The sequence below is a fragment of the Streptomyces sp. NPDC008317 genome, assembly GCF_042955955.1.
Lineage (GTDB): Bacteria > Actinomycetota > Actinomycetes > Streptomycetales > Streptomycetaceae > Actinacidiphila.
This window is the reverse complement of the sequence record NZ_JBIBFQ010000008.1, coordinates 342,358-457,111: the sequence shown is the minus strand read 5'-3', so window position 1 is coordinate 457,111 and position 114,754 is coordinate 342,358. Positions and strand designations below refer to the sequence as shown.

93 protein-coding genes, 3 pseudogenes and 1 riboswitch (2 of these 97 running past the window's edge) are annotated in these 114,754 nt (G+C 72.4%); of the genes and pseudogenes, 32 read left to right on the top strand and 64 right to left on the bottom strand.

Translation table 11 applies throughout. From position 1 onward, the window contains the following. On the bottom strand, window positions 1-162 hold the 5' portion of the coding sequence (locus ACFY9V_RS26545) for a roadblock/LC7 domain-containing protein (RefSeq protein WP_188284368.1). The gene continues 243 nt to the left of window position 1, outside the view; only the first 162 of its 405 coding nucleotides appear in the window; the start codon lies at window positions 160-162; the stop codon falls past the left edge of the window. A gap of 117 nt (window positions 163-279) precedes the next feature. Further along, window positions 280-615, bottom strand: coding sequence for a YnfA family protein (locus ACFY9V_RS26540; protein WP_355346642.1), 336 nt, complete (start codon window positions 613-615; stop codon window positions 280-282). A 13-nt stretch (window positions 616-628) separates the two neighbouring features. Between ACFY9V_RS26540 and ACFY9V_RS26535 the strand changes: the two genes are divergently transcribed. The 3 genes from ACFY9V_RS26535 (at window position 629) to ACFY9V_RS26525 (ending at window position 2,713) form a co-directional block, all read left to right on the top strand. Then, window positions 629-1,237 carry a methyltransferase domain-containing protein gene (locus ACFY9V_RS26535; RefSeq protein WP_391163246.1) on the top strand — a complete coding sequence of 203 codons (609 nt, stop codon included), beginning with the start codon at window positions 629-631 and terminating at the stop codon, window positions 1,235-1,237. Between the two features lie 226 nt (window positions 1,238-1,463). Beyond that, window positions 1,464-1,631: a hypothetical protein gene (locus tag ACFY9V_RS26530; protein WP_391163245.1), complete on the top strand. Its 168-nt coding sequence runs from the start codon at window positions 1,464-1,466 to the stop codon at window positions 1,629-1,631. Window positions 1,632-1,813: 182 nt separating this feature from the next. Continuing rightward, window positions 1,814-2,713, top strand: a complete 900-nt coding sequence (locus ACFY9V_RS26525; protein WP_391163244.1) for a hypothetical protein — start codon at window positions 1,814-1,816, stop codon at window positions 2,711-2,713. Between the two features lie 141 nt (window positions 2,714-2,854). Here ACFY9V_RS26525 and ACFY9V_RS26520 read toward each other — a convergent pair whose 3' ends face one another. Continuing rightward, window positions 2,855-4,234: an FAD-dependent oxidoreductase gene (locus tag ACFY9V_RS26520; RefSeq protein WP_391163243.1), complete on the bottom strand. Its 1,380-nt coding sequence runs from the start codon at window positions 4,232-4,234 to the stop codon at window positions 2,855-2,857. Between the two features lie 359 nt (window positions 4,235-4,593). On the opposite strand from ACFY9V_RS26520, the gene ACFY9V_RS26515 reads away from it, so the two are divergent. Further along, entirely contained in the window at window positions 4,594-7,584 is a 2,991-nt protein-coding gene (locus ACFY9V_RS26515; RefSeq protein ID WP_391163276.1) for a carbohydrate binding domain-containing protein, read from the top strand. 90 nt (window positions 7,585-7,674) lie between these two features. Here ACFY9V_RS26515 and ACFY9V_RS26510 read toward each other — a convergent pair whose 3' ends face one another. The 5 genes from ACFY9V_RS26510 to ACFY9V_RS26490 form a co-directional block, all read right to left on the bottom strand. Beyond that, on the bottom strand, window positions 7,675-8,232 hold the full coding sequence (locus ACFY9V_RS26510; protein WP_355346657.1) for an NADAR family protein: 558 nt from the start codon (window positions 8,230-8,232) through the stop codon (window positions 7,675-7,677). A 104-nt stretch (window positions 8,233-8,336) separates the two neighbouring features. Beyond that, window positions 8,337-8,519, bottom strand: a complete 183-nt coding sequence (locus tag ACFY9V_RS26505; protein WP_391163242.1) for a hypothetical protein — start codon at window positions 8,517-8,519, stop codon at window positions 8,337-8,339. Window positions 8,520-8,669: 150 nt separating this feature from the next. After that, a complete protein-coding gene (locus ACFY9V_RS26500) occupies window positions 8,670-10,652 on the bottom strand; it encodes a Xaa-Pro dipeptidyl-peptidase (protein WP_391163241.1) in 1,983 nt (660 codons plus the stop codon). 126 nt (window positions 10,653-10,778) lie between these two features. Beyond that, window positions 10,779-13,214 (bottom strand): Tex-like N-terminal domain-containing protein, encoded by a 2,436-nt coding sequence (locus tag ACFY9V_RS26495; protein ID WP_391163274.1) that lies wholly within the window; start codon window positions 13,212-13,214, stop codon window positions 10,779-10,781. Between the two features lie 164 nt (window positions 13,215-13,378). Continuing rightward, window positions 13,379-13,900: a GNAT family N-acetyltransferase gene (locus ACFY9V_RS26490; RefSeq protein WP_391163240.1), complete on the bottom strand. Its 522-nt coding sequence runs from the start codon at window positions 13,898-13,900 to the stop codon at window positions 13,379-13,381. Window positions 13,901-14,083: 183 nt separating this feature from the next. Between ACFY9V_RS26490 and ACFY9V_RS26485 the strand changes: the two genes are divergently transcribed. Next, on the top strand, window positions 14,084-15,196 hold the full coding sequence (locus ACFY9V_RS26485; protein ID WP_391163238.1) for a fatty acid desaturase: 1,113 nt from the start codon (window positions 14,084-14,086) through the stop codon (window positions 15,194-15,196). Window positions 15,197-15,234: 38 nt separating this feature from the next. Here ACFY9V_RS26485 and ACFY9V_RS26480 read toward each other — a convergent pair whose 3' ends face one another. Further along, window positions 15,235-15,714, bottom strand: coding sequence for a macro domain-containing protein (locus tag ACFY9V_RS26480; protein ID WP_391045717.1), 480 nt, complete (start codon window positions 15,712-15,714; stop codon window positions 15,235-15,237). A 40-nt stretch (window positions 15,715-15,754) separates the two neighbouring features. After that, window positions 15,755-17,266, bottom strand: coding sequence for a M1 family aminopeptidase (locus tag ACFY9V_RS26475; protein ID WP_391163237.1), 1,512 nt, complete (start codon window positions 17,264-17,266; stop codon window positions 15,755-15,757). 96 nt (window positions 17,267-17,362) lie between these two features. On the opposite strand from ACFY9V_RS26475, the gene ACFY9V_RS26470 reads away from it, so the two are divergent. Further along, the gene (locus ACFY9V_RS26470) at window positions 17,363-18,094 is read left to right on the top strand and encodes a MerR family transcriptional regulator (protein ID WP_391163236.1); all 732 of its coding nucleotides are present in this window, start codon (window positions 17,363-17,365) and stop codon (window positions 18,092-18,094) included. 18 nt (window positions 18,095-18,112) lie between these two features. Here ACFY9V_RS26470 and ACFY9V_RS26465 read toward each other — a convergent pair whose 3' ends face one another. From ACFY9V_RS26465 to ACFY9V_RS26435, 7 genes and pseudogenes are all read right to left on the bottom strand, one after another. Beyond that, window positions 18,113-20,287 carry a 3-hydroxyacyl-CoA dehydrogenase NAD-binding domain-containing protein gene (locus ACFY9V_RS26465; protein WP_391163234.1) on the bottom strand — a complete coding sequence of 725 codons (2,175 nt, stop codon included), beginning with the start codon at window positions 20,285-20,287 and terminating at the stop codon, window positions 18,113-18,115. 50 nt (window positions 20,288-20,337) lie between these two features. Then, window positions 20,338-21,552, bottom strand: coding sequence for an acetyl-CoA C-acetyltransferase (locus ACFY9V_RS26460; RefSeq protein WP_355346683.1), 1,215 nt, complete (start codon window positions 21,550-21,552; stop codon window positions 20,338-20,340). Between the two features lie 75 nt (window positions 21,553-21,627). Then, entirely contained in the window at window positions 21,628-22,770 is a 1,143-nt protein-coding gene (locus ACFY9V_RS26455; RefSeq protein WP_355346686.1) for a CaiB/BaiF CoA-transferase family protein, read from the bottom strand. A gap of 135 nt (window positions 22,771-22,905) precedes the next feature. Then, entirely contained in the window at window positions 22,906-23,196 is a 291-nt protein-coding gene (locus ACFY9V_RS26450; RefSeq protein ID WP_391163232.1) for a hypothetical protein, read from the bottom strand. 36 nt (window positions 23,197-23,232) lie between these two features. Next, a pseudogene (locus tag ACFY9V_RS26445) lies at window positions 23,233-24,266 on the bottom strand (tyramine oxidase); the annotation flags it as partial. 130 nt (window positions 24,267-24,396) lie between these two features. Beyond that, on the bottom strand, window positions 24,397-25,935 hold the full coding sequence (locus ACFY9V_RS26440; protein WP_355346692.1) for an APC family permease: 1,539 nt from the start codon (window positions 25,933-25,935) through the stop codon (window positions 24,397-24,399). 117 nt (window positions 25,936-26,052) lie between these two features. Continuing rightward, a complete protein-coding gene (locus ACFY9V_RS26435) occupies window positions 26,053-27,009 on the bottom strand; it encodes a hypothetical protein (RefSeq protein ID WP_355346695.1) in 957 nt (318 codons plus the stop codon). A 235-nt stretch (window positions 27,010-27,244) separates the two neighbouring features. Here ACFY9V_RS26435 and ACFY9V_RS26430 point away from each other — a divergent pair, with 235 nt between their 5' ends. From ACFY9V_RS26430 to ACFY9V_RS26420, 3 genes are all read left to right on the top strand, one after another. Then, complete coding sequence (locus ACFY9V_RS26430; RefSeq protein ID WP_391163231.1) at window positions 27,245-28,831, top strand: hypothetical protein; 1,587 nt, start codon at window positions 27,245-27,247, stop codon at window positions 28,829-28,831. 349 nt (window positions 28,832-29,180) lie between these two features. After that, on the top strand, window positions 29,181-29,546 hold the full coding sequence (locus tag ACFY9V_RS26425; protein ID WP_355346701.1) for a nuclear transport factor 2 family protein: 366 nt from the start codon (window positions 29,181-29,183) through the stop codon (window positions 29,544-29,546). Window positions 29,547-29,683: 137 nt separating this feature from the next. Continuing rightward, on the top strand, window positions 29,684-31,135 hold the full coding sequence (locus tag ACFY9V_RS26420) for an MFS transporter (RefSeq protein WP_391163230.1): 1,452 nt from the start codon (window positions 29,684-29,686) through the stop codon (window positions 31,133-31,135). A 78-nt stretch (window positions 31,136-31,213) separates the two neighbouring features. Here the strand turns inward: ACFY9V_RS26420 and ACFY9V_RS26415 are convergent, their stop codons facing one another. From ACFY9V_RS26415 to ACFY9V_RS26395, 5 genes are all read right to left on the bottom strand, one after another. Next, window positions 31,214-31,654, bottom strand: coding sequence for a nitroreductase/quinone reductase family protein (locus tag ACFY9V_RS26415; RefSeq protein WP_391163228.1), 441 nt, complete (start codon window positions 31,652-31,654; stop codon window positions 31,214-31,216). 76 nt (window positions 31,655-31,730) lie between these two features. Then, the gene (locus tag ACFY9V_RS26410) at window positions 31,731-32,282 is read right to left on the bottom strand and encodes a hypothetical protein (protein ID WP_355346710.1); all 552 of its coding nucleotides are present in this window, start codon (window positions 32,280-32,282) and stop codon (window positions 31,731-31,733) included. Continuing rightward, on the bottom strand, window positions 32,282-33,190 hold the full coding sequence (gene htpX / locus ACFY9V_RS26405) for a zinc metalloprotease HtpX (RefSeq protein WP_355346713.1): 909 nt from the start codon (window positions 33,188-33,190) through the stop codon (window positions 32,282-32,284). The genes ACFY9V_RS26410 and htpX overlap by 1 nt, the downstream gene beginning before the upstream one ends. A gap of 106 nt (window positions 33,191-33,296) precedes the next feature. Beyond that, entirely contained in the window at window positions 33,297-34,250 is a 954-nt protein-coding gene (locus tag ACFY9V_RS26400) for a zinc-binding dehydrogenase (RefSeq protein WP_391045734.1), read from the bottom strand. 192 nt (window positions 34,251-34,442) lie between these two features. After that, entirely contained in the window at window positions 34,443-35,603 is a 1,161-nt protein-coding gene (locus ACFY9V_RS26395) for a citrate synthase (RefSeq protein ID WP_391045736.1), read from the bottom strand. Between the two features lie 106 nt (window positions 35,604-35,709). On the opposite strand from ACFY9V_RS26395, the gene ACFY9V_RS26390 reads away from it, so the two are divergent. Beyond that, window positions 35,710-36,975 (top strand): citrate/2-methylcitrate synthase, encoded by a 1,266-nt coding sequence (locus tag ACFY9V_RS26390; RefSeq protein WP_391163227.1) that lies wholly within the window; start codon window positions 35,710-35,712, stop codon window positions 36,973-36,975. Between the two features lie 147 nt (window positions 36,976-37,122). Here the strand turns inward: ACFY9V_RS26390 and ACFY9V_RS26385 are convergent, their stop codons facing one another. After that, window positions 37,123-37,350 carry a hypothetical protein gene (locus tag ACFY9V_RS26385; protein ID WP_391163226.1) on the bottom strand — a complete coding sequence of 76 codons (228 nt, stop codon included), beginning with the start codon at window positions 37,348-37,350 and terminating at the stop codon, window positions 37,123-37,125. 137 nt (window positions 37,351-37,487) lie between these two features. Here ACFY9V_RS26385 and trxA point away from each other — a divergent pair, with 137 nt between their 5' ends. Further along, a complete protein-coding gene (trxA, locus tag ACFY9V_RS26380) occupies window positions 37,488-37,856 on the top strand; it encodes a thioredoxin (protein ID WP_355346728.1) in 369 nt (122 codons plus the stop codon). Window positions 37,857-38,062: 206 nt separating this feature from the next. Beyond that, window positions 38,063-39,760: a bifunctional 3'-5' exonuclease/DNA polymerase gene (locus ACFY9V_RS26375; RefSeq protein WP_391163225.1), complete on the top strand. Its 1,698-nt coding sequence runs from the start codon at window positions 38,063-38,065 to the stop codon at window positions 39,758-39,760. A gap of 13 nt (window positions 39,761-39,773) precedes the next feature. Here ACFY9V_RS26375 and ACFY9V_RS26370 read toward each other — a convergent pair whose 3' ends face one another. The 13 genes from ACFY9V_RS26370 to ACFY9V_RS26310 form a co-directional block, all read right to left on the bottom strand. Then, window positions 39,774-40,055: a hypothetical protein gene (locus ACFY9V_RS26370; protein ID WP_391163224.1), complete on the bottom strand. Its 282-nt coding sequence runs from the start codon at window positions 40,053-40,055 to the stop codon at window positions 39,774-39,776. After that, entirely contained in the window at window positions 40,052-40,552 is a 501-nt protein-coding gene (locus ACFY9V_RS26365; protein ID WP_391163222.1) for a hypothetical protein, read from the bottom strand. The genes ACFY9V_RS26370 and ACFY9V_RS26365 overlap by 4 nt, the downstream gene beginning before the upstream one ends. 217 nt (window positions 40,553-40,769) lie before the next feature. Further along, window positions 40,770-42,281, bottom strand: a complete 1,512-nt coding sequence (locus ACFY9V_RS26360; protein WP_391163221.1) for an ATP-binding protein — start codon at window positions 42,279-42,281, stop codon at window positions 40,770-40,772. Then, entirely contained in the window at window positions 42,278-42,982 is a 705-nt protein-coding gene (locus tag ACFY9V_RS26355) for a response regulator (RefSeq protein WP_391163273.1), read from the bottom strand. The genes ACFY9V_RS26360 and ACFY9V_RS26355 overlap by 4 nt, the downstream gene beginning before the upstream one ends. 234 nt (window positions 42,983-43,216) lie before the next feature. Further along, window positions 43,217-44,605: a ricin-type beta-trefoil lectin domain protein gene (locus tag ACFY9V_RS26350; RefSeq protein WP_355346743.1), complete on the bottom strand. Its 1,389-nt coding sequence runs from the start codon at window positions 44,603-44,605 to the stop codon at window positions 43,217-43,219. Between the two features lie 17 nt (window positions 44,606-44,622). Beyond that, window positions 44,623-45,906: an RICIN domain-containing protein gene (locus ACFY9V_RS26345; protein ID WP_355346746.1), complete on the bottom strand. Its 1,284-nt coding sequence runs from the start codon at window positions 45,904-45,906 to the stop codon at window positions 44,623-44,625. A 163-nt stretch (window positions 45,907-46,069) separates the two neighbouring features. Continuing rightward, entirely contained in the window at window positions 46,070-47,047 is a 978-nt protein-coding gene (locus tag ACFY9V_RS26340; RefSeq protein WP_355346749.1) for a lysylphosphatidylglycerol synthase domain-containing protein, read from the bottom strand. A 467-nt stretch (window positions 47,048-47,514) separates the two neighbouring features. After that, entirely contained in the window at window positions 47,515-48,204 is a 690-nt protein-coding gene (locus ACFY9V_RS26335) for a hypothetical protein (RefSeq protein ID WP_391163219.1), read from the bottom strand. 97 nt (window positions 48,205-48,301) lie between these two features. Next, window positions 48,302-51,457 (bottom strand): SNF2-related protein, encoded by a 3,156-nt coding sequence (locus ACFY9V_RS26330; protein ID WP_391163218.1) that lies wholly within the window; start codon window positions 51,455-51,457, stop codon window positions 48,302-48,304. A gap of 377 nt (window positions 51,458-51,834) precedes the next feature. After that, window positions 51,835-53,742, bottom strand: coding sequence for a ricin-type beta-trefoil lectin domain protein (locus ACFY9V_RS26325; protein WP_391163216.1), 1,908 nt, complete (start codon window positions 53,740-53,742; stop codon window positions 51,835-51,837). Between the two features lie 370 nt (window positions 53,743-54,112). Next, complete coding sequence (locus ACFY9V_RS26320; RefSeq protein WP_355346758.1) at window positions 54,113-55,129, bottom strand: LacI family DNA-binding transcriptional regulator; 1,017 nt, start codon at window positions 55,127-55,129, stop codon at window positions 54,113-54,115. Window positions 55,130-55,461: 332 nt separating this feature from the next. Continuing rightward, on the bottom strand, window positions 55,462-56,202 hold the full coding sequence (locus ACFY9V_RS26315) for a methyltransferase domain-containing protein (RefSeq protein WP_391045759.1): 741 nt from the start codon (window positions 56,200-56,202) through the stop codon (window positions 55,462-55,464). A 117-nt stretch (window positions 56,203-56,319) separates the two neighbouring features. Further along, a complete protein-coding gene (locus tag ACFY9V_RS26310; protein WP_391045761.1) occupies window positions 56,320-57,276 on the bottom strand; it encodes a 3-hydroxyisobutyryl-CoA hydrolase in 957 nt (318 codons plus the stop codon). A gap of 217 nt (window positions 57,277-57,493) precedes the next feature. Then, a riboswitch (ZMP/ZTP riboswitch) is annotated at window positions 57,494-57,588 on the top strand. Window positions 57,589-57,608: 20 nt separating this feature from the next. Here ACFY9V_RS26310 and ACFY9V_RS26305 point away from each other — a divergent pair. Continuing rightward, window positions 57,609-59,069 (top strand): glycine hydroxymethyltransferase, encoded by a 1,461-nt coding sequence (locus ACFY9V_RS26305; protein WP_391163215.1) that lies wholly within the window; start codon window positions 57,609-57,611, stop codon window positions 59,067-59,069. Window positions 59,070-59,185: 116 nt separating this feature from the next. On the opposite strand, the gene ACFY9V_RS26300 is transcribed toward ACFY9V_RS26305, so the two are convergent. Then, window positions 59,186-59,401, bottom strand: a complete 216-nt coding sequence (locus ACFY9V_RS26300) for a DUF4190 domain-containing protein (RefSeq protein WP_355346831.1) — start codon at window positions 59,399-59,401, stop codon at window positions 59,186-59,188. A gap of 160 nt (window positions 59,402-59,561) precedes the next feature. Beyond that, window positions 59,562-59,714: a hypothetical protein gene (locus ACFY9V_RS26295; RefSeq protein ID WP_355346770.1), complete on the bottom strand. Its 153-nt coding sequence runs from the start codon at window positions 59,712-59,714 to the stop codon at window positions 59,562-59,564. A 114-nt stretch (window positions 59,715-59,828) separates the two neighbouring features. Between ACFY9V_RS26295 and ACFY9V_RS26290 the strand changes: the two genes are divergently transcribed. The 5 genes from ACFY9V_RS26290 (at window position 59,829) to ACFY9V_RS26270 (ending at window position 63,835) form a co-directional block, all read left to right on the top strand. Next, window positions 59,829-60,464: a TetR family transcriptional regulator gene (locus ACFY9V_RS26290; RefSeq protein ID WP_355346773.1), complete on the top strand. Its 636-nt coding sequence runs from the start codon at window positions 59,829-59,831 to the stop codon at window positions 60,462-60,464. Window positions 60,465-60,788: 324 nt separating this feature from the next. Next, window positions 60,789-61,943 carry an AraC family transcriptional regulator ligand-binding domain-containing protein gene (locus ACFY9V_RS26285; RefSeq protein ID WP_391163214.1) on the top strand — a complete coding sequence of 385 codons (1,155 nt, stop codon included), beginning with the start codon at window positions 60,789-60,791 and terminating at the stop codon, window positions 61,941-61,943. Then, on the top strand, window positions 61,936-62,142 hold the full coding sequence (locus ACFY9V_RS26280; protein WP_355346779.1) for a hypothetical protein: 207 nt from the start codon (window positions 61,936-61,938) through the stop codon (window positions 62,140-62,142). Before ACFY9V_RS26285 ends, ACFY9V_RS26280 begins: the two co-directional genes overlap by 8 nt. Window positions 62,143-62,179: 37 nt before the next feature. Further along, window positions 62,180-62,890, top strand: coding sequence for a ThuA domain-containing protein (locus ACFY9V_RS26275; RefSeq protein WP_391163212.1), 711 nt, complete (start codon window positions 62,180-62,182; stop codon window positions 62,888-62,890). Between the two features lie 135 nt (window positions 62,891-63,025). Next, window positions 63,026-63,835 carry a DUF6227 family protein gene (locus ACFY9V_RS26270; protein ID WP_391163211.1) on the top strand — a complete coding sequence of 270 codons (810 nt, stop codon included), beginning with the start codon at window positions 63,026-63,028 and terminating at the stop codon, window positions 63,833-63,835. A 25-nt stretch (window positions 63,836-63,860) separates the two neighbouring features. Here the strand turns inward: ACFY9V_RS26270 and ACFY9V_RS26265 are convergent, their stop codons facing one another. The 15 genes and pseudogenes from ACFY9V_RS26265 to ACFY9V_RS26195 all read right to left on the bottom strand — a co-directional run bounded on the left by ACFY9V_RS26265 (window position 63,861) and on the right by ACFY9V_RS26195 (window position 83,407). Next, entirely contained in the window at window positions 63,861-64,901 is a 1,041-nt protein-coding gene (locus ACFY9V_RS26265; RefSeq protein WP_391163208.1) for a PfkB family carbohydrate kinase, read from the bottom strand. Next, the gene (locus tag ACFY9V_RS26260) at window positions 64,898-65,404 is read right to left on the bottom strand and encodes a hypothetical protein (protein WP_355346790.1); all 507 of its coding nucleotides are present in this window, start codon (window positions 65,402-65,404) and stop codon (window positions 64,898-64,900) included. Before ACFY9V_RS26260 ends, ACFY9V_RS26265 begins: the two co-directional genes overlap by 4 nt. A 69-nt stretch (window positions 65,405-65,473) precedes the next feature. After that, window positions 65,474-66,481: a hypothetical protein gene (locus ACFY9V_RS26255; RefSeq protein ID WP_391163205.1), complete on the bottom strand. Its 1,008-nt coding sequence runs from the start codon at window positions 66,479-66,481 to the stop codon at window positions 65,474-65,476. Between the two features lie 265 nt (window positions 66,482-66,746). Further along, window positions 66,747-67,349, bottom strand: a pseudogene (locus tag ACFY9V_RS26250) (RNA polymerase sigma factor); the annotation flags it as partial. Between the two features lie 519 nt (window positions 67,350-67,868). After that, entirely contained in the window at window positions 67,869-69,077 is a 1,209-nt protein-coding gene (locus ACFY9V_RS26245) for a glycoside hydrolase family 6 protein (RefSeq protein WP_355346796.1), read from the bottom strand. A 189-nt stretch (window positions 69,078-69,266) separates the two neighbouring features. Next, complete coding sequence (locus ACFY9V_RS26240) at window positions 69,267-70,172, bottom strand: ABC transporter permease subunit (RefSeq protein WP_391163203.1); 906 nt, start codon at window positions 70,170-70,172, stop codon at window positions 69,267-69,269. Continuing rightward, window positions 70,169-71,065, bottom strand: a complete 897-nt coding sequence (locus tag ACFY9V_RS26235; RefSeq protein ID WP_355346799.1) for a sugar ABC transporter permease — start codon at window positions 71,063-71,065, stop codon at window positions 70,169-70,171. Before ACFY9V_RS26235 ends, ACFY9V_RS26240 begins: the two co-directional genes overlap by 4 nt. Continuing rightward, window positions 71,065-72,378, bottom strand: a complete 1,314-nt coding sequence (locus ACFY9V_RS26230; RefSeq protein WP_391163202.1) for an extracellular solute-binding protein — start codon at window positions 72,376-72,378, stop codon at window positions 71,065-71,067. The genes ACFY9V_RS26235 and ACFY9V_RS26230 overlap by 1 nt, the downstream gene beginning before the upstream one ends. 11 nt (window positions 72,379-72,389) lie before the next feature. Beyond that, window positions 72,390-73,826, bottom strand: coding sequence for an aldehyde dehydrogenase family protein (locus ACFY9V_RS26225; protein ID WP_391163200.1), 1,437 nt, complete (start codon window positions 73,824-73,826; stop codon window positions 72,390-72,392). A 492-nt stretch (window positions 73,827-74,318) separates the two neighbouring features. Further along, window positions 74,319-75,500: an ROK family protein gene (locus ACFY9V_RS26220; RefSeq protein ID WP_391163199.1), complete on the bottom strand. Its 1,182-nt coding sequence runs from the start codon at window positions 75,498-75,500 to the stop codon at window positions 74,319-74,321. A 179-nt stretch (window positions 75,501-75,679) separates the two neighbouring features. After that, entirely contained in the window at window positions 75,680-76,960 is a 1,281-nt protein-coding gene (locus ACFY9V_RS26215) for an alpha-L-fucosidase (protein WP_391163198.1), read from the bottom strand. Between the two features lie 201 nt (window positions 76,961-77,161). After that, window positions 77,162-79,852: a glycoside hydrolase family 3 C-terminal domain-containing protein gene (locus ACFY9V_RS26210; RefSeq protein ID WP_391163196.1), complete on the bottom strand. Its 2,691-nt coding sequence runs from the start codon at window positions 79,850-79,852 to the stop codon at window positions 77,162-77,164. A 2-nt stretch (window positions 79,853-79,854) separates the two neighbouring features. Then, entirely contained in the window at window positions 79,855-80,727 is an 873-nt protein-coding gene (locus tag ACFY9V_RS26205; protein ID WP_188285249.1) for a carbohydrate ABC transporter permease, read from the bottom strand. Beyond that, window positions 80,724-81,725 carry a sugar ABC transporter permease gene (locus ACFY9V_RS26200; RefSeq protein WP_355346817.1) on the bottom strand — a complete coding sequence of 334 codons (1,002 nt, stop codon included), beginning with the start codon at window positions 81,723-81,725 and terminating at the stop codon, window positions 80,724-80,726. The genes ACFY9V_RS26205 and ACFY9V_RS26200 overlap by 4 nt, the downstream gene beginning before the upstream one ends. Window positions 81,726-82,102: 377 nt before the next feature. After that, the gene (locus tag ACFY9V_RS26195; RefSeq protein WP_391163195.1) at window positions 82,103-83,407 is read right to left on the bottom strand and encodes an extracellular solute-binding protein; all 1,305 of its coding nucleotides are present in this window, start codon (window positions 83,405-83,407) and stop codon (window positions 82,103-82,105) included. Window positions 83,408-83,795: 388 nt separating this feature from the next. On the opposite strand from ACFY9V_RS26195, the gene ACFY9V_RS26190 reads away from it, so the two are divergent. Then, window positions 83,796-86,849, top strand: a complete 3,054-nt coding sequence (locus ACFY9V_RS26190) for a discoidin domain-containing protein (protein WP_391163194.1) — start codon at window positions 83,796-83,798, stop codon at window positions 86,847-86,849. Window positions 86,850-86,987: 138 nt separating this feature from the next. After that, window positions 86,988-88,040, top strand: coding sequence for a substrate-binding domain-containing protein (locus ACFY9V_RS26185; protein ID WP_391045798.1), 1,053 nt, complete (start codon window positions 86,988-86,990; stop codon window positions 88,038-88,040). Window positions 88,041-88,372: 332 nt separating this feature from the next. Here ACFY9V_RS26185 and ACFY9V_RS26180 read toward each other — a convergent pair whose 3' ends face one another. The 4 genes from ACFY9V_RS26180 to ACFY9V_RS26165 all read right to left on the bottom strand — a co-directional run bounded on the left by ACFY9V_RS26180 (window position 88,373) and on the right by ACFY9V_RS26165 (window position 91,944). Then, window positions 88,373-89,077: a 4'-phosphopantetheinyl transferase superfamily protein gene (locus ACFY9V_RS26180; protein WP_391163193.1), complete on the bottom strand. Its 705-nt coding sequence runs from the start codon at window positions 89,075-89,077 to the stop codon at window positions 88,373-88,375. Then, on the bottom strand, window positions 89,074-89,940 hold the full coding sequence (locus ACFY9V_RS26175) for a metallophosphoesterase (RefSeq protein ID WP_391163192.1): 867 nt from the start codon (window positions 89,938-89,940) through the stop codon (window positions 89,074-89,076). The genes ACFY9V_RS26180 and ACFY9V_RS26175 overlap by 4 nt, the downstream gene beginning before the upstream one ends. 220 nt (window positions 89,941-90,160) lie before the next feature. Continuing rightward, entirely contained in the window at window positions 90,161-91,354 is a 1,194-nt protein-coding gene (locus ACFY9V_RS26170; protein WP_391163190.1) for an acetyl-CoA C-acyltransferase, read from the bottom strand. A gap of 143 nt (window positions 91,355-91,497) precedes the next feature. Then, window positions 91,498-91,944 (bottom strand): MarR family transcriptional regulator, encoded by a 447-nt coding sequence (locus ACFY9V_RS26165; protein WP_391163189.1) that lies wholly within the window; start codon window positions 91,942-91,944, stop codon window positions 91,498-91,500. Window positions 91,945-92,032: 88 nt separating this feature from the next. Here ACFY9V_RS26165 and ACFY9V_RS26160 point away from each other — a divergent pair, with 88 nt between their 5' ends. Then, entirely contained in the window at window positions 92,033-92,440 is a 408-nt protein-coding gene (locus ACFY9V_RS26160; RefSeq protein ID WP_355341747.1) for a VOC family protein, read from the top strand. Window positions 92,441-92,615: 175 nt separating this feature from the next. Here ACFY9V_RS26160 and ACFY9V_RS26155 read toward each other — a convergent pair whose 3' ends face one another. Together ACFY9V_RS26155 and ACFY9V_RS26150 are read right to left on the bottom strand one after the other, a co-directional pair. Beyond that, window positions 92,616-93,086, bottom strand: coding sequence for a S4 domain-containing protein (locus tag ACFY9V_RS26155; RefSeq protein WP_391163187.1), 471 nt, complete (start codon window positions 93,084-93,086; stop codon window positions 92,616-92,618). A 351-nt stretch (window positions 93,087-93,437) separates the two neighbouring features. Continuing rightward, window positions 93,438-94,193 carry an SDR family oxidoreductase gene (locus ACFY9V_RS26150; RefSeq protein ID WP_391045812.1) on the bottom strand — a complete coding sequence of 252 codons (756 nt, stop codon included), beginning with the start codon at window positions 94,191-94,193 and terminating at the stop codon, window positions 93,438-93,440. Between the two features lie 207 nt (window positions 94,194-94,400). On the opposite strand from ACFY9V_RS26150, the gene ACFY9V_RS26145 reads away from it, so the two are divergent. Then, entirely contained in the window at window positions 94,401-95,288 is an 888-nt protein-coding gene (locus ACFY9V_RS26145; protein ID WP_355341738.1) for a LysR family transcriptional regulator, read from the top strand. A gap of 52 nt (window positions 95,289-95,340) precedes the next feature. Here ACFY9V_RS26145 and ACFY9V_RS26140 read toward each other — a convergent pair whose 3' ends face one another. Then, window positions 95,341-96,624 (bottom strand): phosphodiester glycosidase family protein, encoded by a 1,284-nt coding sequence (locus ACFY9V_RS26140; RefSeq protein WP_391163184.1) that lies wholly within the window; start codon window positions 96,622-96,624, stop codon window positions 95,341-95,343. Window positions 96,625-96,956: 332 nt separating this feature from the next. On the opposite strand from ACFY9V_RS26140, the gene ACFY9V_RS26135 reads away from it, so the two are divergent. The 3 genes from ACFY9V_RS26135 (at window position 96,957) to ACFY9V_RS26125 (ending at window position 99,611) form a co-directional block, all read left to right on the top strand. Next, the gene (locus tag ACFY9V_RS26135; protein ID WP_391163182.1) at window positions 96,957-97,739 is read left to right on the top strand and encodes a hypothetical protein; all 783 of its coding nucleotides are present in this window, start codon (window positions 96,957-96,959) and stop codon (window positions 97,737-97,739) included. A gap of 38 nt (window positions 97,740-97,777) precedes the next feature. Next, on the top strand, window positions 97,778-98,785 hold the full coding sequence (locus ACFY9V_RS26130) for a phosphotransferase (protein ID WP_355341729.1): 1,008 nt from the start codon (window positions 97,778-97,780) through the stop codon (window positions 98,783-98,785). A 184-nt stretch (window positions 98,786-98,969) separates the two neighbouring features. Continuing rightward, window positions 98,970-99,611, top strand: a complete 642-nt coding sequence (locus ACFY9V_RS26125) for a hemerythrin domain-containing protein (RefSeq protein ID WP_391163180.1) — start codon at window positions 98,970-98,972, stop codon at window positions 99,609-99,611. Between the two features lie 76 nt (window positions 99,612-99,687). On the opposite strand, the gene ACFY9V_RS26120 is transcribed toward ACFY9V_RS26125, so the two are convergent. The 3 genes from ACFY9V_RS26120 to ACFY9V_RS26110 form a co-directional block, all read right to left on the bottom strand. Further along, entirely contained in the window at window positions 99,688-100,608 is a 921-nt protein-coding gene (locus tag ACFY9V_RS26120) for a zinc-binding dehydrogenase (RefSeq protein WP_355341723.1), read from the bottom strand. Window positions 100,609-100,869: 261 nt separating this feature from the next. Continuing rightward, window positions 100,870-101,871, bottom strand: coding sequence for a beta-ketoacyl-ACP synthase III (locus ACFY9V_RS26115; RefSeq protein WP_355341720.1), 1,002 nt, complete (start codon window positions 101,869-101,871; stop codon window positions 100,870-100,872). A 490-nt stretch (window positions 101,872-102,361) separates the two neighbouring features. Next, window positions 102,362-104,410, bottom strand: a complete 2,049-nt coding sequence (locus tag ACFY9V_RS26110; protein ID WP_391163178.1) for an NB-ARC domain-containing protein — start codon at window positions 104,408-104,410, stop codon at window positions 102,362-102,364. Between the two features lie 677 nt (window positions 104,411-105,087). Here ACFY9V_RS26110 and ACFY9V_RS26105 point away from each other — a divergent pair. The 3 genes from ACFY9V_RS26105 to ACFY9V_RS26095 are packed head-to-tail and all read left to right on the top strand — an operon-like array spanning window position 105,088 to window position 108,310. Continuing rightward, complete coding sequence (locus ACFY9V_RS26105; protein WP_391163272.1) at window positions 105,088-106,389, top strand: extracellular solute-binding protein; 1,302 nt, start codon at window positions 105,088-105,090, stop codon at window positions 106,387-106,389. Continuing rightward, a complete protein-coding gene (locus tag ACFY9V_RS26100; protein ID WP_355341711.1) occupies window positions 106,389-107,393 on the top strand; it encodes a sugar ABC transporter permease in 1,005 nt (334 codons plus the stop codon). Before ACFY9V_RS26105 ends, ACFY9V_RS26100 begins: the two co-directional genes overlap by 1 nt. Continuing rightward, window positions 107,390-108,310, top strand: a complete 921-nt coding sequence (locus ACFY9V_RS26095) for an ABC transporter permease subunit (RefSeq protein ID WP_391045826.1) — start codon at window positions 107,390-107,392, stop codon at window positions 108,308-108,310. The genes ACFY9V_RS26100 and ACFY9V_RS26095 overlap by 4 nt, the downstream gene beginning before the upstream one ends. A 93-nt stretch (window positions 108,311-108,403) precedes the next feature. On the opposite strand, the gene ACFY9V_RS26090 is transcribed toward ACFY9V_RS26095, so the two are convergent. After that, entirely contained in the window at window positions 108,404-110,026 is a 1,623-nt protein-coding gene (locus tag ACFY9V_RS26090) for an XRE family transcriptional regulator (protein ID WP_391163176.1), read from the bottom strand. A 264-nt stretch (window positions 110,027-110,290) separates the two neighbouring features. On the opposite strand from ACFY9V_RS26090, the gene ACFY9V_RS26085 reads away from it, so the two are divergent. From ACFY9V_RS26085 to ACFY9V_RS26070, 4 genes and pseudogenes are all read left to right on the top strand, one after another. Continuing rightward, window positions 110,291-111,526, top strand: a complete 1,236-nt coding sequence (locus ACFY9V_RS26085; protein WP_391045830.1) for a hypothetical protein — start codon at window positions 110,291-110,293, stop codon at window positions 111,524-111,526. 108 nt (window positions 111,527-111,634) lie between these two features. Beyond that, entirely contained in the window at window positions 111,635-112,531 is an 897-nt protein-coding gene (locus ACFY9V_RS26080; protein ID WP_391163174.1) for an acyl-ACP desaturase, read from the top strand. Continuing rightward, window positions 112,528-113,379, top strand: coding sequence for an alpha/beta fold hydrolase (locus ACFY9V_RS26075; RefSeq protein WP_355341694.1), 852 nt, complete (start codon window positions 112,528-112,530; stop codon window positions 113,377-113,379). Before ACFY9V_RS26080 ends, ACFY9V_RS26075 begins: the two co-directional genes overlap by 4 nt. Window positions 113,380-113,658: 279 nt before the next feature. Further along, window positions 113,659-114,754: pseudogene (locus ACFY9V_RS26070) on the top strand (discoidin domain-containing protein) (its annotated part continues 305 nt past the right edge of the window); the annotation flags it as partial.

Sequence of the window (114,754 nt, the reverse complement as noted above, 5' to 3'; positions counted from 1 at the left end):
GCCCGAGGACACGGCGGCCAGGTGTTCCGCGGTCGGCCGGTCGAGATCGCCGCTGGCGCCCGTGACCAACCCGTCGTTGGAGAGTACGAGCGCGTGCTTCACGTGCGGCACCCGCTTCGTCAGGTCGTCGAGCAGCCACGCGAGCGGTTTGCCCACCGTCATTGCCTACCTCCCGTCTCCGCTGCGGTACGAGCCTGTCCTGCCGGGCCCGCTTCGGCAACCCCCTCTCGGGACGGGCGGCGCCCGACCGGAGCCGTGAAAGGAGGCGACCGGCGGAAATCAGCCGCCGCGTGGCGCGTACATGATGACACCCACTCCGACCAGGCAGATGACCGCTCCGACGATGTCGAATCGGTCGGGACGGTAGCCGTCGAGAGCCATCGCCCACAGGAGAGATCCGGCCACGAAGACCCCGCCGTAGGCCGCCAGGATCCGGCCGAAGTCGGCGTTGGGCTGGAGTGTGGCGACGAAGCCGTAGAGGCCGAGCGCGACGATTCCGGCCCCCGCCCAACCGACGCCGCGGTGTTCGCGCACCGCCTGCCAGATCAACCAGGCACCGCCGATCTCCAGGACGGCGGCGAGCAAGAAGAGCCCGATGGAGCGGAACGTGATCATGCGACCATGATGCATGGCCAGTTTCGAGAGCGGGCGCCGCCAGGTCAGGGAGTTCTTCGCCGCGAAGGCCGTGGGGTGGGAGAAGCGGTTCCCCGACGACACTCCCGTCTACGCGGCGGCGGTCGGCGAGTTGGGGCTGCGGCCTGGCGGCCGGGCACTGGACGCGGGCTGCGGTACGGCGCGGGCGCTGCCGCTGATGCGGGCCGTCGTCGGTGCGGCGGGCACGGTGGTCGGTGTCGATCTGACTCCGGAGATGCTGCGGGAGGCCGTCGCCCTCGGCCGGGGCCGGGACGGAGCGCTGATCGAGGCGGCCGGCGAGGAGCTTCCGTTGCGGGACGCGGCTTTCGACGCCGTCTTCGCCGCCGGACTCGTGCACCATCTGCCGGACCCGGCGGCCGGACTGCGCGAATTGGCCCGGGTGACCAGGTCCGGCGGCCGGTTGGCGCTCTTCCATCCGATCGGCCGCGCCGCACTCGCCGCCCGCCGCGGGCACGAACTGCGCGCCGACGACGTACGCGCCGAGCCGCAACTGCGTCCTCTGCTGGCCGCGACCGGCTGGGAGCTGGCATCGCTGGACGACTCCGCGGAGCGGTACCTGGCGGTGGCCGTCCGACACGCCTGACCCTGCTCGGGGCGGCGCCGCGCACATCGGCGGCGTCCAGGACCGCGGCGTCCAGGACCGTGCCCAGCGCGTCGGCGTGCTCCGCCAGTGAGTAGCCGACGTCCGCGGGGCGGTCGCTGACGCCGAAGCCGGGCAGGTCGACGAAGAGCGTACGGCGGTTCACGAGCGCGGGATGCGCCGATATGTGCGCGGTGTACGCGCCCGAAGCCGCTCCCAGTCCGTGCACATGGACGCGGACCGGCCCGTCGCCCGCCGCCTCCGTCCACCGCACGTACGCACCCTGCGGTCCGCATTCCGTCTGTCGCACCGCTGGCTCACCATCGCCCGCGCCACCAGCCGCGCCGAACTGGCCTGGCTGCGAACGACGTTGACCGCGCACGACGCGAAGAGCTGACCGCTCGGCCGGGAACGGGCCGACTCCGGGCGATCACCAGGTGCGGACCGTCGGGAAACCGGCCGTCCGGCGCCGTATCGCCCGAGCGGATTTCCGGCCATCGCGACCTCTCGACGCGGAGGTTACTCGCTGGTTAAGGTGCGCGGACGAGAGACGGCGGGCGAGGCGAGAGGGAACGACGGATGACCGCGGCCGAGAACCCGGAGGACGACGACGCGCTGTTCGTGCTGACGGCCGCGATGCTGACGCCGGGGCAGTTCCCGGGCGTCCTGGGGGACGACTATCCGGCCGCTTGCGCCGAGTTGGGGCTCGAACCGCTGGCCGACGGCTACGGCCTGGTCTTCGGGCAGGACGGCGGCGGGGCGCGCTGGACCGTGGCGACGACGGACACCGCCACGGTGGCGTGCGCGCTGGCGGCCTGGGACTGCGGACTCGAGTACGACCTGGCGCCCGACGAGAACAGCCTGGCCGCCTCGCTGCCGGGCTGGCCGCTGCCGGTCGCCGTCGCCGTACCCGGCATCCCCGCCCCGCACGACCCGCCGGACGAGGAGGGCGGCCGTACTCCGCTCTCCCCGCCCGACACCTCCGTCTGGGGTCCGCCGCAACGGCGCCTCGGGGCCGACGAGATCGCGGTCCGCTGGTTCGAGTGGCGCGACCAACTCGACGTACCGGCGGAAGCGGCTCAGGAGGCGGCCGAGGACGCGGCGGCGGACGCGAGCAGGGATGCGGATACGGGTACGGACGCAGGCACGGTCACCGACGCCGGAACAGCCGTCGGCACCGGGACGGAAGCCGAACCCCACAACCCGGCCGCCCCGCCGGCCATCTCGCACACCGGCATCCGCCGCGTCCTCGAAAGCGCGGAGGAGTACGTGCGCAATCCGCCGCCGCCCGGCCGCGTACGGGCCGCATATGGTGCGGTGCGGGCGGACGGACCCGGCTGGAGCCTGGTGGGCAGGACCGACGACATCGCCTTCGTGCTGCTGGACGACGCGCCCGGCGAGGTGCTGCCGGTCGGCCGCGGCGCCGCCCTGCCGCCGTTGCTGGAAGCCCTCAGCAAGCTGGCCGCGGCCCCGTCCTGACCGCGAAGCCGCTCGAAGAGCCGCGAACGCCCATCAGGGCACGCGGGAACCCGCAAGGACGCGCAAGCTCTGCAAAGCCCTGCAAGGCACCCCAGGGGCCCGGAAGCGCAAACCGCCGCATATTGCTGCCGAAAACCGCCGTCAGCCCGCTCTGACGTCCGCCACCACCGCGTCCGCCGCCTTGCGCGCGGCGACCAGCACCGGGTCCCACACGGGCGAGAACGGCGGCGCGTAGCCGAGGTCGAGCGCGACCATGTCCTCGACCGTCATCCGCGCGGTGAGCGCGACGGCCCCGACGTCGACCCGCTTGGCGGCGCCATCGCGGCCGACGATCTGGAGGCCGAGCAGCCGCCCTGTACCGCGTTCCGCGAGCATCTTGACGGTCATCGGGTCGGCGTCCGGGTAGTAGCCGGCCCTGCTGGTGGACTCGATGACGGCGGTCACGTAGTGGAGTCCGGCGCGGCGCGCCTGGGACTCCTTGAGGCCGGTGCGGGCGATCTCGACGTCGCAGACCTTGCTGACGGCGGTGCCGACGACCCCGGGAAAGGTGGCGTAGCCGCCGCCGATGTTGGTGCCGATGATGCGGCCGTGCTTGTTGGCGTGGGTGCCGAGGGCGATGTGCTGGAGGTCGCCGGAGACGAGGTTGAGGACTTCCACGCAGTCGCCGCCCGCCCAGACCCGCTCCTGGCCGCGTACCCGCATGGCCAGGTCGGTCAGCAGGCCGCCGTGCGCGCCCAGCGGCAGTCCCGCGTCGCGGGCGAGCGCGGTGCCGGGGCGTACGCCGATGCCCAGGATCACGATGTCGGCGGGGTATTCGGCGTCGTCGGTGGCGACCGCGCGGGCCCGGCCGTCGGCGCCGGTGAGCACCGCGCGGACGGCGGCGCCGGAGACGACACGGACGCCGAGTCCCTCCATCGCGTCGCGCACCAGGCGTCCCATGTCGGGGTCGAGGGTGCTCATCGGCTGCTCGGCGCGGTCGACGAGGGTCACGTCGAGGCCGTGCTTCAGCAGGGCCTCGGCCATCTCGACGCCGATGTAGCCGCCGCCGACCACCACGGCGCGGCGTACGCCGACCCCGTCGAGGCTGGCCAGGACGCGCTCGCCGTCGTCCAAGGTCTGCACGCCGTGCACGCCCGGTGCGTCGATGCCGGGGACGGGCGGCCGTACGGGTTCCGCGCCGGTGGCGACGACGAGGTGGTCGTAGCCGGTCCACTCCTCGCGGCCGTCGGCGTCCCGCGCCCGCACCCGGCCGGCGGCGAGGTCGATGTCGACCACCTCGGTGCCCATCCGCAGGTCGATGTCGCGCTCGCGGTGCTCCTCGGCGGTACGCGCGACCAGCGCGTCGGGGCCCGCGGTGTCGCCGCCGATCCAGTACGGGATGCCGCAGGCGGAGTACGAGGTGTGCCGTCCGCGCTCGAACGCGACGATCTCCAGGTCGTCCGCCGCTCTGCGGCGGCGGGCCTGGGACGCGGCCGACATCCCGGCGGCGTCACCGCCGATGACCACCAGACGCTCCGTCATCTTCCGTGGGTCCCCTTCCGCTTACGGTCCGCCGGAGTCCGAGGCCGGGGTCCGGGTCCGATCCGTACGGTTCTACGACCGGTCGGCCGGGTACGTCACCCGCCCGTCTCGGGAACCCTACGCGGCGGCGCGGCGGGACCCGGGAACGCAACCCCGTCAGACCTCTTTACGTCCATGACATGTCCCAGTAATCTCACGACCGTTCTCGCAGCAACTTGTTGCAGCAACTTGCGCAATTTATCCGGCCGTTCGTTCCGTGGCGCGCGGACGTACGGCTTCCTCCACCGGCCGCCCTCGCGGCCCCGTCCGAGGAGCACGACGTGACCGTCGCTTCGCGCCACAGATATCGACCAGGTCCGCTGACAGCCGTGGTGGCTGTCGTCTTGGGACTCCTGGCGACCCTGCTCCCCTCCCTGTCCACCGGTTCCGCGCACGCCGCCTCGGCGGCGGGCTCGAACACCGCAACCGTCTACTACTCCACCGCGACGACCAACTGGTCGTCGTACAACCTGCACTGGGCGCCCGACGGCGGGACCTGGACGACTGTGCCCGGCGTCGCCATGCAGAGCGCCTGCACCGGCTGGGTGAAGAAGACCGTCGACCTCGGCGCGGCCACCGGCTGGCAGGCGACCTTCAACAACGGCCAGGGCACCTGGGACAACAACGGCGGCAAGAACTACGCCCTGGGCACCGGCACCATCACCGTCAACAACGGCGCCATCGCCCACAGCGACCCGTGCGCGAGCGGCGGGGACCCGGGCGGCGGCGAGACGGGCAGCCCGTCCGGCACCTCGGCCACCGTCTTCTACTCCACCGCGACCGTCGGCTGGACCACCGTCAATCTGCACTACGCGCCCACCGGCGGCGCGTGGACGACCGTGCCGGGCATCGGCATGGAGGCGGCCTGCACCGGCTGGGTGAAGAAGACCGTCGACCTCGGCACGGCCGCGGGGCTCGCCGCCACCTTCAACAACGGCAACGGCACCTGGGACAACAACAACGGCGCCAACTACGCGCTGTCCAAGGGCGTCAGCACCGTCAAGGACACCAAGGTCACGGCCAACGCGGCCGATCCCTGCGCGGCCGTCGTCCCCGACACGACGCCGCCGACCGTCCCCGGCACGGTGAAGGCGACCGCGACCGACACCTCGATCGTGGTGACCTGGAATCCGTCGACCGACGACACCGGGGTCACGGGCTACCGGGTCACCAGGACCGGCGGCACCAAGGGCACGATCGTCACCAGTGTCGGCTCGACCGTCTTCTCCGAGTCCGGCCTGGAGGCGGACACCGCCTACACGTACACCGTCCAGGCGCTGGACGCGGCGGGCAACATCTCCGCCGCCTCCGCTCCGGCTCGGGCGACCACCGGCCACGCGCCGCCGCCCGCGACTCCGGGCACACCGATCGGCACGGACCCGCGCAAGGACCCGATCTACTTCGTGCTCACCGCGCGCTTCTACGACGGCGACACGAGCAACGACCGCGGCGGCAACCAGCACGTGGCGTCGGGGAACGCGGCCAACAACGACCCGATGTTCCGAGGTGACTTCAAGGGCCTGGTGCAGAAGCTCGACTACATCAAGGCGCTCGGTTTCTCGGCGATCTGGATCACGCCCGTGGTGCTCAACCGCAGCGACTACGACTACCACGGTTACCACGGCTGGGACTTCTACCGGGTCGACCCGCGCCTGGAATCGGCCGGGGCGTCGTATCAGGATCTGATCAACGCGGCTCACGCCAAGGGGATCAAGATCTACCAGGACGTGGTCTACAACCACAGTTCCCGGTGGGGCGCCAAGGGGCTGTTCGTGCCGACGGTCTACGGCGTCAGGGACTCGCAGTGGTCGTGGTACTACGACGAGAAGGAGCAGGGCTTCGAGTACGACGGTCTGACGATCGATCCCAAGACCGGCAAGTCGTACTACAACGGCGATCTGTGGTCCACGGCCGAGCCGTCCGGCAATACGTGCCTGAACTGGGGCAAGCCAACGGGGCAGAAGAGCCCCGAGGGCTACACGATCTACAACTGCCAGTGGCCGAACCCCACGTCGAAGATGTTCCCCGCGTCGCTCTACCACCAGTGCTGGATCGGCAACTGGGAGGGCGAGGACTCGCGTTCCTGCTGGCTCGCCGACGACCTCGCGGACTTCAACACCGAGAACGCGCAGGTGCAGAACTATCTGATCGGCGCGTACAACAAGTACATCGACATGGGGGTGGACGGCTTCCGCGTGGACACCGCCGTGCACATTCCGCGCGTCACCTGGAACCGGCGTTTCCTGCCCGCGATCCAGCAGCGCGAGGTCCAGGACTGGGGTCCCGACAAGGCGCGGAACTTCTTCGTCTTCGGTGAGGTCGGCGCTTTCGTCAACGACAAGTGGAACCGCGGATCGGTCAACCACTCGGCGCAGTTCTACACGTGGAAGGAGCGAAAGGAGTACAGCGCGGACGACGCCACCGCGTCGATCGAGCAGTACAACTACGAGGAGCAGCTCGGCACCGGAAACCAGCCGACGTCCGCGAACGCCTTCCTGGAAGGGAACGCTTATCACACCCCGGACCACAGCAAATTCTCCGGGATGAACATCATCGACATGCGCATGCACATGAATTTCGGTGACGCGCACAACGCCTTCAACAACGGCAAGGACTCGGACGACTCGACGAACGACGCCACGTACAACGTGGTCTATGTCGACAGCCACGACTACGGTCCCAACAAGTCGTCGGTGCGCTACACCGGCGGACAGGACGCGTGGGCCGAGAACATGGCGCTGATGTGGACCTTCCGCGGCATTCCGACGCTCTACTACGGGTCGGAGATCCAGTTCCAGGCCGGGAAGACGATCGACTGCGGGCCGAGTTGCCCGCTGGCGACGACGGGGCGCGCGTACTACGGCGACCATGTGGCGGGCACGGTGACGGCCTCGGAGTTCGGGAAGGTCGACAGTGCCTCGGGGGCGGTGGCCACCACTTTGGCGCAGCCTCTGGTCAAACACCTCCAACGGCTGAATCTGATCCGGCGCGCCATTCCGGCGTTGCAGATGGGCCAGTACAGCACCGAGGGGGTGAACGGCGGCGGCATGTCGTTCAAGCGCCGTTACACCGACACCGCGTCGGGCGTCGACAGCTTCGCGCTGGTGACGGTGACGGACGCGGCGTCCTTCAGCGGCGTCCCCAACGGCCGTTACGTGGACGCCGTCTCGGGTGACGTGCGGACCGTGACGGACGGGACGCTGGCCGTCGCGGCGCCCGGCAAGGGCGACATGCGGGTGTACGTGCTCGACCTGGGCGGCAAGAACGCGGCGCCCGGCAAGATCGGTACGGACGGCCCGTACCTGAAGTAGCCCGACCGGCCCGGCCGGCGGTGGAGGGTCTCTCCGCCGCCGGCCGGGCTCACGGGATCAGCCCCCGGCCCCCCGGCCGGGTTCACGGGACTAGCCCTCCGCCGCCAGCCGGGCCCTCGCCTCCATCAAGGCGAAGCCCAGCAGATTCAGCCCGCGCCAGGTGGCCGGGTCCGCGGCGCGCTCGTCGTCGGCGGCCAGTCCGATGCCCCAGACCCGGTCCATCGGACTGGCCTCGACCAGGACGCGGCCCCCGGTGCCGAGCAGATAGGCCAGCAGGTCGGGGTGCTGCCGGAATTTGTGGACATTGCCTTCGATGACCAGGCCGAAGCGCTCCGCTTCCCACACGGCCTGGTCGAAGCCGCGGACGGTGCGGCCGACGCTCTTGGCGGTCTTCGGGTGGCCCGCCGCGACAGCCCGCCGCTCGGCGTCGGGGTCGTCGAAGAGCCGGGCCTTGCCCGCCATCATCCAGTGCTCGGCGGTCGCGTAGGTGACGCCGTCGACGGTGAAGGGCGCGGGCCACCACTGGCTGAGGCAGCCGGCACCGACGCTTCCGTCGCGCTGCGGGCGGTGGCCCCAGAAGTACAGATACTTCAGCCGGTCCCCGGTGTGGTCGAGCAGGTCCTGGGTGGACCGGATGTCCGTCGCCATCGTCTGATCAGGCCCTCTCGTGCCGCGGCGACACGGGAACGGGACGTGTTCGCCCGGCTTCGGTGCCCTGGTCGCAGCGGCACACTATCGGGGGTCGTACCAGGTCAGCGACCTATTTGCCGACGGCTCACGCGCCGCAGCCGACGCCGCTGCGAGGAGTCGAGGGAGAAGTAGGCGACCGCGGGCACGCCCACGATGACCAGGACGACAGCCCAGAAGGGGATCCAGATCCACAGGAACAGACCCAACGCCACGCCACCGATGACGATCTTCGCGCGATTCGACATTTCCCCGCCTCCGTTCACGGCGGCAAGCGCCGCGCCCTCACCGCTTCTACCCAGGAGAACGCGCCGCGGACAACCGTGGTTCCCCCCGCGTCCCGAGGGCCGTATCCCTGTAACCGTAACGCCGGGACGCGGGGGGAACCAGGCCGGGCGTCAGCCCAGCCGGGCGGCCGGGGCCACGGAGGGCGCCGGAGCGGCGGTCAGCGCGGCCTTGCCGCGGGGCGCCGCGCCCGCACGGGTCGACAGCGCGCCGGAACCGCCGACCAGCGGCAGCCTCAGCACGGAGTGCGACAGGTCGACGGTGACCTTGGGGGTCGTGTCGGGCGGCAGGATGAGACCGCCGTCGGTGCCCGCGACGATCAGCGCGAGCCGGTGCCCCGCCGGTACGACGTGGTCGGTGGCCGCGAGCTGGACGGTCATCGTGTACGGCTTGCCCGGGGTGAGCGGCACGCCGTGGGAGAGCGACGCGTAGTGCCCGAGGTCGGCCCAGCCGCGGCTGAAGACCGTGTGGTCGACGGTCGTGGTGTCGGCGGCGGTGTCGAGGTAGCAGGCGCTGTCGCCCGCGGTGCTCTCCCCGTAGCAGGAGCGGGTGGCCAGGGTGGTGATGCCCTCGCCGTTGCCGAGGAAGTCACGGATGGTGGCCGGCCCGAGGTCGACCAGGACCGCCGACAGGTGCGCGCTGGTGGTGGACGAGGTGGCGGTCACGGTGAAGGTGCCGCCGCCGGACAGCCGCAGGTCCTTGGCGAGCGTCCCGGTGGTGAAGACGGTCTTGGCCGCGGTCGCGGTGTCGGCCGCCGCCGCCCAGTCCTCCTCCCACAGGTTCGGGTCGTCGGTGAACGACTCGGTGCTGCCGGGCCCGGCGTGCCGGGTGCCGAGCGTGCCCAGGCCGTCGGTGGCCGTCGGGCTCAGGCTGAGCGAGGTGGTGCGGGTCGTGGCGGGCGGCCACACGCGGTCGGTGGTCCAGTGGTCGACGGTGCGCTCGATGTCGGCCATCGGCTGCCGCTGGATGCCGTTGTCGACGCCCAGCAGATAGTGGTCGAACCAGCGCTGGAGGGTGGGGACCCAGTCGGTGCGCCGGTAGTCGAAGGGGTCGACGTGGCCGGTCTGCGACAGCCACACCTTGCGCTCGACGCCGTGCGCGGCGAGCGCCTGCCACCACTGGCCGAAGTGCTTGGTGCGGACGTTGAGATCCTGCATGCCCTGCACGGCGAAGACGCTGGCCCGTACCTTGCCCGCGTCCTTCACGTAGTCCCGCGCGGTCCAGAACGGCGTCCAGTCCCCGCTGCGCGGCGAGCCGTCGATGATCTTCTGCTGGGCGGCGGCGCAGTTGGCGTGCGCGCTGTCGCTCTCGACGTAGTCCGACAGCCACTCGGGGCCGTCCTGGAGCGCCGCGCCCTGGTGGAAGTAGTAGTCGTACCAGGAGGAGATGGAGCTGATCGGCACGATGGTCTTCAGGCCGCGCACCCCGGTGGCGGCGACGCCGTTGGCGATGGTGCCGTCCCAGCTCTTGCCGATCATGCCGACGTTGCCGTTGGTCCAGCCCGCGGAGACCGCGCGGCCGCCGGAGCGGGCGCTGTAGCCGCGGGCGCGGCCGTTGAGCCAGTCGACGACGGCCTTCGCGGACCGCACGTCGGAGGGGCCGCCGACGTCCACGCAGCCGTCGGAGCGGTCGGTGCCCGCGAGGTCGACCAGGACGGTCGCGTAGCCGCGGGGCACGAAGTAGTTGTCGTAGAACAGCGGCGCCTGGACGATGTTCCCGTTGGCGTCATAGGTCTTGAGCTGGCTCTCGTTGCCGCGTCCGCAGCAGGAGTAGTACGGGCTCGCGTCCATGATCACGGGGACCTTGCGCCCGGCGGCGGCGGGCTCCGAGGGGCGGACGATGTCCACCGCGACCCGGTCGGTGCGGCCGTCGCCGTCACCGTCGAGACCGGTGTCCACCCAGACGGCCTCGCGGATCGCGTTGGCGTAGGAGTAGTCGGGTTGGCTGAGACCGTGCCGTACGGTTCCGCCTCCTGCGCCGCCGGGGGTACCGGCGTACGCGGAGGACGGAGCGGTGAGTACGGCGGCCAGGGCGGCGAGTACCGCCACCACCACGGATATCCACTGGAAGCGGGCAGCCCGCGTGAGGGAGAGCACGCCAGAGGCTAGCGCCTGACCAGGCCACGTCAACAGGGGGCGTACGCAAGGTCCTGGGACGGCTGAGGCGGCAGGGGGGTGTGCGGAGGTGCTGGCCCCGCCGCCTCAACGGTCGTACGTCGTCGGCTACTTGTTGCCGGTCAGGCCCGCCCTGCGCAGGGCGTCGGCCATCGCGCCGCCGGGCGCGGGCTGTTGACCGCCGCCGCGGCGTGCGCCGCCCTGGCCCTGGCCGCCGCCCTGGCCCTGCCTGCCCTGGCCGCCGCCTTGCCGGTTCTGGCCCTGGCCGCCCTGTCGGTTCTGGCCCTGGCCGCCGCCCTGCCGGGGCGGTCCGCTGCGGCGCTCACCGCCGCCACCGGCCCCGCCGCCGCGCTGCTGGCGCCCGGCGCCCGGCTCGTCGTCCAGGCGCAACGTCAGCGAGATCCGCTTGCGCGGCAGGTCGACGTCCAGCACCTTCACGCGGACGATGTCACCGGGCTTGACGACCTCGCGCGGGTCGGACACGAAGGTGTCGGAGAGCGCGGAGACATGGACTAGGCCGTCCTGGTGGACGCCGACGTCCACGAAGGCGCCGAAGGCGGCGACATTGGTGACGACGCCTTCGAGGATCATCCCCGGCCTGAGGTCCTTCATCTCCTCGACGCCGTCCTTGAAGGTGGCGGTCTTGAAGGCCGGACGCGGGTCGCGGCCCGGCTTCTCCAGCTCGGCGAGGATGTCGGTGACGGTCGGCAGACCGAAGGAGTCGTCCACGAAGTCCTGCGGGCGCAGCGCCCGCAGCACCGGGCCGTTGCCGATCAGCGACTTGATGTCGGTCTTCGCGGTGCCGCTGATCCGCCGCACCACCGGATACGACTCGGGGTGCACGCTGGAGGCGTCCAGCGGGTCGTCGCCGTCCACGATCCGCAGGAAGCCCGCGCACTGCTCGTACGCCTTCGGGCCGAGCCGCGCGACCCCCTTGAGGTCCTTGCGGGTACGGAAGGGGCCGTTGGCGTCGCGGTGGGCGACGATGTTGCCCGCCAGGCCCTCGGTGATGCCCGAGACGCGGCGCAGCAGCGGTACGGACGCGGTGTTGACGTCCACGCCGACGCCGTTGACGCAGTCCTCGACGACCGCGTCCAGGGAGCGGGAGAGCTTCAGCTCCGACAGGTCGTGCTGGTACTGGCCGACGCCGATCGAGCGCGGGTCGATCTTCACCAGTTCGGCGAGCGGGTCCTGGAGGCGGCGGGCGATGGAGACGGCGCCGCGCAGGGACACGTCGAGCTCGGGGAGTTCGGCGGAGGCGTAGGCCGAGGCGGAGTAGACCGAGGCGCCCGCCTCGGAGACGACGGCCTTAGTGAGCTTCAGATCGGGGTGCAGCTTGATCAGGTCGGCGGCGAGCTTGTCGGTCTCGCGGGAGGCCGTGCCGTTGCCGATGGCGATCAGGTCGACGCGGTGGGCCTTCGCGAGCCGGGCGAGGGTGGCCAGCGACTCGTCCCACTTGTTGCGCGGCACGTGCGGGTAGATCGTGTCGGTGGCGACCACCTTGCCGGTGTCGTCGACCACGGCGACCTTGACGCCCGTGCGCAGGCCGGGGTCCAGGCCCATGGTGGCGCGGGTGCCCGCGGGCGCGGCGAGCAGCAGGTCGCGGAGATTCGCGGCGAAGACCCGTACCGCCTCGTCCTCGGCCTCCTGGCGGAGCTGGACGCGCAGGTCGATCCCGAGGCGGACCAGGAAGCGGGTGCGCCAGGCCCAGCGCACGGTGTCGCCGAGCCATTTGTCGGCGGGGCGTCCGCGGTCGGCGATGTCGAAGTTCTGCGCGATCCGCCGCTCGAAGCTGGACGGTCCCTCGGTGGGCTCCTCCGGCTCCAGGGTGAGGTCGAGGATCTCCTCCTTCTCGCCGCGGAGCATGGCCAGCACGCGGTGCGAGGGGAGCTTGGTGAAGGGCTCGGCGAAGTCGAAGTAGTCGGAGAATTTGGCGCCCGGCTCCTCCTTGCCCTCGCGCACCTTCGCGACGAGCCTGCCGCGCGTCCACATCCGGGTGCGCAGCTCGCCGACCAGGTCGGCGTCCTCGGAGAAGCGCTCGGTGAGGATGGAGCGCGCGCCCTCGAGCGCCGCCGCCGGGTCCTCCACGCCCTTGTCGGAGGAGACGTACTTCGCGGCCTCGGCCTGCGGGTCGGTCTCCGGATCGGCCAGCAGCAGGTCGGCCAGCGGTTCCAGACCCGCCTCACGGGCGATCTGGGCCTTGGTGCGGCGCTTGGGCTTGAAGGGCAGGTAGATGTCCTCCAGGCGCGCCTTGGAGTCGGCGGCCATGATCTGCGCCTTCAGCGCATCGTCCAGCTTGCCCTGGGACTCGATGGACTCCAGGACGGCCGCGCGCCGTTCGTCCAGCTCGCGCAGGTAGCGCAACCGCTCCTCGAGAGCGCGCAGTTGCGCGTCGTCCAGGGTGCCGGTGGCTTCCTTGCGGTACCGCGCGATGAACGGCACGGTCGCTCCGCCGTCGAGCAGTTCGACGGCGGAGCGCACCTGCCCTTCGCGTACGCCCAGTTCCTCGGCGATCCTGCGCTCGACCGATCCGTTACCGCTGATGATCTCGCTCCTCGTGTGCTCGGCTGTTCACTGCATGTTAGACGTCACCCGCCCGCGACCGGCCGCGGGCGGCGGGAACGATGCGCGGTTCCGGCTCGTTGTGCGGGTGCGGTGAGGCTGTTGACAGTGGCCCCCGCACCAGGCCCTGTCCCCGCCGAATCAGCTCACCGCAGCCGCTTTTCGAACCAGTGGTCCGCGTATGGGCTCGTGTTGTAGCGGGCGATCTCCCTGTAGCCGTGCTTGGCGTACAGCGCACGGGCCTCCACCAGGTCCTCGCGCGTGTCCAGGCGGATCGTGTCCGCGTGGAAGGTGTCGCGGGCGAGGGCTTCCGCGGCGCCGATGAGCAAGCCCGCGACGCCCTGGCCGCGGGCTTCGGGGCCGACATACATCCGGGTCAGCTCCATGGTGTGCGCGTCGAGGACGCGCAGGCCCACACAGCCGACCGGTACGCCGCGGGCAGGAGCGCCGGCGAGCCGGACGGCGAGGAATTCTCCGGTGGGTGGCACGAGATCGTCGCTGGGCTCCTCCGCGAGCACGGCGGAGACCTCGGCGTCGTCCGTCGGACGGCCGTAAAAGCGGCTGACCAGCTCGGTGTAGTAGCGGCGCAACAGCGTCGCCGCCTCGGGGCCGGTGATGGGTACAGGCGCGACCGCCCAGTCGGTCGCGTGCGTGTTGTTCGTCGTCACGCCGGACATCCTGGCAGCGCGTAGGTGGGGTTATCCCCAGGTTTTTCCGGGGTCTGCCACCCCGGGGAACCGGGTGATGGCGCCATGGTCGGGGATCAGTGGCAGTCCATAGCGTCGAGGTGTGGCCGGTCAGGCCAGACACCGGACGTCGAACCGGCCATCGCCGGACCCCGAGGAGCGCCCATGGCTACAGCGACCAGCACGATCATCGACGCGCCGGGACGGCGGTCCGACGGGACGGCGGGCCCGGACGCGGACTCCGCCGGTACGGGGGCGGGACCAGGATCGGGATCAGGCAGTGATTTCGCTCCGCTGCTGCGCGAGGTCAAGGCGGCCGGGCTGCTGCGGCGGCGCGTGGACCACTACGCGAAGTCGATCGCGCTGAATCTCGTGGCCGTCGCCGCGGTGTGGTCGGCGGTGGTGCTGGTCGGCGGGACGGGTTCGTGGTGGGTGGTGGCGCTCGCTCTGCCCGCGGCGGTGCTGGGGGCGCGTACCGCGTTCATCGGGCACGACGCCGGGCACCACCAGATCGCCGAGAGCCGTCGTACGAACCGGCTGATCGGGCTCGTCCACGGCAATCTGCTGCTGGGCATGGGCGCCGGCTGGTGGACCGACAAGCACAATCGGCACCACGCCAATCCGAACCATGTGGGCAAGGATCCGGACGTCGAGGTCGGCGCGCTGGTGTGGACGCAGGCGCAGGCGGTCGAGCGGGAGGGCTTCGCGCGCTTCCTGACCCGTCATCAGGCGCGGCTGTTCTTCCCGATGCTGCTGCTGGAGGGGCTGGCCCTGAAGGTGGCGAGTCTCCAGGAGCTGAAGCGGCAGGAGCCGCGGCAACGGCTGGTCGAGGGCTCGCTGCTGGTGGCCCACCTGGCGGGTTACGCGGCGCTGCTGCTGTTCGCGATGCCGGTGTGGCAGGCGGTCGTGTTCGCCCTCGTGCACCACGCGCTGTTCGGGCTGCACCTGGGCTGTGCCTTCGCGCCCAACCACAAGGGCATGGAGATGCCCGAGGAGGGCTCGCGCTGGGGTCATCTGCGCCGTCAGGTGCTCACCTCCCGCAATGTGCGCGGCAATCCGGTCACCGACTGGTTCCTCGGCGGGCTCAACTACCAGGTCGAACACCACCTCTTCCCCAGCCTCCCCCGCCCGCACCTGCGCCTCGCCCAGCCGCTGGTGCGCGCCCACTGCCGCCGTCTGTCCATCCCCTACACCGAGACCGGCCTGATCGACTCCTACGTCCAGGCCCTGTCCCACATGCACTCCGTGGGCGCCCCCCTGCGCTCCCCCGCCGTCTGAACTCCCCACCGCCGCCCCCCTTCCGCACCCCCGGCGGCTCAGCCGTCACGGTCGTAGACCGTGACGGCCACCCCGCGTTCCACGAGCCGCGCGGTCACCAGCGGCTCGACCCGCGCCCACCGCCCGCCTGCCAGACCGCAGCCGATCCTCGGCATGTGCACGGAGGCGCCCAGCTCCAACGCCCGGTCGCCGAGCGCCGCGAGGGCGGCGTCGATCGCCTCGTACCGCACCGGCACACCCTTGCTGCCGGTGCGCATGCCGCGCTGGCCGATCAGGTTGGCCACCCACACATAGCTGCCGACCCGCACCAACTGGAGTGCGCCGAGGCCGAAGTCGTTGCGCGCCCGCTCCCGGTGCCAGCGCCGGTAGGCGGCCTCGGGCTCCGGCCAGCGGCGCGACACGGCGACGACGAAGCCCTTGCCCCAGCCGCCCAGGTCGTTGCAGACATGCGCGATGACTTTGACGCCCTTGCCCTGTGGTGCGGTGGCGTCTCCCCGCACATACGTGATCTCCCCCATGCCGCCACGGTAAGCGCGACCACTGACAACGCGCCCGCGCTTAAAGCGACGACGGGTGGTGGGTGGTGTGGAGCCAGGCGGTGAACAGCGGGGTGAGGTCGTGGGGGGTGAGGCGTTGGCAGAAGGCGGTGAAGTCGGCGGTGGTGGCGTTGCCGTGGCGGCGGGCGGCGGGCCAGGTGCGGAGGAGGGTGGCGAAGGCGGTCGGGCCGAGGGCTTCGCGGAGTTGGTAGAGGACGAGGGCGCCGCCGCCGTACACGGGGGCGTCGGAGATGCGGTCGGGGCCGGGCGGCGCGGCGGGCGGGAAGGCGCTGTTGGCGGGGTCGGCCAGGGCCGCTGCGGCGCTCCGCTCGACGGTGCGCCCGCCTTCGTGCTCCTGCCACAGCCACTCGGCGTAGGTCGCGAAGCCCTCGTTGAGCCACATGTCCTGCCAGGCGGCGGGCGTGACGGAGTCGCCGAACCACTGGTGGGACAGTTCGTGGACGAGGGTGTCCAGCGGCACGGCGGGGTCGCCCGGCTCGCCGTCGCCGGGGAAGACCGGCTTCGTCTGGGCCTCCAGCGCGTACCCGACCCGCCCGCTCGGCAGGTGGTCGACGATCGCGCCGACGGACGAGAAGGGATAGGGCCCGAACAGCCCGCTCTCCCAGTCCACGATCTCCGGGATACGGCGCAGCGCCGCCGCCGTCGTCGGGTCGTCGGAGCGCGGGTCGACCGCCACGTAGACCGGCACCCCGCCACCGGTACGGGACCGCGTGATGTCGAAGTGCCCGATGGCGACGGTGGCCAGATACGTCGCCATCGGCTCCTTGGCGCGCCAGTGGAACGCGGTCTCGCCGCCGCGGTCGGCGCTGTCGACCAATTCGCCGTTGGACACGGCGGTGAGACCGTGGGGGACGGTGACGGTGATGTCGTAGGCGGCCTTGTCCGAGGGGTGGTTGTTCGAAGGGAACCAGGCCATGGCGCCGACCGGTTCGCCCAGGGCGAGCGCGCCGTCGTCGGTACGGAACCAGCCCTCGTGCGAGCCGTCCGGGTCGGTGAGGGTCGGCGGGACGCCTTCGTACGTCACGGTCGTCTCGAAGCGCGCGCCGTCGCGCAGCGGCGTCGCGGGCGTGACCCTCAGCTCGCTGTCCGCGCGGTCCACGGCGGCGCTCCGCCCGTCGACGGTCACGCGGGTGACGGTGAGCCCCGACAGGTCGAGGTCGAAGCGCGCGAGCGGCTGGGTGGCGGTGGCGGTGACGACCGCCGTGCCGCGCAGCTTTCCTGAGCCGGGGTCGTACGCGAGGTCGAGGCCGTAGTGCGTGACGTCGTATCCGCCGTTGCCCGCCCGCGGGAAGAGCCGGTCGCCGACGCCGGGCGCCCCGACGTCGGCGGAGCCCGAGGCGTGGCCCGTACGGTCGGGGGCCGTACGGTCGGCGGCCGTACGGTCGGGGGCCGTACGGTCGGCGGCCGTACGGTCGGGGGCCGCCGTGCCGTCGCCGGAGCACGACAGGCAGCACGCCAAGGAGCACGCGAGCAGGATCGGCAGGGCCGCGCGCGGCGGCGGGAACAGGCGCACGCGGGCCAGCGTACGAGGCTCGGGGCCGGGCGGAGGCGTCCGCCGTACGGCGTGCGAGGACTTTCACAGCGCTGGTGCGACAGCGATACTGTCCAGGTGCCCCAGACCGCTCTCACCATCGACGAGCTGGCCGGCCGCGCCGGGGTGACGGTGCGCACCGTCCGCTTCTACAGCGCCCGCGGCCTGCTCCCGCCGCCCGACATCGGTCCGCGCCGGGTGGGCCGATACGGCTCCGCGCACCTGTCCCGGCTGGCGCTGATCGAGGAGTTGCGGCACCAGGGCCTCACCCTGGCGGCGATCGAGCGCTATCTCCAGCAGCTCCCCGCCGACATCAGCGCCCACGACCTGGCGATCCACCGCGCCCTGGTGGCGTCCTGGCTGCCGGAGGGCAGCCAGGAGATCGACCGGGAGCGGCTCGAACGCCGCGCGGGGCGCCCGCTGGACGACGCGGACCTGGACCGGCTCGCGGCCATGAACGTGCTGGAGCGCACCGACGACCCCGACGCCTTCCGGGTGGATCCGGGCATCCTGCACCTGGGGGTGCGGCTGCTGGACGTGCCCTTCCCCGTGGAGACGGTCCTGGCCGCGCGCGAGGTGATGCTGGAGCACGCGCGGGCCGCCGCCCACGAGCTGGGCCGGATCTTCCTGGACGAGGTGGGGGAGCCGGACCGCCCGGAGCGGATGCGGTCGCTGTCGGCCCAGATGCAGCCGCTGGTCGTACAGGCGCTGGTCACCGCCTTTCAGCGGTCGCTGAAGGAGGAGCTGCGGGCCTGGCCGGTGCCCTCGCCGAAGCCGGACTCCGAGCAGAACCCGCAGCGTTCCCCGTAGTGCCTGAGCGCCTGCACCTCAGCGCCCGTCCGTGAACGTCTCCCCGCTCTCGGCCTTCGCCACCAGCAGCGCGGGCGGTGCGAAACGCTCGCCATAGGTGTCGGCCAGTTCGCGGGCGCGGGCGGTGAAGCCCGCGACGCCGCCCTCGTAGCCGTTGATGTACTGAAGGACGCCGCCGGTCCAGGCGGGGAAGCCGATGCCGAGGATGGAGCCGATGTTGGCGTCGGCGACCGAGGTGAGGACGCCCTCTTCGAGCAGCCGGACCGTGTCCAGCGACTCCGCGAAGAGCATCCGCTCCTGCATGTCGCGCATCGGGATCTCGATGCCGGGTTTACCGAAATGCTCCGCAAGACCGGGCCACAGCCGGGTACGGCGGCCGTCCGCGTAGTCGTAGAAGCCCGCGCCGCCGCTGCGCCCGGTCCGCTCGAACTCGTCCACCATGCGGTCGATGACCCGCTCGGCCGGGTGCTCCTGCCACTGGCCGCCCTCCGCCTCGATCGCGGTACGCGTCTCGCGGCGGATCTTGCGCGGCAGGGTGAGCGTCAGCTCGTCGAGGAGCGACAGCACCTTGGCGGGGTAACCCGCCTGGGCCGCGGCCTGTTCGACGGAGGCCGCCGCGACGCCCTCGCCGACCATGGCGACGCCCTCGTTGATGAAGTGGCCGATGACGCGGGAGGTGAAGAAGCCGCGCGAGTCGTTGACGACGATCGGCGTCTTGCGGATCTGCCGCACCAGGTCGAAGGCGCGGGCCAGCGCCTCGTCACCGGTCCGCTCGCCCTTGATGATCTCCACCAGCGGCATCTTGTCGACCGGCGAGAAGAAGTGCAGGCCGATGAAGTCGTCCTGCCGCCGCACGCCTTCGGCGAGCGCCGAGATGGGCAGCGTGGAGGTGTTGGAGCAGAGCAGCGCGTCGGGCGCCACGATGTGCTCGATCTCCTGGAAGACCTTGTGCTTGAGCGTGGCGTCCTCGAAGACCGCCTCGATGACGGCGTCACAGCCCACAAGGTCCGCCGGGTCGGCGGTCGGGGTGATCCGGGCGAGCAGCGCGTCCCGCTTGTGCGGGGTGGTGCGGCCCTTGGCCAGCGCCTTGTCGAGCAGCGTCACGGAGTACGCCTTGCCGCGCTCGGCGGCCTCCGCGGTGACGTCCTTGAGGACGACGTCGATTCCGGCGCGCGCGCAGGAGTACGCGATGCCCGCGCCCATCATGCCCGCGCCGAGGACGGCGACCTTGGTGACCGGCCGGGCCGGGACGCCCTCGGGGCGGCTGGCGCCGGAGTTGACGGCCTGCATGTCGAAGAAGAACGCCTGGATCATGTTCTTCGAGGTCCGGCCGCAGGCCAGCTCGGTGAAGTAGCGGGCCTCGATGAGGGTGGCGGTGTCGATGTCGACCTGCGAGCCCTCGACGGCGGCGGACAGGATCGCCAGCGGCGCCGGGTAGGGCGCGCCCGCGAGCTGCTTGCGCAGATTGGCGGGGAAGGCCGGCAGATTCGCCGCGAAGGCGGGACTCTTCGGGGTGCCGCCGGGGATCTTGTAGCCGGGGGTGTCCCAGGGCTGCCGGGCGTCGGGGTGGGCCAGGACGTACGCCCGCGCGCTCGCCAGCATGGCGTCCCGGTCGGTGGCGACCTCGTGGATGAGACCGGCCTCCAAAGCGCGCTGCGGCGCGTACTGCCGGCCCTGGAGCAGGACCTTCAGCAGCGCGTCGGCGATGCCGAGCAGCCGGACGGTGCGGACGACTCCGCCCCCGCCGGGCAGCAGGCCGAGCGTCACCTCGGGCAGGCCGATCTTGGTGCCGGGCGTGTCGAGCGCGATGCGGTGGTGGCAGGCCAGCGCGATCTCGTAACCGCCGCCGAGCGCCGCTCCGTTGATGGCCGCGACGACCGGCTTGCCGAGGGTTTCCAGGCGGCGCAGGCGGCGCTTGATGCGCAGCGATCCGGCGAGGACGTCGGCCGCGTTCTCCGGGGTGGCGCGGATCAGGTCGCGCAGGTCGCCGCCCGCGAAGAAGGTCTTCTTCGCGGAGGTGACGATGATGCCGCGCACGCCGTCGAGTTCGGCTTCGAGGCGGTCGAGGGTGGCGTCGAGGGAATCGGCGAAGGCCGCGTTCATGGTGTTCGCGGACTGCGCGGGGTCGTCCAGGACCAGGGTGACGATGCCGTCGGTGTCCTGCTCCCAGCGGATGGTGGTGGACTCGCTCATGGTCTTCGGGCTCCGTTGGATCCGTGAGGGGGCACGTGAGGGGGCAGGGGTCAGAGACGTTCGACGACGGTGGCGACGCCCATGCCGCCGCCGACGCAGAGGGTGGCGAGCCCGTACCGCTGGTCGCGGCGCTCCAGTTCGTCGATGAGGGTGCCGAGGATCATCGCGCCGGTCGCGCCGAGCGGGTGGCCGAGCGCGATGGCGCCGCCGTTGACGTTGACCTTGTCGATGCTGACGCCCATGTCGGAGGCGAAGCGCAGCACGACGGCGGCGAACGCCTCGTTCATCTCGATCAGGTCGATGTCGTCGATGGTCAGCCCGGCCTTGGCGAGGGCCTTGCGGGAGGCGGGGGCGGGGCCGGTCAGCATGATGGTCGGCTCGGAGCCGGAGACGGCGGCCGAGACGATCCGGGCGCGGGGGGTGAGGCCGTAGCGCTCGCCGATCTCGCGGTTGCCGATGGCGACGAGCGCGGCGCCGTCCACGATGCCGGAGGAGTTGCCCGCGTGGTGGACGTGGTCGATGGCCTCGACCCAGTGGTACTTCTGGAGCGCGACGGCGTCGAAGCCGCCCAGGTCGCCGATGTCGGCGAAGGACGGCTTGAGCTTGGCGAGCGTCTCGGGGGTGGTGCCGGGGCGGATGAACTCGTCGTGGTCCAGGACGGTGAGGCCGTTGCGGTCCAGCACGGGCACGACGGAGCGGGCGAAGTAGCCCTGTTTCCACGCCTCCGCGGCGCGTTCCTGGGAGAGCGCGGCGAAGGAGTCCACGTCGTGCCTGGTCCAGCCGCCGAGGGTGGCGATCAGGTCGGCGCCGACGCCCTGCGGCACGAAGCCGGTCTCGTACGAGGTCATGGGGTCCATGGCCCAGGCGCCGCCATCCGAGCCCATCGCGACGCGCGACATGGACTCGACGCCGCCCGCGAGGATCAGGTCCTCCCAGCCGGAACGCACCTTGGCCGCCGCCAGGTTGACCGCTTCGAGCCCGGAGGCGCAGAAGCGGTTCTCCTGGACGCCCGCGACGGTGTCGGGCAGGCCCGCGGCGATGGCCGCGATCCGCGCGATGTCCGAGCCCTGGTCGCCGATCGGGCTGACGACGCCGAGCACGATGTCGTCGACGGCGGCCGGGTCCAGGGTCGGGAAGCGGCGCCGCAGTTCGTGGATGAGGCCGACGACGAGGTCGATCGGCTTGGTGCCGTGCAGGGATCCGTTCGCCTTTCCGCGCCCGCGCGGGGTGCGTACGGCGTCGTAGACGTAGGCCTCGGTGCTCAACGTCGTGCCTTTCTGGAGGGTGGGGCGGGGTGTCCTGGTCCGGCGCGGTGTCCGGGAGGTGCTGCCGTACGGGTCTCAGTCCAGCAGTGCGGGGGTGTCCCAGTCGCGGGCGACCTCCGCGGTGTGCGCGCCGGGCGGCGCGGGCGGCCGGCGCAGGGTGCCCGGTGTCGCGGACAGCCGCGGCGCGGGCGCGGGCTGCACGGTCCCGGCCGCCTCGGTGAAGGTGCCGCGGGCGGCCAGGTGCGGGTGGTGCGGGGCCTCACCCAACGAGAGTACGGGCGCCACGCACGCGTCCGTCCCGTCGAAGACGCGTGTCCACTCGTCGCGGGTACGGGTGCGGAAGCGGGCCGCGAGGGCGGCGCGCAGGTCGTGCCAGCGGCCGGGTTCCGTGCGCAGGGCCGCGTCCCGCGGCGCCAGTTCCAGCAGCCGGACGAATTCGTCGTAGAAGCGCTGTTCCAGGGCGCCGACCGCCATGTACCGGCCGTCGGAGGTCTCGTAGACGCCGTAGAAGGGGGTGCCGCCGTCCAGGAGGTTGGCGCCGCGCCTGTCCTGCCAGCGGCCGGTGGCGAGGATGGCGTGGATCATCGTGGTGAGGTGCGCGACGCCGTCGACGATCGCGGCGTCCACGACTTGTCCCTCGCCGTGCGCGCGGGCGTGGTGGAGGGCGGCGAGGACGCCGGTGACCAGGTAGAGGGAGCCGCCCGCGTAGTCGCCGAGGAGGTTGGCAGGCGCGACCGGCGGTCCGTCGGCCGGTCCCGTCATGCCGAGCGCGCCGGTCACGGCGAGGTAGGCGATGTCGTGGCCCGCGGTGTCGGCGAGCGGGCCGCTCTGGCCCCAGCCGGTCATCCGGCCGTAGACGAGCCGCGGATTGCGGGCCAGGCACGCGTCGGGGCCGACGCCCAGCCGCTCGGCGACGCCCGGCCGGTAGCCCTCGATGAGGATGTCGGCGCGCTCGGCCAGGTCGAGTACGGTCGCGGGTCCCCGGTCCGCCTTGAGGTCGACCAGCACCGAGCGCTTGTTGCGGTTGGTGAGGTCGTGCTCGGGCGCGACGCCGAGGCCCGCGCCGCCCGGCCGGTCCACCCGTACGACATCGGCGCCGAGGTCGGCGAGGAGCATCGCGGCGAACGGTCCCGGACCGATCCCGGCCAGTTCGACGACACGCACGCCCGCCAGCGGGCCGTCGGGCGCCGCGCCCCGGTTTGACAATTCTGATGTCACATCAATGATGCTAGGAACGTGTTCCAGTCTTGGCAAGAGCTGACTGAGCGCTCGCTCAGCCGGTTCACTCGCCTTCGGTCCCGCCTCCGGTCCCGCCTCCGGTCCCGCCGTCGGCGGTCGCCGTCGCGTGCGGCGTCACAGGTGGCAGTGGCCGCCGGAGCCGCGTCCGCTCTCCCGGGGCAGGTCGAGCGTGGGGTTGCGGTCGAAGAAGCCGGTCGGTCTCAGCGTGAAACCGCAGGTGTCCACCGGCATCACCGGCCAGTCCTCCAGGCGCGGCAGATGCGTCGGCCCGAAGGAGTGCCACAGCGTGAGGTCGGTGTCCTCCAGCGCCTCGCCCGGCCGCGACCACTGCCCGACACCGGCCCCGCCCCGGTGCTGGTTGGGGTAGTCACCGCGAAGTTGTCGAAGATGTTGGTGTGCTTCCACAGCAGCCCCGCGTCCTCCTCGTGGACGCAGATCGCGTTGCTCAGCGTCTCGGGGCGGCCGAGGTCGTCGGCCAGCACGGCGTCCACGTACGCGATCTCGCCGAGGCAGTCGCAGCCCAGGCGCAGCGCGTTGGCGTTGCGGCCGAGCAGGTACTCGCCCGCGTCCAGGTAGCAGACCCAGTTGCGGGCCGCGTCGGGCTCCGCGTACGGCACGGCCATCTCGGCGATCGAGGCGCGGTGCAGGACGAGCCGGTCGCGGTCGCCGTCGCGGTGGGTGATCCGGTGCAGCACCAGGCCCTCGCGGGCGTTGAAGTCCAGCCGCAGCCGCCAGTTCTGCCAGCTCAGCACCGGGCCTTCGAGCGTGAAGGACGGCCCCTCCGGCTGGCCGATCTCCAGCGGGCGCAGGTCGGTGCGGGCCGGTCCGTTGAACTCGGCCTCGTAGCGCCCGCATTGGGTGGGCGTGGGGACGGCGCCGGTGTCGATGAGGCGTACGACGCGCCGCTCGATCAGGTCGACCTCCGCGACCAGGCCGCCGACCGGGTGGGCGAACGGGTTGTCGCTCTCGTCGCAGCGCAGGAAGGTCAGCGAGCGCAGCATGCGGCGGCCGGTCTCGGAGGCGATGCCGAAGTTGCCCGCGGCCAGCGGCGCCGCGATCACCAGCGAGGTGTCGGTGACGCCGCGCTCGGCCATCGCCGCGCGCCAGGCGGGGTCGGCCTTGACGATCTCGTCGCAGGTCTCGTACTCCTCGAACAGCAGCGGTGGTTGGCCGTCGGCGGCCGGGTCCAGGTCGCGGTGGGCGAGCAGCAGGCGCGAGGTGACGTCGACCAGGGCCTCGGCGGCACGGCCGGTGGCGGAGTCGAGCAGCGTGACACGTACCCGGCGGGTGAAGGCGTCGCCGTCGCGGTGGGCGAGCGCGGCGTGCCGGTCGGGCTCGTCGGGCAGGACGAGCGGGAAGCGGGTGGCGTCGGACACCAGGCCCTCCGCCTCCAGTACGGCGCGGGCCGTGTCGATCTCGTCGGCGGTCAGCGGGTCGAGCGGATGCGGAGTGGTGGTGGCGGCCGACGCGGACATGGGGCCTCCTGACGGCGGAACAGGAACGCTGCGGGGACGGGGAGTTCGGGACATGGGTCCGGGAAAAACGGGCGACCCGCCGCACCCTGTGGGGTGTGGCGGGCCGTCGCGGTGAGACCTGGCGAGATGGTCAGGAGGACGCTTGCGCGGCGGCCTTCTCCAGTTGGAACGCCTCGTTGCCCTGGCCGATCCTGGCGTGCACCTCGGGCCGCTTGGCGCGCAGTATCAGACCGTAGACGAGTCCGATGGCGGCGGCCAGAGCGATGATGCCGGGCAGCAGCCAGCGCAGCCCGTGGCCGGGGTTGGCGCCCAGCAGCACCGAGAAGTCCTTCACCGAGTAGACGGCGATGGTCAGCAGCCCGAGAGCGGCGACGGCCGAGGTGACCAGCCGCCATGCCTGCACACCGGCGGCGCCGCGCTTGACGAAGAAGGCGATGACGGCGATGGCCGCGGTGGCCATCAGCAGCACGATGCCGAGCGCGCCGACGTTGCCCGCCCAGGTGAACATGCGCAGCACGGGGGCCGTCGGGTCCGGGCCGAACTTCGGGTCGAACTTCCCGTTGTCGGTGGCGGCGAAGGCCACGACGACGGCCAGCGCGACGATCGACTGGAGGAAGGAGCCGACGGCGGGGGCGCCGCTGGACTTCGAGGTACGGCCGACCGCCGAGGGCAGCAGACCGTCGCGGCCCATCGCGAACGCGTAGCGGGCGACGACGTTGTGGAAGCTCAGCATCGAGGCGAAGATGCCGGTGATGAAGAAGATGTTCAGGGTGTCGGTGAACGCGGTGCCCAGCCGGGCCTGGTTCAGCGAGAAGATCAGGTTCGGACCCTGCTCCTGTGCGGCGCCCACGACGTGGTCGGGGCCGGTGCCGACGGTGATCGCCCAGGCGCTGAAGGCGAAGAAGAGAGTGGCGAAGCCGATCGCGGTGAACATCACCTTGGACACGACGCGTTGGGCGTCGCTGGTCTCCTCGGCGTAGACCGGGGCCTGTTCGAAGCCGACGAAGCCGGCGATGGTGAAGCACAGGGCGGTGCCCAGACCCGCGCCGCTGAGCGTGCTGGGGTCGAAGGCGTGCACCGAGACGCCCTGCGGGCCGGGGTCGGACAGGAAGCTGATGTCGAAGACGACGGTCAGCAGCGTCTCGACCAGCAGCAGCACACCGAGCGTCTTCGCGTTCAGGTCGATCTTCAGCGCACCGAAGATCGCGGTGATCGCGACTCCGCCGAGCGCCGGGATCCACCAGGCCACGTTGTGGTTCCAGTGCTGGGCGATCTGGCTGGAGATCTCGTAGCCGAAGATCCCGTAGAGACCGACCTGCATGATGCTGTACGCGAACAGGGCGACGTACGAGGCGCAGGCGCCCATGGTGCCGCCCAGGCCCCTGGATATGTACGCGTACAGCGCGCCCGCGTTGTGCACATGGCGGCTCATCTCGGCGTAGCCGAAGCTGAAGAGGATCAGCACGAGGCCGACGATGACGAACAGCAGCGGCACCCCGACGACACCCATGGTGGCGAAGGTGGTCGGCACCACACCGGCCACCACCATCAGGGGCGCGGTCGCGGCGAGGACCGAGAGCAGGAGGGCCGGTGCGCCGATCCGGTCCGCGCGCAGTGCGCGTTGCTCGCCCTTGAACGTGCTGATCTCGCTTGTACTGCCCGTCAGCATGCTGCGGTGTCCTTCCGGTGGTCCGTGGTTCGGGTCTTACTGGATCGGTCTTCGAACATGGTTCTTCGTGCGTGGTTCCAACTGCGTGTCCTGCTGGGTGAGTACGACCGTGGGGGCCTAGGCGGAACCGAAGCCGAGCGCGTAGTTGCGCGCCGCGCGGAACGCCTTCTTCGGGTCGCGGTCGGGATACGACCACGGGGTGCGTGTCGCCTCCGACCCGATCCGGTTGAACAGGGCGGCGGCTTCCACCGTGTCGCCCGCGTGGAATTTGCCGTACGCAAGGTAGTTCAGGTCGAGCAGCAACCGCGAGTGGTCGTAGCCCTGCCATTCGAGCCACCAGTCGAAGGCCATGCGCACGCTCTGCCGGGCGCGCGGACTGACCCAGTACGGAAGGCCGTTGGGGACGTCGGGCAGGACGTCGGCCGACGCGAGCACCCGGTAGCGCTCCACCAGCGCGACCAACGGCAGTACGGCCAGCGGCGATCCGCGTCCCGCCTCGTCCGCGGCCCACTCGGCGAATTCGTACACCTCGTGGAACGGGTCCTCGCCGTCGGTCTTCTGACGCTCCGCCAGACACTGCGTCATCAGGTGGTGGGCGTGGTGGTGGCCGCGGTGCCGGCCGCGCGCCTGGTCGAAGGCGCGCACCTGCTCGTCGTCGGTGCCGGTGCGGCGGGCGAGCACCAGCAGGGCGAGCCACGGCGACGGATCGCGCGGGGTCATCCGGGCCGCGCGCAGGCAGAGTTCGCGCGCCGACTCGGCGCTCTGCTTGCCCGCGACCGCGCGGAAGACGGCCGCGAACGCGGCCAGCGCGGCGGCGTCCGTGCTCTCGGGCTCGGCGAGTTGCCACTCGCCCGCCCAGGCGGCGGCGCTCTTGCCCTCGCCGAGGACGACCAGCCGATGTCCTCGGCGGTCCCAGTTGTCCCCGGTACGGCTCAGCAGGTCACGGGTCTCCGCCCAGCGGCCGTGGGCCAGGGCAGCACGAGCCGCGACCAGCTCCTCGTCACCGAGAGCGGGGTCGAAAGCCACGTCGTCCTTGCCACGCGAGAAGCGGAAGGGTGGCGGCGGTGGGGTCATCCGCGGGCAGCCCTCCACGGCGTGCGTAACGTCATGTGATCACGCACAGCCAACCGGTCGGCACGGGGTGGCATCAAGCCCGGACCTGTTGTCTCGCTGTAGTCCCGTATGGTGACGGGGGTTTGGGACACGGATCGGGATGGATGCGCTGGTTCGGCTGCGCGATCGGCCGGACACCTGATATTCGAGAGGCCGATCAAGGTGTGTCGGCATCGCGCGGTGGGGACCAGGTGACATGGACGGCGGGAGCGTGAGCGGTGCGGACGCGGGGGAACGACAGAGTGCGGCAGCCTCCACCCACCCGCTCGCCTATGTACGGCGAAGACACGGGTGGAGCTACCAGGACCTGGCACGGGTCATAGCCGACAACGCGCGGATCCTCGGGGTGCCGATGGCGGCCCGCCGCGAGAAGGTCTGGCGCTGGGAGCACTGGGGGGTCGTGCCGGAGGCCGACAGCCAGCGCGCGCTGGCCCGCGCGCTCGGAATCCCCTCCAGGGAACTGGAGTTGAGGCCCTGGCCGCGCTGGCTCCCGGCGCACGGCGGCATGCCGGACGGGCTGCCGTGGACGGTCGAGGGCAGTTTCACCGCGCTCACCGCGCTGCTCGACAACGGCGCGAGCGACCCGCGCGGCTTCCCCATCGCGGACGAGCAGGCGCTGCTCGACGCCATCGCGGACTGGGACGCGGCGGGCGCGGAGGGCACGACGGGCGCCACCGGTTCCGCGGGCTCGGGCGGCGCGGCGGGCGCGATGGGTTCCATGGGTTCACGTGCCGTGGACAAGAAGGCGGGTTCGCCCTCGGCCGCGGCGGGACGCGGGTCGCCCTCGCCCGCGGCGGGACGCGGGTCGGCGTCGGCCGCCATGGCCGAGCGGTGGGACGAACCGGTGCCCGGCACCCGCTCGGGACGTGTGCCGCGACAGGCGAGCGCCGCGACCGCGTTCCGCGACGACGCCGTCGACAAAGCGGTGGCCGCGGCCGTCGTGGACGGCCCGGTGATCGACTGGCTCGAAGCCGGGGTGCTGGGGCTGCGCAAGCTCGACGACCGGCTCGGCGGCGCGGCCGTACGGCACCGGGTCGAGGCCGATCTGCGCATGGTGCGCGGCCTGTTGCACCGGGGGCAGCACGAACGGGCTCACGGGACACGGCTGTTGCGGGTCGCCGCCGACCTGGCGCAGCTCGGCGGCTGGGCGGCCACCGACACCGGCCGGCTCGGGGCGGCGCAGCGGCACTATCTGACCGGTCTGCGGCTCGCCCACAGCGCGGGTGACCGCCCGCTGGCCGTCGCGCTGTGGGGCGGCCTCGCGCTGCACGCGGTGATCGCGGGTCAGCCGCGGGACGCGGTGGCCGCGGCGGAGGCGGGGGTACGGGCGGCGGGCGGCACTCCCCCGGCCGTCCGGGCGCTGGCCGCCAGCAGGCTGAGCCGGGCGCACGCCGCGGTCGGCGCCGACGGTGCCTCACGGCGCGCGGTCTCCGAGGCGGAGCGCCAACTGGACCTGGCGGAGCGGGAGTCGGGTCCGTCGTGGCTCTACTGGTTCGACGCGGCCGAACTGGCCGCGCAGACCGGTCAGTCGCTGCTCGACCTGGGCCACGCGCACGAGGCCAGGCCCCTGTTGGAGCAGGCGCTGGCGATGCAGGACGCCTCGTACGTACGCGACCGCTGCCTGTACTCGGCGCGCGCCGCCACCGCCCGCGCCCTAACCGGTGACCTGGAGGGCGCGCGCACGCTGGGCCGCGAGGCGGCCCGGCTGTCCCGGCACTGCGGCTCCCCGCGCATCGCGGACACGCTGGACGCGCTGAAGGTCCGGCTCGACGCCACGAGGTGACCTCTTCCCCCGGTGCGCGGTCCCGCCTTCGCGGACCGCGCACCGGGGCCGAACGTGCGGGCTGCTCCGGGGGACGGTGCCGCGGGCCGGTGCTCCCGGCACTCCCGGCGCTCACGGCCGGTGCGCAACGCCACCACGGATTGGCCGAGAAGCCTACGGGAGGCGGTGCGAGACGCCGGTTCGGACCCCGGCCCGCGGGGGTGTACGTCATGGCGACCGGTCGTGACGTACAACCGGCCGCACAAGTACCCAACGATGACTGATTCGCGGACGCGGTCCCGTCCGTACCGTCTTGACCTGCGAGAACACGGCGCCACTCGGCGCCGGACAACGTAGGGAGACACCAGCCATGAGCGACACCCTGTACCTGGTCCAGCGCTACATCGCCGCCTGGAACGAGACCGACCCGGCCGCCCGGCGCCGCCTGATCGACGAGGTCTTCGCCGCCGACGGCCGCTACACCGACCCGCTGGCCGACGTCACCGGGCGGGACGCCTTCGACGCGGTGGTCGGCGCCGTGCAGGCGCAGTTCCCCGGCTTCGTGTTCACCCTGGGCCCGGTCGACGCGCACCACCACATCGCCCGCTTCACGTGGGAGCTGGGCCCGGCGGGCGGCGAGTCGCTGGTGGTCGGCTTCGACGTGGCCGCGATCGGCGAGGACGGCCTGGTGCACAGCGTCCAGGGCTTCCTCGACAAGGTCCCGGCCGGCGCCTGAGCGCCGCTCCACGGGTACGGGCGGGGCCCGCGCAGGGCCCCGCCCGTACCCCGTACCCCGTACCCCGTCACCACCGAGCCGCACCCGTACCCCGTCATCGCCCCGGACATCCGTCCCCCTGCGACAGGAGTTCCGTCATGGCCTCGGCCACCACCGCCGCGTCCCCGCCCGCGAGCCGCGACGGCTCGCCGGTCAGCAAGCGGCCAGACCTCGGCCTGCTGCTCCTGCTGGCCGCGACCTTCATGATCGCGCTCGACATCTTCATCGTGAATGTGGCGATCCCCTCCGTCCAGAGCAACCTGCACGCGGGCACCGCGTCGATCCAGTGGGTGGTGGCGGGCTTCGGCCTGGCCGTGGCCACCGGGCTGATCACGGCGGGGCGGCTCGGTGACGTCTTCGGCCGCAGACGGATGTTCACCGTCGGGCTCGCGCTGTTCACCGCCACCTCGGCGGCGTGCGGATTCGCCCCCACCGCAGGGACGCTGGTGGCGGCGCGGGTCCTCCAGGGCCTGTCGGCCGCGCTGATGAGCCCGCAGGTGCTGTCGATCCTCCAGACCGCCTACACCGGCAAGGCGCAGGCCCGCGCCTTCAGCATGTACGGGCTGACGATGGGCGTCGGCGCGGTCTTCGGGCAGCTCATCGGCGGTCTGCTGATCAAGGCCGACGTGCTCGGCCTCGGCTGGCGGGCCTGCTTCCTGATCAACCTCCCGGTCGGGCTGCTCGCCCTGGCGCTGGTGCCGCGCGCCCTGGCCGAGTCGAGGGCGCCGCAACGGCCCCGGCTGGACCTCACCGGCGTGGCGCTGTCCACCGCCGCTGTCGTCGCGCTCGTGCTGCCGCTGATCCAGGGGCGTGCGGCGGGCTGGCCGCTGTGGACCTGGCTATGCCTGGCCGCGTCCGCCGTGCTCGTCACCGTCTTCGTCCGCCACCAGGACCGGCTCGGCCGCCGCGGCGGCGACCCGGTGTTGAACACGGACCTGTTCCGGCAGCGCGGTTTCGGTCCCGGCTCCCTCGCGCAGTTCGTCTTCTGGAGCGGGCAGGGCTCGTTCTTCCTGATCCTCGCCCTGTACCTCCAGGCGGGCCGCGGCCTGAACGCCCTGCACTCGGGCACGGTCTTCCTGGCGATCGGCGGCGGCTACCTGCTGACCTCGACGAACGCGCACCGCATCGCGGCCAGGCTCGGCGGCCGTACGGTCCCGGCCGGAGCGCTGGCGATGGCCGCGGGGCTCGGTCTGCTGTGGGAGGCGGCGCACCGCTCCGGGACCACCGGCAGCCTGTGGGAGCTGGTGCCGGGGCTCGTCATGGACGGCGTCGGGATGGGCATGGTGATCGCCCCGCTCACCCACGACGCGCTGGCCACCGTCCCGCCCCGGCTCGTCGGCTCGGCCTCCGGCGTGGTGGCCACCACGCAGCAGATCGGCGGCGCGCTCGGCATCGCCCTGATCGGCATCATCTTCTACGGCGCGGTCGGCGACGGCGCGCCCGGCGGTTACCCGCACGCCTTCCGGATGGGGCTGGTGTTCCTGCTCGGCCTCGAACTGGCGCTGGCGGTCCTGAGCTTCGCCGTCCGGCGGCGCGAGGCGGCTCGGTGAGCCGAGCCCTCGGGCGGCACGGGTAAGGGGCGACCACCTGGGTGGTCGCCCCTTACCCGTCGTCAGATCGACATGTCGTCAGATCCGGCGGAGCCGCACCACGGGAATGTCCCGGTCGGTCTTCTCCTGGTAGTCGGCGTACGGCGCGTACACATCGAGCAGGTGCGGCCACACCCGGGCCTTGTCCTGCGGCGACAGCGTCTCGGCGCGGGCGGCGAAGCGCTCGCCGAGCACCCGCAGGTGGACCTCGGGGTTGTCGCGGACGCTCAGGTACCACAGGGGGTGCTCGGGGGCGCCGCCCTTGGAGGCGACGATCAGGTAGTCGTCGCCGTCCCGGCCGTAGATCAGTACGGTACGCAGCCACGCGCCGCTGCGACGGCCCTGGTAGTCGAGGAGCAGGCAGGGCGAGCCGTTGAGGTCGGTGCCCTCGGCGCCGTTGGACTCCTCGTAGCGGCGGGCCTGGTCGGCCACCCACTTCTCGGGGCTGACCTTCACCGCGGCGGGGTCGTAAGACGTCATGCGTGTGTGCCTTCCAGAGGGTTCGAGTAGCACCCAGCGTAGGGCGGGCGCGCCGCAAACAGGGCGTACGGAGCGGTCACAGGCCCGGCGCGCCCCAGACGGGGAACCAGCGCGACAGGTCGTCCTCCAGCCGGAGGTCATTGGTGACCAGGGCTCTGACCTGGAGTTCCAGCGCGTTGTCCCGCTTCTCGCCGGGCAGCGGGGCGAAGGGGTAGAAGGAGCCGCGCTTGTAGAGGTAGACCAGCGCCACCGAGCGGCCCGCGGGGTCCTTGAAACCGAGCAGCGAGCAGAGCAGTTGCGGGCCGAAGCCGCGTTCCTCCAGGGCGGAGTTGATCGCGTGCAGATCGGTGACGAGGTCGGTCATCTCGGCGGGGTCCTTGCGGGCCAGCAGCCAGGTGTAGCCGTACGAGTCCTGGCTGGCCTCCGCGCCGACCAGGGCCCGCAGGTCCTGCTGGATCTCGGCGAAGGCGCCGCCCTCGACGGCCGCGAAGCAGACCGAGCCGAGGCCGGTGGGCCGCAGCTCGCTCGCCGCTTCGAGGGTGATGGCGGCCGAGGTGAGGCCGAAGAGCTGATCGAGGTCGGGCTTGACCGGCTTGCTGCGGCCGAGGATGACGTCCAGCAGACCCATCAGTGGCGGTCCAGTTCGAGAGTGATGCGGCTGAGCTGCTCCAGCCGCTGCTCAAGGGAGGGGTGGGTGGACAGCAGCTTCGAGAAGGCGGAGCCTCCGCCCTTCGCGCTCAGCGCGGGCGCGAAGTAGAAGGCGTTGAAGGGCTCCGCCTTGCGGAGGTCCTTGGTGGGGATCGCGCCGATCTGCCCGGTGACCTTGGTCAGTGCGGAGGCCAGCGAGGAGGGGCGGCCGGTGAGCAGCGCGGCGCTGCGGTCGGCGGACAGCTCGCGGTAGCGCGACAGCATCCGGGTGAGCAGGAAGCTGATGGCGTAGACGACCGCGCTGACCAGCGGGATCGCCACGGCGAGCACGGCGGTGCCGGGGTCGCGCGCCCGGCGGAAGCCGCCGTAGAGGCCGATCCGGGTGATGACACCGGCGAGGATGCCGAGGAAGGAGGCGATCGTCATGACCGCGACGTCCTTGTGGGCGACGTGGGACAACTCGTGGGCGATGACGCCCTCCAGCTCGTCCGGCTCCAGGCGGCGCAGCAGCCCGGTCGTGGCGCACACCGTGGTGTTCTTCTTGTTGCGACCGGTGGCGAACGCGTTCGGCACGTCGGAATCGGCGATGGCGACCTTGGGCTTGGGCATGTCGGCGAGCGCGCAGATGCGGTCCACGACGCCGTGCAGCTCCGGCGCCTGTTCGGGCGTGACCTCCTTGGCCCCCATGCTGAAGGCGGCGATGCGGTCGCTGAACCAGAACTGCGCGATGAAGAGAACTCCGGCGATCACGAGGATCAGCGGCCAGGATCCGCGCAGCAGCGCCAGCAGCGCGCCGACGAAGACGACATAGAGCAGACCGATCAGGAACATCGTGACCACCATGCGCGTGGTCAGCCCCCGGTCGGGCGCGAAGCGGTTGCGGTCCATGGCCCCTCCCGAGACATGCGGGGCGCGGACCACTGGCGGCGGTCCGTCGTACCTCGTTGTCGAGTGTGCACCTGTTCAACGACTACGACGAGCCCGTCGGTTCCGCTCAGGCCCTCACATCGAGCACCAATTTGCCGAAGGTTTGCCGGGCCCGCAGCTCCTCATGGGCCCTGACCGCCTCGGACAGCGGATATACCCCGCCGAGCCGGGGTACGAGGCGGCCCGCCGCGGTCATCTCCAGCAGCTCGGCCATCGGCTCGCGGTACATCCCCGGACGGCCGAGGCAGTGCGTCAGCCAGAAGCCGACGACCGCGCGGGAGCGGGCCATGAGCTGTGCGGCCTGGACCGGTGTCGGGGGCGTCCTGGAGGCCAGACCGTACGTGACGAGGCGGCCGAACGGCGCGAGCGCGGCGAGCGAGGCGTCGAAGACCGGGCCGCCGGTCATCTCCAGCACGATGTCGACCTTCTTGCCGCCGTTCGCCTCGACGAGACGGTCCTTCAGGTTCTCGGGGCCGGAGTCGACGGCGACGTCGGCGCCGAGTTCAAGCGCGAGGTCCCGCTTGTCCTCGGACGAGGCGGTGGCGATCACCCGGCCCGCGCCGAAGGTCTTGGCGAGCTGGACGGCGAGCGAGCCCGTACCGCCGGCCGCCGCGTGCACCACGACGCTCTCGCCCTCGGCCAGGCGTCCGGAGGTGCGCAGCAGGTGCCAGGCGGTGAGGCCCTGGACGACCAGGGCGAGCGCCTGCCCGTCGGTGACCTCGTCGGGCACGTCGTGGGCCAGGTACTCCTGGACGACGGCCTTCTGGGCGTAGCCGCCGTTGTCGGTGAGGGCGACGACCCGGCGGCCCTCCGCGGTGCGGCCGACCACCTCGGCGCCGGGGACCATCGGGAGCGTGGAGCGCGAGAGGTAGGAGTCCTCGACGGTGTGCGTGTCGGCGTAGTTGATCCCGGCGGAGTCGACGTCCACGAGGAGCTGGCCCGGGCCTGCCACGGGGTCGGGCAGCTCGGTCTCCCGCAGCACCTCGGGACCGCCGAATTCGGTGATCTGGATCGCGCGCACGTCGGCTCCTCAGCGTGGTGGGGCGCACCCTGCGGGTGCTTTCCTGGCGTCCGCCGGTGTGTCCCGGTGTCCGCTCCGCCGATATTACCGACTGGTTGGTATGTCGCACACCGCTTGGGCACACCGCTTGGGCACGCCGCAACGCGTTCCGTCGCGCACTCCACCACGGCACCGGCGCCCCCGCCGGTCCGCTCAGGCGGCGGGCACCGGCACGGGCGGCGGCGGGCCGACGTACCGCGCGGACGGCCGGATGATCTTGCTGTCCTCGGCCTGCTCCAGGATGTTGGCGCTCCAGCCGACGACGCGGGCGGCGGCGAAGGTGGGTGTGAACATCTCGCGCGGCAGCCCGCAGAGCTCCATCACGACGCCCGCGAAGAACTCGACGTTGATGTGCAGCTCGCGGCCGGGCTTCAGCTCGGCGAGCAGCGCCTCCGCGCGGGCCTCCACCTGCACCGCGAAATCCACCAGGTCGCCGCCGAAGCTCTGCGCGATGCCCTTGAGCATCCGCGAGCGCGGGTCCTCGGTGCGGTACACGGGGTGGCCGAAGCCCATGATCCGCTCGCCCGCACCGATGTGCTCCCGCAGCCAGCCGTCGATCCGGTCGGGCGTGCCGATCGCGTCGAGTGTGTCGAGCGCGCGGCTGGGCGCGCCGCCGTGCAGCGGCCCGGACAGCGCGCCGATCGCGCCCACCAGACAAGCGGCCAGGTCCGCCCCCGTCGAGGCGATCACGCGGGCGGTGAACGTCGAGGCGTTGAAGCCGTGGTCGACGGTCGAGATCAGATAGCGCTCGACGGCGCGGGCTCGTACGGGCTCCGGCTCCTCGCCGGTCAGCATGTAGAGGTAATTCGCCGCGTACGGCAGGTCGTCGCGCGGCTCGACCGGCTCCAGGCCCTGGGCGAGCCGGTGCAGCGCGGTGAGCAGGGTGGGCACCACCGCGCAGGCGGCCAGCGCGTCGGCGCGGCGGCGGTCGGGCGTGAGGTCGTACAGCGGGCGGAATCCGGCCGAGGCGCCGGTCAGCGACAGCGCGGTGCGCAGCCCCGCGAGCGGTCCCGACAGCGCGCTGGCGCGGGCGATGGCCGGGAGCGCGTCCGCCACGTCGGCGGGCAGGTGCCGCAGGGCGGCGGTCCGCGCGGTGAACGCGGCACGCTCGGCCGCGTCGGGCAGCGCGCCGTGGAACATCAGGTGCCAGACGTCCTCGAAGCCGCGGCTCTCGGCCAGCTCCACGGCGGAGTACTCGCGGTAGTGGTAGAAGCCTTCGAGCCCGCGGACGTCGCCGATGGATGTGTCGGTGACGATCACGCCCTTGAGACCGCGGGGTACGTCGATCGGGGCGTTCTGCTCGGTGGTCGGCATCGTGTCCTCCTTGGGTATTGACTCGACTCTCCATGATTGATTTAAACTCTGTCAATGTTGATTCAATCAATGTGAATGAGCTGAGCACTATGGATACGGTGAGGCCATGACGGATCAACCGGCGGACCGGATCAGCACCCGGGAGGCCGCCCGGCGGCTCGGCGTGAAGCCGGAGACGCTGTACGCGTATGTCAGCCGCGGCCTGCTCGCCAGCCGACGGGCCGAGGGCGGCAGGGGCAGCACCTTCGACCCGGACGAGGTCGAGGCCCTGGCCCGGCGCGCACGGCCCGCGGCGGCCGGTGCCGACGGGCCCTCGGACAGCGGGGGCGGCGGGGGCGGAAACGGCGCCTGGGTCCGTATCCGTACCGGCGTCACTTTGATCGAGGACGACGGCCTCTACTTCCGCGGGGTCGACGCGACCGGGCTGGCCACGGCGTACGGCTTCGAGGAGGTCGCCGAGTGGCTGTGGACCGGGGTGCTGCGGCGCGGGGTCCGCTTCACCGCGCCCGAGCCGCTGTTGAAGGCCGCCCGCAGCGCGGGCGACGCGCTGCCCCCGGGCTGCGGTCCGATGGACCGGTTGCGGGTCGCGGTCATCGCGGCGGCCACCGCGGATCCGCTGCGCTTCGACCTGTCGGAGGAGGCCGTGCTGGGCACGGCGCGCAGCCTGATCCCGACCCTGGTCGGCGCGCTGCCGCCGCTCGGCCGGCCGCGTTCGGGAGAGGGCGGGCTGGCCTGGCGGCTGTGGTCACGGCTGACCGAGCGGGCCGCCGACGAGGCGTCGCTGCGGGTGCTGGACGCGGCGCTCGCGCTGCTCGTCGACCACGACCTGGCCGCCTCGACGCTGGCCGCGCGGGTCGCCGCCTCGGCCCGCGCGCACCCCTACGCGGTGGTGTCCGCCGGACTCGGCGCGCTGGACGGGCCGCTGCACGGACAGGCCAGCGCCCTGGCCCACCGGACGCTCGCCGAGGTGCTGGAGCGCGGCGGCGCGGGTCCCGTCGTCGCCGAGCAACTGCGCGCCGGTCAGCGGATCCCCGGCCTCGGGCACCGCCTCTACCAGGGCGAGGACCCGCGCGCCCGGCTGCTCTTCCACCTGCTCGGGCAAGTGCCCGCCGCCTCCGACGCGCTGGCCGCGGCCCGCGACCTGGCGGCGACGGCCGCCCGCCACACCCCGCTGCACCCCAACGTCGACCTGGCCCTCGCGGTGCTCTCGGTCTCCGCCGCGATGCCCGCGGAGGCGGGCGAGACGGTCTTCTCCGTGGCGCGCACGGCGGGCTGGATCGCGCACGCCCTGGAGGAGTACCAGGAGCGCCCGCTGCGGATGCGCCCCAGCGGCACCTACCAGGGACCGCCGCCGCCCCAGCCGCTGCCGTGACGGCGCGCGGTCGCCTCTCACGGGCGGATGACCGCCGACGCCGCCCTCAGCGGAGACCCGGGCCTCGGCCGGAGGCTGGGCCGGGGCCGGAGTCCGGGCCGGGGCCGGGGCCGGAGTCCGGGCCGGGGCCGGGGCCGGGACCCGTCGTCAGACGCCGGTCAGACGGGGGATGCGGCCGACCAGTTCGGCCCACTCCGTGTCCTTCTGGCCCGGCACCATGCGGCCCGCCGACCGCCACTGGTCGGCGAGTTCCGCGAAGACCGGTGCATCCGTGCTCTGCAGAACCGTTCCGGCACGGGAATAGCGCCATGGCTGGTGACCGTCGCCCGCGCCGTCGGCGCCGTCGTCCTGCGGAATCCACTGCGTTGCTGCCATAACCCGACCAACGACTCCGACGGGTCGGACGCCACTGCACACCCCGCCCGCACCACTCGTATGAGTGAACTCTCCGGGGTCCGTGGCACCCGCGGCGACGGCAGGAATTTCCGGCGGGCGCCGCCCGTTGTGGGGGCATGAGCACTGTGGAGCTGACCAAGGAGAATTTCGACGAGGTCGTGTCGTCGCACGATTTCGTCCTCATCGACTTCTGGGCCGCCTGGTGCGGGCCGTGCCGGATGTTCGCACCGGTCTACGACAAGTCGTCCGAGAAGCACCAGGACCTGGTCTTCGCGAAGGTCGACACGGAGGCGCAGCCCGAGCTGGCCGCGGCCTTCCAGATCCAGTCGATCCCGACCCTGATGATCGTCCGTGACAAGGTCGCGGTCTTCGCGCAGCCGGGAGCGCTGCCCGAGCCCGCCCTGGAGGACGTCATCGCGCAGGCCCGCGCCCTCGACATGGACGAGGTGCGCAAGTCGGTCGAGGAGGCCCAGCAGAGCTCCTGACGGGCCCGCCCGCCACCGACGCGACAGCGAGGGACATCCGGGGCCGCGCCCCCGGCCCGCGGCGAGAAGGATTCGCCGCCGGGCCGGAGCGCGGCCCTTGCGCCGCCGTGTCGTCGGCCCGCCGGGGTAACGCGGCCGGGCCCGTGCGCGACACCGTCCGCGGGCCCGCCCTCCAGGGCATTGTCAGTGGTCGCGTCTAGGCTCCGATGGTGGGTACAGCCATCGCCGCCGTCGCGCGGATCGCCGCCGTGCCCGACCCGGTGGGGTCGGGCGGGCGGCTGCGCGCGCTCGGGGAGGACGGGACGGCGGTCGGGGAGGTCGATGTCGTACGGGACCTGGCCGCTGAGGTCGCGCGGCGGGAGGCCGAGCAGGCGCCGCGCTGGGTCTGGGCGGCGACCGACGAGGTGTATCCGTGGCTGCTCGACCGGGGGTCGGTGCGCACCGCACGCTGCCATGACGTGAAGCTCGTCGAGTCGCTGCTGCTCGGGCAGGAGGGCAGGCACCGCAGGCCCCGGTCGCTGGGGGCGGCGTGGGCGCGGCTGCACGGGCTGCCCGAGCCCGAGGACGCCCCGGAGCCCGGCGCGGACGACCAGCCGGTGCTGTTCGCCGCCGACCGGCGTCATCTCCCGCGGGATCTCGATCCGTTGGCCGCGCTGGTCGAGGTGCACGCGGCGCAGCAGCGGCGGATCGCCGCGAGCGAGCACCCCGACCGGATCCGGCTGCTGTGCGCGGCGGAGTCCGCGGGCGCGCTCGCCGCGGTCGAGATGGGCCGGGACGGGCTGCCGTGGAGCGCCGAGGTGCACGACGAGCTGCTGACCGGGCTGCTCGGCCCGCGCCCCGCGGGTGGCGCACGGCCCGCGCTGCTGGGCGAGTTGGCCGCCCGTATCCAGGACGCGCTCGGACGTCCGGTCAACCCCGACTCCCCCGCCCAGATGCTGCCCGCCTTCGCCCGCGTCGGCGTGCATCTGACGTCGACCCGCTCGCACGAGCTGCGCGAGGTCGGGCATCCGGCGGCCGGGCTGCTGCTGCGCTACAAGGAACTGTCCCGGATCCACGCCGCGCACGGCTGGGCCTGGCGCGAGAGCTGGGTGCGCGACGGCCGCTTCCGCGCCGAATACGTGGTGGGCGGCGTGGTGTCGGGCCGGTGGGCGACACGTGGCGGCGGCGCCCTTCAGATCCCGCGGCTGCTGCGCTCCGCGGTCGTCGCCGACCCCGGGCACCGACTGGTGGTCGCCGACGCCGGGCAGCTGGAGCCGCGGGTGCTGGCCGCGATGTCCGGTGACGCCGGGCTCGCGGCGGCTGCCGCGGAGGGCGATCTGTACGCGGCGCTGGCGCGGAACGCCTTCGGCGGCGACCGGCCGCGCGCCAAGATCGCGCTGCTCGCCGCGATGTACGGGCAGACCAGCGGCGAGGCGGGGCAGCTTCTCGCGGTGATGCGCCGTCGCTTCCCCGCCGCCCTCGCCCTGGTGGAGGCCGCGGCCAGAACGGGCGAGGCGGGCGGGATCGTACGGTCGCGGCTGGGCCGTACGTCGCCCGCGCCGTCCGCCGACCGGTTCCTCGACGAGAGCGCCGACCCCGGTGACGGCGCGTCCCCCGACCGCCGCGCGGCCCGGTCCTGGGGCCGCTTCACGCGCAATTTCCTCATCCAGGCCAGCGCCTCCGACTGGGCCTTGGCCATGCTGGCCTCGCTGCGCCGCCGGCTGACCGCGGTCGGGCCGGAGCCCCAACTGGTCTTCTTCCAGCACGACGAGGTGATCGTGCACGCCCCGACCGAGCTCGCGCCCGCCGTCGAGGCGGCGGTGACGGCGGCCGGTGACGAGGCCCGCCGCCTGGTCTTCGGCTCCGCCCCGGTGCCGTTCCCGCTGGAGACGCACGCGGTGGCGTGCTACGCGGACGCCAAGTAGCCCGGCGGCAGGGTCACTTGTCGGCCGCCGCGTCGGATTCCGCCGTCGCGGCGGCGGAATCCGCGTCGTCCACCAGCTTGCGCATACGGGTGAGTTCGGAGTCCGAGGGCGCGGAGGAGTCGCTGCCCGCGGATGCGCCCGCCGACACGGCGGCCGAGGTGTCCGCCGACGACGCCGGTGCGGACGTACGGCCGGAGTGTCCGCAGCCGGTCACCAGTGCCCCGGCGATCGCGCAGGCGGCCAGCACGGCACCGGCCCGCGTACGGCCGCCCTTTCGCGAAGCGGCGCCGCTCACTTCGTGCCGCCCTTCGCCGTGAAGTCCTGTGTCCCGCACCAGGTGCGGACGGCGTCCAGGTCCGTGCTGCGCCGGTTGAGGGTCGGCACCAGCGACTTGCGGAAGGTCAGCTTGTCCTTGAGATACGTGGCCACCGCCGTGTCACCGGCCGTGTTCGCGTTGTCGACCCGCTTCTGGAGCCGGGCGACGGAACCGCGTTCCGTGGCGGGGCCGTTGAGCCGGGCGAGCGCGCGGTCGATACGGTCGTCGATCTTCGGCACCCGCTTGCACAGGGCGCGGGCGCCGTCCCCGGTCGGCGCCTTGTGGACCTTCGGGGTCCTGGACCCGGCGGACGGGTCCGTCGACGGCGCGGCGGACGGGGCGGCCGCCGGTGCCGAGGACGGGTCGGCAGACGGTGCGGCCGACGGGCTCGTGGCGTCCGCGACGGCGGTGCCGGCCGCGGCGAGCAGGGCGGCGAGCGCGGCGGCTGTCGCCACGGCGGTGCGAGTGGGGCGCATGGGTTCCTCCCTGAGGGTTTCGGCACCGGTCGCGGTGCCCGTCAGAGCCGGAGGTTAGGAACCGTCTTTGTGGAAACCTTGTGACCGCGCGACAGGCCCGCGACGACCGGCCGGACCGCAACTGCCGTGCGCACCGGGGCGCTTGTACCTGGCCCGGTCCGACCGGTGACCCTCGCGCGGAACCCGAGGCAGGCGGTGCCCGGTGCGGTCCGCGGTCCTACGGCCGCTCCCCCGTCGACGCGCCCGCCAGCCAGTCCCGGCCGCCGGGCAGCGGGCGCTCCGACGTGCCGAGCGGCAGCACCACGGTGAAGCGCGCGCCGGGACCGCCCGGCCGGTCGCCGACGGTGATCCGCCCGCCGTGCAGGGCGATCTGCTGCCCGACCAGGGCGAGGCCGAGCCCGGAGCCAGGGCTGTCGGGGCGGCGGCGGAAGCGCTGGAAGATCTCCCGCCGGGCGGCGGGCGGCACTCCGGGCCCGTGGTCGTCCACGGTCAGTACGACAGAGGGGCCCGCCGGGTCGGCCCCCGGTGAGAGCGTCACCTCGATCAGCGCCCCGCCTCCGCTCCCCGTACCGCCGCCGGGCCCGTGCCCGTCCCCGTCCCGACTCGCGCCGTGCACCGCCGCGTTGACCAGCAGATTGTCGACCGCCGAGCGCAGCCCCTGCGGCCAGCCGTACACGCGCAGGCCCGGCCGCGCGGTCAACTCCACGCGTGCGTCGGGGCGTTCGCGCCGCAGGTCGGCCACGGCGGCGTCCAGCACGTCGGCGAGGTCGACCGGCACGAAGGCGTCGGCCTCGACCAGGTCGCCCTGGGCGAGGGCGCGCAGCATCACCAACAGGCCGAGCAGCCTGGTGTGTTCGCCGCGCAGGTCGGCGATGATCTCGGCGCGTTCCGCGGGATCGGGCTCGGGGCGGCCGTCCAGGACGTCGAGGTTGATGCGCATACTCATCAGGGGGTTGCGCAGTTCGTGGGAGGCGGCGGCGGAGAAGGAACGCGCGGTGGCCAGCGCCTCGGCCGTACGGGCGGCCTGTTCGTCGTAGCGCGCGAGGACGGTCTGGAGCGTGCGGGCGAGTTCGTCGACCTCGGTGACGCGGGTCGGCGTGTGGTCGAGGCGGGCGGCGCTGGTGCGCGGGTCGATGCCCCCGGCGCGGCGCTGGAGCCGCCTCAGCGGGAGCGCCGCGCGGGTGACGGCGAGCCAGGCGGCGGCGCCCGCGACCGGCGCGGTGAGCAGCGCGACGGTGACGATCCTGCGGCGCACCCGGCTGATCTGCTCCTGGCCCGCGGTGTCCGGCGAGAACAGCCACAGGGTGCCGGTCGCGGCGGGTCGCACGACGGACAGCGGTACGGCGAGCACCCGCCAACTGCTGCCGTCCGCACGGAAAGTGACGGGCCGTACGGCGTCCGCCGCGGCGGGCAGCGGCCGGCCGTCGGTGGGCTGCGGGCCTTCGGTGACGGTGCCCTCGGTGCCGGTCACGCGGATGCCGACGTCGAGCGCGGCGGCGAACAGCTTGCGCTGACGGGCCTGTTCGACCTCGGCCGACCGGTCGTTCGCCATGGCCCGCAGCAGATTGCGGGCGTCGGTGCGGACGGCGGCGGCCCGGTCCCGCAGGTGCGCGTCGGCCTGCGCGTGGACGTCGTGGCCGACCAGCCGGACCATGATCCAGCCGGAGGCGAGGACGAGCAGCGGTACGAGGACGGTGATCGCCAGCGCGATCCGGGTGGACAGCCTCACGACACGCCGTCCCGTTCCCCGGCTCGCCGCTGTTCGCGTCCGTCGGCCCGCAGGACGAATCCCACGCCCCGCACGGTGTGCAGGATGCGGGGCCTGCCGCCCGCCTCCAGCTTCTTGCGCAGATAGCTGACGAAGGTGTCGACGGCGTCGGTGCGGACCTCGAAGTCGTATCCCCAGACCCGGTCGAGGAGTTGGTCGCGGGTGAGCACGAGACCGGCGTTGCGGGCGAGGATCTCCAGGAGTTCGAACTCCCTGCGGGTCAGCTCCAGCGCCCGGCCCTCGCGGGCGGCGGTGCGGGCGGCCGGGTCGAGGACGAGGCCGCAGGCGCGGACCTGGCCGTCGGGGCGTGGCGGCCGGCGGCGCAGCAGGGCGTGCAGCCGCAGGACGAGTTCTTCGAGTGCGAAGGGTTTGACGAGGTAGTCGTCGGCGCCCGCCTGGAGTCCCGCGACCCGGTCGGCGACCTCGTCGAGCGCGGAGAGCACCAGCACCGGCAGGTCGTCGCCGCCGGCCCGCAGGGTCCGGCAGACCTCGATGCCGTCCACGTCGGGCATCGATATGTCCAGGACGAGGATGTCGGGCGGGGTACGGCTCAGCAGGTCCAGCGCGGCGGCGCCGCCGTCGGCCTCGGTGACGGCGAAGCCGCGCAGCCGCAGGGCGCGGCCGAGTGAGCGGCGGATCGCCGCGTCGTCGTCCACGACCATGACGCGGCCGGGGCCGGGGCCGGGACCGCGGTCGGGCTCGGAACCGGGGCCGCCGCCCGCCTCCAGGCCGTCCGTGTGCGGCATCGGATCTGTCATCGGAACATGCCTCCGCTCCCCGGCCGTCGCATGGTGCATCGCGGGAACCATGCCTACACGGCCGGGGAGCGGAGAGCCATCGGGGGGTGGCGCCCCCGCCGTCGCGGCGGGGGTGCCACCCGGGTCACTCGGGCGGTGTCACCCGCCGTACTGCGCGAAGGTGCGGGTGAAGTCCCACGCCTGCTGGGAGACGCCGGAGCAGGTGTCGTCGTTCGGGTAGCCGCCGGGGCAGGGCCGGTCCCGGTTGGCGGACCAGAAGGTCAGCCGGGCCAGGTGGTGCTGCTGGGCGTAGGCGAGGATCGTGCGGAAGTCGGCGACGGTGACGGTCTCGCTGTTGTCGGTGATGCCGTTCATCGACGAGATGCCGCTGTGCCGGTACGCCTGGTCGTCGGTGTAGCCGTACGCGTTCTTGAGGGCGTTCTTCAGGCCGTCGGTGGCCTTGGTGGTGAGGTTGCCCATGTTCTGGCCCGCGCCGCCGAAGTCGAACGGCATGATCGTCCAACTGTCGACGGTCAGCCCGGAGGCGGCGGCCTTGTTGATCAGGCCGGTGTCGGGGCCGCTCTGCCCGGTGCCGATGGTGACGTACTCGACGATGCCGGGATTGTTGGCCTTGATGGTCTTGAGCGCGTCGACCGTGCGCTGCTGGACGGTGCCGTTGCTGTAGGCGCTGGCCTCGATGTCGATGTCGATGGCTTTGAGGCCGTAGGCGTTGATGACCTTCTGGTAGGCGCCCGCGAGCGCGCTCGCGCTGGTGCAGGACTCTTCCAGCTTGTTGCCGCTGTAGCCGCCGAAGGACGGGACGACGTCGCCGCCCGCCGCCCTGATCTTGTTGATGGTGTTCTGGTCGACGCCGCCGGTCAGCGCCCGGCCGCCGTCCCACTGCGGGTTGCAGGTGCCGTTGCTGAGCACGAAGGCGAGCGTGAACCACTTGACGCCGGTCGCGTTCATGATCGTCGTCGGGTCCGGCGGGTTGCCCCAGCCGTTGTAGAGGTACGGCGCGACGGCCTGGACGCCGGTGCCGCCGGACGGCGGCGGGGTGGTCGGCGGGGTGCCGCCGCCGGTGGGCAGCGTCCACTTCTGGTTGGCGGAGCCCGCGCAGTCCCAGATCTGAAGCCGGGTGCCGTTGGCGGAGCTGGGGCCCGTCGCGTCCAGACAGCGGCCTGAACCGGCGTTGACCAGCGTGCCGTTGCTCGACGTCCACTTCTGGGCGTTGGTGCCGTTGCAGTCGTAGAGCTGGATCTGGGTGCCGTTGGCGGTGCCCGCGGCGGTCACGTCCATGCACTTGCCGAGGGCGCGCAGGGTGCCGTCAGAGGAGACGGTCCACGCCTGGGCGGCGCTGCCGTTGCAGTCGTAGAGCTGCACGGCGGCCCCGTTGGCGTTGCTGCCCGAGGCCACGTCGACGCACTTGCCGCCGTAGCCGGTGACGGCGCCGGTGGCGTCGGCGCCGGACGCCTGGCTGATCCCGAGGGCGGTCAGGGCTCCCGCGGCGAGCGCGGCGGTGGCCAGGAGCGTGGTGGTCTTTCGCATCTGCCGGATCCCTCTCATCAGCCGGTCACGGTCCACTTCTGGTTGGCGGTGCCCGCGCAGTCCCAGATCTGGAGCCGGGTGCCGTTGGCGGAGCTGTTGCCGGAGGCGTCCAGGCATCTGTTGGAGGCCGGGTTGACGATGTCGTGGGCGGCGCTCACGGTCCACTTCTGCGCGTTGGTGCCGTTGCAGTCGTAGAGCTGGATCGGTGTGCCGTTGGCGGTCCCGGCCGCGGTGATGTCCATGCACTTGCCGAGGGCGCGGATGGTGCCGTCGGAGCCGACCGTCCAGGACTGCGCGGCCGAGCCGTTGCAGTCGTAGAGCTGCACGGCGGCGCCGTTGGCGCTGCTGCCCGAGGCCACGTCGACGCACTTGCCGCCGAGGCCGGTGATGGCGTGTCCCGTGCCGGTGCCCGGTCCCGAGCTGTCGCTGGTGGTGACGTGCACGTAGTCCACGACGAGCTGCTGCGGGAAGGTGGTGCTGGAGTTGGGGTCGCCGGGCCAGTAGCCGCCGACCGCGAGGTTGAGCAGCAGGTAGAAGGGGTGGTCGAACACCCAGCGGTTGCCGCCGAGGTCGGCGGACGTACGGGTCTGGTAGACGTTGCCGTCCACGGACCACTTGATGGAGTTCGGCGCCCAGTCGATGGCGAAGGTGTGGAAGGCGTCGGAGAAGCTCTGTCCGCCGGGGAGGGTGTATCCGGCGCCGATGCCGGCCGAACCGGAGTAGCCGGGGCCGTGGATGGTGCCGTGCACGCTGCCGGGCTCGAAGCCGACGTTCTCCATGATGTCGATCTCGCCGCTGTTGGGCCAGCCGACCGAGCCGATGTCGTTGCCGAGCATCCAGAAGGCGGGCCACATGCCCTGGCCGCGCGGCAGCTTCATCCGGGTCTCGAAGTGGCCGTACGTCTGGGTGAACTTCTGCGGGGTGGACAGCCGCGCGGAGGTGTACTGGCAGGACCCGTACCAGCACTGGTAGTTGGCCGGATTCTCCTTGCGGGCGGTGATGACGAGGTTGCCCTGGCCGTCGAGCGCCGCGTTGTGGGTACCGCTGGTGTAGTACTGGCGCTCGTGGTTGTTGACGTTGTCACCGGTCTCGTAGCCCCACTTGGAGCTGTCGACCGCGCTTCCCGCGGGGCCGTTGAAGTCGTCGGTGAAGGTGGCGGTGGCCGCCACCGAGGCGGTGTCGAGCCTGCTCGCGGTGGCTTGCGGGGACGCGGTCTGTTGCAGCCAGCCGCACAGCAGCAGTCCTGCGGCGGCCAGCAGCGCGAGGGGGCGTATGCGTCGGGTGGGGGGTGATGCCGACATTGCCGGACTCCTCGGTCGGGTCGTCAGAAAACGGTTTTGGGCATGCTCCTGACAGACAGTGAGGTGCGGGGCACCCTGGGAGACTTCCCTTACGTCTTAGTTCAGGACGTGATTTAAATGGCGGGACTGAGGGGAGTCAAGGCTTCCGGCAAAGGTACGTACCTTAAAGTTCGCGGCGCTTGACGAGCACGGCGAGCACGACGACGCCGGGGATGAGCGGCAGCCAGGTGGTGACCAGGCGATAGCCGAGCACGGCGGAGGTCGCGGCGACGGCGGAGGCCCCGGCCGTGACCAGCGCGAGGGCGAGCGCCGCGTCCAGCGAGCCGAGCCCCGCCGGGGTCGGCAGCCAGCCCGCCGCGGTGCTCGCGAAGAAGTACGCCACCAGGATGCCGCTGACCGGCACCGGAGCGTGGACCGCCTTGACCACGGCGACGACCACCGACGCGTGCATGGCGGGGAAGGCCAGCGAGCCGCCCCACAGGCACGCCACGCGCGCCCGGTCGCGGTGCAGGGTCCGTACGTCGTCGGCCACCGACGCCAGGAAGCAGCGGGCCCGGTCGCGCGCGCGGCCCGCGTACCGCGAGGCCACGAACGCCAGCACGACCAGCACCAGCGCGACCGCGCCGATCACCATGGGGTCGGCGGGCAGCACGAATCCGTCGGGGGCCAGCCGGTGCACTTGCAGAGCGTCGGGGAAGAGCGCGAGCAGGACGAGCAGCAGCGTCACCCGGCCGATGGCGGCGGCCGAGGCGCGGACAGCGAGCGCCGCGAGCGACCGTGTCGGCGTCATGCCGTGCCGCACCAGGAAGCGCAGATTGACGGCGTTGCCGCCGACGCCCGCGGGCAGGACGTGGTTGGCCGCCGAGGCCGCGAACTGCGCGGCCAGCAGCCGGCCGGGCGGCAGCGACATGACGACCGCGCCCTGCTGGGCGACGGCCGAGCAGACCCACGTCATGCACGCGGCGAAGACCGCGACGGACATCCACTCGGCGTCCGCCTGGCCCAGCCGCCCGGCGCTGTCGCCGATCATCGGCCACTTGCTGACGGCGAGCGCCGCGACCGCGGCCACCGGCAGCAGCATGGCGGCGGACCGCACCGAATTGCGCTGCCAGAGCGCACCCTCGTCACGGGCGATGGACACGGTGACTCCTCGTCGCATGCGGTACGACGGCCGGGGCCGCCGGGGGACGGTGCGCGTAGCAGTGCGGGAAGTGGGACGGTTTGTCCAGACTAGGTGCCTTCCGGGGCGGCGTCGTACCGGCACAGGGCCACCCGGGTCAATCGTCGGACCCGCGCGCCGCGACGGCGAGGGTCCGTCAAGGGCCCCTTTTCCCGGCTGCCTTGGGGGTCCGGCCACGCCTGGAGTCTGCCCGCGTACGGTGAACGGCGCGCAGACCGTGACTGTCGCCATGTCCCCGGTCGGGTGACTCTCCACCGCCGCGGGATTAGCTCCGGAGAGTGCCGCGCATGGGCGCGGCGAACGGCGCGGAAGCCGAGGTCACCGGCGGGTCCTCGCCATGGCGCCGCGGCGGTCGTCGGAACGGTCGCCGGGGCGCGCGCTCAGCGGGTCGGCTCCGACCGGCCACCGGAGTGCCCACCGGGGCGCGGTCACCAGGTCAGGAACGCCTCGTAGGCGGGCGCGAGGGTGTCGGTGAGGGTCCGGCCGCGGACGCTGACCGCCGGACGGCCCAGTTCGGCGACGGCCGGTGCCGGGGCGGCGGCGCGGCGGTCGGGGAGGTCGCCGCACTCCCAGAAGCCGCCGTCCGTGGGCGGGCCGTCGTCGAGGGGTACGGGCGGCGGGCCGTTGCGTACGGCGTCCAGGACGGCGCGGCGGTCCCGGCCGCGCCAGGTGGTGAGCAGGAACGGTTCGTCGTCGAAGGCGGCGCCGAGCGCGGCGAGTACGGCGGTGAGGTGGGCGCAGGGCAGCGCCCAGTCCGGGCAGTCGCACTCCAGGACCGGCTCGCCGTCCCCGGCCGGGAGCAGCGGCAGCCCGGCCCTGGCGAAGAGGGCGTCGGCGTCCGGCGGCAGCTCGCCGTCCAGGAGTTGCTCACGCGCGTCGGAGTCGGCGACGAGAGCCCGCTCGGCGCGCCGCCACTCGGCGTCGGTCAGCACCGGCAGTTCGATCCGCACCGTCCACGGCGTCGGCGCGCCGTCCCGTACCCGGGCGGTGACCAGCCCCGGCTCCACCGCGAGTCCGGTGACGCGCCCCGACGCCGGGCCGCGCGCGTACCCGAGCCCCGCGAGCCGGGCGTCCAGCCGTGCGGCCCACGTACGGCCGCCGCTTCCCGCCCCGGTCATCCGCTCACCCCCGCTACGGTCCCCGCCGCGCCCGTACACCCACCGGGGCCCACGGCGTCCGCCGGGCCGCCGCACTCGCACCGACCGCAGAGGCGCGTCACTCGCTCACCGCCTCTTCCTCCGACAGCCGCAGGGCGTCGCGCAGTTCGGCCGTGGTCAGCTCCGCGAGCCAGTTCGCCGCCGCGGTGTCGCCCGCGCCGACGGCGCCGACGGCGGCGTCCGCGAGGGTGCGCTTGGCCTCGATCATCGCGTCGACGCGCTCCTCGACGGTGCCCGCGCAGACGAAGGTGCGCACCTGGACGTCGCGGGGCTGGCCGATCCGGAAGGCGCGGTCGGTGGCCTGGTCCTCGACGGCCGGATTCCACCAGCGGTCGATGTGCACGACCTGGCTGGCCGCGGTGAGGTTGAGGCCGGTGCCGCCCGCCTTGAGGGAGAGCAGGAAGACGGCGGGGCCGTCCGTCTCCTGGAAGCGGGCCACCATGTCCTCGCGGGCCCGCGCCGGGTCGCCGCCGTGCAGGAACAGCACCTCGGTGCCGAGCCGCCTGGCCAGGTGCGGGCGCAACAGGGCGCCGAAGGCCGCGTATTGGGTGAAGCACAGCGTCTTGTCGCCCGCGGCGAGCGCGGTCTCCAGCGTTTCCTCCAGACGGGCGAGTTTGCCGGAACGGCCGTCCAGAGACGAGCCGTCGCCGAGGAAGTGGGCGGGGTGGTTGCAGACCTGCTTCAGCTTGCCGAGGGCGGCCAGTACGTGGGCGCGGCGGCGCAGTCCGCGGGTCTCGTCCATGCGCGCGAGCATGTCGGCGACGACCGCGCGGTAGAGCGCGGCCTGCTCCGCGGTCAGATTGCACACCACCTTGATGTGCTGCTTCGCGGGCAGTTCGCGGGCGATGGCCGGATCGGACTTGAGCCGCCGCAGCACGAACGGCCCGGTGCGGCGGCGCAGTTCGGCCGCCACGGCCGCGTCGCCGTCGCGCTCGACGGGGATCGCGTACCGCTCCTTGAAAGCGCCCGCCGTACCGAACAGGCCGGGGTTCACCAGGTCGAGCAGCGCGTGCAGTTCGGCGAGACGGTTCTCGACGGGGGTGCCGGTGAGGGCGATCCGGTGCCGGGCGGGCAGGGCGCGCAGCGCCCGGTACTGGTGCGTGGCACTGTTCTTGACGCTCTGCGCCTCGTCCACGACCAGCCGCCGCCAGGTGACGGCGGCCAGCGCATCGTGGTCGCGCTGCACCAGCCCGTAAGTGGTGATCACCAGGTCGGCGCCTCTTACCGCCGCGGCCAGTTCCGTACCGGTCAGCCGCCCCGCGCCATGGTGCACGTACACCCTCAGCTTGGGTGCGAAGGCGGCGGTCTCGCGCCGCCAGTTGCCGACCAGCGACATCGGGCAGACGACGAGCGTCGGGCCGTACGCGCTCTGGTCGCGCCAGTCCGGGTCGCGCCGATCCGGGTCGCGCCGGTCCGGGTCGCCGTCCTGGTCGCGGTCCCGGTCACCCTCCCGCTCGCCGTCCCGCTCGCGTTCCACGGCGAGCAGCGCGAGGGTCTGGGCGGTCTTGCCCAGGCCCATGTCGTCGGCGAGCACGGCGCCGAGGCCGAGCCGGGACAGGAACGCGAGCCAGTCCAGGCCGCGTTGCTGGTACGGACGCAGGGTCGCGGTGAAGTCGGCGGGTACGGCGACCGGTTCCGGGCGGTGCTCCGCGCTGCCGCGCAGCAGTGCGCCGAGGCCGCTGAGCCGGTCCGCGGGGTCGTCGGCGGTGACCGCGGTGACGGGCAGGCCCGCCTCGGCCGCGGTCGGGTCGAGGGCGATCCGCAGGGCCTGTCCCGTGGTCATGGTGCCGCTGCCCGCGCGTTCCAGGAAGGCCAGCACGGCGGCGATCCGCTCCGGGTCGACCTCGGTCCACTGGCCGCGCAGGCGTACCAGCGGCTGCCGGGCGGCGGCGAGCGCGGTGAGTTCCTTGTCGGTCAGCGCCTGGTCGCCGAGGGCCACCCGCCAGCGGAAGGCCACGATCGCGTCCCGGTCGGCGATGCTCGACGTCTCGACGGTGCCGGACTGCGGCTCCCGTACGGTCAGCGCCATGCCCAGCGCGGGCTTGCGCTGCCACCACGACGGGACCAGCACCCCGAAGCCCGCCTCTGTCAGCGCCGGGGCCGCCTCCCGAAGAAAGGCCAGCGCCCCGGCCCGGTCGAGCCGCAGCCCGGAGGGGCGCTCACCGGCCAGCGCGGTCCGCAGCGCCTGATACGTGCGGGCGGCGCGGGTCAGCGCGGCGAGCACCGTCTGCGGCGGGTCGTCGGCGTACCGCGTCAGCGCGGCCTGCGCGGGGCCGCGCGTCCACACTTCGGCGGCCTCGACGGTGAGCGACGGCTCGTCGACGGCCTGGACGAGGAAGTCGAGACTCCAGCCGTCGTCCTCCGCCCAGTCGCCCGGGCCCGCGCCGAGGTCGCCGCCGCGCGGTTCCGTCAGCCGGAAGCAGAGCCGCAGCGGCTGGTCGTCCGCGGCGGCCGACGCGTGCCAGGCGGCCAGCCGCTCCCCCAGCCGGGCCGTCTCGACCGGGTCGGCCGCGCGCATCCGGCCGTCCGCAGCGCCGAGCGCCGCCGCCCACGCCTCGGCCGCTCCGGCCGCCTTCCCGCCCTTCACCAGCGGCCCCGCGTCCTCCAGCGCCGCCCGCGCCTCGCTGTCCACCAGGACGGCCATGACGTCCGTGACGAGCCCGGCCGCCGACCGTACGCCGTCCGCCGCGCCCAGGGTCAGCGTCGGCGGGACGGCCGCGGTCAGCCGGGCCAGCTCCTGGTGGCCCGCGGCGTCGGGCGCCGGGCGCCACCGGGCGTGCGGGACGCCGTCCTCGCGGACGAGTTCGGGCAGCAGCCTGCCCCGGCCGACCAGCCGCCACGCCAGGTCGTGGGCGGCGACCAGCCACCGCACGGAGGCGCCGTAGGGCAGCTCGGGCAGGTCGGCGTGCGACAGCTCGCCGAGGAGCTGGGCGGCCTGGCCGGGGGTGAACAGGACGGCCGGTACGGTCCAGGGCGCGAGCGCGCCGCGACCGTCGCCGGGAGCGGCCGGTGTCCGCAGTTCGGGCGACGGCCGGGGCCGCCCGGCGGCAGTGGGCAGCACGAGGCCCGCGGTCCCGCGCGCGGCGCGGCCCGCGAGCCAGCCCAGTCCTGGGCCGCCCGTCGAGAGCAGCCGTACGACCTCGGCGGCGGCCACGGCGAAGGGGTGCGTGGCGGGCGCGCCCGCCGGAGTCTCCCCGTCCGCGTCCCGGCCCATCGCCGACCTGGGACGACTACGAGGGACGGGCTCCGCCGCCCGCGCGTCACCGCCGACGAGCCGCTTCGCCGGAGTCTCCCCGTCCGCGTCCCGGCCCGTCGCCGTCCTGGGACGACTACGAGGGGCAGGCTCCGCCGCCCGTGCGTCACCGGCGGCGGGCGGGCTCGTGCCGCCCGCCGTGCGCGGCGGTGTGTGTTCCGTCCACAAGGCGAGCCGCCGGTCCGCTCGCCACTGGGCGTGCAGAGCGAACACGGCGGCTGCCTTCCGTCGGCGACGGCTGATCGGCGGTTGATCAGCGGGAATGGTGGCTGCCGACAGCCTACGTCGAGGTCAGGACATCACCGGGGCGCCACCGGGGCCGCCCGTGGTGGCAGGGGTCACGCGGCGGGCGTGGTCCACTGCTGGTTGGCGGCCCCGGTGCAGTCCCAGATCTGGAGCCGGGTGCCGTTGGCCGAGCTGGGTCCCGTGGCGTCGAGGCATCTGCCCGACTGCGGGTTGACCAGGGTGTTGTTGGCGCCGTGCGTCCACTGCTGGGCGCCGGAGCCGTTGCAGTCGTAGAGCTGCGCCTGGGTGCCGTTGGCGGTGCCGCCGCTGGCCAGGTCGAGGCACTTGCCGAGCACCTGGAAGGTGGTGCCGGAGGCGGTCCACTGCTGGGCGGTGGTGCCGTTGCAGTCGTAGAGCTGCACGGCGGTGCCGTTGGCGCTGCTGGCGTTGGCGGCGTCGGCGCACTTGCCGCCGTAGCCGGTGATCGCGCCGGTGTGGCCGGTGCCGCCGTTGCCCGTGCCCTGGGTGCCGTTCCAGGTGAAGGTGGCCGAGGCGCCGGCGGGCAGCGAGTAGGAGAAGTTCTCGTTGCCCCAGTTGGCCCGGATCGTCTGCGCGGACGACGTGTCGTTGTAGGCGATGAGCGCCTTGGACCCGTCGGGGTTGCGCCAGGCGACGTTCGGCACGCTGGTGTTGGCGGTGGAGGCGATCCGGTACGCGCCGGGCTTCACGAATTTCGTGAGGTGGCCCATCGTGTAGTACTCGATCGTGTAGTCGACCTGCCCGCTGCGGCTGTCGCCGTTGTGCACGGTGATCAGGCCGGTGCAGGTGCCGCAGCCGCCGTTGTGCGGACCCATGTTCTGGTCGACCGCCAGGCTCCATTTGACCCAGCTCTGGCCCCAGTTGCGGGTGTAGTCGATCAGATTGTGCATGTCCTCCTTCTGCTGGTTGGCGATCCAGGTGCCACCGGAGTGCTCGGTGTCGAAGGCGGGCAGATTCGGGTACTGGTTGTGGACGGTGGTCTGCTCGCTGACGTCACCGCCGTATCCGTGCCAGGCCAGACCGCCGAAGTTGGGGTCGTTGCGGATGGCCGCGTCGGTGACGGTGGGGGCGGCGTAGCTGTCGTACGTGTCCCAGTTCCAGTCCAGCGCGAGGACCTTGGTGGACAGTCCGGCCGCGTGCAGCGCGGGCAGCAGATTGGTCTTGGTGAAGTACGCCAGCCCCGCGCCGTTCCACTGCGCCGACGGGTAACCGCCGCAACACGTGGGCTCGTTCTGCACGGTGACGTAGTCGATCGGCACACCCTGCGCCTGGTACGCCTGGAGGTACTTGACGAAGTACTGCGCGTACGCGGCGTAGTACTGCGACTGCAACCAGCCCTGGCTGTAGGCGCCGTTGTCCTTCATCCACGGCGGCGGGGTCCAGGGGGTGCCCATCACCTTGACGTTGGGGTTGAGCTGACGCGCCTGCTTGGTGAGCGGCACGACGTCGGCCAGGTCGTGGGCGATGCTGAAGTGCGCGAGCGTCGGGTCGGTCTGCCCCGCGGGCATGTCGTCGTACGTGTAGTTGCCGCGGGCCAGGTCGGAGGCGCCCATCGGATTGCGCAGGAAGCCGAGGCCGATCCCGTTGACCGGGTCGAACAGCTTCTGCATCACGGTGTTGCGGGTCGAGGCGGACAGCGCGCCGCTGGAGTTCATCAGCCAGGCCGCGGTGTCGGTGAACGAGGCGCCGCCGCCGCTGAACTGCTGGTAGGTGGTTTTCTCGTCGACGGTGACGTTCTGTCCCGAGCCGCCGGTGCCGGTCGCGAAGGTGAGCGGCGTCTGCTGTTCGAGGCCCTTGACGACGTTGCGTCCGCCGGAGTCGGAGGTGGTGGTCAGATAGACCTGCACGCTCTCGCCCGCGGCGTGCGCGGTGGCCGGAACGGCCAGCATGGGGGTGACGGCCGCCGCGGCGGCGGCGAGCATCCCGACGAGTGTGCGCCGCAAGCGGCGTCTGCCCGCGTGGGGGCGGGTTGCTGCGCTCATGGGTCCGGTTGCCTTTCTACGGCTGAGATGGCATGGCCCTGACATGACGAAGTGGGCAGTCGTGGGGCGCCCACTTGTTTCATCACTTGTTTCACGACTTATATCGCGACGTGATTTAACTCGCGCGCTCTATAGGCGTCAAGGGATTGAACATGGGCTGAATCGCTGTAACGGAATGAAACAGCGGTGAATGCGTGCGGGCGGCCGGTGTGACCTGCGGCATTGGTCCAGACCGCGGGAAGAAGCGCGGCGGCGCGCGGGAGCGGGCTCCGGGGACGTACCTCTTTCCCCCGGCGGGCTCAGCCTCAGCGGGCGGCCCCAGGGAGCGGGCTCAGCCTCAGCGGGCGGCCTCGGCGCCCAGCGGGCGGGCTCAGCGCCGAGCGGGCGCCGTGCTTCCGCGCGGCACCAGGACCGGCGCCTCCAGCAGGATGTCGGCCACTTCCTGGCCGTCGACCAGCGCGAGCAGCGCGGCGGCGGCCCGCTCGCCGTACGCGGGCACGCGCCGGCTGACGGCGGTGAGCGCCGGGTGCACCAGACGGCACAGCTCGCTGTCGTCCCAGGCCACCAGGGACAGTTCGGCCGGGACCGGGATGCCCATCTCCTGCGTCACGCTCAGCGCGGCGACCGCCATCACGTCGTTGTCGTACACGATCGCGGTCGGCCGGTCGGCGCCGGACAGCAGGCGGCGGGTGGCGCGGGCGCCGTCCTCGCCGGAGTAGTCGGTGTACACACAGCTCACGCCGGTCAGGCCCAGTTCGGCCGCCGCCGCGTCGAAAGCCTCGCCGCGCTCGCGGGTGTGCACGAAATGCGCGGGCCCCGCGACGCGGGCGATCCTCCGGTGCCCCATGGCGGCCAGATACGCCAGCGTCTCCCGTACGGCCTCCGCGTCGTTGAGCCACACCGACGGGACGCCGGGAACGCCCGCCGCGTGGCCGACCACCACGCCCGGCAGCTCCAACTCCCTGAGCAGGCCCAGCCGGTGGTCGTCGTCGCGCAGGTCGACCAGGAGCACGCCGTCCACCCGCCGCTCCCCCCACCAGCGGCGGTACGCGGCCTCCTCGGCGTCCGCGTCCTCGGTGACCTGGAGCAGCAGCGCCGTGCCGGTGGCGGCGAGACCGGCCTCGACGCCGGAGATGAGCTGCATGAAGAACGGCTCGATGCCCAGCACCCACGCGGGCCGGTCGACGACGAGTCCGATCGCGCCGCTGCGGCTGTTGGACAGCGCGCGGGCGGCGCTGCTCGGATGCCAGCCCATCCGCGCGGCGATCTCCAGAATCCGGGCCCTGGTCTGCGCCGACACCCCGGCCTTGCCGTTCAGCGCGTACGAGACCGCGCCCTTGGACACGCCCGCGGCGTCGGCGATGTCGGCGATGGTGGGACGCTTCACAGGGCTCACTCGGCCTCAAGGTGCCAGGGCCCGCGCGGGCCGTGCTCGGATGCGATCGGCACACACCTTAACAACGCTGAAACGTCGCCGCACCCTGTGTGACGGACTCCCATGGTGCCCCATGACGCTGCTCAACTCAACCGGTTCAGCGACTTCGAGCGCCTGCGCGCGAGTGCCGCTCCGGCCCCCTCACGGCTCCCCCGACCGGACCGCGTCCCGTACCGCCCGGCTGTGGCGGGGCGCCGGCTCCGGGGCAGGGGGGCCGCCGGGAGACACGCGCGGAACAGGCGTACAGGGCCCGTGTGCGGCCCCTCCCGGCCGGGCCCCGCCCCTCACGCCCGTGTCGCCGCGATCTCCAGGCGTACGTAGTCCACGACCGGTTCGGCGAGCCGGGCGGCGACGGCCTTGACGAAGGGCTCACGGTCGTCGTCGGCCATGCCGTCGAGGTGGGCGCCGAGGACGACGGTGGCGAGGTAGGACTCCAGTTGGTCGCCGGGCTCGAAGCGGGCCGGGTCCGGCCGGAGGCCGACCTCGATGCCGGTGAACCCGGCGTCGGCGAGCTGCCGCCGGGTGTCCTCGACCCCGGCGAAGTCCCAGACGTCGGGCGCGCCGCCCAGGACGTCGGCCACGGCCGCGTTGACGGCCGCGATGTTGCCCCGGCCGCCGCATTCGCTGACCAGTCGGCCACCGGGGCGCAGCCGTCCGGCGAGCGAGGTGAAGAGCGCCGCGTGGTCGGCGATCCAGTGGAAGGCGGCGACGCTGAAGACGGCGTCCACCTCGCCGTCGAACGGCAGCGGTCGCGTCAGGTCGGCGTGGACGACCTCGACACGGTCCAGCCGTCCGGCGAGGCGTTCGCGGAGCTGTTCCAGCATGCGGACGGAGCCGTCCACGGCCACCACCCGGCCGCGCGGCAGGAGGTCGAGCAGGCCCGCCGTGTCGCGGCCGGTGCCGCAGCCCGCGTCGAGCACCCGCTCGTCACCGGCCAGCGGCAGCCGCCCGAGCGTGCGCCGTCCCCAGCCGAGGTGCGGCAGGGGAAGCGAGTCGTACGTCTTGGCGTCCCATTCCCTCGGCATGGCGCGGCACTCCGTTCCCCGGCCCTCGGGCCGTCAGCTCCCGCCGCGGCACGGCGAGTTCAGCGGTCACGCTACGCCCGTCGTCCACATCATGACACCCGTATCTCACATAATGAGCTACAGGGTCGCTGACCAGGTCGGCTTGCGGTCCTTGTCGACCAGCGCCGCGCGCACGCCCTCCGCGAAGTCGGGGGTGAACGCCGTCGCGCACGCCCATGCCAGCTCGTCCGCCAGGCACTCCTCAAGCTCCGCGCGGGCGCCGCGCGCCAGCAGGTCGAAGGTGATCGCCAGGCTCGCGGGCGACGCACGGCGCAGCGCCTCCAGCGTGTCGTCCGCCCACGCGCGGTCCTCGTCCTCCGCCACCAGCCGCGCCCACACCTCGCCGAGGTCGGGGGCCGCGAAGCAGCGTTCGATCGCGGCGAGGTGGTCCGTCAGCTCCGACGGCGGCGCGCCGACGTACCGCGCCAACGGCGCCCCTGCCAGGTCCGTGCCGTCGTCGCCGATCAGCGCCGCCTCCAGCGCGGGCAGTTCGGCGGCGGGCACGTAATGCGTGGCGAGACCGCACGCCACGGCCGCCGCGCCCGACACGCGCACTCCGGTCAGCCCGAGGTACCAGCCGACCGCGCCCGGCAGCCGGGGCAGGAAGTAGCTGGCGCCGATGTCGGGGAAGAAGCCGATCCCCGTCTCCGGCATGGCGAGCGCCGCCCGCTCGGTCACGACCCGCGCCGACCCGTGCACCGAGATGCCGAGGCCGCCGCCCATCGCGTAACCGTCGATCAGCGCCGTGTACGGCTTCGGGTACCGCGCGATCATCGCGTTGAGCCCGTACTCGGCCGTGAAGTACGTCTTCACCGCCGTCTCGTCCCCGGCGAGCGCCGCCGCCCGTACGGCCCTGATGTCACCGCCCGAGCAGAACGCCTTGGGCGACGTGCTGCGCACCACGACCGACCGTACGGCCGCGTCGTCGCGCCACCCCTCCAGCGCCTGCGTCATCAGCCGGACCATCGTCAGGTCCAGCGCGTTCAGCGCCCCCGGACGGTCCAGCTCGATCACCCCCGTGCCCCCTTCGCTCACACGGGTCCTCACGGGCGATCCGACGGCATCCATGCTGCTCCCCACGGCTTCCGGACCCCGCCACCGGAGCCTCGCCCCCATCCAAACAGACGCCTCTCGACGCCCCGCGCGAGCGGCCCCGGCACCGGCGGGCGGGCACGCGGGCGGGCAGGGGTGTGCGGAACCGTCTCACCAGGCCGACGCGCGGTACGCGCCCCCGAGGGACTTGGTACGCTCGGCGACGGGCCGTGACTGGCGCGCTGGGATGGGTTCAACCATCGGGAAGCGGCCCGCGCTGGAAGCGATGAAGTGCCGTGCGCCTGGGCCGTCCCGTTCCGATCAGGAGGACTCCCATGGCCGCTTCCGAGCCGTCTGCCAGCACCGCCTCGACCGCCTCAACCGCCTTCCGCAGCGCGCTGGACGTGATCCGCGGGGTCGAACCGCGCGTCGCGGACGCCATCGCGAACGAGCTGACGGACCAGCGCGAGATGCTGAAGCTGATCGCCAGCGAGAATTACGCGTCGCCCGCCGTGCTGCTGGCGATGGGCAACTGGTTCAGCGACAAGTACGCCGAGGGGACCGTCGGCCGCCGCTTCTACGCGGGCTGCCGCAATGTGGACACCGTCGAGTCGCTGGCCGCCGAGCACGCGCGGACCGTGTTCGGCGCCGACCACGCCTACGTACAGCCGCACTCGGGCATCGACGCGAATCTGGTGGCCTTCTGGGCGGTGCTGTCGCAGCGGGTCGAGAGCCCGGCGCTGGCCAAGGCGGGCGTCAGGCAGGTCAACGACCTGTCGGAGGGGGACTGGGCGGAACTGCGCCGCGAATTCGGCAACCAGCGGATGCTCGGCATGTCCCTGGACGCGGGCGGCCACCTGACCCACGGCTTCCGCCCGAACATCTCGGGCAAGATGTTCGACCAGCGCAGTTACGGCACCGACCCGGCGACCGGTCTGCTGGACTACGACGCGGTACGGGCCACCGCCCGCGAATTCCGTCCGATGATCATCGTGGCGGGCTACTCGGCGTACCCCCGGCTGGTGAACTTCCGTCTCATGCGGGAGATCGCGGACGAGGTCGGCGCGACGCTCATGGTGGACATGGCGCACTTCGCCGGTCTGGTCGCGGGCAAGGTGCTGACTGGCGACTTCGACCCGGTGCCGCACGCGAGCATCGTCACGACGACCACGCACAAGTCGCTGCGCGGCCCGCGCGGCGGCATGGTGCTGTGCGACGACTCGCTGGCCGAGCACGTCGACCGCGGCTGCCCGATGGTGCTGGGCGGCCCGCTGCCGCACGTCATGGCGGCGAAGGCCGTGGCGCTCGCGGAGGCGGCGCGGCCGGAGTTCGCCGACTACGCGCAGGCCGTCGTCGACAACGCGCGCTCCCTCGCCGAGGGGCTGCTGACCCGCGGCGCGAAGCTGGTGACGGGCGGCACCGACAACCACCTCGTGCTGATCGACGTCTCCGGCTACGGGCTGACCGGCCGCCAGGCCGAGGCCGCGCTGCTGGACGCGGGCATCGTCACCAACCGCAATTCGGTGCCGCAGGACCCGAACGGCGCCTGGTACACCTCCGGCATCCGGATCGGCACCCCGGCGCTCACCACGCGCGGGCTCGGCGCGGTCGAGATGGACGAGATCGCGGGCCTGATCGACACGGTGCTGTCCGGTACGACGGCCGCGCCCGCGAAGAGCGGCGGCCTGTCGAAGGCGAAGCACGTGCTGGACGCGGCGGTGGCGGAGCAGGTCGCCAAGCGCGCCACCGACCTGCTCGCGGGCTTCCCCCTCTACCCGGGCATCGACCTGAGCTAGCGCCCGCGACCCGAACCGGGTCCTGGACCGGACTCCCCCGAACGCCGAGCGGGCCCTTCCCTTGCGGGAGGGCCCGCTCTGTTCGGCGGATCGGCGGATCGGCGGATCGACAGTCCCTAGCTGAACTGCCAGATCACGCCGTGGTGGGCGATCGTCAGCGCCAGGACGACCAGCAGGTCGGCGACGCCGAGGGCGAAGCCGAGCAGCGCGCGCCCGCGGCGCTGGGTGCCGCGGCTGATCGCGACCAGGGCCAGCACGATGGCGACCGGGCCGAGCACGAGGTTGAGGACGAGCAGGCCGGGGAGGCCGAGCAGGAAGGACGCGACGGCCATGCCGTCGGCGTCACGGGTGTTCGCGGCCGGTGTGCCGGTCGCGACCGGGTGGGCTGCGGTGTTCACGGTGTTCCTTCCGGGAACTGTCGTGGTGGGCCGGGGTGTCGGGCCGGTAGGGGCCCGTGCCGCACGCGGAGTGCGGCGGCGCGTCGGCGTGGGTTCAGCCGCGGTGCCGGGCGATGCCCTCGCGGACCGCGAAGCCGAACAGCCAGACGGCGATGGCGCCCGCGGCGACGAGGAAGACCGGCAGCGTGGTGTGGGCGGCGGCGCCCATCAGGACGCCCATGCCGAGCAGGAGGACGACGAGGCTCATGTCTGCTCCACCTCCGGGGAGTTGACGTTTCAGATAACACTTGTTCACTGACTTCATCAGTGTAGCGCCGGGCCGTACTGGCCAAAGTCGGAGAACGGTTGTTTACTGAATGACATGAGTCACACTCCGGGGGTCCGCCAGGCACAGAAGCAGCAGACCCGGCAGTCGCTGCTGGACGCGGGCCTGCGGCTGCTGGAGCACCAGAACCTCAGCAGCCTGGGCCTGCGCGAGCTGACCCGGGAGATCGGCGTCTCCCCCGCCGCCTTCTACCGGCACTTCCCCGACATGGCCGACCTCGGCGTCGCCCTGGTCGCCGAGTCGCTGGGCAGCCTGCACACCGTGATCCGGGCGGTGCTGGCCGAGGGCGCCGATTCCGCGGAACTCATCGACCGGACGGTGGCGCTCACCGCGGCGTACGTGGCGGAGCACCGCGCACATGTCCGCTTCATCGCCCGCGAGCGGCACGGCGGCGTGGCGCGGGTCCGCGAGGCCATCGCCGCGGAGCTGAACGGTTTCGCCGACGAGGTGGCCGCGGGACTCGCCGCGCAGCCCGTCTCCGCGGGCTGGCCGGCCGACGACCTCCGCGTACTCGCCGAGCTGTACGTCGACCACATGGTGATGACGGCCGCGGCCTTCCTGGAGGCCCCCGCGGACGACCCGGCGGCGCGCGACCGCATCATCCACGCCGCCCGGATGCGCATGCGCGTCATCAGCATCGGCCGCGCCCACTGGCTCGACCCGGAGGCGTAGCGAGCCGGTCCGGGAGCGCGGGACGAGCCGGTCCGGGCCACGGAAAGGGGTGCCGCCGGTGCGAATGGAGACCCATCCGCACCGGCCGTCCCCCGTTGTCCCCCGCGCCTCCCCCGACACGGGACACCCACGATGCCCAGGGGCACCGGTGCCCCCGATCAGGTCCCGGACAGGAGGTGCCAAGGGAGGGCATAACGCGCCAGGCACCGGACCCAACACGCCACATGCCGCGTAAGCTGCCGGAACCCCTTCGCATGCACCACGCACCACGCACACCTCTCGACCCGACCCGACCCGACGAGCCGACTGCCCGAGGAGCCGGTCATGCCCCCCACCGCGACACCGCCCGTCGGCCCGGCAGGGCCCGCCGCCCCCGACCGGCTGACGGAGCCCGACCGGCTGACGGAGTGCGTCGTCGTGCCGCGCTTCATCGCCACTGCGGCCACCCCGAGCCTCGCGCAGGCGCGGCAGCTCGTACGGGCGGCGGGACTGCCGAACGTCCTGCACGGGCCGGAGACCGCGCGGACGCCGTCCGCGAACACCTACCGCCTCTGGGGCGCGGTGCTGGCCCGCACGGAGCGGCCGGACGCCGGGCTGCTGGCCGCCGCGGGCTACCGGCCGGGACTGCTCGACCTCTTCGACTACCTGCTGAGCACCGCGCCCACCGTCGGCGAGGGCCTGGCCAGGGCCGCCTCGTACATCCATCTGGTGAGCAGCAATTCGGTGCTGACCAGCACGGAGTCGGGCGACGAGGTGAGCGTGGAGTACGCGGTGCGGCGCGGTGACGACGAACTGCGGGGCGTCGTCGCGGAGTTCGCCCTGTCGGTGGTCACCTCGCAACTGCGCCACGCCACCGGGACGGCCCTCACCCCGCTGCGGGTCTCCTTCACCCACCGGCGGCCACGCGGACACGGCGGCTACGGGGAGGCGTTCGGCGACGCGCCGGTGGACTTCGACGCCGAGGCGGACGCGATCACGCTGCACCGCGCCGATCTGGAACGCCCGTTGGTCACCGCGGACCCGGCGCTCGCCGCGATCATGATGCGTACCGCGCGGACCGTACGGGTTCCCCGGGCGGACACCGAGGGCGTCGCCGTGCCCGGTCTGCGCGAGGCGATCATCACCCAACTGCCCGACGGACGACCGTCGTTGGCCGAAGCGGCGCGGCGGCTCGCGGTCAGCCCGCGCACCCTCCAGCGCCGTCTCGGCGAGGCGGGCACCACCTGGCGCGCCGAACTCGACGCCGTACGCCGTGAACGGTCCGCCGATCCCCGGCACGCGGGCGGCGGCTCCGCCCAGCGCGCGGCCCGCCTCGGTTTCGCCGAATCCCGGTCGCTGCGCCGCGCGATGAACCGCTGGGACGCGCGCGAGCGCGAGACCGGGCAGCATACGGATCGGGCGGACCGGGCGGACCAGGCGGAACAGGTGGGCCAGGACAGGGAAACGGAACGCGACAGGGAGTGGGGACGACGTGCGTGAGTCCGGTGAGCACACCGAGGGCGGCGACCCCGTCTGCTGGCTGAACCGCGTCTGCGACGAATGCGGCGCCTTCCGCGAGGACATGACGGCCCGCGCCTGCGCCCGCTGCGGTACGCCGTTCCCGACGGGTGACGGCGTCGGGCCGGGCCAGGCCCGCGAGCACCCCGACCGCACCGACCACGACTCCCCCTCCGACTGACCCCGCAGCCCGCCCCAGCCCGCAGAGAGCCGCCCGCATGCCCGGATCCGACCGCGTCCTCGTCTTCAGCGCCACCGCCGGGTACCGGCACGACTCCATACCGGCCGGGGCCGCCGCCCTCACCGAGATCGCGGCGGACCACGGACTGCGCGTCCACCACACCGAGGACAGCGCGGAGTTGGGGGCAGCCGTGCTCGACGGCTGCGCGGCCGTCGTCTTCCTCTCCCCCACCGGTGACGTCCTCGACGACCTGACCCGCCGTCACCTGCGGGCCTACGTCACGGACGGCGGCGGTTTCCTCGGCGTCCACGCCGCCGCCTGCGCGGAGGAGCACTGGCCGTACTACGAAGAGCTGGTCGGCGCCCGCTTCGACGGGCACCCGGAGATCCAGCGGGCCGAGGTGACCGTCGAGGACCGTACGCACCCGGCGACCGCGCACCTGCCGGAGCGCTGGACGTGGACCGACGAGTGGTACAACTTCCGCGCCGGTCCCCGCGATGCCGGCCGGGCCACCGGCGCGGACGCGGGCGTACGTGTGCTGGCCTCGGTGGACGAGCGGGGCTACACCGGCGGCACGATGGGCGCCGACCATCCGCTGGTGTGGTGCCGTCGCCTGGGTGCGGGCCGCTCGTTCTACACGGCGCTGGGCCACGACACGACGGCCTACGCCGACCCGGACTTCCGCGCCCACCTGCGCGGCGCGCTCCTGTGGTGCGCCGCAAAAGGCCCGTCCGGCGACGGGAACTGACGGCGGATCACGCAGCCGGAGGGCGCGCGGGGGCCAACCATGCGCCGCAAATCTGCGCGTTCGCGGGCGCAATCGGCTACCGCGCTACTACCCTGAGTCGCCGCGGGGTTGGCGAGGCGGAGCCGGGAGGGCCGGATGGACGCAGAGCCTAGGAACGGAACGGAGCCCGTACGGTCGGGCGGCCGGCCGGCGGAGCAGTTCGACCAGTTACTCCGCCGTGCGGAGAACGGGGAACGGGTGGAACCCGTCCTGGCCGCGGAGGTGCGCACCGCGCTGATGCACTACTGCGGCCTCCAGTCGTGCCGTCACACCAAGGGCCCGCCGCGCAAGCTGAACCGGCGCACCTTCCGGCACAGCTTCCTGCTGCCGGACGGCGCCGTCCGCGTGGTGTGGGAGCTCGAACACAACGCGGGGCCGGACGACGGCGCCGTGCACCGCGCCGTCTTCACCGAACGCGAGGACCTGACGCTCGCCGAGTGGGAGGTCGACGCGGTCTTCGGCGGCTCCCCGGGACCGCGCGACCTCGCCCCGGACGCGCCCGCGTCGCCGTACGAGGACACGTTGCCCGCGACCGCGACCGGGCTGCTCGCCGACACCCCCGACGCCTTCCGTCGCGCGTACACCGAGGGCGACTCCGCCGAGCACGCCTGGCGGCTGCTGCGCCGCGCGACCAACGCCAACGCGCCCGGCCAGGACGTCCGCGGCAGGCTGCGCGCCGCGATCGCGCACGACATCAGCATCGTCACCCGCCGCAGCGCCCTGATCCGGGGCCGCCATGTGTCGTGGTCGCTGTACGAGCACGCGTTCCTGCTGCTGGACGGCACCGAGGTGAGCCTGTGGGAGATCGACCACACCCGCACACCGAGCGGCGACCCGGTGTGCGAGGTCTACGCGTCGCAGGACGCGGCCCTGGACACGGCGGTACGGCGGATCGAGGCGACCTGAGGACGTCGATCCGCACGGGCACGGGCTAAAGGACGGCCCCCACCGCGCCGTTGGCCGCGGCACGCGCGCGGGCGACGGCCGCGGCGAGGTCGGCGGCGCCGATGATCTCCTCGTGGGTGCCGTGGCTCCCGCAGGCGTAGGCGCCGGAGACGGAACCGGCGAGCACGCACTCCGCCAGGTCGCGCCCGGCGAACCGGGCGTGCAGGAAGGCGGTGAGGAAGGCGTCACCGGCTCCGTTGCTGTCCACGACCGGGCGTTCGGGGGTGACGGCGGGGAAGTGCCGCGGCCGGTCGTCGCCGCGGGCCAGGACGTGGCAGCCCGCGGCGCCGTCGGTGGCGACGACCAGCGAGGCCCTGCCCCGCTCGACGATCCGCAGCATCACCGCGCCGATCCCCTCGCCCACCGAGGCGGCGCTGAAGAAGACGAGATCCGCACCGTACGCCCACGGGTGGGCGGAGGCGTCCTCGCCGTCCCAGGCGTGCAGGTCGGTGGAGACGGTGCGGCCCAGCCGGGCGGCATCGGCGAACACGTCCTGGGCCAGGGGCGATCGGGAGATGTGCACATGGCGGGCGCGTTCCAGGTGGGGCAAGTAGAAGGCGCTCGGCAGCCGCAGGCCGTCCGGGTGGCGGCCGTCGTAGAAGGAGAAGCGCCGCCCTTCGCGGTCGACCAGGTTGACGCTGCGCGGGGTGCCCGCGGGCGCGCGCAGATGGCTGAAGTCGAGCCCGGCGGACGCGTACCGCTCCAGGATCATCCGGCCCTGCGCGTCGTCGCCGAGGAAGTCGATGAATTTGGTGGTCAGGCCGAGCGCGTGGAAGCCGAGGGCGACGCCGTTGCCGGTGTGCGCGACATAGTCGCGGATCGGCGGGACGCCGACCGAGTCGCTGTCGGGGATGGCGAAGTCGTCGACCCGCACGATGGTGTCCACGCCGGTGCCGCCGACCACGAGGACGTCGTAGTCGGGGCTCGCGGAACCGGGGCTCGCGGAACCGGCGCTTTCGGAACCGGGCGCGTCCGCGACCCGTACCTCGGCGTCCGTCGCGTCGCGGCCCCGCGGTGCGGTGGTCATCGGCGGTCTCCCTCGTGGTCACCGCGGCGCGCGGCGTGGTCCTGGTGCGCGGTCAGTATCAGCAGCGACAGCCGGGACAACGGCGGCACCGGGTCGGTGCGGCCCGCCCGCTGCCAGGCGATGATGATCGTCAGTCTGATCATCTTCCGGGCGACGTACAACAGCAACGCGGCCATGGGCAGTTCGGCGAGGCCGGCGGTGAGCAGCGAGCCGACCCTGTCGTCGCTGTTCCAGTCGAGGACGACGTCGAACCAGGCGTCGCAGATCAGCAGGGTGCCGGTGACGATCGCCCACGGGATGAAGATCTGGAGCCGCCGCCAGGCGCACAGCGCGGTGACGCCGATCGCGAGGATCAGCGCGCAGTCGAAGCCGACCCACGCGAAGCGCCACTGGCTGACCACCCGGTGGCTCGGGAGGCTCGCCAGCAGGTAGCCGATCCAGGGGATGAGGAAGATGAAGCTTCCGGTGACGACCGCGAGGAACATCTGGCGCATGTGACGCACGTGAGGATCGTGCGGCGAGGGAACCCCGGTAAGCATGGCGTCCACTGTGCCGGATCGTCGCTCCGGAGGTCACCTCACGGTCGTCCCGTGGTCGTGTGTCGCGTTCTCGTCACTCTTTCCCTGCCCGGAGGAGTCGTCCGAGCCGGAATTCGACCCCGCGCCGGAGCCCTGCTCCGAGCCGGAATTCGACCCCGAGCCCGAGCCGGAGTCCTGGCCGGGGGCCGTGGCCCCCGGCGACGGCGGCGCGGACGCGCCCGGCCCGGTCGGCGCGCCCCCGGTGGGCCAGGTGTAGCCGTCGGTGCCGACGGGGTCGGTCGTGGCGGCCGGGGCGGACTGCCCGTGCGCGAGCACCCGGCGGCAGTAGTCGGCGATCCGCTCCTTGCGGCCCGCCTCCCCCTGGAGCCGGGCGACCAGCCACGGATCGGCGTGCCCGCCGTGCCGGGTGGCCTGCGTATAGCCGCGGCACAGCGCCTTGAGCACGGCCTGGTGGTTCCTGTCCGACGGCTTGTACGGGCCGGGGTGGTGCGGGGCGCGCGGGTCGCCGTGCCGGTGTCCCCCGTCGTCCCCGGTGGGGGACGGCGAGGCGCTGCGGGGCGCGTCCGTGCCGGGCGCGGGCGGGGGGGTCGTGCGCGGTACGGCGGCGCCCGGTCCGTCGGCGGTCGCGCCGGTGCCACCGGCGGCGAGGGGACCCGCGTGGAAGGCGCCGCCGCGGAAGGGGCCGGGCAGCACGCCGGTCCCGGCGGCCACGGCGACCCCGCTCACCGCGAAGACCGCGACCAGTCCCCCGGCCAGCGCCTTCGCGGACCGCCCCGACACCACCAGCCGCCGTCCCTCGTCGGCGCCGCCGGTACGGCGCGCGGCCCGGAAGGCGGCCAGCGCGGCCTGTTCGCGCTCGGGGTCGACCTCGGTGTCCCCGGACGCGGCCGTCAGCAGCCGCAGCAGTGTGAAGAACCGGGCGTCGGCGACCTCGTGGAGGGTGCCGGGTTCGGCGGGGCACTCGCCCTTGGTGACGACGCTCAGTAGCCGTTCGGCGGTCACCGGGTCCGGCCAGGTGCCCACGTCACGTCCGTCGTCCATCTCACGCCTCCCCGGCATCGTCACCCACCACCTCGTCGGCGCCGCCGCGCCCCGGCCCGTCCGCGCCCGCGACCCGTCGGCGTCCGACGACCGCCGGCCCGCCCGAGTCCGTACACGCGATGTCCGTGCGCGCGGTTTCACCACGCGCGATGTCCTTACCTCCGGCGCCCGTACCGGCCGGGTCCGTGACGTCCGCGTCCGTAGTGCCGACCTCCCCGCCGGATTCCGCGGGCGCCACCGCGCGTCCGCGCGGCTCGCGGGCGCCGGCGCCCAGCTGTTGGGCGAGGCGGCGCAGGCCGCGGTAGGCGGCGGTGCGTACGGCGCCGGGGCGTTTGCCGAGGACGTCGGCCGCCGCGGGTGCGCTCAGGCCGATCACGACGCGGAGCAGGACGGCCTCGGCCTGGTCGCGCGGGAGCGCGGCGATCAGGGCGAGCGCGCGGGCGGTGGACAGATTGTCGAGGGCGGTGCCCGCGGAGTCGGGCACCGGGACCGGCTCGGCCGCGGCAGGGTCGAGGACGGTGGTGCGGGGGCGGGACTTGAGCCGGCGTACGTGGTCGAGGGCGCGGTGCCTGGCGATGGTGGCCGCCCAGCCGCGGAAGGCGGCGCCGTCACCGCGGAAGGCGTGCAGGTCGCGGACGATGTCGTGCCAGGTGTCGGAGGCGATGTCGTCGGCGTCGTCGCCGACCAGGCCGCGCAGGTAGCCGAGCAGCATCGGCTGCACCTCGCGGTAGACGACGGTGAACGCGGCCTCGTCCCCGGCTCTCGCGCGGGTCACCGCGCGGCCGAGTTCCGCGCCGTCCGTCCCCGCGCGCCGTCGCGTACCGGCCCTGACCACCGCGTCCTCTTCGTACGTCGCGGCACCGCGCATCGTGCCCATGCCCCCGGAGCCGCCGGACCCCCGGGGCTGCCGTCCCGTCTGGTACAGCGTCGCGGCCCCGGCAGGTGTCACCGCGGACCCCGTCCGGCGCGGGACGGCTCGGCTGTACGTCGTTCCGGGTGCGGGCGTACCGGGCCCGGGCCCGTGGGACCCGCGAACCGGCGGGCGCGGCCGGGGGGCGGACCGTACTGTGTGCGCGCCGGACCGTGCATACCGCCTCCGCTCAGCGAGCCGACCGCTCCCGGTGGGCGGTACGTGGCTCTACTCCCCACAGCGCCCACGGCGGCGAAAGCGTCACTCGCGCCCCACACGCCACGGCCGGCGGACGGTCGCCTTCCGGTCCACGGGAGCGGGCGGCGGCGCAGCGGGGGCTCGGGTGGGCGCGAGTGGGCTCGGGTGGTCGGGGGTCGGGCGGGGGTCGGACGGGCGGGGACGGGAAAGCGCACGGCCGCCTTCCCCGCCCTGCCGCGAGCGGGGAGAGCGCGGTGGCGGGGAAGGCGGCCGGCGGCATCAGTGCGGCAGCAGCGGCGGGTTGGCCCGGCGGACCAGTTCCAGCGCCTGCTGGGTGAACCACGCGCCCGCCGCCGGGTCCGCGTAGCCGCGTTCCGGGTCGTTCGGGCCCGCGGTGCCGCGGGTGCACTGGCCGTCGGACTCGCCCGGAATCTTCACCCAGAGCTTCGCGTCGGCCAGCGGGTCGCCGGTGTTCAGGGTCGGCCTGGCCCCGAGGCCGCGGCCGGGGGGATTGCACCAGTCCTGCGCGTCGGTGTAGACGCCGGACGGCGGGGTCCAGGGGCCCTGGCCGTTGCGGCTGGTGTCGGTGACGAAGTGCTTCATGGCGGACGGCGCGGTGTGCACGTTCGCGGTCAGCCAGGTCTGCGCGTCGTTGACCGGCCAGTACTGGTTGGGGCAGGCGGCGGTGTCGCCGCCGCCCGCCGCGTAGGCGAGGCAGGACGAGATGAGCTTGCCGTACCAGGCGAGTTCGCTGTCCGAGCGGTAGTTGGAGATGTTCAGGTAGAAGCCGGTGGCGTCGCCGACGCCCGCCTCCACCAGCCGGGGGACGATGTCGTTGACGTTGTGCCAGCCGCTGTGGCCCGCGTCAAGGTAGACCTTGGTGCCCGCCTGCGGCTCCAACGCCTCGACGGCGTAGTGGATTTCGTCGTAGCGCGCGGCCGTGAGGGTGCCCTGCGCGTCGTCGGCGCCGCAGTCGGACGGGAGCAGCGCCAGCGAGTCGGGTTCGAGGATCACCGTGGCGGGCTGCGCCCCGATGCCGCGCTTGACGGCGTCGATCCACGCCTCGTACTCGGCGGTGTTGGCGGCGCCGCCCGCCGAGTACTGGGCGCAGTCGCGGCCGGGGATGTTGTAGAGCGCGAGCACCGGCAGCGCGTGGCGGCGGGCGGCGTCGGTGACGGTCTTGTGGACCGAGCTCTCCACCTGGGCGGGTGTCCCGTCGCCGTACCAGACGGCCTGCGGGGTCAGGGTCATCGCCAACACCCCTGCCGCGTCCCGGAATTGCCCGTGCCGCAGCAGGTCCAGGATCTGCCGGTTCCCGTCCGCGTTGGCGGGCGGGGTGTAGAGCGCGGCGGGCGGGCGCGGGGCGGGGTTCGTGCCGTGACCGGTCGTCGCGTGCGCCGGGGCGACGGCGACGGCGGCCAGCGCGGCGGTGGCCGTGGCGGCGGTGACGAGCGTACGGGCGGTACGTGCGCGGACGCGTGCGGGCATGCGGGTGGACTCCTCGGTACGGCGGGACGGAGTGCGGGCGCTGTCCGGGCGACGCTGAGTGGGAGCGCTCCCATGAACGGCTAGGGGAATTAACTCCTCATAGCGCGGCGCCGTCAATCCCCTGTGCGGGCTTCAAGAAATGAAGCCCGCACAGGAGCGGGGACCCGGCACAGGCGCGAGCCAGGAACCCTACTTGAGCGCCCCCGTCACCAGATCGATTCGCCAGAACCGCTGGAGCGACAGGAAGAGCGCGATCACGGGAACGACCGACAGCAGCGTGCCGGTCACCACCAGCGAGTACAGCGACGCCTCGTCGGCGCCGTGCCGCAGCAGGCTGTACAGACCCACGGTGAGCGGGAATTTGTCGTCGCTGGTGAGCATCACGTACGGCAGGAGGAAGTTGTTCCAGATCGCGATGAACTGGAGCAGGAACACCGTGACCAGGCCGGGGCCCATCAGCCGCAGCCCCACGGAGAAGAACAGCCGGGCCTCGCCCGCGCCGTCGATCCGCCCGGCCTCAAGCAGCGAGTCGGGCACCGCGGCGGCGGCGTAGATCCGGCACAGGTAGATGCCGTACGGGTTGAACAACTGCGGGAGCAGCACGCCGATCAGACTGTCCGTCATACCGGCCTTGGACAGCAGCAGATACTGCGGCACGGCGAGCACGATCTGCGGCAGCAGCACTCCGGCGAGGATCGTGTTGAACAGCGCGGTACGGCCGCGGAAGGCGTATTTGGCCAGCGCGTATCCGGTCGCGGCGGAGACGAAGGAGGCGAGCAGGCCGCCGACCGCCGCGTAGAAGAAGCTGTTGAGCATCCAGCGCCAGAAAATGCCGTGCTGATAGTCCGTCAAGTCCCTGATGTTGCGCAGCAGTCCGAGGTCGGGCGAGGGGACGTAGGTGGCGGTGGAGAAGAGTTTGGTGCGGGATTTGGTGGCCGCGATCAGGATCCAGAGCGTGGGCACGACGCAGTAGAGCGCGCCGAGGACGAGCGCGGCGGTGGGGAGGAACGCGATGCGGGGGCGGGGGGCCGGCGCGCCGCGCTCCTGGCTCTCGCGCGGCGGGGCGCCCGCGGGCGCGGTGGTCACGGTGGTCACTTGGCCTCCCGCTGGACCCGGGACTGGATGACGCGCGCGGTCACGAAGGAGACGGCGAGCGCGGCGACGGTCAGGACGACGGAGGTGGCCGCCGCCGCGTGGATGTCGGAGTTGCCGAAGGCGTCGTCGTAGATCTTCATCAGCGGCACCCAGGTGGAGGAGACGGCGTTGGACAGCGGCTTGAGGGTGTTGGGCTCGTTGAAGACCTGGAGCGCGGCGAGCACCGTGAACAGGCAGCACATCACCACCGCGGGCATGACCAGCGGTACCTTGATCCGCAGCACGATCTGCCACTCGGTCGCGCCGTCCAGCCGCGCCGACTCGTGGAGTTCGGCGGGCAGCGCGCGCAGCGCCGTGTAGATCACGATCATGTTGAAGCCGACCGCGCCCCACACCGCCACGTTGGCGACCGAGAAGAAGACCGCGGTCCGTCCGAAGAAGTCGACGTGGTCGCCGCCGATCGGGCTGGTGGCGGGCAGGTAGAGGAAGCCCCACATCAGCGAGGCGATCACGCCGGGGACCGCGTACGGCAGGAAGATCGTCAGCCGGGTGATCCGCTTGAGCCGGGTGCGTTCCATGTCGAGCAGCACCGCGAACAGCAGCGCGAGGAACACCGTCCCCGGCACGGTGATCGCGCCGAGCGCCAGCATCCGCGTGACACCCGACCAGAGGTCGGAATCCCCCAGCACGTCACGGTAGTTGGCCAGACCCGCCCATACGGTGTGGGTGCCGCCGCCGAGCAGCCCGCCGTTGACCTTGCGGCGCTGGAAGCTGAGCAGCAGCGCGTAGACCCCGGGGGCCACGACGAAGGCGGCGAAGAGCAGGACGGCGGGCAGGACCAGCAGATACGGGAACCGGCCGGTCCTGCGCGCGGTGGTCGTCTGACGCTCCATCAGCCGACCGTGAATCCGAGCTTCTTCATGTCCGCGACGGTGGCGCTCTGCATGGCGTCGAGCGCGCCCTTGAACGAACCGCCGCCCTGGAGCGCCTTGCTGAAGTTGTCGGTGTAGCCGGTGAAGGTCACGGTGACGTCGGGTCCCCACATCGGGAAGCTGCGCGCGGCCGGCGCGACCTTCTTGACCTGCGCGTAGAAGTCCGGCTGGTTCGGGAAGAACGCGGGCGCGGCCTGGAGCACGGGCAGCGAGCGGCCCGCAGTGGCGGCGGGATAGACGTTGATCTGCTTGACCTGCTCGGTGACCGCCGCGTCGTCGGTGTTCAGCCAGGACGCGAACGCGGCGGCCTCGGCCGGGTGCCGGGAGTCGCTGGTGACGGTGGTGGCGGAGCCGCCCCAGATGCCGGTGGCGGGGTCTCCGGCCGTCCACGCGGGCAGCGGCGCGACCGCCCACTTGCCCTTGGTGGCGGGCGCGATGCCGCCGATCTGCGCGGGCGCCCAGGCGCCGGAGATCCAGGTGAGCAGCGTCCCGTCGTTCATCTGCTTGTTCCACTGCGGGCTGAACGACGGATTCTTGGCGATCACGCCGTCGTCGACCAGGCCCTGCCAGTAGTCCGCGACCTTCACCGTGGGCGCGCCCGCGATGTCGACCTTCCAGGTGGTTCCGCTGGTGGTCCACCAGTCGGCGCCCGCCTGCTGGGCGAGGCCGGTGAACCAACCGGGGTCCGCCGCGTCGAAGTTGGTCAGATACGCCTTGGGAGCCTTGGCCCGCAGCGTCCTGGCCGCCGCCGCGTAGGCGTCCCACGTCGTCGGTACGGCCAGGCCGTACTTCGTGAACAGGTCGGCGCGGTAGAAGAGCATCAGCGGGGCGACGTCCTGCGGGACGCCGTACACCTTGCCCTCGAACACCGTGCTCTTCAGGGTCGGTTGGTCGAATTTCCCGACGGTGTCCTTGGTGTACTCGGTGATGTCCCGCACGACGCCCTTGGAGACCAGCGCGGGCAACGACTGGTACTCGACCTTGGCGATGTCCGGACCGTTCTTCGCCTCGTGCGCGGTGATCATCTTGGCGACCAACTGGTCACCGCCCGCCGGGTTGGAGAGCTTCACGTGGATCTCGGGCTGCGCCGTGTTCCACTTGGCGACGACCTTGTCCATGTTCGGGTCCCAGTCCCAGAAGGACAGTTCGACCTTGCCCTTCCCGCTCGGCTCCTGGCCGGACTTCTTGTCCGATCCGCCGCCACAGGCCGCCGTCGTCACCAGCAGCCCTGCCGCCACCAGCACAACGGCGGCTCTTGTCCGTGTCACGCCCATGGGGTGGTTCCTCAGCTCTCGTCAGTGGCGGGCGCGGTGGCCCAGTCGGGAAGGTTCAACGGCGTGCGCTGGATACCGATCCACTGCCGCCGCGTGAAGCCGGGCATCTGGTTCTCCGCGCCGTGCCTGGCGTGCGCGTCGTTGACGTGCACCTCGCCCGCCGCGAGCCGCTCCGCGACGGACAGACCGCGGATCAGATCCCGCGTGAAGACCGAATTCATCAGCATGGGAAGGCCGTTGGTCAGCGCCACGGCCTCCTCCTCGGTGTCGACCACCGTCACCGGGATCACCGGCCCGAAGACCTCCTCCCGGAACGCGGGCATCCGCGGCGTCACCCCGGTCAGCACCGTCGGCCGGTAGAACAGCCCCTCGTACGTGCCGCCGGTCACCAGCCGCGCGCCCATCGCCAGCGACGGCTCCACGATCGTGCGGTGCAGCCGGTCGAGCTGCGCCCGGCTGATCAGCGGTCCCAACGCGTTCCCCGCGTCGAACGGGTCCCCCACCTTCAGCGCCGCCGCCCGCCGCACCACGGCCTCCACATACGCGTCCGCGACGGCCCGCTGCACGATGTGCCGACTGGCGCTGATGCACGTCTGCCCCTGGAACTCCAGCGACGCCACCATCGCGCAGTCCGCGGCCAGTTCCACATCCGCGTCGTCCAGCACCACGAACGCGTTGCTGCCGCCCAACTCCAGCCGGATGTCCCGCAACTCCCCCGCCGCCGCCCGGCTGATCGCCAGCCCCACCTCCCGCGACCCGGTGAAGTCCAGCATGTCCACCCCCTGATGCCGCGCCAACGCCCACCCGGCCTCCGGGCCCTCCCCCGTCACCACGTTCAACACCCCGCGCGGCAGCCCCACATGCTCGGCCGCCTCCGCCAGCACCTGCCCGCCGATCACCGGCGTCAGCTCCGCCGGTTTCAGCACCACCGTGTTCCCGAACGCCAGCCCCGGCGCCACCGCCCGCATCGCCAGATTCATCGGGTAGTTCCACGGCGTGATCAGCCCCAGCACCCCGAGCGGCACCACCCGCGACAGCGACAGCTTCCCCGCCTTGTACGGCGGCAGGATCTCCCCCGCGTTCTCGCTCACCTGCACCGCCGACAAGGCGAGCTGCCGCACGCTGGTCCCCACCTCGTCCTCGGCCTTCGCCCTCACCCCGCCCGTCTCCCGCATGCTCTGCTCGACCAGCTCCCCGAACCGGTCCTCCAAATACCGCCCCAACTCCCGCACATACCGGCCCCGTTCCGGCGCCGCCAGCCCCGCCCACCCCGGCTGCGCCGCCCGCGCCGCCGCCACCGCCCGGTCCACGTCCTCCGCCGCCCCCAGCGCGTACCGCCCGATCTCCCGCCCCGTCGCCTTCTCCTCCACCACCCCGCTCCTCTGCGACGCCGCCGCCACGAACTCGCCGTCGATGTACAGCCGACCGTCTCCGGAATGCGAGGGCATACGTTCTCCAAGGAAGGGGGTAACGAAATGAGCCGCCTTTTTCTTGGACTTAAACTAAGTAGCGACCGATCACCGGTCAATCCGTCGCACACAACTTTTTCCCGGGCCCCACATCCCCCAGCCGGTTCCCCACCAGCCCACCGCCCCGCCCCGCGGTTCGCCGCACGGGTGCCCCTGCACGAGGGGCTGCGCCCCTACGGCACCGCTACGCAGGTGGGTTCGCCGCACGGGTGCCCCTGCACGAGGGGCTGCGCCCCTACGGGACCGCTGCGCAGGTGGGGTTCGCCGGTAGCCAGCGAGCCGAAGGCGGCGCCGGTGTCGAAAGCGACGATGAGCAGGGAGCGAGGAACGAGCGACCGTCGAAGAGGAGCGTCGACACCGGATCTAAGCCGCCGGAGGCGAGAGGGCGGCAAAAAAGGGGAAGGACGGTGAGCCAACGCAAGGCGGCTCCCACCCGCGGTTCGCCGCCACGCTGAGCTCACCCAAAACGCCCTACCCCCCCGTCAACACCCCGTGCACCGGCAGCGTCGCCGCCCCCAGTGCCACCGCCTCCGGGCCCAGGCGGCCCAGTTCCACCGCCGTGCCCGCCGCCAGGTAGTCGAGCGTGTGGCGGCGCATCGCGTCGCGTACGGCGGGGAGCATCGTCGGGCCCATGGCGCCGCTGACCCAGCCGGAGAGGATGACGCGGTCGGGGCTGAGCAGATTGATCAGGTTGGCGATGCCGATGCCCAGGTACTCCGCGGTCCAGCGGACCGTGTCGGCGGCCGGGCCCGGCCGGGAGGCGGCGGCGACGAGCGCGGCGACGCGCGCCTCGGTGCCGACGCCGGGGAGTTCGGGGGCGCCGGGGACGCGCCCGTAGTGGCCGAGGATGGCGTCGGCGCCGACGTACGCCTCCAGGCAGCCGTGGGAGCCGCAGCGGCACGCGGCGCCGCCCGCCTCGACGACGGTGTGGCCCCACTCGCTGGTGGTGCTGGTGACGCCGCCGGGCGAGCCGGTGGCGACGGCGGCGCCGACGCCGACCGCGAGCAGCGCGACGATGGCGCGTTCGGCGCCCCGGCCCGCGCCGCGCCACATCTCGGCCTGGCCGAGCGTGCGGGCGCAGTTGTCGAGGTGGAGGGGCGCGGCGATGTGCGGCCTGAGCAGGGCGTCGAAGGGGACGTCCGACCAGCCGAGGGTCGGCGCGTGGACCGAGCCGTCGGGCAGGACGGCGCCGGGCACGCCGACGCCCACGCCGAGCAGGGTGCCGGTGTCGACGCCCGCCTTGGCGGTGACCTCCTCGATGCCCGCCGTCACGAGCCCGGCCAGCACCGCGGGGTCGGGCCGTCCGGTGTCCATCGGGTAGGTGGCGGTGGCAAGGGTGTCGAGCGTCCAGTCGAAGAGCCCGACCTGGACGTGGGTCTCGCCGATGTCGACCCCGGCCACCTGCCCGTATCCGGGCCGCACTTCGAGGAGCGTGCGGGGACGGCCGCCGTCGGAGTCGAGCAGTCCCGCCTCGGCGACGAGGCCGTCCGCGACCAGGTCGGTGACGACGTTGCTGACGGTGGCGGAGCTGAGCCCGGTGGCGCGCATCAGGTCGTAGCGGCTGGCGGGGCCGTGCAGATAGAGCCGGGTCAGCACCGATGTGCGGTTGTGCCGACGCAGGTCCCTCGTCGTCCGGCCCACGTCGCGCGTCACCGGGCTCCCTCCACGATGTCGGTCGGACACGGCACCCCCGGGAGAGCGCAGTACAGGGCACATAGTGCCAGATCACCCACTCTCCGCTTTGGGGAGCACTCCCCAGGAACCAAGACATCGGATGCTTACGGGTTAACTCACCCCTTCCCACCGACGCGCGAGCGTCCTTGGACCACTCCTCACACCCGTCCCGTCCCCCGGTAGAGGTCGAGTTCGCCGTCCAGTTCCACGGCCAGCACGGTGGCGTGCTCGTCCACGTCGCCCGCCGAGGGCGCGTCGATCCACAGCACTCCCGGTACGTCGTGCAGGTCGCCGGTGACCTCGTGGCCGAGTTCGGCACCGGTGCCCACCACGGTCACGCGGCGTACGGCGTTGCGCAGGCCGCGCAGTGAGACCGTCTCACGCGGGGCGTCGAAGCAGGTCAGGTAGAGGGTGCGGCGGTCGGCGGAGAGGGTGCTCGGACCGTAGTGGTGACCGGCCGGGAGTCCGGCGACGGTGCCGTAGACGGCGGCGGAGTGCCGGGCGATCCAGTCGCCGAGCCCTTCGAGGCGGGCCGCCTGCTCCGCGGTGATCGTGCCGTCCTCGCGCGGGCCCACGTCCAGCAGCAGGTTGCCGCCCGCGCCGATCGTCTCGGTGAAGTAGCGCACGAGCTGGCCGACCGACTTCTGGTGGTCGTCGTGGCCCTGGTAGCCCCAGGAGTCGTTGACGGTCAGGCACAGCTCCCAGGGGCCGTCGGGGGCCTGGAGCGGGACGCCCTGCTCGGGGGTCGCGTAGTCGCCGCGGCTGAACATCCGGGCGTTGAAGACCGTCTCGGGGTTGACCGCGAGGACGGCGTCGGCGAGCGTGTCGATGCCCCACTGCTCCTCGGCGCGCTCCCACTCGCCGTCGAACCACAGCAGGTCGGGGCGGTACCGCTCGGCCAGTTCCACGACCTGGGCGTCGCGGTAGCCGAGGTAGCGCCGCCAGGCGGCGGGGTCCTCCGCGCCCGGCGCGGGGGCGCTGAGCGGGTTGTCGTTGACGGCGGCCTGGAGCGGGTCGGGGTCGGGGTGCCGGACGGACGGGTAGTCGGGGTGCGACCAGTCGGAGTGGGAGTAGTAGAAGCCGACCTTGAGCCCTTCGGCGCGCAGCGCGTCGGCGTAACCGCCGAGCAGGTCGCGGCCCGCGGGGGTGTCGCGGGTGACGGACAGGCCGTCCTCGCGGGCGGTGTCCCACAGGGCCACGCCGTCGTGGTGACGGGCCGTCAGCACGGCGTAGCGGGCGCCGGCGCGGGCGAACAGCCGCGCCCAGTCGTCCGGTTCGTACGCGGCGGCGGTGAACCCCGCGAGCTGCTTCATGTACCGCTCCCGGGTGACCTGCCCGGTGTAGAAGGACCACGACTCGGGGACGCCGTCGACGGCGTAGATCCCGTAGTGGATGAAGATGCCGAGCTTGGCGTCGGCGAACCAGGGCTGCATGGGCATGGGGCGCGTCCTCGCGAGACGATACATCGGATGTGTTGCCGGGACGCGTTGACCTTACGGTTCGCCGGTCCGGGCAATCAATCCCCCTCACGATCCCTCAGGAACCCCCAGGCTCCACCGGATCAGGACCGGGCCGGAGTGTGCCCGGGGGACGCCCCCGACTGTCAGGTGAGGGGGGCGCCCCGGTCTCGGTGCGTTCTCTCAGAACGCCAGTGGCGCGGAGAGCGGCAGCCGGGCGGCCGTGGGCCCGGCGTACAGCGTGTACGGGGCCGGGCGGCTCCGCCAGCGTCCTTCCGCGGGTGACCACCGCTGGAACGACCGTGCTGCCACGTGAACTTCCGCCACGACATCCTCACCGGGCTCGGCCCGGACCGCGGTAAATCCGGCCAGTCGCGGTCCACCGTTGTCATAGTCGCCGTCGGGCCCGGTGCCGAGGTAGACCTGGACGACCTCGCGGCCGGCACGCGCCCCGGTGTTGCGCAGCGCGACCCGTACCACGATGTCCCGTTCCCCGTCCTCACCTGCGGATTCGCCGTGGCCCGAGGTCTCCTCCGCCGCCTCGGGCACGTCCAGCAGCCGGTAGTCCCAGGTGGTGTAGCCGAGCCCGTGACCGAACCAGTACGCGGGTTCCGCGCCCGCCCTGCGCCACGCACGATGGCCGATATACGGCCCTTCCTCGTACGGCAGCACACCGTCTGCGGGAGTGGTGGACGGCAGGGGCGCGCCCTCGGCGAGTCCGGCCCAGGTGGTGGGCAGCCGCCCGCCGGGCTCGGCGTGGCCGAACAGTACGTCGGCCAGGCCGTGTCCGGCCTCCTGGCCGGGGAACCAGCTCAGCAGCACCGCGGGGACGCTCTCCCGCCAGGGCAGTTCGACCGGTCCGCCGGAGTTGACGATCACCACGGTACGGGGGTTGGCGGCGGCGACCGCGGCGACGAGTTCGTCCTGGCGGCCGGGGAGCGCGAGCGACGTACGGTCGAAGCCCTCGCTCTCGATCTCGTCGGTGGTGCCGACGACCACGACGGCCACGTCCGCGTCGCGGGCCAGCGCCACGGCCTCGGCGATCGACTCGTCCTCGTCGCGGCGCGGCGGGTCGGCGGCCAGCGCGACCGCGAAGCCGTCGTCCGCCTCCCAATGGCGGGTGGCGACCAGCAGCAGTTCACCGCCCGCCGTCACCTGCCGGGACGCCACCCGGAAGGACGGTGTGACATGGACATATGTGGGGTCCCGCGATTCGGGCCGCACATAGGTGTCGATCAGCGTCTCGCCGTCCGCCCGCAGTGTGACCGCGCCGAGGCCGACGACGGCGAACCGCCACTCCCCCGTGACATCCGGTGTGACCAGGGCGCTGACCTCGACGGCCACCGCGGTGGCGGCGAGTTCCGGCGCGTCGCCCGACTCCAGGATCCGGCCGCTGAGCCGGTGCTCGGCGTGGATCTCGGCGCCGTCGGCGGCGAGGTAGCGGACCAGGACGCCGGGTGCGCCGCTGCGCGGGTCGCGGGAGTTGCCGCTGTGCAGCGGGGTCGGGCGGGTGGTGAGGACGACGCCCTCGGCGTGCACGACCTCGGCGCTGTCGCCGACCGCGTCCCTGATGCCGTCGAGCGGCGAGACGACCTCGATCGGGAAGACGCCCGCGCTGCCGCCGCCCTGGACGCGCGCGGCGGCGGCGTTCGGGCCGAGTACGGCGATCCGCGGCGGCCCGCCGTCCGGACCGTCCTGGCCGGTCCCTCGTCCGGGGGCCGGGTCGAGCGGCAGCAGCCCGCCCTCGTTGCGCAGCAGGACGCTCGCGGCGGCGACCGCGCGGCGCAGCAGGGCGCGGGCGTCGTCGGACACGACCGGCGCGGCGGTCGCCAGAGGGGTCGCTCGTGTTTCGCCGTGGGCTTCCAGGGGTGACAAGGTCCCCTGGAAGCCCTCCAGCGCACCGACCCGTGCGGCGAGCCGCAGGAATCGGCGGACCTTGTCGTCGATCACCGTCTCGGGCACCCTGCCCTCGCGGACCGCCGCCACCAGCGGCTCGCCCCACAGCGGGTGCGGCCCCGGCATCGCGAGGTCCTGCGGGGCGAGCGCCGACTCCTCGGTGGACCGGACCGCGCCCCAGTCGGAGACCACGACCCCGTCGAAGCCCCAGGTGCCCTTGAGCGGTTCGGCCAGCAGCGGGCTCTCGGACATGGTGATGCCGTTGACCGCGTTGTACGCGGACATCACCACCCACACGCCCGCGCGCACCGCGGCCTCGAAGGGCGCCATGTACACCTCGCGCAGGGTGCGTTCGTCGACGCGGGCGTCCAGCGTCAGACGTTCGGTCTCCGAGTCGTTCGCCACATAGTGCTTGGCGGTGGCCGCGACGCCGCCGGCCTGGACGCCGCGGATGTACGCGGCGGCCGTGCGTCCGGTGAGCAGCGGGTCCTCGGAGTAGCACTCGAAGTGCCGTCCGGCCGCCGGGGTCCTGTGCAGGTTGAGGGTGGGGGCGAGCATGATGTCGATCCGCTTGCGGCGGGCCTCCGCGGCGAGCAGACCGCCCAGTTCGGCGACGAGTTCCTCGTCCCAGCTCGCCGCGAGCGCGGTCGGCGACGGCAGGACGAGCGCGGTGTCGCGTTCGTCCCAGCGCTCGCCGCGTACGCCCGCGGGCCCGTCGGACACGCCCATCTCCCGCAGGCCGACGGCCGGTTCGCCCTGCGTCCTGAAGGAACTGGCGCCGGAGAGCAGCCGGACCTTGGCGGGGAGGTCGAGCTTGGCGACGAGCGCGTCCAACTCCGCGTCGGACGGGGCGGGTTCCGCCTCCGACGCGGGCTGTGACGCGGACCCCGGCGCGGGCCCCGACCCGTTCCCCGACGCGGGATCGGACAGCGTCGCGGGCCCGGGAAGGGGCAGGGACTCGGACTCGGGAGTGATCATGGTCATCCCTTCATGGCCCCCTGCATGATGCCGTCCAGGATTTGACGGCCCATCAGCAGGAAGACCGCGATGATCGGCAGGCTGGAGACGAGCGCCCCGGTGAGCACCAGGGAGTAGTCCTGGATGTAGCCGCTGGCCAGTTCGGACAGCGAGAGCTGCACCGTGGGGTTCTGCTGGGTCATGACCACCTTGGGCCAGTAGAAGTCGTTCCAACTGGCCATGAAGGTGAGCATGCCGAGCACCGCCATCGCCGGGCGGGCGGCGGGCAGTGCGATGTGCCAGTACAGGCCCCGGGTCGTGCAGCCGTCCATCCGGCCCGCGTCGAGCAGTTCGTCGGGGATGGCCGTGACCAGGTACTGCCGCATGAAGAACACGCCGAAGGCGTTGGCGGCGGCGGGCACGATGAGCGCCTGGAGGTGGTTCGCCCAGTGCAGCCAGTTCGCCATCATGATGTAGAGCGGGATGATGCCGAGCTGGGTGGGGACCATCATCGTCGCCACCACGGAGCCCAGCAGCGGGCTCCGGCCGGGGAACCGCAGCTTGGCGAAGGCGAATCCGGCGAGCGTGGAGGTCAGCACCACCGAGACGGTGACCGTGCCGGCCACGATCAGCGAGTTGACCAGGGCCAGTTGCATGTCGGCCTGGTCGAACGCCCGGCGCAGGTTGGACAGGAGGTGGCTGCCGGGCAGCAGCGCGGGCGGCACCTGGCTGAGCGCGGCGTTGTCCCGCGAGGCGGCGACCAGCGTCCAGTACAGCGGGAAGACCGAGAGTCCGACGACGACGGCGAGCGCGACGTAGACGCCCTTGCCGGCCGAGAGCTGACGGTCCCGGCCGGATCGGCGGCGGGGGCGCTTGGTGAGCGGCAGGGTGGTCATGCGGCCTCGACTCCCTTCATGCGGCGGGCCAGAAGGAAGTTGACGGCGACGATCACGACGATGACCAGGAACATCGCCCAGGAGATCGCGGCGCCGTAGCCGTATTTGAACTTCCCCCAGAACTGGTCGTACGAGTACAGCGCCATCGTCTGGAACTGGTGCTGCGAGCCGCCCGCCATCGGGGTCTGGCTGGCGCTGAACAGCAGTGGCTCGCCGAACATCTGGAGCGCGCCGATGGTCGAGGTGATGACGGTGAACAAGATGGTGGGGCGCAGCACCGGGATGGTGATGGACCTGAACTGCCGCCACCGGCTGGCCCCGTCGATCGCGGCGGCCTCGTACAGCTCGAAGGGGACGGCCTGCATCGCGGCGAGGTAGATCAGCGCGTTGTAGCCGGTCCAGCGCCAGGTGACGATGGTGGAGATGCCGATCCAGGAGGACCAGGTGCCCGCCTGCCAGTCGGTGTGCGGGACGCCGAAGAGGCCGAGGAACCAGTTGACCAGGCCGAAGTCGCGGCCGAAGAGCTGGACGAAGATGATCGTGACGGCCGCGACCGAGGTGACGTTGGGCAGCAGCACGCCCATCCGGATGAAAGTGCGGCCCCGCAGGCGGTAGTTGAGCAGGTGGGCCAGGCCCAGCGCGAGCAGCAGTTGCGGGACGGTGGAGAGCACGCCGATGCCGAGGGTGTTGCGCAGCGCGTTCCAGAAGAACTGGTCGTGCAGCAGGGTGCGGTAGTTGTCGAGGCCGACGAAGGTGTGCCTGCTGCCGTCGGTGTCGGCCCGCCAGGCGGTGAGCGACACATACGCCGTGTAGAGCAGCGGGAACAGGCCGAAGACGCCGAAGACGAGGAAGAACGGCGAGATGTAGAAGTACGGCGACAGGCGCCGCTCGGCCCGGTGCCAGCGGGCCCCCTTGGCGGGGGCGAAGTCGGGCGCCGTCTTTCCGGGCGAGGGATTGTCCTGCGAGGCGGCGGGCGGGGTGCCGGTCGAGACGGCCATGCATCTGCTCCTGGTTGGTGGCCGGCGGGGGGTACGCGGTGGGCGGGGAGTGGGAAGGGTGCGCAACCCCCGCCGGCCCGTCGAGTGGCGCGAGCGGCCCGGAACGGGAACCTCGGGGCGGTCAGGAACCCGGAGGATCTGAGGACCTCACGTTCGGGGCCGGCTCCCGTCGTGCCCCACCGTCCGCGCGGCCCGCTCGGGACAGCGGTCCGCGCGGACGGCGGGATCCGGTGGCCGCCCGCCGCGATCCGGCGGCCACTTCGGTCCGGGAGTCCGGGCTCGGGGCCCGGCTCCGGGACGTCGGAAGGGTGGTGCCGGGACCGGCGGGTCATGGGCGGCGCGAGCGGCGCCCGGCACCCGTGCCCGCCGGCCGGGCACTACTCGCCGATGTTCTTGATCTCGGCGTTGGCGTTGCTCCACGCCTTGTCCACGCTCGCCTTGCCCTGTTCGACCGAGACCAGGGCGTTGCCGTAGATGTTGCCGATGTCGGCGCCGTGCGGGCCGAGCGGCTGCGGCTTCAGGTTCTTCGCGGAGTCGGAGAAGATCTTGCCGGTGGGCGCGCCGTTGAACATCGGGTCGGTGAGGTTCGCGATGTCGGGCGAGGTCCACAGCGCCTGGTCGGAGGGGAAGAAGCCCTTGTTCTTGAAGAGCCAGGCTTCCTGGGTGGGCGCGGTGAGCCACTTGGCCAGCTCGACGGCGGCCTTGGTGTGCTTGCCCTGCTTGGGCACCGTCAGATAGGAGCCGCCCCAGTTGCCGCCGCCGCCGGGGATGGTGGCGATGTCCCACTTGCCGCCGTCGGCGGGCGGGTTGGCCTTGAACTCGTAGCTCATCCAGGCCGGGCAGGTCACGGTGGCGAACTGGCTCTTGCGGAAGCCGGTGTCCCAGGCGGGAGTGAAGGCGGCGATACCGGCCGACTCACCGTCCTTGATGGCGCCCGCGACCGTGTCGAACGCCTGCTTGACCGCCGGGTTGGACGCGGCGACGACCTTGCCGTCCGCGTCGTAGAACGCCTGCGGCGCCTGGGCGGTCATCGCGGAGAAGACATTGCTGCCCGCGTCGAACCACTTGACCTTCTTGTCCGGGCTCTTGGCGAGGAACTGCTTGCCGGTGGAGAAGTAGGAGTCCCAGCTCGACACCAGCGAGGAGACGGCCTGCCGGTCGGTGGGCAGCCCGGCCTTCTGGAAGAGGTCGGCGCGGTAGCAGAGCGCCATGCCGCCCATGTCGGTGCCGAGGCCGAAGAGCGAGGAGCCGTCCCGGCTGGAGGCGGGGGCGGTCTTGGACGGCACCCACTGGTTCTTGTCGACGCCCTCGTCCAGGAAGTTGACGAATTTGCTCGCCTCTGACTGGAAGCCCGCGACCTGGCCGATCTCGATCGCCTCGATGTCGGCGGTGCCGCTGCCCGCGACCAGGTGCGCGTGCAGGTTCTGGTGGTGGGCGCCCAGGTCGGCGCGGTTCTCCTTGATCGTGATGTTCGGGTGGAGCTTGTGGTACTGGGCGTAGAGGTCCTTGTAGCCGAAGTCCGAGAACAGGTTCACGGTGAGCGTGGTCTTGGCGTTGGCGTCGTCGCCGGAACCGGACTTGGACGTCGAGTCGCTTCCGCAGCCGGTGGCCAGGAGCGCGGCGGCCAGTACGGCGCCCCCTCCCGCGAGCCACGTCCTGCGTCTGTTTCCTGTGTCGCTCATGGGGACTTCCTCGGATTTCTCGGTCTCTGGGCGGACGGGCGGGGCGGCCGGAGGGACCCCGGGGCAGGCAGGAAAAGAACGCTTGGAGAGCGCTCTCCCAATGCCGGTACATTCACGCCCCGCACGGGCGTGTGTCAAGACCCGGTACTCCGATCCGCACCGGATACGCACGTTCCGACGGTGAACAGACCTGCCGATTCAGGATGTTAGAGGCCATAACGATCGGGACATGTCGTCATCTCGTGTCCGATGCCTTGACACCCCGGAAACGGGGACGCAACCATCTGCCCACTGAGAGAGCGCTCTCCCGAATGCTCCATGCCCCGGAACCCGCCGTCCCGGAGAGCCGCACCCTCCCTCCCTCACCTCCCCCCGCAGGAGAATCGGCATGAGAGCCTCACACTCACCGACCGCCCGGTTCAGATCCCTTCCACCGTCGCCGCGCGCGGCCCTTCTGGTGCTCCTCGCCATGGGCCTCGCGCTGTACGCGCTCGCCGTCCCCACCACGGCCGCGCACGCCGCCGACACCCTGCTCTCGCAGGGCAAGCCCGCCACCGCGTCCAGCACCGAGGGCGCCGGTTACCCGGCCTCCGCCGCGGTCGACGGCGACGCCGGCACCCGCTGGGCCAGCGCCTGGAGCGACCCGCAGTGGCTCCAGGTCGACCTCGGCGCCACCTCCACCGTCAGCAAGGTCGTGCTGAACTGGGAGAACTACGCGACGGCGTACCAGATCCAGGTCTCCGACACCGGCACCGGCGGCTGGACGACGATCTACTCCACGACCACCGGCACCGGCGGCACCCAGACCCTCACGGTCAGCGGCACCGGCCGGTACGTCCGGATCAACGGCACCGTGCGCAACAACGGCTACGGCTACTCGCTGTGGGAGTTCCAGGTGTACGGCACCGCGGGCTCCGGCGGCACGGGCGGTACGACCGGCGGTGACAACGGCGGTACGGGCACGCCGCCGCCCGGCAACTGGACCACGGTGTGGAGCGACGACTTCACCGGCGCGGCGGGCACCTCGCCCAGCGCCGCCAACTGGATCACGGACACCGGCACCGCCTACCCCGGCGGCCCCGCCAACTGGGGCACCGGCGAGGTCGACACCGCCACCAACTCCCCCGCGAACGTGGGCCTCGACGGCAACGGCCACCTCAACCTGACGGCCCTGAAGTCGGGTACGGCCTGGACGTCCGGCCGGATCGAGTCCAAGCGGACCGACTTCGCGGCGCCCGCGGGCGGCCAGCTCCAGATCTCCGCCACGCTCAAGCAGCCGGATCCGGCCAAGGCGCTGGGCTACTGGCCGTCCTTCCGCGCGATGGGCGCCGCCTTCCGGGGCAACCCCGGCGCGTGGCCGGCCGTCGGCGAGAGCGACATCATGGAGAACGTCAACGGCCGCTCGCAGCTCTCGGCGACGCTGCACTGCGGCACCGCGCCCGGCGGCAACTGCGACGAGTACAACGGCAAGACCAGCGGTCTGGCCACCTGCTCCGGCTGCCAGACCGGCTACCACACGTACTCCGAGATCATCGACCGCACGAAGTCCGACGAGCAGATCCGCTACTACCTCGACGGCAAGCAGATCTGGCAGGTCAGCGAGTCGCAGGTCGGCGTCGCGACCTGGGAGGCGGCCGTGCACCACGGCGTCTTCGTGGACTTCAGCCTCCGGATCGGCGGCTCCTACCCCAACTCCGTCTGCGGCTGCACCTCTCCGGCCGCCGACACCTCCTCCGGCGGCGCGCTGAGCATCGACAACGTGACGGTCTCCCAGATCGCCGCGGGCACCGTGCCGACCCCGCTCACCGACCCCCCGGTGCCGACCGGCGCCAGCGACGTGCACGTCACGGGCGGCCAGGGCAACTGGAAGCTGACCGTCAACGGGGCGCCGTACACCGTCAAGGGCATGACCTGGGGTCCGTCCAACGACACGGCGAACGCGCACATGCGTGACCTGAAGGCGATGGGCGTCAACACCGTGCGCACCTGGGGCACCGACGCGGGCACCAAGCCGCTGCTGGACGCCGCCGCGCAGTTCGGTCTGAAGGTGGTCAACGGCTTCTGGCTCAACCAGGGCGCGGACTACGTCAACGACACGGCGTACAAGACCAACACGCTCAACGACATCAAGAACTGGGTGACGACGTACAAGAACCACCCGGGCGTGCTGATGTGGGACGTCGGCAACGAGGTCATCCTCACCACGCAGGACCACTACTCGGGCGCCGCGATCGAGCAACAGCGCATCGCCTACGCGAAGTTCGTCGAGCAGGTGACGCAGGCGATCCACGCGATCGACCCGAACCACCCGGTGACGTCGACGGACGCGTGGACCGGCGCGTGGCCGTACTACAAGCAGTACACGCCGTCGCTCGACCTCTACGCGGTCAACTCCTACGGCGCGGTCTGCAATGTGAAGCAGGACTGGATCAACGGCGGTTACACCAAGCCGTACATCGTCACCGAGACCGGCGAGGCCGGCGAGTGGGAGGTCCCGAACGACGCGAACGGGGTGCCCACCGAGCCGACGGACATCCAGAAGCGGGACGCGTACCTGTCCGCGTGGAACTGCATCTCGGGCCACACCGGGGTGGCACTCGGCGCCACGATCTTCCACTACGGCAACGAGAACGACTTCGGCGGCGTGTGGTTCAACGTCCGCCCGGCGAGCTGGAACCGGATGATGTACTACTCGGTGGCGAAGGACTACGGCGGCACGCCGCAGGCCAACACCCCGCCGGTGATCAGCTCGATGACGGTCGGCAACAGCGGTTCCGTCCCGGCAGGCGGCACCTTCGACGTCTCGGCGTCGGCGACCGATCCGGACGGCGATCTGATCCGGTATCAGCTCATGTACTCCACCAAGTACGTGGACAGCGGGACCGGTCTGCAACAGGTCACGTTCACGCAGACCGGCGACGGCAGGTTCACGGTGACCGCGCCCAAGACGCTCGGGGTGTGGAAGGTGTACGTGTACGCCTTCGACGGGCACGGGAACGTCGGTATCGAGACCAAGTCGTTCCGCGTGGTGGCGCCGACGGTCGGCGGTACGAACGTGGCGCTCGGCAAGCCGACGACCGCGTCCTCGTACCAGCAGACCGGCAACGGGGCGCCGTTCCCGCCGTCGAACACCACGGACGGGCGCTGGGACACCCGGTGGGCGACCGACTGGACCGACGCGCAGTGGCTGCGGGTCGACCTCGGGCAGACCACCGCGATCAAGCACATCCAGCTCGGCTGGGAGTCCGCCTACGGGAAGTCGTACCAGGTGCAGGTGTCCAACGACGGCAACACGTGGACGGACATCTACAGCACGACCACCGCGACCGGCGGCGTGGAGACGTTCGACGTCAACGGGTCCGGCCGCTATGTGCGGCTGAATCTGACGCAGCGCGGCACGGCCTACGGGTACTCGCTGTACGAGTTCGGGGTGTACGCGTGACCCGGGTGACCGGGGCGCGCGGTTGAGACCGGGGCGGGGCGCGGCGGGCCTGTGGGGGGCTGCCGTACCCCGCCCCATCTGCGTGTTGTCCGACCAGGACTTAGGGAGAGCGCTCTCCGTGCGTGGTATAACTGGACCATGACGAGCAGCCGTCCTGCCGGGCCCCGCCTGCCCACACTGGAAGACGTCGCGCGGTCCGCCGGGGTGTCGCGGGCGACGGTGTCCCGTGTGGTCAACGGGACGCGCAATGTCGATCCGGAGATCCAGAAGGTCGTCCAGGAGGCGGTCGAGGCGACCGGGTACATCCCCAATCGCGCGGCCAGGTCGCTGGTCACCCGGCGTACGGACTCGGTCGCGCTGGTCTTCTCCGTGCCCGACCACCACGCGGCCGACGACCCCTTCCTCGGGCAGGTCTTCAGCGACCCGTTCTTCGGCCGGATAGTGGGCGGCCTGCTCACGGTGCTGCGCCCGCGCGGCGTGCACCCCTTGCTGATGCTCGCCGACTCCGAGAAGGCGCGGCGCTCGCTGGTGCCGAATCTGCGGCAGGAGCACATCGACGGCGTGGTGCTGGTGTCGATCGCGCCGGGCGACCCGCTGCCGTCCCTGCTCACCGAGGCCGGGCTGCCGACCGTGCTGTTCGCCCGGCCGGCCACGCCGATCCCGATCAGCTTCGTGGACGTCGCGCAGCAGGCGGGCGCGAAGCTCGCCGCCGAGCACCTGCTGGCCCGCGGCTGCCGCCGGATCACCACCATCGCGGGCCCGGCCGACTCCCCCGCGGGCCAGGACCGCCTCGCGGGCTTCCGCGAGGCGATGGCCGAGCACGGCTACGCGTACGTCCCCAGCGTCGAGGGCAGCTTCACGCAGGAGGGCGGCGAGCGGGCGATGAAGCAGTTGCTGTCCGAACAGCCCGACACCGACGGTGTGTTCGTCGCCAACGACCTCATGGCCCAGGGCGCCCTTCTCGTCCTGCGCGACCACGGCCGCCGCGTGCCCGACGACGTGGCCGTCATCGGCTTCGACGACAGCAGCGCCGCCCTGTCCTCCCGCCCCCTGCTCACCACCATCCGCCAGCCGGTGGAGGACATGGCGGCGGAAATGGCGAAGCTCCTGATGGCCCTCATCGACGACCCCGCTCAGCAGACCCGCTCAGCGATCTTCAAAACAACCCTGATCCCCCGCGAATCCGCCTGACGGCGGAGGTCATCAAGCGCCCCCGCCCCCACCCCCCGCAGCGGACGGCGCCCGCGCCCGCCACGATTCCGCCCGACGGCGCAGCCCGTTGAACGCCCACCGGCGCTCGGTACCGGCACTCCGCCGCAGGGCGCCTGACGGCGCAGCCCGTTGAGCGTCTGCCCGGACTTGGCCACCTGGCGGCGGAGGCCGTTGGGCGGATCGGGGCGGGGGGTCGGCGGGGTTCCGGCGCTGGCTCGGCGGACGGGGCGCCTTGGCGGAATTCCGGGCTGGGCCGCCAGGCCGCGCACGGGTCCGGTGCGCGAGGTGCTGGGGCCGGGGTGTCGCGGGGGTCAAGCGGCAGGCGTAGCGGTTGGGTTGGGGACGACGATCGCCGTGGTGACGAGGCCGTTGCGGGTGGTCCAGCGGCCGGTGAAGATGTCGGGGCCGATGTTCTCGGCGAGGAGGGGGCCGGGGATCAGGAGGCGGGCGGTGTAGCCGCCGCGGTCGGGGGCGTCGGGGTCGCGGGTGAAGAGGAGTTCGGCCTCCTCGAAGCCGAGCATCTTGCGGTGGAAGGGATACCACGCCTTGTAGACGGTCTCCTTGGCGCTGAACAGCAGCCGGTCCCAGTGGATTTCGGGTGCTTCCTCGCCCAGCCGCTCCAGCGCGGCGGCCTCCGCGTCGGTGGCGGTGACGACCTTGAGCACCCCCTCGGGCAGCGGTCCGTGCGGCTCCGCGTCGATGCCGAGGGTGTGGACGTCGGAGGTACGGGCGACCGCCGCGGCACGGTAGCCGTCGCAGTGGGTGATGCTGCCGACGACGCCGACCGGCCAGACCGGCGCGCCCCGGTCGGGGTCGCGCGGGATCGGCCCCGGCGCGATCCCGAGCCCGGCCAGCGCGGCGCGGGCGCAGGCGCGGCCCGCCGCGTACTCGGCGCGGCGCTTGGCGACCGCCTTGGCGACGGCCGCGGCCTCCTCGGGGAAGAGCGGCGCACTGTCGAGTTCCGCGCCGTACACGGCCCGTGAGCGGACGGCGGCGGGCAGCAGGTGCTCGATCACCGGCGGACGCCCTGACGTCCGGCGAGTATCCGCCGCGGCCCCGCGGGCCCGGTGTCGCGGCGCCCCCACTCGCGCGGGTAGCCGAGCGAGACCTCGGTGAAGCGGACGCCGTCGCGCCACATCACGCGCGGGATGTGCAGATGCCCGTAGACGACCTCGGCGGCCCGGAAGCGGGTGTGCCACTGCTCGGTGCGCTCGGTGCCGCACCACAGCGCGAACGACGGGTAGCGCAGGATGCGCGTCGGGTCGCGGTGCAGCGGGAAGTGGTTGGCCAGCACCGTCGGCAGCGCCGGGTCCAGCGCCTCCAGGCGCGCCTCGGTCTCGGCCACGCGGACCCGGCACCAGTCGTCGAGGCCCGGCAGCGGGTCGGGGTGCAGGAACCGCTCGTCGTTGCAGATCACGCCGAGGTCCCGCGAGTGCGCCAGCGCCTCTTCCTTGGTGGTGGCACCGGGCGTGCCGTCGCGCCACGTGTAGTCGTACAGCAGGAACATCGGCACGACCGCGACCGGCCCCCGCTCGCCCTCCCACAAGAGGTACGGGTCCTCGGGCGTGATGACGCCGAGGCGGCGGATCTCCTCGACCAGGTGGCGGTAACGGGCCTCGCCGCGCAGTTGCACCGGGTCGTCCGGCGGGGTCCACAGCTCGTGGTTGCCCGGCAGCCAGATGACGGTGGAGAAGTGCTGCTTGAGCGTGCTCAGCGCCCAGATGATGTCCTCGGAGTTCTCGGCGACGTCTCCGGCGACGATCAGCCAGTCCTCGTCCGTCCCCGGCCGCAACTGCTCCACGATGAGGCGGTTGGCCGCGTAACCGACGTGCAGGTCACTGATCGCGAGTAGCTGCGCCCCGCTGTCGGGGCCGGTCAACGTGCGTCAACTCGTCCGCTAAGTGGTGTAGGCACGCGATCGATTGTCCCAGACGGCGGCGGACGGCACCGGGCTTTCGGGTCCGCGGGCGGGTGTCACGGAGGTGGTTCCCGTCACCCTCGCCGCCGTTTCGCCCGGGCGGCGGCACCGTCGCACCGACACGGATCGAGCGCGCGTCCGTCGCGCGTCCGTCACCGCTCAGTCGCGGCTCAGTCACCGCTCAGTCGCGGTCGACCAGCACCGCCGTGCCCTGGCCGACCCCGACGCACATGGTGGCCAGGCCCCGGTGGGCGCCGGTGCGGTTCATCCGGTGGAGCAAGGTGGTGAGGATACGGGCGCCCGAGCAGCCGAGCGGGTGGCCGAGGGCGATGGCGCCGCCGTCGGGGTTCACCAGTTCGGGGTCGACGCCGAGTTCGCGCACGGAGGCCAGCGCCTGGGCGGCGAACGCCTCGTTGAACTCGGCCTCCTCGACGCTGTCGACGGTCCTGCCGAGCCGGGCGAGCACGCGCCGGGTCGCCGGGACCGGCCCGACGCCCATGACGTCCGGGTGCACTCCGGCGCTGGCCCCGGCCGCGTACCGGCCGAGGGATTCGAGTCCGAGGTCGCGCAGCGCCTCCTCGCTGACCAGCAGCAGCCCGGCGGCGCCGTCGTTCATCGGCGAGGCGTTGCCCGCGGTGACCGTCCCGGTGCCGTCCTTGCGGAAGACCGGCTTGAGCGCGGCCAGCCGCTCGGCCGTGGTGTCCTCGCGGATGCACTCGTCCCGCGTGACGACCACGCCGTCGGGCCGGGTGACGGGCAGGATCTCGGCGTCGAAGAGGCCCTTCCCACGGGCCGCGGCGGCATTGCGGTGGCTGCGCAGCGCGAAGGCGTCCTGGTCGGCGCGGCTGACGCCGTACCGCGTGGCGACCTCCTCCGCCGTCTCCCCCATCGCCAGCACGCCGTGCAGTTCGCGCATCCGGTCGTTGGTGAGCCGCCAGCCGAGCCGGGTGTCGTACGTCGGCATCGCGTGCGGCAGCGCGTCGTCGGGGCGGGGCAGGACGAAGGGGGCGCGGCTCATCGACTCGGAGCCGCCCGCGACCACGATGTCGGCCTCGCCCGCCGCGATCATGCGGGCGGCGGCGGTGACGGCTTCGAGCCCGGACGCGCAGAGCCGGTTGACGGTGGCGCCGGGCACGCTGTCCGGCAGGCCCGCGAGCAGCACGGCCATCCGCGCCACATTGCGGTTGTCCTCGCCCGACTGATTCGCCGCGCCCCAATAGACGTCGTCGATCCTGGCGGGGTCGAGCGCGGGCACGCCGTCCAGCAGACCGCGCAGCACGGTCGCCGCCAGGTCGTCGGGGCGGACCGTGGAGAGCGCTCCCCGCAGCTTCCCGATGGGGGTGCGGCGGGCGGCGGCGAAGTGGACAGGTCGCATCGCGTGCTCCTCCTGGCGGGACCCGATGGTGCGGGTCGGGCGGCCCCGGGTGTGGGTACGTACCGCCCCCGTAAACTAGCACCGCAAGTTTACGGGGGCGAGGGCCGCTCCCGGCACTCCCCAGCCCCGCCGTTGCCGTGGTCTCACCGTCCCCCGGCGGGCAGCCCGTCGTGCACCCGCAGCAACAGGGCGTGCAATTGGGCCCGTTCGCGCGCGTCGAGCGGGGCAAGCACGTCGTCCTGTACGGCCTCGGCGCGGGCGGTGAGCGCCGCGAGGCGGTCGCGGCCCGCCGGGGTGAGGGCGACGCGGACCCGGCGGCGGTCGGCCGTGTCGCGGGCGCGCTCGACGCAGCCGGACGCGGCCAGTTCGTCGACGACCTTCACCATGTCGCTGGGGTCGACGCCCAGCCGCCCTGCCAGCTCCCGCTGCACCTGCGGGCCGAAGTCGGCGAGCGCGGCGAGCACCGCCATGTGCCACAGCCGCAGGCCCTCGTCGGACAGTTCGGCGGCCAGCCTGCCGCGCGCGGCCTTGCCGGTCTTCGACAGCAGATACGTCGTGAGGGCGGCGAGGGTGGGCGGTGTTCCGTTCATGGACCTCATTGTAGGCTGACACCAATGATGGGTAAGCACCTATGATCCCGTCACTCATCATCCCGTACGCACCGAGTGAGGTCTCCCGATGGACGCGCTCCACCCGCGCCTGCTCGTCGGCCGGTTCGCCGACACCTTCCGCTTCTACGACGCCGTGCTCCCCGGTCTCGTCGGCGCCGCGCTGACCCGCGGCGGCGAGAGCGGCCCCTACGCGAGCTGGGACGTCGGCGCCGAGGGCGTCCTCTCCCTCTTCGACCGGGCCGCGATGGCCGAGGTGACGGGCGGCACCGGCCTGCCCGCCGACCCGCCGCCCGCCCGGGACCGGGCCGTGCTGGTCAGCCGGGTGCCGGACGTCACCGCCGGGTACGAGCTGTGCCTGCGGCACGGCGGACGGCCGGTCGCTCCCCCGGCCGACCGCCCCGAGTGGGGCCCGTCGATGCGGACCGCGCATCTGCGCGACCCGGACGGCAACCTCCTGGAACTCCAGTCGTACTGATCCGGCGTACGGCCGGTCCCGCCGGGGTCCTCAGCCGCCCAGCACCGCTCAGTGCGCTCAGACGCTCTGAGCCATCAGCCAGGGTCCAACGCAGGACTCGCGGGTCACACGGGCGCCGCTCAGCCGTCCTCGGGACGCCGCCCACCCTCAGCCGTCCGCAGGACCCCGCCCACCCTCAGCCGTCCTCGGGACGCCGGGCGCAGCCGCGCGGACGCGGGCTCCCGCCGGGCCGGCCGCCGTCGCCGGGCCGCGCGCTGCCGTGCAGCAGCCGTTCCAGCTCGCGCCGGTCGCGCTTGGTCGGCCGTCCGGTGCCGCGGTCGCGCAGGCCCAGCGCCAGGACGTCCTCGCGCGGGGGCGGCGGCGGGCTGTTGTCCACGAAGCACTCGGCCGCCGCGGGCGCGCCGACCCGCTTGCTCAGCACCTTGGAGACGACCACGATCCGCTCGCGGCCCGCGTGGTGCAGCCGTACCTCGTCGCCGACGCGTACGGCCTGGGCGGGCTTCACGCGCTCGCCGTTCACCCGGACGTGTCCGGCCCTGCACGCCGCGGCGGCGATCGAGCGCGTCTTGGTCAGCCGTACGCACCAGATCCAACTGTCCACCCGCACGCTCCCGCCGCCCGCGGGCTTCCCCTCGTCACCAGCCATGCCTCCGAGCCTACGACGTGGTCCGCTCCCGTCACCCCTGGTTTCCCGCGCACCTGGGCGGACGGCTGCGCGTGCGGGGTGCGGGGCGCAGCGTGAGGGTGCTGGTGCTGGTGCGACTGCCGTCGGTGAGACCGGTCCCGTGACCGAGGAGGCGGCGCCGCCCGCTCCGAGTGTGCGTCAGCGCAACATCGTGTTCGGCACGATCATGCCGGGGATGCTGCCGGCGGCGCTCGACCAGACCGTCGTGGGCACGCGGACACCGCCCGCCGCATCCTGGACAGCGCGGACACCCGGCTCGACGCGGCGGGGGCGTCCGCTCGGCCGCGTGACCGCCCGGGCGCGTCCGAGCGGTCAACGGCCCAGCATCGCACCGCCGTTGACGTGCAGGATCTGTCCCGTGGTGTACGCGGCCTCGGGCGCGGCCAGGTGCTTGATCGCGGCGGCGATCTCGCTGGGCCTGCCGGGGTTGCCGGTCAGCGTCTGGGCGACGCGGGAGGCGATGAACCCCGGGGTGCCGCGGTCGCCGAAGAACTCGGTGTCGCCGACGAAGCCGGGCGCCACCGCGTTGACGGTGATGCCGTCCTTGCCGAGCCGCTGGGCGAGTTCGAAGGTGTAGGCGTGCACGGCCGCCTTCGCGCCGCCGTACGAGCCGGGGCCGCGTACCGCCGCGATCGAGGACAGGTGGACGATCCGCCCGCCGGGCCGCCGTACGGACGGCAGCAGCGCCTCGGTGAGCAGGACGGCCGTCAGGACGTTGGCGGCGAAGTTGCGCCGGTAGCCGTCGGCGATGCCCTCCAGGGTGCCGTCGTCGTCGAAGGCGGCGTTGCCGCCCGCGTTGGTGACGATGACGTCCACGGGGCCCTCGGCGGTGATGAACGCGGCTGCCGCGCGCACCTGTTCCGGCTCGGTGAGGTCGGCGGCGAAGAGGTCGACGCGCCCCTTGCCGTACTCCTCGTTCAGTTCCTCGGCGGCGGCGCGCAGGACGCCCTCGCGGCGGCCGAGGACGGTCACCCGGTCGCCGTCGGCGGCGAAGGCCGCCGCGGTGGCCCGTCCGATTCCGGTCCCGCCGCCCGACACCACCACGCGACGCTGCTGCTGCTCTGCCACGGTCCCCGCTCTCCGCCTCACTCCGAGGCGTTCTTTCATCTGAATAGCAGTCACATACGGGCACGACGCTAGGCAGCGCGGGCGGCCGGTGTCAACCGACTTCCCTGACGCGGGCGGGAGGATCAACTCCACTTCATGGAATGATCGTTAAGTACGATTTAACAGCGCGCTCACACATGCCTCGACGGCACCAGGAAGGGGGCCTGCATGGAGCGGTACGAGATGGAGACGTTCCTGACCCTCGCCGAGGAGCTGCACTTCGGGCGGACCGCCATGCGGCTGCGGGTGACCACGGCCCGGGTCAGCCAGGTGATCAGCAAGCTCGAACGCCGTGTCGGGGCGCCGCTGTTCGAGCGCACCAGCCGCAGCGTGGTGCTGACCCCGATCGGGCGGCGCCTCCACGACGACCTGCGGCCCGCGTTCGAGCGGCTGGAGGCGGCGCTGGCGACGGCCGTGGCCGAGGGGCGCGGGGTGACCGGGCTGCTGCGGGTGGGCTTCGTGGGCGCGGCGGCGAGTCAGCTGCTGGTCAGGGCGACCGAGCGGTTCCGTACCCGGCATCCGGGCTGCGAGGTGGAGATCCGCGAGGTCCAGATGACCGAGGCGCTGGAACGGCTGCGCGCCGACGCGCTGGAGGTGCTGATCGCCTGCCTGCCGCTGTCGGGCCCGGATCTGGCCAACGGTCCCGTGCTGCTGTCGGAGCCGCGCATGCTGGCGGTCCCCGCCACGCATCCGTTCGCCCAGCGCGGCACGGTCTCGGTGGAGGATCTGGCGCGCACCGAGGTGCTGCAAGCGCCGTGCTCGCTGCCCGACTACTGGCGCGAGCCGGGGACGCCGCAGCAGACCCCGGCGGGCCTGGCGATCCCGGTCGGCCGCTCGGCGGCGACCTTCCAGGAGGTGCTGACCCTGGTCGGGGCGGGCCAGGGGGTCTTCCCGGTGGGCGCGCACGCCACCCGGTTCCCCGCCCGCCCCGACGTCGTCTACGTCCCCTTCCACGACACGCCGCCGCTGGACTGGGGTCCGGTGTGGCGGGCGTCCCGCGCCACCGCCAGGATCCGCGCCTTCACCGAGGCGGCGGCGGCCGACCAGATGGCGTAGCGCCGTACCCGGCCGCGCGGGCCGTGCCGACGGGCCGCCGCCTTGCGTACGGTCAGCGGGCGTAGACGGCCACGAAGTCGCGGGTGGCCTGGGTGTAGTAGCGGTCCGGCGGGTCCTCGAAGTCGAGGATGTTGGTGGGTTTCGGGTCCGCCGGATTCTTGCCGCTGTCGTAGGACATGAAGGACGGCCACGCGCGGTTCATGTCCAGCGGCATGGCGCGGACCGCCCCGGCGTGTTGCATCAGTTCGGCGAGGGTCCGCGCGGACAGGGCCTGGCCGACCACCATGATGATGTCGCCCTGCGCGGTGATGCCGACGCCCGAGCGCTCGACGAACATCTTGCTCTGGTCGGTGACACCCCACTTGGAGTCGTCGCCGATGTCGGACACCACCCGGCCGTCGTCGACCATCAGCTCCAGGCACTGGCGTACGCCGACGACGTCCTTGGTCATGTGCACATCGCGGCCCCAGACCCCGATGCGGATCGAGCCGTCCTTGTAGAAGACCTCGGACGCGGTGCCGTCGCGCAGGTCGCCCGCCGTCTGTCCGTTGAGGTAGAAGCCGCCGCGCGAGCCGCCGTCGGTGACCCGGAAGCCGCCGTTCCAGGTGGCGACCAGACCGGTGCGCTGTCCCTTGGGGATGTTGGGCGGTACGGAGAAGGTGCCGCCGGGCTCGCGGAATCCGGGGTGGAGCTGGAAGCGCGCGTGCTTGCCGCTGATCCAGGCGACGGCCGCCTCGTACGAGGTGTGGTCGCCGTCCGGCCTGACGTACGTCCCCTGGACGATCGGCTGGCCGTGGGCGCTGGACAGGGTGCGGAAGACGCCCTCGCCCGGCAGGCCGGGGGCGACCAGCGGGCGCATCGGGGCGCGCAGCGGGATGACCGGCGCCGCGGGGGCCGCGGGCGCTCCCTCCGGCGCGGTGCCCGCGGCGGTGGTGGCGGGCGCGGTGGCCTTCATCCGGGCCAGCGCGTCGGCCGACAGCGAGCCGCCGACCTTCGGCGGGTCCATCTTGTACTGGACGTCCTCCAGCTTGTTGACCACGAAGCCCAGCTCGTGGTCGCGGGCCCACTCGGCGAGCCTGGCCACGTTGCTGTCCTTGCCGGGGTAGGTCAGCGCCTGGCCGACCGACCAGCCCACGGTGCCGACGCACACCACGCAGACGCCGAGCGTGCCGCGGGTGACCAGTCGGCGGCGGCGGAGCTGCGCCGGGGTCAGATCCCGTTTGTGCTTCCACGGCAGCAGTCGTCTGCGGCGCGTGCGTCCGCCGCCGTCCGCCGCTTCCGCGGAGTCGGCGCCGTCGCGCGGTTCCGCGATCCGGCCGCCCGTCTGCTGGGTCATGACACTCCTCGCCCTCGCTCCTGCCGCCCCTGTCGCCTGCGCGACCCGGGGAGACTTTTAAGCATATTTTCATATGCTATGACCGTTCTGCGACCAGCCCAATCGCGGCACGCCCGGAACCACCCGACCGCCGGACCCTTCTGACGGCCGATCAGCGGTGCGGGGTCCTGAAGGCGGGCGCGTACTCCACCGGGAGCAGCGCGACCGCCTCCCGCGCGACGACGCGGCGCGCCCCGCCCGCCGCCTACCGTGAGCGCGTCCCGGCCGCGCCGCGTCCGGGACTCCCCGGCCGGGAGCGCCGCCGGGGCCCCCTCGGTCAGGAGTCCCGCGCCATGTCCGCCACGGCAGCAGCAGTCGTCCCGCCGCCCGCCCGCCTCCCCGTGCGCGGCGCCGAGCGGGCGGCGTACGCGGTCGGCGCCGCGCTCATCGTGTCGGGCCTGTTCCACCTGGGAGTCTTCGCGGTGGACGGCGGGCCGTGGGACGGCCCGGTCTCCTGGCGCAAGCCCTTCACCTTCGGGGTGTCCTTCGGCCTGACCCTGATCGCGCTCGCCCGGGTGACCTCGTACGTGCGGATCGGCGAGCGGACCCGCTCCACGCTGCTCGCCCTCTTCGCGGCCGACTGCGTCCTGGAGGTCGCGGGGATCACCGTGCAGGCGTGGCGGCACGTGCCCTCGCACTTCAACGTGGAGACGCCGGTGAACGCCGCCGTCGCCATGTCGCTGGCCGTCGGCGGCGCGCTGCTCGTCGTGGTCCTCACCGCCTTCGCGGTCGCCGCCTTCCGCGCCCGGCCCGCCGGACCCACCGGAATGCCGCTCGCGCTGCGCGCCGGATTCGCGCTGCTGCTAGTCGGCCTGCTCTCGGGCGCCGCGATGATCGCCCGCGGGGTCGTCGACACCAGGACCGGCGACCAGCAGGCCGCGTACCACTCGACCGGCGCCCTCAAGCCGCTGCACGCAGTGAGCCTGCACGCGGTCCTCGTACTCCCCGCGCTGGCCTGGCTGTTGGCCCGTACGCCCTGGTCGGAGTCCGTCCGGCGGCGGATCGTGCTCGCCGCCGTGTGGGCCTACGCGGCCGCCGCCGTGGGCGCGCTCGGCTGGGGACTGGCGACCGCGTAGGGTTCGGCCCCACGGAAGGCGACCACGGGGAGGGGCGGATGGCACCGCTGACGCGGGACGACACGGTGGCCGGAGCGCTGGAGCGCGCCGGAATCCCGGCGGCCGGGATCGCCGGACACGCGCCGCTCCAGGGCGGCACGTACAACGCGATGCACCGCGTCGAACTCACCGACGGCGCCGTCCTCGTGCTCAAGGTCCCGCCGCCGTCGCGGGTCCCGAAGCTCGGCTACGAACGCGAACTGCTGCGCGGCGAGGCCCGGTTCTACGAGGGCGCCGCCACGGCGGGGGTGCCCGCGCCGCGCGTGGTGCACGCCGAGTACGACGACGGGAGCGAACAGGCCGCTCCCTTCCTGCTGATGACGCACTGCCCCGGTGTCACCTGGTCGGCGGCGGGAGAGGCCGCGGAGGGCGTCGGCGCGGCCGAGAGCGCGCGGCTGTGGCGGGAGACCGGCGGCCTGCTGGCCCGGCTGCACTCGGTGCGCGGACCGGCCTTCGGCTACCCGGCGCAGACCCTCGCCCCGCTCGACTCCCGCTGGCGGCCCGCCTTCACGGCCATGACCGACGCCGTCCTGGCCGACGCGGAGCGGTACGGACCCTGGCTGCCGCTCCCGGTCGCCGAGATCCGCGCCGCGCTGGCGACGGCAGCGCCCGTGCTCGACGAGGTCACCGAGCCCGCGCTGGTCCACTTCGACCTGTGGCCGGGCAACATCCTGCTCCACGGTCCCGCGGGCGCCCGTACGGTCAGCGGTCTCATCGACGGCGAGCGGATGTTCTGGGGCGACCCGCTGGCGGACTTCGCGTCGCTGTCGATCGGGCGCGACGACATCGAGCGCGACTCCGCCTTCCTCGCCGGATACGGCGCGGGCGGCGGGCGTACGGACTTCGACGCGGCGGCCCGGCGGCGGATCGCGCTGTACCGCTGCTACCTCTTCCTGATCATGCTCGTCGAGGTGGTGCCGCGAGGGACCGGGGGCGAGCATCTGGCATGGGTGAGGCAGTACACGGGACCGCGGCTGGAGGCGGCGCTGCGGACCGCGGCGGGGTGACGTGCCGGGCCCCGCGACTCGGGGCCGCGGCCGAACCCGGCCTCCTTATCGCGGGGTTCGCCCCGATCGGCGCGGAAGTCGCCGCCGCCGCGGGCCTCGGGGTTCCTGAGGAGGAAGCACCGTGACAGGCGTCGGTGCCACCATCTGACCACGTACCCGCGCACGCACTCATCAGGAGGCACGCATGAGTACCTACACCCCGTCGGATGCGCAGTCCCGGCTCGACTTCACCATGATGTACGCGGTGCACGACGCCTTCCGGCGCGACCTCGGCAGGCTGGTCACGGCCGCCGACCACAAGGCCGGGAGTCCGCGGGCCTTCAAAGAGGGCTGGAAGAACTTCACTTACTACTTGGACATCCACCACACCGCCGAGGACACCACCTTGTGGCCCGCCATGCGCGGGCGGATCGGAAGCGACCCCGAGCGGGTCGCGCTGCTGGACGCGATGGAGGCCGAGCACGCGGTGCTCGATCCGCTGATCGCGGCGGTCGATGCGCGGCTCGCGGAGGGTGACACGGCCGGGTTGAGCCAGGACGTGGAGCGGCTGCGGGACGCGCTGACGGCGCACTTCGACCACGAGGAGGACGCGGGGCTGCCGCTGGTGGGGGCCGTGGTGACCGCCAAGCAGTGGGACGCCTTCGGGGCGGAACAGCGCAGGCAGGTGGGGACGAAGGGGGCGGCGACGTTCTTCCCCTGGCTCCTGGACTCGGCGCCGGCCGCGACCGAGCAGAAGGTGCTGGCGCTCGTTCCGCCGCCGGTCCGCTTCCTCTTCCGCAAGACCTGGCGGCCCCGCTACGAGAAGCAGTCCCCCTGGGCCAAGTAGTTCCTGCCGCTGACACGTTCACCGCGCGGAGGTCGCACGATCCCTCCGCGCGGTGAACATCCGGGAGCTGCCCGGGTCAAAGGGCCAGCACCACCTTGCCGTTGACCTGACGGCGGTCCAGACACCGCAGCGCGGGCGTCGGATCGGTCCATGAGCCGACCAGGGCGACCTGGGGGTCCAGCCGGTCCTCGGTGACGAGTTGGAGCAGGAAGGCCAGGTCGTGGCCGACGTCGTGGCGGGTGATCTCGTCGAAGAGGAAGACGTAGTGGAGGCTGACACCGGGCCGGGCGCGCCCCCAGTCACGGGGAAGGCGTAACTCGGCCCGCGCGGTGTTGCCGTAGACGACCACGCTGCCGCCGGGGGCGACGGACTCGAAGGCCCAGGTCAGGACGGAGCCGCCGCAACTGTCGAGCAGGATGTCGACGGGCACGCCGGGGTCGGTGCCGTAGGTCGCGACGACATCGGCGCCGAGGGCGGCGAGACCGGTCGCGCGGTCCGGGGAGCCGACCCAGGCGATCACGTGGGCGCCCGCGGCGGCGGCGAGCTGGACGGCGGCCCGGCCGACTCCCCCGCCCGCGCCGGTGATCAGTACGGTGCGGCCGATCAGACGGCCGGCCCGCTGGAGGGCGTAGAGAGCGGTGAGGCCCGCGACGGGAAGGGCCGCCGCGGCGGCCCAGTCGACGGCGTCGGGCAGCCGGGCGAGCCTGCGGGTGTCGAGGGCGACGCGCTCCGCCCAGCCGTCGCGGTCGGCGAGGCCGACGACGCGGGTGCCCGCGGCGGGGCCCGATCCGTCGGCCGCCGGGCGCAGTACGGTGCCCGCGACGTCCCAGCCGATCCGGGAGCCGGGGGGCAGCTCGTCGAGCACGGACAGCTCGCCGCGGTTGACGGCCACCGCGCTGACCGCGATCAGGGCCTGTCCGGGCAGCGGTTCCGGCTCGTCGACCGGGTCGAGCCGGAGTCGGCCGTCCGCGTTGTCCGTTGTGACCAGGGCTTTCATCAGCTACCCGCCTTCTTCGTCACACGTCACCAGTGGGGAGAGGGAGAGCGGTGCGCGCCCGGTCGCGCGAGATTCCGGGCGGGTCCCGTTCTCCTCCTGGTACGTAGAGTCATTAACTCCGGCAGCTGTGACGGCCGATGATCGTTCATTTCGGAACGGCGGGTGTCGCGGGCGGAAAAGGCGCCGGCCGCCGCCCCTGTGTGCCGGGGCGGCGGCCGGTGCCAAGTGGTCGCGCTGCGCGCTGTGCTGGAGTGCGGTGGGTCAGGGCAGGGTGGCGACCACCGCGGCGTAGGACAGGCCGGAGCCGTACCCGAGCAGCAGTGCGGTGTCGCCGGAGTTGGCCTCGCCGGAGGCGAGCACCGCTTCCATGGCCTGCGGGATGGACGCACCGGAGGTGTTGCCGTTGGTCACGATGTCCTTGGCGACGGTGACTTCGGGCGGCAGGCCGATGGACTTGGCCATGCTGTCGATGATGCGCTCGTTCGCCTGGTGCGGGATGAACGTGTCGAGGTCGGCCGGGCCGACGCCCGCCACGTCCAGCGCCTGCTTGGCCACCTTGGCCATCTCGTAGACCGCCCAGCGGAAGACCCGCTGCCCGTCCTGGCGCAGTGCGGGGAACGCGTGGCCGGGGTCGTCCTTGAGCACGTCCCAGGGTGCCGTCTGCTCGATCGCGTCGGCCTGCGAGCCGTCCGCGCCCCAGACCACCGGGCCGATGCCCGGTGTGTCCGACGGGCCGATTACGACGGCCCCCGCGCCGTCGCCGAAGATGAATGCCGTCGAACGGTCGCTGAGGTCGAGCAGATCGGTCATCCGCTCCACGCCGACGACCAGGACGTGGCCGCCTCTGGCGCGCACGGCGTCGGAGGCGAGCACCACGCCGTGGACGAATCCGGCGCAGCCCGCGGTGATGTCGAAGGCCGCGGCCTCGGTGGCGCCGATCCGGTGGGCGATCTCCGTGGCGACCGCGGGTGTCTGCATGAGGTGGGTGAAGGTGGCGGCGATCACGCAGGTGATGCGGTCCGGGGTGAGCCCGGCTGCCGCGATGGCCTTGCTGGCGGCCTGCTCCGCCATCACGCCCAGGGTTTCGTCGGGACCGGCCCAGCGGCGGGTCACGATGCCGGTTCTGGAGCGGATCCATTCGTCCGAGGAGTCGATGTATCGACATACTTCGGCGTTGTCGACGACCGACCGGGGGCGATACGCGCCGACACCGAGAATTCGGGTGTGCCGTGCGCCGTCGGGCACGGCGATCTCAGCTTTCATGGGAGCCTTTCAGGCCATCGGCCATGGATGGGGGTCAGACCTTGCATCAGGCAGTGACCCATCGTCCTCGACGTGGTGTACGTCGCTCAACGCAGGGTCGCCATACGAATGATCCCGCGATTCAGCAGGAAAGAAGACCAATCCTTCCTCCACGCCGAGAGGTGGCCTGGAATCGACGCAGGTATGGCACACCTGTCCGAGACCAACCGCCCCGACCTGCGGCTTCTCCGTCCGAGCCCGCTTCGGCGCCGTCACTCGCACGGCCGGATCACCCCCCTTGCGGCGCGTCCTGCGGATCTAATCCCGTACGGTAAACGGCAAAAGGCGCACAGTGGTTCCGCCGAAAGGGCAATTGACATCAATGCGATAACGTGAAGCGCCGGAGTCGGCTCCGGGAACACACGATATTCGTTACCGATCAGTATCGGCCAACGCGCCGTCTCCACGGCGGCGACCCGTGTCACGCGTCACACCCGCCGGGGCACGGCGGTCAGCGTTGCGCCGGGGGCTCCTCGGCGAGAGCGGCGGCCAGCGCGGTGCGGCCGTACTCCGTGGCGCCGCGCCGGTACGCCCTGTCGTACGCGGCGTCGCCGACCAGAGCGCGGGCGGTCGCCTCGCACTGCTCGCGCACCCCGCGCAACTCCGGCGTGCCGCGCTGCGGGTGCCCGACGCTGCGCCAGTACGACTCGCCGACGCCGTAGACGGTGGCCGCCTGCTCGCCCCTGCCCTCGGCGGCCAGCGCGGCGGCCAGCAGGTCGAGGCCGAGCGCGATCCCGAAGGCGTCGCCGAGCAGCCGCTTGCTCTCCAGCATGGTGCGGGCGTGTCCCGCGGCCTCGTGCGGCGCCGACTGGAACAGCGCGATCAGCGCGAGTTGGTACTCCAGGTAGGACAGCGTCCAGACCTCGCCGAGCTGGGCGCAGTGCTGACGCAGTTCGCGGGCCCGCGCCCGCGCCTCGGGGAGCCGGCCGAGGCCGGTGAGCGCGAAGACCGCGACGAGGTGGCAGCGCAGCCGGGAGGGCGAGTCGAAGGCCCAGCCCGGTACGGCGGCCAGCGCCGCGTCCACGGTGTCGCGGGCGTCCTCGGCGCGGCCGGTGAGCAGGGCCAGCAGCCCGGACAGGTACGCGGCGGCGAACTGCGCCTCCTTGTCCCCGTCGTACGCGGCGGCCCGCGTGGCCAGTTCGCTGACCTGGAGCGCCGAGGGGTAGTCGCCCTGGAGGGTGATGGTCACTCCCAGCGCGCACAGCGCGCGGGTGCGTTCGGGGCCCTGGGTGTCGTGCGCCATCAGCGCGCGCTCCAAGTAGCCGCGAGCTTCCTTGAGATGGCCGCAGCAGGTCCAGAAGAAGCAGAGCAGTCCGGCGAGTTCGGCGGCGCGGGCGGGCTCGGTGGCCAGCAGGTGGTCGAGCGCGGTGCGCAGGTCGGTGTGGACGTCGTCTATCTGCCGGTAGCAGCGGGCCTGTTCGCTGCTCGACCACAGGGCGTCGGCGCGCCGGGCCAGTTCCAGGAAGTGCCCGGCGTGCCGGTCGGCCAGGGCGTGTTCCTCGCCCAGCTCGCGCAGCCACTCCTGGCCGTACTCACGGATGGTGTCGAGCATCCGGTAGCGGTGGCCGTCCCTGCGGACCACGGACTGGGCCACGAGGCGCTCCAGGGTGGCGGCGACCGCGTGTTCGGCCAGCGGGCCGCCGGAGGTCACCGCGCGCGCGGCGGTGAGGTCGAAGGAGCCGCGGAAGACGGTGAGCCGGGCCCACAGCAAGCGCTCGACCGGCGCGCACAGTTCGTGGCTCCAGCCGATGGTGGTGCGCAGGGTGCGGTGCCGCGGCGGCCAGACGAAGTCGGCGCGGGCCAGCACGTCGAAGCGGAAGCCGAGCCGGGAGGAGACGTCCTCGACGGTGGAGGGGCCGACCTGGGCCGCGGCCAACTCCAGTGCCAGCGGGATGCCTTCGAGGCGGCGGCAGATCTCTGCGGCGGCGCGGGCGGCGCCGGGGCCCGCGAGGGCGTCGGGGTCGGAGTCGGTCACGCGCCGGGTGAACAGCGCGAGCGCGTCGGCGCCGTCGCCGTCCAGCGGCCCCACTTCGGTCAGTTCCTCGCCCACCAGGTTCAACGGGCGCCTGCTGGTGGTCAGTACGGTCAGCCCCGGCGCGGAGGTGAGCAGTTCGCCGACCAGGTGCGCGCACTCGTCGACCAGGTGCTCGCAGGAGTCCAGGACCAGTAACAGGCGCTTGTCCGCGAGCCATTCGCACAGCGCTTCCACCGGCATGCGCGGTGAGTGATCGGAGAGGTCGACCGCGTCCGAGACGGTGGCCAGCAGCAACTCGGCGTTCTCCAGGGCCGACAGGTCGGCCCACCACACCCCGTCGGGGAACCGCGGCGCGGCCCGCTGCGCGGTGCGGGCGGCGGAGCGCTGCGCGATACGGGTCTTGCCGACGCCGCCCGCACCGGTGAGTGTGACCAGCCGGTAGGTCGCGAGCGCGGTGTCCAACCGCGCCAACTCCTCCTGTCGCCCCTCGAAGCTGGTCGTTTCCTCGGGGATGTAGCCCATCATGGGGACAGCCTGGCATCGTCCGGCCACACAGGGCAGCCACACGACCGGAGCAAAACGGGCCGGTGGACTTCCGGAACGATCTCGTCCGGTGTTGGCGATCATTGCCGATCATCGCGTGATGCCCGAACTTTACCGCTATCTCCGGCAATTCGGGCGCGTGGATGTCGAGTTCACCGGGGGCGCGCCCCCGCGACTCGGCCATGGCGTCGGAAGCACGCAATATCAAACATTAGAAGAGATGGATCTTCAGGGCCCGTTGCCCCTTTGGTGCATGTTGTTCCATCCGGTTCGATCGTGCTCGGACCGCCTCCGAGCTGCCACGATCCGACCGCTACCCTGAACCGTCCCTCTCATGCGGGGCGGCAACGGAATTGGGCGGCCAATCAGCACGCTACCTGCACATCACGGTCCGGCAACGCATCCGTAATGGGGCGTTGACGCTCCTGGGTATCTGGCGTAGAACTACCCCTGCGGTTGAGATGGCGTTTCATCTTGGTGACTTCTGTTGGAAATCGATAGGCTACAGGCCCTCCAGAAACGTCCACTCCGCCATCGCTCGCCTACCGCACCCGGAACGGCCACACACACATGGAGGCACCATGTCGGACGTCGAATCAACGGGAAGCAGCACAGCGGGAAGCGGCCTGGACAGCGGTACGTCGCCGTCGCGCAGAAACGTGCTCAGAGGCGTCGCGGGCGCGGCCGGTCTCGCCGTCGTCTCCGGCGGCCTGCTGACGGCCTGCGGCAGCGACTCCAAGGACTCCAAGGACAAGAGCAGCCCCAGCGCCTCCGGCGGCAAGGTCGGCGGCACGGTGACCTTCGGGTCCAACTACTCCGACTCCGCGCCGAAGGCCGCCTTCGCGGCCCTCACCACCGCCGCCGCAGCGAGCACCAAGGCGCAGGTCAAGATCAATACGGTCGACCACAACACGTTCCAGGAGAACATCACCAGCTATCTCCAGGGCACCCCGGACGACCTGTTCACCTGGTTCGCGGGCTACCGCATGCAGTACTTCGCCGCGCAGGGCCTGGCCCAGCCGCTGGACGACGTGTGGGACAAGATCGGCGGCAACTTCGGCGACGCGGCCAAGAAGCTCTCCACCGGCCTCGACGGCCACCAGTACCTGGTGCCGCTGTACAACTACCCGTGGGTGGTCTTCTACAACAAGAGCCAGTTCGCGGCCAAGGGCTACTCCGTGCCCACCACCTGGGACGCCTACGTGGCGCTCGCCAAGAAGATGAAGGGCGACGGCATCATCCCGATCGCCTTCGGCGACAAGGACGGCTGGCCCGCCCTCGGCACCTTCGACATCCTGAACATGCGGATCAACGGGTACGACTACCACACCAAGTTGATGAAGCACGAGATCCCGTGGACCGACCAGGGCGTGCACACGGTCTTCCAGCACTGGGCCGAGATCCTGCCGTACACGCAGACCGGCGCCAACGGGCGGATCTGGCAGGACGCGGCCAAGACCCTGGAGACCAAGAAGGCCGGGATGATGTTCCAGGGCACCAACCAGGTGGCCGCGCAGTACGTCTCGGACAAGGCCGACCTCGCCGACCTGGACTTCTTCACCTTCCCCGCGATCAACCCGTCCTACGGCCAGGACTACATGGACGCGCCGACCGACGGCTTCATGCTCAGCAAGAAGGCCAAGAACCCCGACGCGGCCAAGGCGATCCTGGAGTACATCGGCACCGGGCAGGCCGAGTCGGACTTCCTCAAGACCGACCAGTGGGACGTCGGCCTGGCCACCGGCCTCCAGGTGCCGACGTACAACGCGATCCAGAAGAAGTCGGTCGCCGAGATCGCCAAGTGCAAGGCGGTGGCGCAGTTCATGGACCGCGACGCCGACCCGGCGATGGCCACCGCGATGATCTCGATCATCCAGAAGTTCATCGACGACCCGAGCACGGGCAACATCGCCGGCCTCCAGAAGAGCGCCGAGGCCCAGGCGAAGGCGATCTACTCCTGATGAGTTCCCCCCAGACGCCCGCCCCGGCGGCGGCGGAAACCACGGCCACGCCGAAGGTCCGCCGCCGCCGGGGCATACGCAGGCTGAGTGCGCGCGACCGCGTGGTCGTCGCGCTCCTGCTGGGCATACCGCTCCTGCTCGACCTGGTCTTCGTCTGGTTCCCGGCGCTCGGCACGGTGCTGCTGTCGTTCACCAAGTGGAACGGCGTCGGCAGTCTGCACACCAAGACCTGCCAGCCGAATCTGCCGTCGATCCTCAACAACGGCTGTGTGTACGGCGTCCAGAACTACCACCAGGCCGCCACGATCTACCCGGAGTTCTGGCCCGCCGTCCGGCACAATCTGATCTGGCTGGCCGTCTTCGTCCTGATCGCCACACCGCTGGGCATGCTCTTCGCCGTCCTCATCGACCGCGGCATCCGGGGCAGCCGGATGTACCAGAGCATCCTCTTCCTGCCCGTGATGCTCTCCCTGGCGCTGGTCGGCATCATCTGGGAGTTCATGTACTCGCAGAACTTCGGGCTGATCAACACCGTCATCGGGCGCAACGGCAACGACAACGCCATCGACTGGCTCGGCAATCCCCACCTGAACCTGTGGTCGGTCCTGGTCGAGGCCACCTGGCGGCAGGCCGGATACGTCATGGTGCTGTACCTCGCCGGGCTCAAGGCCGTGGACCCGACGCTGCGCGAAGCGGCCCTGGTCGACGGCGCCAACGCCTGGCAGACCTTCTGGCGGGTGATCTTCCCCGTGATGCGTCCGATCAACATCGTCATCATGGTGGTCACCGTCATCGAGTCGTTGCGCGCCTTCGACCTGGTGTACATCACCAACAAGGGCATCAACGGCCTGGAGCTGCTCTCGGTCCTGGTCACCTCCAACATCGTCGGGGAGACCCAACGGGTCGGCTTCGGCTCCGCGCTGGGCGTGGTGCTGCTGGTGATCTCGCTGGTGCCGATCAGCGTCTTCCTGTACCAGACGTTCAGCCGTGAGGAATCGCGATGACCACCGATACCCTGCCGCGGCTGCACACCGAACCCGCCGCGCGGCCCCCGGGCCCCGGGAAGCCGCGCCCCTGGGGCCAGATCGCCTCGCAGGTCTTCCTGATCTGCGCCTCGGTCCTCTGGCTGCTGCCGATCGCCTTCGCGCTGTACGTGGCCGTCCGCCCGTACTCCGACACCCGCAAGTACGGCTATGTCTCGCTGCCGCACCACCTGACGTTCAAGAACTTCACCGACGCGTGGACCCAGTCGGACATGAAGCACTTCTTCTGGAACTCGGTGCTCATCACCGTTCCGGCGGTGATCGTCGTGCTGGCGCTGGCGTCCGGTGTGGCCTTCGTGCTGACCCGGGTCAACGTCAAGCTCAACATCGCGCTGCTGATCCTCTTCACGGCGGGCAACCTGCTCCCCCAGCAGGTCATCATCACCCCGCTGTACCGGATCTACCTGAAGATCTCGCTGCCCGGCTTCCTCAGCGGCAGCGGCCTGATGTACAACTCGGTCTTCGGCCTCATCGTCATCAACGTGGCCTTCCAACTGGGCTTCTGCGTCTTCGTGCTGAGCAACTACATGAAGTCGATCCCCGACGAGATGTACGAGGCCGCGCTGGTCGACGGCGCGGGGCTGTGGACCCGGTACTGGAAGCTCACCCTGCCGCTGTGCCGTCCGGCGCTCGCGGCGCTCGCGACGCTGCTGACGACCTGGATCTACAACGACTTCTTCTGGGCCATCACCTTGATGTCGTCGGGCGACAAACGCCCGGTCACCTCGGCACTGGCCAATCTCCAGGGGCAGTTCGTCTCCAACCAGAATCTCATCGCCGCCGCCGCGATGATCGCGGCGGTGCCGACGCTGGTGGTCTACATCCTGCTCCAGAAGCAGTTCATCGCCGGTCTGTCGCTGGGCTCCAGCAAGGGCTGAGCACACGGGCAGGGGCCACGCTTCCGCTCCCGTCCCCCAACGGCCGCCGCCGGGAACCCCGTTCCCGGAGGCGGCCGTCCGTCGCGGCGGCGGTCACGCCCGCTTCGCGGCGCCGCCGGCCCTGACCCGCGACGGCAGCCGCAGCCACCAGGACGCCGCGGCGCGGGTCTTGGAGGGAATGCGCAGGTCGCCGGAGACCCGCCGCAGGAGATCGGTCTCGCCGCTGATGCCGAGCCCGTAGACGGCGGCGGAGGCCGCGCGCCCACCGGCCGGGCGGGAGGCGCCGCCGGCGGCGGGGGTCAGCGCCAGCGCGTTCTCCCAGAAGGACCGCGGGCTGACCCCGCCCATGTGCGCGAGCGCCGACGTGGCGGCCCTGACCACCGCCTCCGGCAGGGTGGGAGCGAGCGCCAGCCGCTGGACCAGCGGCCGTTCCGCCGTACCCCCGACGATCCGCAGGGCTTCGAGCAGCCGCCCGGCGAGCGTGACATCGCGGGCGACGGCCAGCCGGGACAGCTCGTACGACATCGCGGCGGCCACCGGCGCCCGGTAGGGGGTGGCCGCGACCATCATGGCCGCGTACAGGCGCATGTCGAAGACCGGGTGCAGCAGCATCTCGCGGACCAGCAGGGGCAGCAGCGGGTCCGTGAAGCGCGGGATCTCGCGGGAGACGGCCGACAGGGCGGAGGCGGTGACGCGGGCGGCGATGTCGGAGCCGTACCGCTCCCCGGCACCGGTACGGGTGCGGGCCGGGAGCGACGGCGGCGCGCCGTCCAGCATGCGCGACACGACCGCGGCGAGCGCGCGTTCCTCCGCCTGGCGCCCGTCGGCGTCGTACGCCACCTGCTTGACCAGCCGGGCGAGCACGGCCGACTGCGGCCGGTCGAAGTGCTGGAGCCGGACCTTGCGGACGCAGGCCAGCAGCGCGCCGAGGAAGGCGCTGTCGTTGGTGGGCCTGGCCAGTTGGGCGAGCACGCCAGAGGCCGCGTCCGGGTGCGCGCTGGAGTCCAGGAGGCAGACCGGTTCGAGGAAGACCTGGTTGTGGGCGTCCGCCGCCCAGGCGATGCACGCCGAGACCGCCGCCACCTGACCCGAGGGGTGGCCGAGTACCCGGTTCAGCGCCTCGTGCCGCTGCTGCCAGGCCAGGCCGTCGGAGACCAGCGACTCGGTGAGCAGGCGTTCGGCCAGGGCCGTCCAGTCCCGTGAGCGCAGCCGCAGTTGGGGGTGGAGGACGAGCAGCACGGTCAACTCGTCCCAATCGGCGCCGGTGACCGGCGCGTCGTCCAGGGCGCGGTCCAGGAGGGTGTCGACCCGCCGTTCCGCCGCGCCGAGCTCCCCCGGCGCGCGGGCCAGCAGCGGTACGGCTCCGGCGGACGGGGCCGCGTACCGGTGGAGGATGTCGATGGTGGCGGTCAACTGGCCCGGCGGCAGGCCGAGTAACTGCTCGTAGCGGCGGACCGCGGAATGGCCGACCCTCGTCACGCCGGTCTCCCAGCGGGAGATGGAGCTGACGCTCACCTGCGCGGGCCAGGAGCCGCCGTGGAAGGAGCGGGCGAAGGAGTCGCCCTTCGCCCAGCGCGGTTCGCGGCCGTAGAGCCGGTTGACCCGCAGCAGCCACGCGGCGCGGTCCTGGGTCGTCGGCAGCGGGGCACGCGCGGGGACGGCCGACCGCCGCCGTCCGACCGATCCGTACGGCCGCCCACGCGTGCTGTTCGCCATCGCCACCCCGGTGATCCCTACGCGTCGCGTATTTATTGCAGTGCCCCCCGGCCCGCGCAACGCGCAGTCACATTAGACCCGGCCGACCGTACTGTCGCCATAATCCGGCCAGTCGCGGGAGGGCGAGCCGGATCGCCGGGGCGCACAAAGGGGGCGCGCGCCCGGAACACGCTGTGCGCACAGCGCCTCACCCGACAATTCGGCACGGAATTTCGCACAGGAACACGCAACAAGCGCCACGCACCACCCGAGACAGGGACGCCCATGGCTACCAGCCTGGCTCTTGCCGGAAAGACATTCGACATCTTCACCGCGGAACCCATTCTGCTGTCACGGATCAACGCGAGCCCTCGCCGGTGGCTCTGGCTCTGCGGAATTCCCGTCGTGACCATCGTCCTGCTCTTCGAGTTCTCCGGTCTGTACGGCGCGGTGACCATGCCGCACCTGGGCGGGCAGCTCTGTTCCGACCTGGCCCAATTCCTCAGGTTCGACCGGCCGGACTGCCGACGGCACGCGTCGGCGGGAAATCGGTTTCCGCTCCTGCGCGACCTGCTCTCGCTGAGCGCGATCGTCATCCTGCTGATCACCCCGGCCCTCGTCCAGCGGCAGTGGTCCGCCTTTGAGAACCTGCTGCCGGGAATGGAACGCGACGGATCGCTCACCGTCCCGGCGAACGCCGCCGCGCGGGCGCGGATCCACGCCGAGATCGACCGGACCAATCTGCGATTTCGCCGAATAAGGAATCTGGCGCCGATCATGATCGTCGGTTCGTTCGTCTGCGTCTTCGTCATCTCGCTCAGCGAGAAACGCCTGGGCATCTACTACGCGCTGGCGCCCGCCGGACAGGCGCACGCCTGGGGCAGGGCCGCGTACGCCAACTGGTGGGCGAGCTGGCAGACCTCGCCGGTCGGCGCCATCGTCTACCTCACGGTGGGCACCGCGGGCGTCTACTGGATCGCGGTCATGAACTGCGCGGGCAGCCGCGTACTGCTGTGCCTGTGGCGGCTCCGCGGCGACCTGCACTACGGCGTCGACCCGGCCAACGCCGACGGCAGTTTCGGCTGGGGCCGCGCCCGCGCCGTCCTGGTGCCGACCTACACCTCGATGGCCCTGCACGGCTTCGCCCTGATCGCGGTGGGCATCTCGCTGCCGTTCCCGTGCAGCGTCGTGGTGCTGATCCCGGTGGTCGGCCAGTGGCTGCTCGCGCTGCCCGTCTACACCGGGCTGCCGCTGCTGCTCACCCGGCGCTGGGTCCGGGGATTCAAGCGGCGGGAGGAGGCCCGGCTGCGGATCGCGCTGCGGCGGCTGGAGGCCGACCGCGCCGCTCTGCTGGCGGCGGGCCGCTACTTCACCGAGTGCGAGGCGCTGAGCGGGCGCCTGGCCCGCGTCCGCGACATCCGGTCCTTTCCCTTCAACCGGCCGCGCGACATCGTGCTGGCCGCCGCGAATCTCCTCGCCACCGCCGGTGGCGTCTACTCCCTTTTCCTCGTCTGGTACTGACCAGGCGTCACTTCTCGTCGGCCCGCCATCACTTGGCGCCGGCCCGACGTCACTTCGCACGGACTCGGTCGCACCGAACAGCCCGCTCCACATCCGTCTGGGGGATTCATGCGCAAAGACCAGGAAAACCAGCTCCAGGAAGTCTTCGACGCCTACGCGCTCACCTGGGGACCGGTGCAATGGCGCTCGCGAGTCGCGGCCGTCCGCCGTACCGGGAACGACACCTTCGCCTCGATGCTGTACGCGCTCGCGGCCGTCGAGACCGATTCCGCGCTGATGCGCAGAAAGGTGCACGCGATCCGGGGCGACCGGGCGAACGCGCTCGCGCAGTTCAACATCCTGTGGCTGGCGGAGGAGGCCGAGCACGGTTACGCGCTGCGCGCCGCCGCTTCGGCGCTCGGCACTCCGAGGAAACCGTCGGCGGTGCGTCGCAACACCCGTCACATCCGCGCACTGGTGACCTGGCCGACGCTGTACGCGGCCGGTCTGCTCATGCCGCACATTCAGGCGATGTACTGCGTTCTGGGCGCGATGCAGGAGTACATCGCGCTGACGACCTACCGGCGGATCGGCGAATTGGTGGGAGATCCGGCGCTCGACGATCTGCTGAAGGCGATCGCGCGCCAGGAGTCGCACCACATGAAGTTCTACCGCAAGTGCGCGCTGATCCTGCTGGAGGAGCCGGGCGCGCGCAGGACCGCGCGGCTGACGATGCCCACGCTGTGGCGTCCGCCGGGCATCGACCTGCTCGGCCTCGGCCAGTGGCTCGACGTGTTCGGCCCGCTGCTGCGCGACCCGGTGTACGCCGACCGGCTCGCGCGGGCCGACGCCGTGTTCGGGGACCTGATCGAGGACCACTCGGTGACGCCGATGACCTCCTTCCTCGCCAAGGCCGGACCCCGGCTGCACGCAGCGGCGGCCACCCCTGCGCCCGCCGGGAGCACCGCGGTCCGCCTGCCTCTCGTCGGGGCCGCCGACCGGTCCGTCGGCGGGCGGCGCCGATGAGGTCGTTCCGCTCCGGCGGCTGGGAGTTCCCGGTCGGCGACGCGGGGCCGCGCGACGGCGAGCCGGTGGTGCTGCTGCACGGCTTCCCCGCGGGCCCGGCCTGCTGGACGCGGGTCGCGCGGGCCCTGGGCGCGGCGGGTGTACGGACGCTCGCCCCGCTCCAGCGCGGGTACGCCCCCGGCGCCCGCCCGCGCCGGGCGCGCGACTACCGGCTGCCGCTCCTGGTCGAGGACGTCCTCGGCCTGCTGGACGCGGCGGGCCTGGAGCGCGCGCATGTCGTCGGGCACGACTGGGGAGGCAGTGTGGCCTGGGCACTCGCCGAGCGGGCGCCGGACCGGGTCGCGTCACTGACCGCCGTGTCGATGCCGCACCCGGCCGCCCTGGGCCGGTCGCTGCTGACCAGCCGTCAGGCCCTGCTCTCCTGGTATCTGCTCTTCTTCCAACTCCCCTGGCTGCCCGAGGCGGTGATCACCCACGACCGCGGGCACACCGGGGCGCGCTGGCTGCGCCGGCTCGGCCTGGAGGAGGCGACGGCCCTCGGGTACGCGCGGCGGTTCGTGACCGACCGGGCCGCGCTGACCGGCGCGCTCGGCTGGTACCGGGCGCTCCCCCGCGAGGCGGCCCGCGGGCTGCGGGCCGCGCCGGTGTCGGTTCCCACGCTGTTCGTGTGGGGTACGGCGGACGCCGTGATCAGCGCGCGGTCGGCGTGGCTGACCGAACGCTGGGCGGCGGGTCCTTACGCCTTCCACCCGCTCGTCGGCGGCACGCACTGGCTGCCGGAGCAACGTCCCGACCTGCTGGCCGAGTTGATCCTCGGACAGCTCGCGAACCACCCCGCCGCCCGCTGAACCGGACCCGCCGCGATCCGGAAAACAGGCCGACTCCGACCCCAAAAACCGTTATCCATACGGGCGTTGGTTCCGGCGCTGTCACGGGGATTGACACTGTTCAGGCGTTGCAAGAGACTCCCACGGAGAGCGCTCTCCGCCGTCATCTCCGGCCATTGTGCGACGAGTCCGGAGCAATTCGCAGCCGCCACCGTGGATGCCGCCGCCTGCCGCCCGTCGCCCGTCCGGCGACGGCCTCCACGGTGATCAGAGTCATCACACCCCCATGTGGAGATGCACATGAGCCTCCTGTCCACATTCCTGAGGTCCGTCAGACGGCGCAGACCGCTGGTGGCCGTCGCCCTCGCGGCGGCCCTGGCGACCGGCGGTGCCATCGGCACCACGACCGGTACCGCGCACGCGGCCGACACCCTGCTGTCCCAGGGCAAGACCGCCACCGCCTCCTCGACCGAGAACGCGGGCACCCCCGCCTCGGCCGCCGTCGACGGCGACGTCGGCACCCGCTGGTCCAGCGCGGCCGGTGACCCGCAGTGGCTCCAGGTCGACCTCGGCGCGTCGGCGACCATCAGCTCGGTCAGCCTCAACTGGGAGACCGCGTACGCCACGGCCTTCAAGATCCAGGTCTCCGACACCGGCACGACCTGGACCGACGCCTACTCGACCACGACGGGACCCGGCGGAAAGCAGACCCTTTCCGTAAACGCTTCCGGGCGCTATGTCCGGATGTACGGCACCGCGCGCGCCACCGGATACGGCTACTCCCTCTGGGAGTTCCAGGTCTACGGCTCGACCGGAGCCGCGGGCGGCACCTGCGGCACCGCCAACGCCGCGCTCAACCACCCGGCCACGGCGTCCTCCACGGAGAACGCGGGCACCCCCGCCTCCGCGGCCGTCGACGGCAACGCGGGCACCCGCTGGTCCAGCGCGGCCGGTGACCCGCAGTGGCTCCAGGTCGACCTCGGCTCCTCGCAGGCGGTCTGCAAGGTCGGTCTCACCTGGGAGGCGGCCTACGCGACCGCCTTCAAGATCCAGGTCTCGGACAACGGCACCACCTGGACCGACGTCTACTCCACCACCACCGGCACCGGCGGCACCCAGAACCTCACGGTCAGCGGCACCGGGCGCTACGTCCGGATGAACGGCACCGCGCGCGCCACCGGATACGGCTACTCCCTCTGGGAGTTCCAGGTGTACACCACCGGGAGCGGCGGGACCGGCGGCGGCACCGGGGGCACCACCACCCCGCCCACCAACGGCGGCGGCGGGGACTTCTCCGGCACGGTGATCTCCGCCTACAAGCAGGTGTCGGCCTCGTCGTACGAGGGCGGCAACGCCCCGGCCGCCGCTCTCGACGGCCGTACCACCACCCGCTGGT

Bases quoted from the DNA above. Each gene is read 5' to 3' on its own strand.
- ACFY9V_RS26540 (WP_355346642.1), bottom strand. From the start codon at position 615: ATGATCACGTTCCGCTCCATCGGGCTCTTCTTGCTCGCCGCCGTCCTG.
- ACFY9V_RS26535 (WP_391163246.1), top strand. From the start codon at position 629: ATGGCCAGTTTCGAGAGCGGGCGCCGCCAGGTCAGGGAGTTCTTCGCC.
- ACFY9V_RS26530 (WP_391163245.1), top strand. From the start codon at position 1,464: ATGGACGCGGACCGGCCCGTCGCCCGCCGCCTCCGTCCACCGCACGTA.
- ACFY9V_RS26525 (WP_391163244.1), top strand. From the start codon at position 1,814: ATGACCGCGGCCGAGAACCCGGAGGACGACGACGCGCTGTTCGTGCTG.
- ACFY9V_RS26520 (WP_391163243.1), bottom strand. From the start codon at position 4,234: ATGACGGAGCGTCTGGTGGTCATCGGCGGTGACGCCGCCGGGATGTCG.
- ACFY9V_RS26510 (WP_355346657.1), bottom strand. From the start codon at position 8,232: ATGGCGACGGACATCCGGTCCACCCAGGACCTGCTCGACCACACCGGG.
- ACFY9V_RS26505 (WP_391163242.1), bottom strand. From the start codon at position 8,519: ATGTCGAATCGCGCGAAGATCGTCATCGGTGGCGTGGCGTTGGGTCTG.
- ACFY9V_RS26485 (WP_391163238.1), top strand. From the start codon at position 14,084: ATGGCTACAGCGACCAGCACGATCATCGACGCGCCGGGACGGCGGTCC.
- ACFY9V_RS26480 (WP_391045717.1), bottom strand. From the start codon at position 15,714: ATGGGGGAGATCACGTATGTGCGGGGAGACGCCACCGCACCACAGGGC.
- ACFY9V_RS26465 (WP_391163234.1), bottom strand. From the start codon at position 20,287: ATGAGCGAGTCCACCACCATCCGCTGGGAGCAGGACACCGACGGCATC.
- ACFY9V_RS26440 (WP_355346692.1), bottom strand. From the start codon at position 25,935: ATGCTGACGGGCAGTACAAGCGAGATCAGCACGTTCAAGGGCGAGCAA.
- ACFY9V_RS26435 (WP_355346695.1), bottom strand. From the start codon at position 27,009: ATGACCCCACCGCCGCCACCCTTCCGCTTCTCGCGTGGCAAGGACGAC.
- ACFY9V_RS26430 (WP_391163231.1), top strand. From the start codon at position 27,245: ATGGACGGCGGGAGCGTGAGCGGTGCGGACGCGGGGGAACGACAGAGT.
- ACFY9V_RS26425 (WP_355346701.1), top strand. From the start codon at position 29,181: ATGAGCGACACCCTGTACCTGGTCCAGCGCTACATCGCCGCCTGGAAC.
- ACFY9V_RS26420 (WP_391163230.1), top strand. From the start codon at position 29,684: ATGGCCTCGGCCACCACCGCCGCGTCCCCGCCCGCGAGCCGCGACGGC.
- ACFY9V_RS26415 (WP_391163228.1), bottom strand. From the start codon at position 31,654: ATGACGTCTTACGACCCCGCCGCGGTGAAGGTCAGCCCCGAGAAGTGG.
- ACFY9V_RS26410 (WP_355346710.1), bottom strand. From the start codon at position 32,282: ATGGGTCTGCTGGACGTCATCCTCGGCCGCAGCAAGCCGGTCAAGCCC.
- htpX (WP_355346713.1), bottom strand. From the start codon at position 33,190: ATGGACCGCAACCGCTTCGCGCCCGACCGGGGGCTGACCACGCGCATG.
- ACFY9V_RS26395 (WP_391045736.1), bottom strand. From the start codon at position 35,603: ATGCCGACCACCGAGCAGAACGCCCCGATCGACGTACCCCGCGGTCTC.
- ACFY9V_RS26390 (WP_391163227.1), top strand. From the start codon at position 35,710: ATGACGGATCAACCGGCGGACCGGATCAGCACCCGGGAGGCCGCCCGG.
- ACFY9V_RS26385 (WP_391163226.1), bottom strand. From the start codon at position 37,350: ATGGCAGCAACGCAGTGGATTCCGCAGGACGACGGCGCCGACGGCGCG.
- trxA (WP_355346728.1), top strand. From the start codon at position 37,488: ATGAGCACTGTGGAGCTGACCAAGGAGAATTTCGACGAGGTCGTGTCG.
- ACFY9V_RS26375 (WP_391163225.1), top strand. From the start codon at position 38,063: ATGGTGGGTACAGCCATCGCCGCCGTCGCGCGGATCGCCGCCGTGCCC.
- ACFY9V_RS26365 (WP_391163222.1), bottom strand. From the start codon at position 40,552: ATGCGCCCCACTCGCACCGCCGTGGCGACAGCCGCCGCGCTCGCCGCC.
- ACFY9V_RS26355 (WP_391163273.1), bottom strand. From the start codon at position 42,982: ATGGTCGTGGACGACGACGCGGCGATCCGCCGCTCACTCGGCCGCGCC.
- ACFY9V_RS26350 (WP_355346743.1), bottom strand. From the start codon at position 44,605: ATGCGAAAGACCACCACGCTCCTGGCCACCGCCGCGCTCGCCGCGGGA.
- ACFY9V_RS26345 (WP_355346746.1), bottom strand. From the start codon at position 45,906: ATGTCGGCATCACCCCCCACCCGACGCATACGCCCCCTCGCGCTGCTG.
- ACFY9V_RS26335 (WP_391163219.1), bottom strand. From the start codon at position 48,204: ATGACCGGGGCGGGAAGCGGCGGCCGTACGTGGGCCGCACGGCTGGAC.
- ACFY9V_RS26330 (WP_391163218.1), bottom strand. From the start codon at position 51,457: ATGGGCCGGGACGCGGACGGGGAGACTCCGGCGGGCGCGCCCGCCACG.
- ACFY9V_RS26325 (WP_391163216.1), bottom strand. From the start codon at position 53,742: ATGAGCGCAGCAACCCGCCCCCACGCGGGCAGACGCCGCTTGCGGCGC.
- ACFY9V_RS26315 (WP_391045759.1), bottom strand. From the start codon at position 56,202: ATGCCGAGGGAATGGGACGCCAAGACGTACGACTCGCTTCCCCTGCCG.
- ACFY9V_RS26305 (WP_391163215.1), top strand. From the start codon at position 57,609: ATGGCCGCTTCCGAGCCGTCTGCCAGCACCGCCTCGACCGCCTCAACC.
- ACFY9V_RS26300 (WP_355346831.1), bottom strand. From the start codon at position 59,401: ATGGCCGTCGCGTCCTTCCTGCTCGGCCTCCCCGGCCTGCTCGTCCTC.
- ACFY9V_RS26295 (WP_355346770.1), bottom strand. From the start codon at position 59,714: ATGAGCCTCGTCGTCCTCCTGCTCGGCATGGGCGTCCTGATGGGCGCC.
- ACFY9V_RS26290 (WP_355346773.1), top strand. From the start codon at position 59,829: ATGAGTCACACTCCGGGGGTCCGCCAGGCACAGAAGCAGCAGACCCGG.
- ACFY9V_RS26285 (WP_391163214.1), top strand. From the start codon at position 60,789: ATGCCCCCCACCGCGACACCGCCCGTCGGCCCGGCAGGGCCCGCCGCC.
- ACFY9V_RS26275 (WP_391163212.1), top strand. From the start codon at position 62,180: ATGCCCGGATCCGACCGCGTCCTCGTCTTCAGCGCCACCGCCGGGTAC.
- ACFY9V_RS26270 (WP_391163211.1), top strand. From the start codon at position 63,026: ATGGACGCAGAGCCTAGGAACGGAACGGAGCCCGTACGGTCGGGCGGC.
- ACFY9V_RS26265 (WP_391163208.1), bottom strand. From the start codon at position 64,901: ATGACCACCGCACCGCGGGGCCGCGACGCGACGGACGCCGAGGTACGG.
- ACFY9V_RS26255 (WP_391163205.1), bottom strand. From the start codon at position 66,481: ATGGACGACGGACGTGACGTGGGCACCTGGCCGGACCCGGTGACCGCC.
- ACFY9V_RS26245 (WP_355346796.1), bottom strand. From the start codon at position 69,077: ATGCCCGCACGCGTCCGCGCACGTACCGCCCGTACGCTCGTCACCGCC.
- ACFY9V_RS26235 (WP_355346799.1), bottom strand. From the start codon at position 71,065: ATGGAGCGTCAGACGACCACCGCGCGCAGGACCGGCCGGTTCCCGTAT.
- ACFY9V_RS26230 (WP_391163202.1), bottom strand. From the start codon at position 72,378: ATGGGCGTGACACGGACAAGAGCCGCCGTTGTGCTGGTGGCGGCAGGG.
- ACFY9V_RS26225 (WP_391163200.1), bottom strand. From the start codon at position 73,826: ATGCCCTCGCATTCCGGAGACGGTCGGCTGTACATCGACGGCGAGTTC.
- ACFY9V_RS26215 (WP_391163198.1), bottom strand. From the start codon at position 76,960: ATGCCCATGCAGCCCTGGTTCGCCGACGCCAAGCTCGGCATCTTCATC.
- ACFY9V_RS26210 (WP_391163196.1), bottom strand. From the start codon at position 79,852: ATGATCACTCCCGAGTCCGAGTCCCTGCCCCTTCCCGGGCCCGCGACG.
- ACFY9V_RS26205 (WP_188285249.1), bottom strand. From the start codon at position 80,727: ATGACCACCCTGCCGCTCACCAAGCGCCCCCGCCGCCGATCCGGCCGG.
- ACFY9V_RS26200 (WP_355346817.1), bottom strand. From the start codon at position 81,725: ATGGCCGTCTCGACCGGCACCCCGCCCGCCGCCTCGCAGGACAATCCC.
- ACFY9V_RS26195 (WP_391163195.1), bottom strand. From the start codon at position 83,407: ATGAGCGACACAGGAAACAGACGCAGGACGTGGCTCGCGGGAGGGGGC.
- ACFY9V_RS26190 (WP_391163194.1), top strand. From the start codon at position 83,796: ATGAGAGCCTCACACTCACCGACCGCCCGGTTCAGATCCCTTCCACCG.
- ACFY9V_RS26185 (WP_391045798.1), top strand. From the start codon at position 86,988: ATGACGAGCAGCCGTCCTGCCGGGCCCCGCCTGCCCACACTGGAAGAC.
- ACFY9V_RS26170 (WP_391163190.1), bottom strand. From the start codon at position 91,354: ATGCGACCTGTCCACTTCGCCGCCGCCCGCCGCACCCCCATCGGGAAG.
- ACFY9V_RS26165 (WP_391163189.1), bottom strand. From the start codon at position 91,944: ATGAACGGAACACCGCCCACCCTCGCCGCCCTCACGACGTATCTGCTG.
- ACFY9V_RS26160 (WP_355341747.1), top strand. From the start codon at position 92,033: ATGGACGCGCTCCACCCGCGCCTGCTCGTCGGCCGGTTCGCCGACACC.
- ACFY9V_RS26155 (WP_391163187.1), bottom strand. From the start codon at position 93,086: ATGGCTGGTGACGAGGGGAAGCCCGCGGGCGGCGGGAGCGTGCGGGTG.
- ACFY9V_RS26145 (WP_355341738.1), top strand. From the start codon at position 94,401: ATGGAGCGGTACGAGATGGAGACGTTCCTGACCCTCGCCGAGGAGCTG.
- ACFY9V_RS26140 (WP_391163184.1), bottom strand. From the start codon at position 96,624: ATGACCCAGCAGACGGGCGGCCGGATCGCGGAACCGCGCGACGGCGCC.
- ACFY9V_RS26135 (WP_391163182.1), top strand. From the start codon at position 96,957: ATGTCCGCCACGGCAGCAGCAGTCGTCCCGCCGCCCGCCCGCCTCCCC.
- ACFY9V_RS26130 (WP_355341729.1), top strand. From the start codon at position 97,778: ATGGCACCGCTGACGCGGGACGACACGGTGGCCGGAGCGCTGGAGCGC.
- ACFY9V_RS26125 (WP_391163180.1), top strand. From the start codon at position 98,970: ATGAGTACCTACACCCCGTCGGATGCGCAGTCCCGGCTCGACTTCACC.
- ACFY9V_RS26120 (WP_355341723.1), bottom strand. From the start codon at position 100,608: ATGAAAGCCCTGGTCACAACGGACAACGCGGACGGCCGACTCCGGCTC.
- ACFY9V_RS26115 (WP_355341720.1), bottom strand. From the start codon at position 101,871: ATGAAAGCTGAGATCGCCGTGCCCGACGGCGCACGGCACACCCGAATT.
- ACFY9V_RS26110 (WP_391163178.1), bottom strand. From the start codon at position 104,410: ATGATGGGCTACATCCCCGAGGAAACGACCAGCTTCGAGGGGCGACAG.
- ACFY9V_RS26100 (WP_355341711.1), top strand. From the start codon at position 106,389: ATGAGTTCCCCCCAGACGCCCGCCCCGGCGGCGGCGGAAACCACGGCC.
- ACFY9V_RS26095 (WP_391045826.1), top strand. From the start codon at position 107,390: ATGACCACCGATACCCTGCCGCGGCTGCACACCGAACCCGCCGCGCGG.
- ACFY9V_RS26090 (WP_391163176.1), bottom strand. From the start codon at position 110,026: ATGGCGAACAGCACGCGTGGGCGGCCGTACGGATCGGTCGGACGGCGG.
- ACFY9V_RS26085 (WP_391045830.1), top strand. From the start codon at position 110,291: ATGGCTACCAGCCTGGCTCTTGCCGGAAAGACATTCGACATCTTCACC.
- ACFY9V_RS26080 (WP_391163174.1), top strand. From the start codon at position 111,635: ATGCGCAAAGACCAGGAAAACCAGCTCCAGGAAGTCTTCGACGCCTAC.
- ACFY9V_RS26075 (WP_355341694.1), top strand. From the start codon at position 112,528: ATGAGGTCGTTCCGCTCCGGCGGCTGGGAGTTCCCGGTCGGCGACGCG.